Source organism: Streptosporangium sp. NPDC000396 (assembly GCF_042898655.1).
Taxonomy (GTDB): domain Bacteria; phylum Actinomycetota; class Actinomycetes; order Streptosporangiales; family Streptosporangiaceae; genus Streptosporangium.
The window spans coordinates 112038-224647 of record NZ_JBIAZA010000008.1 but is presented as its reverse complement, the minus strand read 5'-3'; the positions used below and the strand labels follow the sequence as shown (position 1 = coordinate 224647).

Below are 112610 nucleotides of genomic sequence, written 5' to 3'. Positions count from 1 at the left end.
GCAGCTCGGCGACGATGCCCTCGGAGACGCCTCCGGTGCGGCGGGTCTCGTCGGCGATCAGCACCCTGCCGGTCAGCTCCGCCGCGCGCAGCAGGTCTTCGACCGGGAGCGGCGACAGCCAGCGCAGGTCGAGGACCCGGCAGCCGTAGCCCTCCGAGGTGAGCTTGACCGCGGCGCGCAGGCTCATTCGCACACCGTTGCCGAAGGTCACGATGGTCAGGTCGCGGCCGTCGCCGTAGCTGCGCGCGCGGCCGATCGGGACGTGCGTCTCCGCCCAGCGGGCCGGCGGCGCGTACGGCGAGAGCCAGCCGTTGTCGCCGTCGTCGAACAGGTCGCGGGTGTTGTACAGGGCGATCGGCTCCAGGAAGACGCAGACGCTGCCGTCGGTGCGGGCGGCGGCCAGGCAGGTGCGCAGCATCGAGGCCGCGTCGTCGGGCCGGGCGGGGGAGGCCACGACCAGCCCGGGGATGTCGCGCAGCGCGGCGATGGAGTTGTCGTTGTGGAAGTGGCCGCCGAAGCCCTTCTGGTAGGCGTATGACGCGACGCGGACCACCATCGGGTTGCGGAAGGCCCCGCGGGAGAAGAACGACAGCGTCGCGGCCTCGCCCCGGATCTGGTCCAGCGCGTTGTGCAGGTAGGCCAGGTACTGGATCTCGGGCACCGGCAGCAGCCCGGAGACGCCCGCGCCGAGCGCCAGGCCGAGCACGGTCTGCTCGTCGAGGAGCGTGTCGAACACCTGGCCCGCGCCGAAACGCTTCTGCAGGCCCCGGGTGACGCCGTACACGCCGCCCTTGCGGGCCACGTCCTCGCCGAAGACCAGCATGCCGGGATGGGCGGCCAAGGCGTCGGTCAGGGTCCGGTTGATCGCCTGGGAGAGTGTCAGCGGACCCTCGTTTTCGGGCAGCCTGCCGCCGAAGGCCTTCTCCCTGGACGGCGCGGCGACCGTGCTGGCCGTCGCGACGGTCTCGGGGGTGCGGGGGGCCAGCGGCTCCATGATGTCGGCGGCCGAGGTCAGCCGGGGCCGCCGTGAGCTCTCCATGGCCATCTTGAGCAGGTATTCCCGCGTCGTCTCGTAGCGCAGCAGCAGCTCGTCGGGGGTGGCGAGGCCCGCCTCGACGAGAAGCCGGGCGGTGGTGACGAGCGGGTCGCGCTCCAGATCGGCGTTGATCTCCCGTTTGGTCCGGTAGGACAGCTCCACGTCGGAGCCGGCGTGACCCATCAGCCGGACGGTGCCGACATGCAGGAGGGCGGGGGAGCGGTGCGTGCGGACGTGCTCGGCGGCGGCCGTCGCCGCGTCGTGGACGTCGGCCAGGTCGCAGGCGTCGGCCTTGAAGTATTTCAGCAGCGGGTGGTGGGCGGCCTCCACCCAGCCGCCGGGGGTCCGCACGCTGATGCCCAGGCCGTTGTCCTCGCAGACGAACAGCACCGGCAGCCCCAGCCCCTGATAGCGGCCGTAGGCGGCGGTGTTGAGCCCGGACAGGGCGCTGGCGTGGTTGGCGGAGGCGTCGCCGAAACTGCAGACCGCGATCGCGTCGGCCGGCCACGGGCCCGCCACGCCGAGCTGGCGGGCGCGCTCGATGGCGAACGCCACGCCGACCGCACGCGGCAGGTGGCTGGCGATCGTGGAGGTTTGCGGGATCACCGCCAGGTCGGGATGGCCGAAGACCTTGTGGCGGCCGCCCGCGATCGGCTCCTCGGCCGCGGCGGCCAGGCCGAGCAGGACGTCGCGCAGCCCCTCTTCGGGCAGGCGCCCCGCCATCGCCGACCGGGTGAGGTAGAAGGCGCCCGAGCGGTAATGGAGGAGGGCGGGATCGGTGGTGCGCAGCGCCGCGGCGATCGCGGCGTTGCCCTCGTGCCCGGCCGAGCCGATGGTGTAGAAGCCCTCTCCCTGCTCGCGCAGCCAGCGCGCGGCGATGTCGAGGAGCCTGCTGCCGAGCTGGAACTCGAACAGTTCGCGGCAGCGGGTCCCCGTCAGGCTCGTGCCCTCACGGACCGGCAGGCCTGGATCACGGGGGGCCCCGGGGGAGAGGGCGGCCACCGCCTCGGCGAAATGAGTCTCAACAGTGTCGCGCGCCACAGTCTGATTATGTCCCCAACGGCCGCTCTCGTCCCGGACCTTGGCGTGTTTGGCCCTCAGTGGCCTCTCGGAAACCCCTCGGAGGCGCGGTCCGAGCCTCGGAGGGCGGATGGACCGGTCCTATTCGACAGTTCTTCATAACAGCTTGTCAGATCTATCAACCAATTACCTGATTCATACGTCTACTTGAAAGAAGTGACGTGGCACCCTCATGCCGCGTTCAAGCAACGGGGAAGGATGGAAGACCCCAAATGTTGAACCGCACCCGAGCTGTTGTCGTCGCGGTGGCCATGGGAGCCGGAGCCCTCACTCTGGTTCCTTCTGCGACGGCTGCGACGGGGACCTCAGCGGATCCTGTCGTCTCCAATGTGGAGATCAGCCCCAACCCGGTCGTGGTGACCGGGTCACCGGTCACGGCGAAGTTCAGCTTCACCACGACCGCCGCGGGCAAGGCCGAGTTCCAGATCAAGGCGCCGGGCGTCAGCGCATGGACTCCGCTCACCGTGGAGCCCAGCCCGCACGGCACCGAAACCCAGTGGACCGCCTCCAAGTCGTTCGACAGCAAGAGCGCTGCCGGGCAGTGGAGCTTCCTCGCGATCGCCCACGGCGGCGACGGCAAGGAGGACTCGACTCGCGGTAAGTTCACCGTCGACGTCAGGAAGGCCCTCGACACCAAGATCGTCGACTTCGACGCCTCGCCCGACGACGTCACCAAGGGCGACAGCATCGAAGTGTCCGGCCGACTGCTGCGCGACAGCGGGGGCTGGAAGGGGTACGGCGGGCAGCCTGTAACGATCACCTTCCGGGAGAAGGGCACTGACGCCTACCGGCACGTCGTCAAGGTCGGCACCGGCTACGACGGCGGGTTCAGGGCCAGGGTCAAGGCCGACGCCACCGGCTGGTGGCGTGCGGAGTTCTCCGGCAACGGCGGCGCCGCCGGATCGGTGAGCGACACCGACCGCGTCGACGTGACGGCCCCCGAGCCGGAGCCCGAGCCGGAGCGCGCCGACAGCCGCATCATCCGGTTCAACGCCTCGCCGGAGCCGGGCCGCTACGGCCGCTACCTGAGCTTCACCGGCAAGCTCCAGATCGACGACGCCTCAGGCTGGGAGGGTTACCGCGCCAGCGTCGGCCTGTACTTCAAGGCCAGGGGCTCGCACAAGTGGAGCTACGTGAAGACCACCCGGTCCAACGGCAGCGGCAGCATCTACACCAAGGCCAGGGCCTACAGGTCCGGTTACTGGAAGTTCGTCTTCAGGGGTGACGACGACTTCTACGGCGACTCCAGCAGCAGTGACTACGTCAGGGTGACCAAGCGCTGACGGTGGGATCGAGGTCCGCGTCCCGAACGCGGACCTGACAGACGGCGGCCCGGGTGCTCGAGCACCCGGGCCGTCCCCGTGTCTCCTGTGCGGGGCGCCCGGACCGAAGGGCGCCCGGACCGTCGCAAGTCATCCTTCTTCCGGACGGCTTGCGGACGGTGGCTTTGCCGGTAGCAGGCATGGCCGGTGCGAGCATCGACTGGGAACCAAAGCCGATCTTGGCAACCGGGGGAGAGATGCTTCGCAAACTGGTGCTGGCCGCGGTCTGCGCGGCCGGACTGCCGATCGCCGTGCCGCCCGCCTGGGCGGGCGACTCGTGCCCGACGACGTCACCGTGCGCGGTGACCACGTGCGGGCCGGGCCGGATCTGTGTGCCGTCGCCCAAGCAGTGCGTCACCACACCGTGCCCGCAGTACGACTGCGTGTCGGTGATACCGCTGCCCATGATGCCCGCTACGGCCCCGCGGCCGAGGATACCGCTGCCCATGATGCCCGCTCCGGCCCCGCGGCCGATGATCGTCAATGTTCCGCCGGGCACTCTGCCCGCGTCGGATCCCGTCCGATGATCGTGAGCGGCCCGGCGGGCGGGCCCGTCCGGCAGCCGGCGTGACTTCTTCCGGTACGGCTCGCGCGAGCCGTACCGGAACCGCCCCGAGTCGTGTGGTGGCCGGGGCGGCTCGACGATCAGTGTTAGCAGTTCCTAACTTTGGACCATGGCGAGCGCCGCACGGGCCATGTCCCGCATCAACTCGGCCATCGCCTCGGCCGGCAGTTCGCCCGCACTGTGCGGGGTGGAGTTGAGCAGCCCGAAGACGGCGTGGGTCGCGGCCCGCAGGCGGGGCGGGGGACACCCCGGGTAGAGCTCGCTCAGCACGGTGACCCACTCCTCCACGTAGAGCCGCTGGAGCCGGCGGATCTGGCGGCGGGCGGGCTCGGGGACGTTGCCGAGCTCGCGGTCGTGCACGGTGATCAGGGCGGGGTGGCTGAGCGCGAAGTCGATCTGGCCGTTGAGCAGGGCGTCCAGGGCGTGTTCCGCGTCGGGGGCCGCGGTCACGCGGCTTGCCGCCGAGGTGTGCAGGCGCTCGCTGATGTCCAGCAGCATCTCCGCCAGCAGCGCCTCCTTGCCGCTGAAGTGCCGGTAGAGAGCGGGGCCCGAAGTGCCGACCGCGCCGCCGATGTCCTCGATGGAGACGCCGTGGAAGCCGCGCGCCGCGAACAGTTCCGCGGCGGCGTCCAGGATCTCCGTGCGCCGTGACCCGCGATTGCGGGTAGGGGTCTGGGCAGTCGTCACATCTCGCATGGTAGACGGTGACGTTAATGATGACTAACATCTCTGGTGGAGTTAGTAATCGTTAACCACGGCGACGGAGCCGGACGAGGGGGCTCGCATGAGTGGCTGGCCGGTGCTGCGAAGCGCCTGCGATCCGGGCGGTGAGGGCTTCAAGGCCAACGCGGAGGTCAACGAGCGGCTCGCCGCCGACCTGCGGGAACGGCTCGCGGCCGCCGCGCTGGGAGGTCCGGAGAAGTCACGGGCCCGGCACGTGTCGCGAGGCAAGCTGCTGCCCCGCGACCGGGTGGACACCCTGCTCGACCCCGGATCCCGGTTCCTGGAGCTCTCTCAGCTGGCCGCCACCGGGCTCTACGGCGACCAGGCCCCCGCGGCCGGGATCATCACCGGCGTGGGCCGTGTCTCCGGCCGTGAGTGCGTGGTCGTCGCGAACGACGCCACGGTCAAGGGCGGCACCTACTACCCGATCACGGTCAAGAAGCACCTGCGGGCCCAGGAGGTCGCCCTCCACAACAACCTCCCGTGTGTCTATCTCGTCGACTCCGGCGGTGCGTTCCTGCCCAAGCAGGACGAGGTCTTCCCGGACCGCGAGCACTTCGGCCGGATCTTCTACAACCAGGCCACCATGTCGGCACGGGGCATCCCGCAGATCGCCGCGGTCCTCGGCTCGTGCACGGCGGGCGGCGCCTACGTCCCGGCGATGAGCGACGAGGCGGTGATCGTCCGAAACCAGGGCACGATCTTCCTGGGCGGCCCGCCGCTGGTGAAGGCCGCGACGGGAGAGGAGGTCACCGCAGAGGAACTGGGCGGCGGCGACCTGCACGCCCGGGTCAGCGGCGTCACCGACCACCTCGCCGAGGACGACGCCCACGCGCTGAGAATCGTCCGCGACATCGTGGCCACCCTGGCGCCGCGCACCCCCTCCCCGTGGGACCGCGTTCCGTCCGAGGAGCCGGTGCACGACCCCCGCGACCTCTACGGCATCGTCCCCGCCGACACCCGCGTGCCCTACGACGTGCGGGAGGTCATCGCCCGCGTCGTGGACGGCAGCCGGCTGCTGGAGTTCAAGGCCGAGTACGGTGCCACCCTCGTCACCGGCTTCGCTCACATCCACGGCCACCCCGTCGGGATCATCGCCAACAACGGCATCCTGTTCGGCGAGTCCGCGCTCAAGGGCGCGCACTTCATCGAGCTGTGCGACCGCCGCAACATCCCCCTGGTGTTCCTGCAGAACATCAGCGGGTTCATGGTCGGCAAGGCATACGAGGCCGGGGGCATCGCCAAGCACGGCGCCAAGATGGTCACGGCCGTCGCCTGCGCCCGGGTGCCCAAGTTCACCGTGGTCGTCGGCGGCTCCTTCGGCGCCGGCAACTACGCGATGGCCGGCCGGGCCTACTCGCCACGGTTCCTGTGGATGTGGCCGAACGCGCGCATCTCGGTGATGGGCGGGGAGCAGGCCGCCAACGTGCTCTCCACGGTCGGCAACGCCGACCCCGACGCCATCCGCCGGCAGTACGAGGACCAGGGCAACCCCTACTACTCCACCGCCCGCCTCTGGGACGACGGCGTCATCGACCCCCTCGACACCCGCACCGTCCTGGGCCTGGCCCTGTCCGCCGCGGCCAACGCCCCCCTCGACCCCATCGGCTACGGCGTCTTCCGGATGTGACCGCACCCATGACTCACCCACCAGCTCCCCGCCCGGCACCGGGTTCACCCGGGATGTTCGACACCGTTCTGATCGCCAACCGGGGCGAGATCGCCCTGCGGATCATCCGCACCCTCAAGCGGCTGGGCATCCGCTCGGTCGCGGTCTACAGCGACGCCGACGCCGGGGCGCGGCATGTCCGCGAGGCCGACGTCGCGATACGGCTCGGCGGCGGCTATCTCGACATCGACCGGATCCTGGCCGCCGCCGCGGCGGCCGGGGCCCAGGCCGTGCACCCCGGATACGGCTTCCTGGCCGAGAACACGGCGTTCGCCCGGCGCTGCGCCGAGGCAGGGCTGGTGTTCGTCGGCCCGCCGCCGGAGGCCATCGAGGCGATGGGCGACAAGATCCGGGCCAAGGCCACCGTCTCGGCGGCGGGGGTTCCCGTCGTCCCGGGCGGCGCCGAACCCGGTGACGACCTGATCGAGGCCGCCGGGCGGGTCGGCTTCCCGGCGCTGATCAAGCCCTCGGCGGGCGGCGGCGGCAAGGGCATGGTGCTGGTGCGCTCCGCCGCGGAGCTGCCGGAGGCGCTGGAGTCCGCCCGCCGTACGGCGGCCGCCGCGTTCGGCGACGCGACCCTCCTGATCGAGCGGTTCGTGGAGAACCCCCGGCACATCGAGATCCAGGTGATGGCCGACACGCACGGCAACGTCGTCCACCTGGGCGAGCGCGAGTGCAGCCTGCAGCGCCGCCATCAGAAGATCATCGAGGAGGCGCCCTCCCCGCTGCTCGACGCCGAGACCCGGGCGAGCATGGGCGCCGCCGCGGTCGAGGCCGCCAGGTCCGTCGGCTACGTCGGCGCCGGGACGGTCGAGTTCATCGTCCAGGGCGCGACCGGCGACTACTACTTCATGGAGATGAACACCCGGCTCCAGGTCGAGCACCCGGTCACCGAACTGGTCACCGGCCTGGACCTGGTGGAGCTCCAGCTCAGGGTCGCGGCCGGTGAGCCGCTGCCGCTCACCCAGGACGAGATAAGGCTGAGCGGCCACGCCGTCGAGGCCCGGGTCTACGCCGAGGACCCCTCCCGCGGCTTCCTGCCGACCGGTGGCCGGGTCCTCGCACTGCGCGAGCCCGCCGACGTCCGGGTGGACTCCAGCCTGATGGCCGGCGGCACGGTCGGCAGCGACTACGACCCGATGCTGTCCAAGGTCATCGCCTGGGGGCCGGACCGGGCGAGCGCGCTGCGGCGGCTGGACGGGGCGCTCGCCGCGACGACCGTGCTGGGCGTGCCGACCAACATCGCCTTCCTGCGGGCACTGATCACCCACCCTGAGGTGGTCGCGGGAGACCTCGACACCGGCCTGGTCGAACGTCACCTCGACGAGCTGATCTCCCATCAGGGCGTTCCCTCCGACGTCCTGGCCGCGGCCGCCCTGCTCCTGCACCACGACCGTGTGCCCACCACGCCGGCCGACCCGTGGGACGTGCCCGACGGCTGGCGGCTGGGCGAGACCGCGTGGACCACCTGGCGGCTGGAGGGCCGCGACGGGGTGGCCGAGGTCCGGGTGCGCGGGCTTCCCGGGGCGGGAGCCGAGGTCCGCCTGCCCGAAGACCGGCCGTCCGGGAGCGGCGGCGAGCTGTCTGGAAACGGCGGCGAGTCGTCCGGAAACGGCGCACCGGCGGTCATCCGGGCCCGGCTGGCCCGCGACGGCGGAGATCTGCTGATCACCCTGGACGGGGTGAGCAGGCGCTACGCCGTCGCCCGGGACGGCGACACGATCTGGCTCGGCCGCGACGGGAGCGCCTGGGCGCTCACCCGGCACCACCTGGGCGACCCCGGCGATCGGGCGGGCGCGGGCGGCACCGGAGACGGGGTGGTCCGAAGCCCGATGCCCGGCACGGTCCTCGTGATCAAGGTGACCGCGGGTGAGCAGGTGGACGAGGGACAGCCGCTGCTCATCGTCGAGGCGATGAAGATGGAGCACACGGTGACCGCGCCGGTCGCCGGAGTGGTCGCCGAGCTACCGGTGCGGACCGGCCAGGCGGTCGACATGGACGCCGTGCTGGCGGTCGTCCGGCGGGACGGGGAGTCGTGATGCGGGAGCCGTACAGGATCTCGGCGGCGGGGCTGCCGGAGCGGGTCACGATCTACGAGGTCGGGCCGCGAGACGGGCTGCAGAACGAGCCGGCGGTGGTTCCGGTCGAGGTCAAGGCGGAGTTCGTCGCCCGGCTGGCCGCCGCCGGGCACCGGGTGATCGAGGCGACCAGTTTCGTGCACCCCAAGTGGGTGCCCCAGCTCGCCGACGCCTCCGAGCTGCTGACCCGCATGGAGCGGGCCCCCGGCGTGCGTTATCCGGTGCTCGTGCCGAACGAGCGCGGCCTCGACCGGGCGCTCGAACACGGCGTCCAGGAGATCGCGATCTTCGGCAGCGCCACGGAGACGTTCGCCGGGAAGAACCTGAACCGGACGCTGGAGTCGCAGTTCGAGATGTTCGCGCCGGTGGTCGCGCGGGCGCTGGACCACGGTCTGAGGGTCAGGGCGTACGTGTCGATGTGCTTCGGCGACCCGTGGGAAGGACCGACACCGATCGACCAGGTGGTCACCGTCGGCCGCAGGCTGCTCGACCTGGGCTGCTACGAGCTCTCGCTCGGCGACACCATCGGCGTCGGCACCCCTGGCCACGTGACCGCCCTGATCGAGGCCTTCGGCGGACCCTCGCGCCTGGCCGTGCACTTCCATGACACCTACGGGCAGGCGCTGGCCAACACCCTCGCCGCCCTCCGGGCGGGCGTGACCGTGGTGGACGCCTCCACCGGCGGCATCGGCGGCTGCCCGTACGCCGAGAGCGCCACCGGCAACCTCGCCACCGAAGACCTGGTCTGGATGCTGCACGGCCTCGGCGTGGAGACCGGACTGGACCTTGAGTCGCTGGTGGAGACCAGCACCTGGCTGGCCGCGGAGCTCGGCCGTCCCAGCCCTTCACGGGTCGTGCAGGCCATGGGAGCGAACCCGGCGCGCCGTACGACCGATCAACACGCCTAGGAGTGACAATGCCCAAGCTCAGCGACGAATACGAAGACCTGCGTAAAACCGTCGAGGCGTTCGCCCGCGACGTGGTCGCTCCGGTGATCGGGGATCTCTACGAACGTGAGGAGTTCCCCTACGACATCGTGCGGCAGATGGGCGCCATGGGGCTGTTCGGGCTGCCGATCCCGGAGGAGCACGGCGGCATGGGCGGCGACTACTTCGCGCTCTGCCTGGCCCTGGAGGAGCTGGCCAGGGTCGACTCCAGCGTGTCCATCACCCTGGAGGCCGCGGTGTCGCTGGGCGCGATGCCGATCTACCGGTTCGGTACGGCGGAGCAGCGCGCCGAGTGGCTGCCCCGCTTGACGTCGGGCGAGATGCTGGGCGCGTTCGGCCTGACCGAGCCGGGCGGCGGCTCCGACGTGCCGGGCGGCATGCGGACCACGGCCGTGCTGGACGGGAACGAGTGGGTGATCAACGGCTCGAAGGCGTTCATCACCAACTCCGGCACCGACATCACCGGTGTCGTGGGCGTGGCCGCGATCACCGGCTATCGTGGAGGCGACGGTGAGGCCTCTCCCCACGGCCGTGGGGGTAAACCGGAGATCTCCACGATCCTGGTCCCTTCCGGGACGCCGGGCTTCACCGTCTCGAAGAAATACTCCAAGGTCGGCTGGAACTGCTCCGACACCCGCGAGCTCTCCTTCGTCGACTGCCGGGTCCCGGCGGAGAATCTGCTGGGCGAGCGGGGCCGGGGCTACGCGCAGTTCCTGCAGACCCTCGACGAGGGCCGCATCGCGATCGCCGCGCTCTCGGTCGGCCTGGCCCAGGGGTGCGTGGACGAGTGCCTGCGCTACGTCCGTGAACGCCGGGCGTTCGGCCACCCGATCGGCCACTACCAGGCCATCCAGTTCAAGATCGCCGACATGGAGGTCCGCACCCACACCGCCCGCCTGGCCTACTACCACGCGGCCGAGAAGATGCTGGCCGGCGAGCCGTTCAAGAAGGAGGCGGCCATCGCCAAGCTCGTCTCCAGCAACGCGGCCATGGACAACGCCCGCGACGCCACCCAGATCTTCGGCGGCTACGGGTTCATGAACGAATACCCCGTCGGCCGCTTCTACCGCGACGCCAAGATCCTGGAGGTCGGCGAGGGCACCAGCGAGGTCCAGCGCATGCTCATCGCGCGGGAGCTGGGGCTGGCGGAACTCTGAACCGCGGGTGACACGGCGTGAGAGCAGGGCTGATCCGGGGACCCGCCATCGGCGGGGACGACCTCGGAACCGGCCCTGCTCCGCCGGACGTGGAGCTTCGGTGTCTCGTGGCCGGGGTCACCGTTTCGGCGTGAGGCCGACGTCGAACCGCACGCCGACCTCGTCGCTGAGTTTGAGCGCGCCGAACAACGCCGAGTAGGGCCGGATCCCCCAGCGGGTCTGCACGACGGCCGCCGAGCCGCGCGCGCGGTCGTCGGCCAGCGTGCCCTGCAGCGTGACGGGCTGCGTGACGCCGAGGATGGTGAGGTCGCCCTCGACGAGGAACGACTCCGCGGTCCCGCTGACTCGTGTCGACCGGAACGTGATCGTCGGGTGACGCGCGGCCTGAAGGATCTTCTCTCGGATGATCTTCTTGATCTCTCCGCGGTCGGAGTCCGTGAGCGGTTTGATGCCGCCGGTTCCCTCCCGCACTTCGAGTGACGCGACGTCGGCCTCGACGGTCACCGAGGAACCGGCCGGGTCGGCGGCGTCGAGTGTCACGTCGCCGCGCCAGCGGGTGACCTCGATGGTGAGATCATGACCGGCCTTCGCGCCCAGCCCGGTGCGGGTCGTGTTGACGAGGAGCGCGCCGGACTCGGGGCCCAGCGTGTAGTCGCCAGTGGTGATGCTCACCTTGCCAGGCTAACTCGCACCCGAAGGGACCGCGGTGGCACGCACCAGCGGCGTGACGAGTCCCGGGAGTGGCCGCGGTCCTTTTCGCCGCCCGTCGTGCCTCACGGGTGGAGCTCGTGCAGGGCGGTGCGCAGGGCGCCGAGCCAGTGGGCGGTGGTCTGCCTGGCCAGGTCGCTGTCGGGGGCGAAGGCCTCGAACAGGTGCCAGGCGCCGGGGACGTCCTTGACCTCGACGGGGACGTCGGCCTCCATCAGCCGGCGGGCGTAGTCGAGTCCTTCGTCCCGTACGGGATCGAGGCCACAGGTCAGGACGTAGGCGGGCGGAAGCCCCGACAGGTCGGTGGCACGGGCCGGTGCGGCGTAGGGGGAGACGTCGTCGCCGCGGCCGGGCCCCAGGTAGGTGTCCCAGACACGTCTGACGGACGGGCCGTTGACGATTCGCGGGTCGGTGATCCGCCCGATCGAGGCGGTTCGCGCCCGGTCGTCGGTGACCGGGATCAGCAGGCACTGGTAGGCGATCTTCGGCCCACGCCGGTCGCGGGTCATCAGGCACAGGGCGGCGCTCAGGCAGCCGCCTGCGGACGCGCCGGTGACAGCGATACGTTCGGGGTCGATGCCGAGATCGGCGGCGTTGCCGGCCATCCAGCGGAGGGTGGCGTAGCAGTCCTCGATCCCGGCGGGGAAAGGGTGTTCGGGGGCCAGTCGGTAGTGCACGTTGATCACGACCACGCCGGCCTCGGCGCACACGTCGCGCGCCATCGGGCTGGGGCCGTCCAGCTCGCCGTAGGCGAAGCCGCCTCCGTGGATGTAGAGCACGCCGGGCAGGACGCCCTCGGCTCCCGCCGGCCGGAGGACATGCACATCGATCTCGTTGCCGCCGGGGCCGGGGACGGTCATGTGCTCGACGGTGAGGCGGGCGTCCGGTTTCATCCGGGGTGCCATCAGTGCCCTGAAGCCGGCGCGGAGAGCCTCGACATCGCCGGTAGGGCGTTCGGTCATGGTGGCGAGGACGTCGATCAGCTCGGGGTGGACGGACATCGCGGTCATCGAACCTCTCCTTAATAGTCTCATTGATACGGTATCGATGAGACGAAAGCTATGGTCTCACTGAGACGGTGTCAATGGGATGGAGGGGCGATGAACGGAGTGAGCCTGTCGGCGTATGTCGTGCTGGGACTGATCGCCCGGCACGGCCCGATGACCCCGTACGAGCTGAAGGGGCGTGTGGAGGAGAGCGTCGGGTTCTTCTGGCCGATCCCCCACGCGCAGCTTTACCGGGATCCGCCCAGGCTCGCGGAGATGGGGCTGCTCAGGGAGGAGGCGGAGGAGCACGGCCGGCGCCGGCGGGTGTTCCACCTCACCGACGCGGGCCGCCGGGCACTGGAGCGCTGGCTCGCCGACCCGGATGTCGCGCCGCCCGAGACACGTGACCCCTCGCAGCTCAAGCTCTTCTTCGCCGATCTCGGTGACCCCTCCGACGTCGTCGCGCTGGCCACCGAACAGGCGAGGCAGCACCGCCGATGGCTTGACCTCTATCGGTCCCTGCACGCCGAGCTCGACCCGTCCGACCGCACCCGGCTGGTGTCCCGATCCCGGCTCCTGAAGCTCGGAATCCTGCACGAACAGACCTACGTCGACTTCTGGGAGTCCCTGGCGGCGGACCCGGACCGCCTCGACCTCGCCGCCCCCTCCGGCCCGGACGAGACTGATCTCGGCCGAAGGCCCTCCGGGAGCGCCTGACCTCGGACGAATGGGCTCGGCTGAAGGCCCTCCGGGAGCGCCTGACCTCGGACGACGCCGTCGAAGACACCGGAGCCGGGGGTGGGCCGGCCCTCGCCCCGGGTATGAACGCGACGCCCTGGGTCTCAGGGACGGAGGCGGCCGGCGGCTCCCGGCCGGTGAGCCGATCTCCGATGGAGAGGGGCGGCGTTGGGCACGAGCCCGGGCAGGACGCGTGGGGAGGCGGGGGCGCGAGGCGCCCGCCTGCTGAGGCGGATGTCCGGGTGGTTGCTGGCGGAGCCGTCCGCGAAGGCACGCGCGGCCACGCGCGAGGAGCATCCGTGGTGGCGTGTCATGTGCCTCACCGGTGTGGACTACTTTTCGAGCCTGGGTTACCAGCCGGGGATCGCCTTCCTCGCCGTGGGCGTCCTGTCCCCGATCGCCACGCTGGTCCTGGTCGCGATGACGCTGCTGGGCGCGCTGCCGATCTATCGCCGCGTCGCGGAGGAGAGCCCGCACGGGCAGGGGTCCATCGCCATGCTCCAGCACCATCTGCCCGGGTGGCGGGGCAAGCTCCTGGTGCTGGTCCTGCTCGGTTTCCTGGCGACCGACTTCATCATCACCATCACGCTGTCGGCCGCGGACGCCACCGCCCACGTCATTGAGAACCCCTTCGTCCCGCACGCCCTGCAAGGTCACCGCGTCGGCCTCACCCTGGGGCTCATCGCGCTGCTCGGCGGGGTCTTCCTCGCCGGGTTCAGCGAGGCCATCGGCATCGCGGTGGTTCTGGTGGGCGCCTATCTGACGCTCAACCTGGTCGTGGTGGCGGTGTCCCTGGAACGCGTCCTCGCCCGGCCCGAGCTCGTGGCCGACTGGAAGGCCGTGCTGTCCGCACAGTACTCCAGCCCGCTGGTCATGATCGGTGTGGCGCTCCTGGTCTTCCCGAGGCTGGCACTGGGGCTGTCGGGCTTCGAGACCGGTGTCGCCGTGATGCCCCTGGTGCGGGGCTGCCACGATGACGATCCCCGGCGTCCCGCGGGCCGGATCCGGGGGACCCGGCACCTGCTCACCGCCGCCGCGTCGATCATGAGCTTCTTCCTCGTCTCCTCCAGTCTCGTCACGGTGATGCTCATCCCCGCCCGTGAGTTCGAGCCGGGCGGCAAGGCCAACGGCCGGGCCCTCGCCTACCTCGCCCACGAATATCTCGGGCGGAACCTCGGCACCCTCTACGACGTCAGCACGATCGCGATCCTGTGGTTCGCCGGTGCGTCGGCCATGGCCGGCCTGCTGTCGATCGTGCCGCGTTACCTGCCCCGGTACGGCATGGCGCCACAGTGGGCCGCGGCGACACGTCCTCTCGTGCTGGTCTTCACCGCCGTCGCGTTCGTCATCACGATCATCTTCAAGGCCGGTGTCGACGCCCAGGGTGGCGCGTACGCCACGGGCGTGCTCGTCGTGATCCTCTCCGCCGCCATCGCCGTCACCCTGTCGGCCCGTTCCCGGGGCGACCGCGGAGGGGTGATCGCGTTCGGCGCGATCACGCTGGTATTCGTCTACACCACGATTGCCAACGTCTTCGAACGTCCCGAAGGGATCAAGATCGCGTCTTTCTTCATCGCGGCGATCGTCGCCACGTCCTTCGTCTCACGGGCCAGCCGCTCGTTCGAACTCCGGGTGGAGGATGTCGTCCTCGATCCGGAGGCCCGGTCGCTCGTTGAGGAGATGATCGCGTCGGGCCAGCTTCTTCTGATCGCCGGCAACCCCGATGACGAAGCCCGGACGAGCTGCCATGAGAGGGAACGGCGGGCGCGTGAGCTGCATCACCTGCCGGGGGACGTTCCGACGCTCTTTTGGAGGTGACGGTGACCGACGCCTCGGAGTTCGGCAGCAAACTCGCGGTCGGGGGCGAGGAGCGGGACGGCTGCCGTTTCCTGGTCGCACGCAGCCCGGCGGTCGCCAACGCGATCGCCGGTATCCTGCTCCATCTGCGAGACCGGACCGGCCTCATACCGCAGATCTACTTCCACTGGGCCGAGGGCAACCCGGTGGTGGCCCTGCTCCGCTATCTCGTTCTCGGCGGGGGTGACATCCCTCCGCTGACCCGCGAGATCCTCAGGAGAGCCGAGCCTCGCCCGGATCGCCGGCCGCAGGTCCACGTCGGCTGAGCACGGCCGGGCGTCGCGGTGGATCAGCCGCTCGCGGCGCGACTCCCGGCTCCCGGACGCCGCGTGGCGGCCCTCGTCTCGATCGTGTGACCGGGAGCCGCCGTCATCGCCGCCGTGGCCTTCGCCATGATCCTCGCCATGGTCCGGAGCTCGTCGGGGGTGAGCTGGTCGATCAGGAAGGCGCGGACGACGGCCACATGCCCCGGCGCGGTCCGCTCCAGGCAGCGTGTGCCCTCGTCGGTGAGGACGGCCAGGACACCCCGGTCGTCCGAGGGGCAGGTGGTCCGCCGGACGAGGCCGGCCTTTTCGAGCTGGCCGACCTGGTAGGTGAGGCCGCTTTTGGACACGACCACCTTGTGTGCGAGTTCGGTCATCCGCATCCGCCGGTCGGGGGCGGACGAGAGCTTGACGAGGATCTCGTACTGGGCGTGGGTCAGCCCGGAGTCGGCTTTCAGCTGCTCTTCGACGCGCCGCTCCAGCAGGTGTGTCGCTTTGACATACGTCACCCAGGCGTCCAGTTCGTCGTCACTGAGCCATCGCGTGTCCGTCACCCGCCCATTCTATGTTTGTTTGAATTTGAACTACCTCCTATCATGTCATTCAAATTCGAACAACTAGAGGAGTTGCCATGCTTGACCGCGTACGCCCCGTCGCCCTGCTGCTGGGACGGATCGGCATCGGTGCGATCTTCCTTGTCCACGGCTGGCAGAAGTTCACGACGATGGGGATCGGCGGGACGACGGCGCTCTTCGAGTCGGCAGGGGTCCCGGCGGCTACCTGATTCGTCAGCAGTGTTCCGGTTTTCAGGCCGGGGTGAAGCGGACTCTCCCGCGTAGCGGGGAACAGCCATTTCGCCGTCAGGGCGGAAGGGCGCCTGGTAGGTTGCTTGTGTCAGGTACCGCCGGGCGGGCGGGAACGGAGCCGGAAGGTTCGCAAGCCTGTGGAGACCCGGTAAGACCATCTCGGTGGCGCAGGTCGGTGAAGCAGGAAGCCGCAGAGGTGCTGCATTCGTGTGGCGCGGGCTGAATCTTCGGCATTCATGCCGAAGAGCGCGTCAAGAGTTCGTTCTCGCCCTCGACGGCCTGTGGTGGCGGCGCGTGACGGCCTAGGCGTGCCCCGGAGGGGCGGTCCGGGCCGTCACCGCGTGGGTTCCGTGCGGGCCGGTCCGGAGGCCGGGCGAAGCCGGTGGCCGTGGAGCCGGGGCGGCACGGATCACGATCGGCGGGCCGCCTCCTGAAGGCCGGCCGCCTTCGCGTCGGAGCTCGACCGCACCACCAGCTCGACGGGCACCAGTTGCACGTCTCCCCGGGCTAGGGTCCCGGTCCTGACCTGGTCGAGCAGGACCTCCACGCACGCCCTGCCCACCTGGGCGAAGTTCTGCCGGACGGTCGTCAGCGCCGGCCACATGTACGCGGCCTCCGGCGTGTCGTCGAAACCGACCACGGCCACGTCGCCGGGAACCGCCCGTCCGGACTCGTGCATCGCCCGCAGCACCCCCATGGCCATCTGGTCGTTGGCGGCGAAGACCGCGGTCGCCTCCGGGTCGCGGGCGAGATGCCTGCCGAGCCGGTAGCCGGACTCGGCCGTCCAGTCGCCGAACAAAACCTGGGGCACGGGCCTGCCTGCTCGCTCCAGGGTCTCCAGCCAGGCGGCGTGGCGGCGCCGGGCGGAGTAGGCGTCCGGCGGTCCGGCCACGTGCCAGACCGTGGCGTGGCCGCGTTCGAGCAGGTGCTCGGTGGCGAGGCGGGCGCCGGTGACCTGGTCGGAATCCACGACCGGATATTCCTGACCGCCGTGCCCGTCGGCCATCACGACGGGCACGCCCTGGGGCAGCCGGAGCGAGGGCGAGTCGAGCACCTGTGCCTCGATGATGATCACACCGTCGACCGCCTGGGTGTTGAGCCGGGTGAAGGCCTCGCGGACCTCCCGGTTGGTCGGCCCGGTGACGCCCATCAGGTTGATGGAGAACCCGGCCTCCAGGGCCGCGGTCGCGATGCCGTCCAGGGTGCGCACGTTCCCGTGGCTGTTCAGCGTGAAACAGATCACCCCGATCGTGCCGAACCGGCCGGTGGCCAGGGCCCGTGCGGCGCCGTTGGGCTGGTAGCCCAGTGCGCGCATGGCCGAGAGCACGCGGTCCCTGGTCGTCTCCTCGACGTTGGAGCGGTTGTTCACCACCCGAGAGACGGTCTGGGCGGACACCCCGGCCAGCCGGGCCACATCGGCCATCGACGGGGCCTTCCTGCCGCGGCCGCGGCCCTGTGGCGGAACCTCGCCGGCTGTGGTCACTGGCGTTCCTCTCTCCCGGGGTCATGGTGCCATGGCAGGGGCGCGAACGACGATGGATGATGGCAGCGCTAACACGATAGCGCCCGAATGTACCGGTGCGACATATCCCCGGATGGCGGGAAATTCCCTGTTCATTTTGGACGTACCTTGACGTTTCTTGGTGAATGGTGTGATGCTCGGCATTCGAGACCGTGTTAGCGCAAACATGCATCCTGATCCGGAGGGCCGATGTTCCATGGCAGGCACGCCGATCACCGCTGACGCCGGACGGGCCGCCTCCGCCCTCTGACGACGCCGTCTCCGTTTCCCCGACGACGCGTCCGCGGACCGGGGTCGCCCGGCACGCGGACGCATCCCACCGCATCCCGAAGGATGGATATGCCTCACCGCTGGATCCGCTGGCCCCGGCCGACAGGCCTCGCCTACGGCGCCGACTACAACCCCGAACAGTGGCCGGAGGAGGTCTGGCACGAAGACGTCCGGCTCATGCGGGAGGCGGGCGTCAATCTGGTCAGCGTCGGGATCTTCTCCTGGGCCCGGTTGCAGCCGACCCCGGACACCTGGAACTTCGGCTGGCTCGACCGGGTCCTCGACCTGCTCCACGAAGGCGGCGTCGCGGTCGATCTGGCCACCGCCACCGCCTCGCCGCCGCCCTGGCTGACCCATGCCCATCCGGAGGTGCTGCCGATCGACCGGGAGGGACGGCGACTCCACCACGGTGGCCGTCAGGCCTGGTGCCCCAGTTCCCCGGTCTACCGCGAGCGGTCGCTGCGGCTCGTGGAGGAGATGGCCCTGCGGTACGGCGGGCACCCCGCACTGGTCCTCTGGCACGTCTCCAACGAACTCGGCTGCCACAACGCCCGCTGTTACTGCGACGTCTCCGCCGCCGCCTTCCGGGTGTGGCTTCGCGAGCGCTACGGCACCCTCGACGGGCTCAACGCGGCCTGGGGAACGGATTTCTGGAGCCAGGTCTACAGCGACTGGGAGGAGATCCTGCCTCCGCGCCTGGCGGCGAGCTACGTCAACCCGACCCAGCAGCTCGACTTCGCCCGCTTCTCCTCCGATGAACTGCGCGCCCAGCTGTGCGCGGAACGTGATGTCCTTCGCGGGATCACGCCCGGCGTCCCGGTGACCACGAACTTCATGATCATGGGGGAGACCAGGAACATGAACTACGCCACCTGGGCGCAGGAGGTGGACCTCGTCTCCAACGACCACTACCCCGACGTGGCCCGGGCCCGGCCCGAGATCGAGCTCTCCTTCTCCGCCGACCTGACCAGGGGCGTCGCGGGCGGCGATCCCTGGCTCCTGATGGAGCACGCGACCAGCGCGGTGAACTGGCAGCCGGTGAACGCCGCCAAGCAGCCTGGAGCCCTGCGCCTGGGCAGCCTCGCCCACGTCGCGCACGGGGCGGACGGGGTCTGTTTCTTCCAGTGGCGGGCCTCACGTGCGGGCGCGGAGAAGTACCACTCGGCGATGCTGCCGCACGCGGGCACCCGGTCCAAGGTCTGGCGGGACGTCTCCGGCCTCGGCGAGGACCTGAAGGCCCTCGCCGAGATCGAGGGCTCGCGCGTGGTCTCGGACGTGGCGATCCTGTTCGACTGGGAGTCGTGGTGGGCCGGTGAGCTCGACTCGCACCCCACCGACCGGCTGCGTTACCGGGAGATCGCCCTCGGCTGGTACGAGGCCATGTGGCGGGCAGGTGTCTCCGTCGACGTCGTGCCGCCCTCGGCCGACCTCGGAGGCTACCGGCTCGTGCTCGCCCCGACGCTCTACCTGACCGCCGACGCGACCGTCCGGCGTCTCACGGAGTACGTCGAGGCCGGCGGGCACCTGCTGACGACCTATTTCTCGGGCATCGTCGACGAGAACGACCACATCCGTCTCGGCGGTTACCCGGGCGCGTTCCGCGACCTGCTCGGAATCCGGGTCGAGGAGTTCTTCCCCCTGCTGCCCGGAACGTCCGCCGAGGTCCGCCCGGACGCGCCGGGACCGATGTGGGCGGCCTCCGCCTGGACCGAGCAACTGGAGCTCACCACGGCGAGCACGGTCGCCGCCTACGTGGACGGCCCCCTGCCGGGAGTGCCCGCGGTCACCCTCAACCGGTACGGCCGGGGCCTCGCCTGGTACGTCGCCACCCAGCTGGAGCCGGCGGGCATCGCGGCGCTGCTGGAGCGGGTCCGCGAGCAGGCCGGTGTCATGCCGGTGGCGCAGGCCACTCCGGGTTTGGAGCTGGTGCGCAGGACGGGCCCCGAGGCCGGCTACCTGTTCGCGATCAACCACGAGGACGAGTCGGCATGGCTGCGAGCCGGAGGCACCGACCTGCTCACCGGAGCCGAGCACGACCCCGCGGGCTGGATCGAGGTGCCGCCGCGCGATCTGGTCGTGCTGCGCACCTCCGGCACGCCGGAACCCGCCACCGGCATCCGTTAGCGCGGTGACCGGTTCACCGGGCCGGGGACTCGCGGCCGGGCTCGCGTGTTTCACGCGGGCCCGGCGTTCCTGAGGCGACCGGCCGAGGCGGTCACAACCGGTTGCGCGGGCCGGGACCGGCCCGGCAGGCTGCCGCGCACCTCAGCTGGGGAGCTGGGCCTCCAGGCGGTAACCGTCCACGGTGACGTACACCTGGTCGCCGGGCCTGGCGTTCAGGCGCATCAGTACTGGCTGGAGGGAGTCGAAGACCGGGTGGTCCCGCCAGACCAGCACCACGGCGTTGTCGCCGGGACCGGTCACCGACAGCAGCGTGCCGGGGCGCATGCCGAGCCGGGTGGCGTATCCCTCCGGCACCGCCACCGGGCCGCCGCGCAGGTGCTCGCTGGTCACCTCGATCCGCTGCCAGCGGCTCGGATCGGTGGCGGGGTTGGTCGGCGGGGGGAACGGGGCGCGCTGACTGGTGATCAGGTGCGGCCGGCTGTTGCCGGACAGCGCCGACAGCGTGGCCAGGGCGGCGCGGGGGTCGATGGTGCTGGCGTTCACCTGCGGGATCGGTTGTCCGCCGCGGTGGTGATGACCGTTGGCCCCCGGCGTACGGCGGGGCAGCTGCCTGTTCGTCTCGGGGGCGGACTCGTCGACCGCGGGCGCGCCCGCGGTGGTGTCGCTGGCGGCGAGCGCGTCCAGCCAGGCTTGGGCGGAGTGCGTGCGGATGCCGAGGTGGTGCTCCATGAGCGCGACCACGTCGGCGTCGGCCGGTTTGCTCGCCAGGAGTTGCCGGGTGCGGTCCCGCAGGCCGCCCAGGTCGCCCACGACGAGCCAGCCGTCCTGGAGGCGCCGGTCGGGCATGAGCGTGACCAGCACCCGCCAGAGCGGGGTGCGGAGCGTGGGGACTTCGACGGGGTGCGCGGGGTCGGCGCCGATGAGCTGCTGCTGGGTCGCGGCGGCGCCCAGCCATTCGGTGAGCCCGAACATGTGACCGGTGAGCGGGGCGGACTCGGAGGAGCGCAGCCAGAGCAGGATGCGTTCCTCGGCGGTGCGCTGGGCCATCGAGAGCGCGTCGCGGTCGGCGTTGAGCTTGTGCGCGAGCGCGCGCAGGCTGATCGGGTCGACGGCGAACAACCGTTCTACGGCGACCGCGCGCTCAAGGGGATTCCAGTCGCGGAACATGTTGTCCACCAGGCCCACCAGCGGGTAGTCGCTGAGGCGGACCTGGGGCTCGGGGGCCGGGGCCTGCTGCGGAACCGGAGGCGCCTGCTGTTCCGGCCGCTGCGCCTGCCGGGGCGGAGCCTCCGCGGGCAGCGGCGCGGCAGGCGCCGGCTGCTCGGCGATTCCCGGGATCTGGCCGAGAACTTCGCGGAACATGGCGGTCACCACGACCTCGGGGGAGGCGGGAACCATGGGGCCGCTGAGATCCGCTGCGGTCAGGCGGCGTAGCCTGGACCAGCCGCCCAGCCCGGCGATGGCCGAGCGGGCGGGTTCGGACCAGCCGGGCAGGGTGGGGTCGACCGTGTGCACATGCAGGGCGGGCAGCACGTCGCTCAGCGGCAGGTGGTCCCAGCGGGACACCGAGAGCCGGGCCAGCCGGTCGCAGACCCAGTCGAGTCCGGCGGCGCCGAGGGCCTTGGGCAGGGTGACCGAGGACCACCAGCCGGCGGGCAGGCGGGGGTCGGCCAGGGCTTCGGCGACCTGCTGGGGCCGGCTCCAGCGCAGGGCCGGAACCAGATCACTCAGGCAGATCGATGACTCGGCATCCATCGATGGACCGCAACCTCCCCAAGGTGACGCATGTGGCTAATGGTGCAGCCTACGCCGCAAGCTATCAATTGGTGTTAAGAGGGTAAAGCCGGTTCGTACCCAAATCGGACGAGAGTATCCGGGGACGGCCGCCGACGGCTGTCACGGCCTCGGCTCCGGCCCGGCGTCCCGCGTCCAGCGCGGCCTCGTCGCCCACCCCGCTCAGCAGGGCGGTCAACAGGCCGGCGGCGAACGCGTCTCCCGCTCCGGTCGAGTCAACCACTTCCGCGGCGAGCCCGGGAACCCGAGCGGTCAACTTTCCCTCCCTGGCCATCAACGCGCCCCGGGAGCCGAGCTTCACGGCCGCCGCGCCGTACCGCAGGCTCAGCTTCTCGGCGGCCCGCTCGGTGGAGGTCTCGTCGGTGAGCAGCAGCGCCTCGTCCAGGTTGGGGATGATCAGCTGGGCGGCCAGCGTCTCCTGGATGAAGCGCTCGGGACCGAAGGAACGGAGGAATCCGGTCGAGGCCGGATCGACGCTGATCGTGACGCCGTGCTGGACGGCCTGGGCCAGAGCCAGCCGGGCCAGCCGCAGTCCCGGCTCGGCGAACAGCGTGTATCCGGACAGGTGCAGGTGGGCCACCCCGTCGAGCAGGCTCTCGTCCCAGTCGTCGGGGCCGATGTGCCCGCTCGCGCCCCGGTTGGTGAGCATGGAACGCTCGCCGGACGTGTCGACCATGGCGATCACCACGGCGGTCGGCCGGTCGGGGTCCACCCGCAGGTGCGGGCGGACCCCGCCGCGCCGCAGCTCGGCGGCGTGCCACTCGCCGGTGTCGAAGCCGACGCGGGTCAGAATCCGGACGTCGGCGCCCAGCCGGGCGGCCCAGGAAGCCGTGTTGGCTCCCGAGCCGCCCGGACGCAGCACGATGTCGGCGGCGGTGTCCGTTCCGGTGGCCAGTCCCGTCAGGGCCGGCCCTCCATGAAGCGCGACGACGTCGGTGACCACGTCGCCGATGATTAGCAGGCCCGTTCGGGTCACGACTTCCTCAGTTTCCCCGGCTCCACGATGCCGCGATCTGCCCGGCGAGGCGGGCGTTTCCTCGTACGGCGGCCAGGTTCGCCTCCAGGGAGGCGCCGTCGGTGCCCTTCACCAGATAGTCCAGGAGGAAGGGGGTGATGGCCTGGCCGGTGATGTTCTGCTGCTCGGCCGACTCCAGGGCCCCGGCGAGGACCCGGTCGTGCAGGGCGGGGTCGAGCTGCTCGTCCAGCGGCACGGGGTTGGCCACGATCAGGGCGGTCTCCGGGCCGCCGAGCGCGTCCTGGGCCCGCATGACGCCCGCGGCCTCGGCCGGGGTCTCGATTCGCCAGTCGACGGGCTCACCGGAGCTGTGCAGGTAGAAACCGGGGAACTCGTCGGTGCGGAACCCGGCGACGGTGACGCCCCGGGTCTCCAGCCGCTGCAGGGTGGCCGGGACGTCCAGAATCGATTTCACACCCGCGCAGACGACGGTGATGCGAGTACGGCTCAGCATGTCGAGGTCGGCCGACTCGTCCTGGCTCTCGGTCCACCCGCGGTGCACGCCGCCGAGGCCGCCGGTGGCGAAGATCCGGATGCCCGCCCGGGCGGCCAGGAACGAGGTCGCCGAGACCGTGGTCGCCCCGCTGGCCTTCAGCGCCGCGGCGGCCGGCAGGTCACGGAAGCCCAGCTTGCGCAGGCCCGGCTCGGTGGCGATCCGCTTGAGCTCGCTCTCGTCCAGCCCGATGTGCGCCACACCGTCCAGCACCGCGATCGTCGCGGGTACGGCCCCCGCCTGGCGGACGATCTCCTCCAGTTCCCTCGCGACCTCGAGGTTGCGAGGCTGGGGCAGCCCGTGCGAGATGATCGTGGATTCGAGTGCCACGACCGGGGCGCCCTGCGCCAGTGCTTCGGCCACCTCGTCGGACGGGCGGAGCACGTTGTCGATGGGCTGCTGGGTGGTACGCATGAGCGGGTTCTGTCTCCTCGTCCGGGCCGGATGATTGCCCTTTTGGAACGATGTAAACGGGGTTGCTTGTTCCAAAAGGAGCACGTTACGGCGGTTGTGGGGAGACGTCCACTTAAAGATCAGCCAAAGGTGACCACGCCGAGTAGTGATATTACGGCGATCATGGCCGTGGCGACTCCGCCGAGAAGCAGCGCCCGGCCGCCGCGCGCGAGCTCCCTGAGGTTGACGCCTGTCCCCAGCCCGAAGAGTGCGGCCGCGAGTAACACTGCTGTCACCTCGGGGAGCGCTCGGGTAACCCCGGCGGGCACCACGCCCAGGCTCCGCACGATCACCATCGCGAGGAACCCCACCACGAACAGGGGCACCACCGGCGGCCGCCCCGCCTTCGCCGCCGGGCGGTCCGGCGCGCCCCGCGCGGGCAGGCCCGCCCGGTCTCCTTCCGCCGTCTCGAGCGGGGAACGGCTCCGGTCCTCGGCGGGCACGGTCTCCCGGCCCGGGAGCGTGCGGGCCGCGGCACGGCGCAGGGCCACGGAGGTCAGCCCCACGATCGGGGCGAGCAGGACGACCCTGGCCAGCTTGACCACCACCGCGCTCGCCAGCACCCCCGCCCCGGCCGCCGCGCCGATGGCCGCCACCTGGGCGACCTCGTGGACCGACGCGCCGGCCCACATGCCGAGCTGGTGCGGTGTCAGGCCGAGGAGCCCGGCGAGCAGCGGCAGCGTGACGATCGCGGCACTGCCGTACAGGACCACCACGCTGATCGCGCTCGCCAGGTCGTCGTCGTCGCTGTCGGCCACCTCGTGCATGGCGGCCACGGCCGCGGCCCCGCAGATGGACACCCCCGTGGCGATGAGCAGCGACCTGCGCGGGTTCACTCCGATCCGCGCTCCGATCCAGCGCGTGGCGAGGAACGTGCCACCGGTGGCGGCGGCGATCACCATGAGCGCCCGCCAGCCCAGTGCCAGCACCTCGGGCAGGGCGATCTGGAGCCCGAGCAGCACGATCGCCAGGCGGAGCACGCGGCGGGCCGCGAACCTGAGGCCCGGGCGGAACGACGGGCGAACGCCCCCAAGGTTGGTGAGCACGATCCCGCAGGCCACCGCGATGACGGCCGCGCTCACCCCCGGCAGGGCCTGGCTCAGCGACGTCGACAGAAGCACCGCGACGGCCGCCACGCCGAGGCCCGGCAGGAGGGCGCCGATCCCCGCCGTCCACTTCTGGACCGGGAGGGCCCGCCGCGCCGGGGTCTCCGGCCGGTCGGGGTGCGCGCGCCCGCTCATGCCCGGGTCATTCCTGTCGGTGGGGTGTCCGGAGGATGGGAGGAGGGCCATGAATCGAGTGTCGGCACGGCCGGGCCCGGCCAGTAGTGGCGATCTTCCTGGAAGGTCATAGCCTAGGGCTATGAGTCAGTTGCCCGATCTCGAGTCGTTACGGTTGCTCGTCGATGTGGACCGCCTGGGCAGCCTCGGCCAGGCTGCCAGGGCGGCGGGCATCGCCCAGCCGTCGGCGAGCAAGCGGATCGCGCTGCTGGAGCGACGTCTGGGGCTGCTCCTGCTGGAGCGCACCCCGCGCGGCTCCGTCCTCACCCCTCAGGGCGTGATGATCTCGGCCTGGGCGATGCAGGTGCTGGCGGCGGCCGAGGAGCTGATGCGCGGCGCCGACGCGGTACGGCACGGCAGGGAGGCCCATCTGCACATCGCGGCCAGCATGACCGTGGCCGAATACCTGCTGCCGCGCTGGCTGGGGGAGCTGCAGAACCGCGAGCCCCAGGTCCAGGTCGGGCTGGACGTGCAGAACTCGGCTGAGGTGGCCAGGCTGGTCAGCGGCGGGATCGAGCTCGGCTTCGTGGAGGGGCCCTCGGTTCCCCCGGGACTGACCTCCCGGGTGGTGGCCACCGACCGGCTCGTCGTGGTGGTCGCGCCGGGCCACCCGTGGGCGCGCCGCCGTACCATGTTGCTGGCCGCCGAGCTGGCCGCCACCCCGTTGGTCGTCCGCGAGCGGGGCTCCGGCACCCGCGAGACCCTGGACCGCGCGCTGGCCGGTCACGCCGCGGCGGCTCCCCGGCTGGAGCTCGGCTCCAACGCCGCCGTCAAGGGCGCCACCCGCGAAGGCGCCGCCCCCGCCGTGCTCAGCGGCTACGCCGTGGAGGCGGAACTGGCCACCGGCCGGCTGGTCGAGGTGCCCACCCGGGGCATCGACCTTCAGCGTCGCCTCCGCGCGGTCTGGCGCCGGGGCCGCACCCCCACCGGCCCCGCGGCCACCCTGTTGAAGATCACCCTTTCCGCCGCGAGGGAATGACTGCGGAGTAATTGACCCTGTAGACCGATTTGTCGTCTTCGCTGTATGGTGCATGACGTGGTGTTGATTGAGATTTCAAGCGTGCTCCGTCCCGAGCCGCATTGGCAGACCGGTCTCTGACCTGCGGGAACCCCCGAATTTCCACGGGGGAGCCTTCGACCTGTCACGCCCTCACCTCACCTTGGGATGTCTCGTGCTTCGTTCCCGCTATGACGTTGTGATCGCCGGAGGCGGCCACAACGGCCTGGTCGCCGCCGCCTACCTCGCCCGCGCGGGCCGCAGGGTCCTCGTTCTCGAACGCCTCGGCCACGTGGGCGGCCTCGCCGTGTCGACGCAGGCGTTCTCCGGAGTCGACGCACGGCTGTCGCGCTACTCCTACCTGGTCAGCCTGCTGCCCGCCAAGGTCGTGGCCGACCTCGGGCTCAAGTTCGAGCTGCGCCGCCGCCGCTACGCCTCCTACACGCCCGCGGGGGACACCGGCCTGCTGGTGGACAACGGCAACGCCGACCACACCGCCGTCTCCTTCGCCCGGGTCACGGGAGGCTCGGCCGACCTGGAGGCATGGCGGCGCTTCTACACGATGACCGCCGACGTGGCCCAGCGGATCGCACCGACCCTGCTGGAACCCCTCATGGATCGCGCGGCGATGCGCGACCTCGTCGGCGACCAGGCGTGGCGGGAGCTGTTCGAGCGCCCGATCGGCGAAGTCGTGGACGAGCGCTTCGCCCACGACACCGTGCGGGGAGTGGTGCTCACCGACGCCCTGATCGGCACCTTCACCGACCCCTCCGACCAGAGCCTGCTGGCCAACCGGTGCCTGCTCTACCACGTGATCGGCGACGGGACCGGTGACTGGAACGTCCCGGTCGGCGGCATGGGCGCGATCTCCGACGGCCTTGCCGACGCCGCGCGCGCGGCCGGGGCCGAGATCCTGACCGGGGCGGAGGTCCTCGCCATCGACCCCTCCGGGGAGGTCACCTTCCGCGACGAGGACGGGGAACACGAGGTCCGGGGCGAGCGGGTCCTGGCCAACGTGCCGCCCGCCGTACTCGCCCGCCTGCTGGGATCCGGAGAGCCCGCACCCGAGGGCGCCCAGCTGAAGGTCAACATGGTGCTGTCCAGGCTGCCCCGGCTCAGGGACGCCGCGGTGGATCCCAAGGCCGCCTTCAGCGGCACCTTCCACATCAACGAGGGCCGGGACCAGCTCGCCCGCGCCTACGCCGAGGCGTCGGCCGGGCGGATTCCGGAACTGCCCCCGGCCGAGGTCTACTGCCATTCCCTGACCGACCCGTCCATCCTCGGTCCCGAGCTGCGTGCCGCCGGAGCCCAGACGATGACCCTGTTCGGGCTGCACATGCCGGCCCGGCTGTTCCGTGAGGACCCGGACGGAGCACGCGAGGCCGCGCTGAAGGCCACGCTGGCCTCGGTCAACCAGGTGCTCGCCGAGCCGATCGAGGACTGCCTGCTGCGCGCCCCCGACGGGAGTCCCTGCCTGGAGGCCAAGACCCCCGTCGACCTGGAGAACGAGGCGGGCCTGCCCGGCGGCCACATCTTCCACCGGGACCTTTCCTGGCCGTTCGGCGAACCGGGGACGTGGGGCGTGGAGACCCCCTTCGAGCGCATCCTGATCTGCGGCGCGGGCGCCCGGCGCGGCGGCGGCGTCAGCGGCATCCCCGGCCACAACGCGGCCATGGCGCTGCTGAGCTGACGAGCCGTCGTTCATCGAGTTCTCATGATGAGCGCCTAGCGTTGGGGCATGGGCGACGGTGAGACGGCGCGGGTGCTGGTCGTGGACGACGAGCCCGCGCTCAGGGAGGCGCTGCAGAGCAGCCTGGAGTTCGAGGGATACCGGGTCGGCCTGGCGCCGGACGGGCAGGCCGCGCTGGAGGCCCTGGGGCGGGAGCCGTACGACCTGGTGCTGCTGGATGTGATGATGCCCCGGCTGGACGGGCTGACCGCCTGCCGGAGGCTTCGGGCGGCCGGCAACCACGTGCCCGTGCTCATGCTCACCGCCCGGGACGCCGTGGGCGACCGGGTGTCGGGGCTGGACGCGGGGGCCGACGACTACCTGGTCAAACCGTTCGAGCTGGACGAGCTGCTGGCCCGGGTCAGGGCACTGCTGCGGCGCGGCGCCCTGTCCGCGCCCGCCGCCCGGGACGACGGCGTGCTCGCCTGCGGCGACCTGCGGATGGACACCGCCAGCCGCGAGGTCATCCGGGACGGCGAGCGGCTGGAGCTGACCCGGACCGAATACCTGCTGCTGGAGCTGTTCATGGTCCACCCTCGCCAGGTGCTCACCCGGGAGCAGATCCTCAACGAGGTGTGGGGGTTCGACTTCGAGCCGTCCTCCAACTCCCTCGACGTCTACATCATGTATCTGCGCCGCAAGACCGAGGCCGCCGGGCGTCCCCGCCTGATCCACACCGTCCGAGGCGTCGGCTACGTGCTGCGGACCTCGTCGTGAGCGGCCGCCGCTCCCTGCGCTCGCGGCTCACCATCCTGATCACGGTGGCCGTGGCGATGGCCGTCGCCGTCGCCGCGGCGGCCTGCTGGTTCATCGCCCGCGCCGAGCTGCTCAGCCAGGTCGACAAGTCCCTGATGCTGCCGCCTCCGCCGGGGGACGTGATCCAGCTGCTCTGTGTGAAGAAGCCGGACACCGGAAGGCTCTTCAAGCCGATTCAGGCGATCACCGCGGACGGCAGGCTCTGCACGATCGGGTGGCCCGCCGTCAAGGTGACCGAGGAGGACCGGCGGATCGCGGCCGGGCCGCTCGGCGCGGGACGGATCCGCGACGGCGTCACGGATGACGGAGTCCCGGTGCGGGTGCGGACCCGCAACGTGGAGGCGGGCGTCGCCGTCATGGAGTCCCGGCCCTTGGACGAGCTGGAGTCCACGTTGCGGGCGCTCGCCCTGCTGCTCGCGGGGGTGGCCGCGCTCGGCGTGGTGGGCGCCGCGACGGCCGGGACGATCATCTCCCGTACGGCGCTGCGCCCGGTGGAGCGCCTGACCGGCGCCGTGGAACACGTGGCCAGGACCGAGGACCTCGACACCCGGATCCCCGTCGAGGGCACCGACGAGATCGCCAGGCTCGGCGCCTCGTTCAACGCGATGACCGCCGCGCTCGCCGGATCCCGCGAACGCCAGCGGCGGCTGATCGCCGACGCCGGGCACGAGCTGCGCACCCCGCTGACCAGCCTGCGCACCAACGTCGACCTGCTGCTGCGCAGCGAGAACACCGGCCGCCCGCTCGACCCGGAACCCAAGCGCAGGCTGCTGGCCGGCCTCAAGGCCCAGTTCGAGGAGATGTCCACGCTGGTCGGGGACCTGCTCCAGCTCTCGCGCTCGGAGGACGAGCACGAGCCGCACGTCGAGGTCGCCTTTCACGAGGTGGTCGAGACGGCCGTGCGCCGGGCCGGGCTCCGCGCCTCCGGCACCCCGATAGAGGCCGACCTGGACCCCTGGTACGTCCACGGTGACCAGGCCGCCCTGGAACGAGCCGTGGTGAACCTGCTCGACAACGCGGTGAAGTTCTCCCGGAGCCCGGTGAGCGTACGGCTGCGCGACGGCGATCTGACCGTCCGGGACCGGGGTCCGGGCATCCCGCAGGAGGAGCTGCCGTACGTGTTCGACCGGTTCTGGCGGTCCTCCTCGGCCCGGAGCATGCCCGGCTCCGGGCTGGGACTGGCCATCGTGGCGCAGGCCGTACGGGAGGCCGGGGGAGAGGTCACCCTGGAGAACGCCGCCGGTGGCGGAGCCCTGGCCCGGGTGCGGCTGCCCGGCTCCCCCGCCCGGGACTGACGGAGCCGGCGGAGCGGATAGAGCTGACGAGATCGACATTCCGGGCCTTCGGTTTTCTCATGCGGTGTTAACGATCGCCTCAGGTTCACTCAAGATCATTTGATGAGCCTGGGGGCATGAGAGATCCGAGTCGTTACCCCCGGAGGGCGGCGTGAGTCAGATGACGGCACCGGCACGCACCCGGCTGGTCGAGATCACGGTTCCCGTCCACAACGAGCAGCGGGTGCTCGCCGAGAGCATCCACCGCCTGCACGCCTACCTCACGGGCACCTTCCCCTACGGTTTCCGCATCACGATCGCCGACAACGCCAGCACCGACGCCACCTGGCGGATCGCCACCGACCTGAGCCGGGCCCTGCCCCACGTGCGAGCCGTCCACCTGGACGCCAAAGGCCGGGGCAGGGCGCTGCGCCAGGTATGGTCCACCAGCGACGCCGATGTCGTCAGCTACATGGACGTGGACCTGTCCACCGACCTGGACGCCTTCCTGCCGCTGGTGGCCCCGCTGCTGTCCGGGCACAGCGACCTGGCGATCGGCACACGGCTGTCCAAGGGCGCCAACGTGGTCCGGGGGCCCAAACGGGAGCTCATCTCGCGCGTCTACAACCTGCTGCTCCGCTCGGCGATGGGAGCCGGTTTCTCCGACGCCCAGTGCGGGTTCAAGGCGGCCCGCACCGAGATCGTCCAGGCGCTGCTCCCGGCGGTCGAGGACGAGGAGTGGTTCTTCGACACCGAGCTGCTGCTCCTCGCCGAGCGTCACGACCTGCGCATCCACGAGGTGCCGGTCGACTGGGTGGACGACCCGGACAGCCGGGTGGACATCGTCAGAACCGCCATGGACGACCTTCGCGGAATGGCCAGAGTCGCCCGGAAGACCCTGTCGGGCGCGGCCCGGATCCCGGTGCCGCCACGTGTCCAAAGGGCCCGGCTGCCCACCGGCATGGCCCGCCAGCTGCCCAGCTTCGCCATCATCGGCGTGATCAGTACCCTGGCCCACCTGGCCCTGTTCGTCACGCTGCGGCTGATGACACCGGCCGTGGTCGCCAACGCCCTGGCCCTGCTCATCACCGCCATCGCCAACACCGCCGCCAACCGCCGCTTCACCTTCGGCGTCACCGGCCGCGCGGGCGCCCTCCGCCACCAGCTTGAGGGCGGGCTGGCCTTCCTCATCGGCCTCCTGCTCAGCACCGGCGGCCTGGCCCTCCTCGACCGTCTCGTCCCTGGCGCCTCCACCGTGACGGAACTCGCCGCGGTGATCGCCGCCAACGCCCTGGCCACCCTGGTTCGCTTCCTGCTGCTGCGCTCCTGGGTCTTCAACCCCCGCCGTACGAAGGGAACCGTCCGATGACCGGCCACGCCACCCCGGGCCCGGGGCGGGCCGCCGTACGGCGAGCGTTCCTCGGCGACCCCGGAGACCCCCGCTGGGCGCGGCCCGCGCTGTGGGGGGTGCTGGCCCTGGCCGCCGTCCTCTACACGTGGGCACTGGGCCGCAACGGCTATGCCAACACCTACTACTCCGCCGCTGTCCTGTCCGGCACCCAGAGCTGGAAGGCGTTCTTCTTCGGCGCGCTGGACGCCGGGTCCTTCATCACCGTGGACAAGCCGCCTTTGGCGCTGTGGGTGATGGTGCTGACCGCGAGGGTTTTCGGGTTCGGGACGTGGAGCATGCTCCTGCCCCAGGCCGTCATGGGTGTCGCCGCCGTCGGCGTGGTCCACTCGGCCGTACGGCGCGCGCTACCCGGCACGGCGGGCCACGCCGCCGCCCTGCCGGCGGCCCTGGTGATGACGCTGACCCCGATCACGGTGGCGATCAACCGGGACAACAATCCCGACACCCTTCTCGTCCTGCTCCTGGTGCTGGCCGCCTGGTTCTGCCAGGAGGCGATCCGCACCGGCCGGATGCGCACCCTCGTCGTCTCAGCCGTCCTCGTCGGCCTGGCGTTCAACACCAAGATGCTCCAGGCCTACCTGGTGCTGCCGGCCCTCGCCCCGGTGTACCTGGCCATGGCCCCCGGCACGGTGGCGCGGCGTCTCGGCCACCTGCTCGCGGCGGGCCTCGCGCTGGTGGTCTCCAGCGCCTGGTGGATGGTGATCGTGGACCTGTGGCCCGCCTCCAGTCGCCCCTACGTCGGCGGCAGCACCGACAACTCCGTCTGGGACCTGGTCATCGGCTACAACGGCCTCGGCCGGATCTTCGGCGGAGGGTTCGGCGGTGGGGGGATGCCGGGCGGCGTGGGGGAGTTCCCTGGCGGCGGAATGCCGGGCGGCGCGTTCGGCGGTGGGGGGCTGCCGGGCGGAGGGATGCCGGGCGGGGGGTTCGGCGGAGAGTCCGGGGCCGGGCGCCTGTTCAACGACATCATGGCCGGGCAGATCTCCTGGCTCCTGCCCTTCGCCGTGATCGCCCTGATCACCGGTCTGGTCCTGGCCGGTCGCCGTTCCCCGCGCGTCACCCGGACGGCCCTGCTGCTGTGGGGCGGCTGGCTCGCGGTCCACTACGTGGTGTTCAGCTTCTCCGGCGGCATCTTCCATCCGTACTACTCCACGGCCATGGCCCCGGCCGTCGCCGCCCTGACCGGCCTCGGCGGGGTGCTGCTGTGGCAGGCCTACCGGCGGTCCCGGGCCTGGGCATGGGGACTGCCCGCGGGCATCGCGGTCACGGGGGCGTGGGCCTTCGTGGTGCTTCGCCGTACGCAGGACTTCGTGCCCTGGCTGGCGTGGGCGGTGGCCGCGATGACGGCGGTCGCGGTGCTCGGGCTGGTCCTGGCCCGGTTCGGCAGGCGGGTCAGGCGGCGGATCGCGGTGGTCGCCCTGCTCGCCGGGATCGTCGGCGCTCTCGCCGGTCCCGCCGCCTACGCCCTGACCCCGCTCGGCTCGCCCGTCAGCGGCCCCAACCCCACCGCGGGGCCCGCCGGGAGCGGGGGTTTCGGCGGCATGCGTTGGCCTGGCGGCATGCCCGGAGGTTTCCCCGATGGCGGGATCCCGCAGGACCCGCCGGTGGGAATGCCGGGCGGCGGCGGGCAAGGGCGGCAGACGCTCCCCGCGTGGATGATGCGGGGCGGCCCCGGTGGAGCCGTGGACCAGAAGATGATCGAGTATCTGAAGCGGAACCGGGGCGGCGCGACCTGGCTCGTGGCGGTGAGCAACGCGCTTGCCGCTTCACCGATCATCCTCTCCACCGGTCTGCCCGTCATCGCCATGGGCGGCTTCGGCGGCGGCGACCCCGCCATGACCGTGGACCGGCTGAAGGAGCTCGTCTCCTCGGGACGGCTCCGGCATCTGATGATCGACGGTGGCCGAGGCGGTCCCGAGCACGGAAGCGCCGAGGCGAGCACGTGGGTGCGGGCCAACTGCGCCGTCGTCGCCCCCGCGGAGTACGGCGGCGCCGAGGGAGGCCCGGCTCTCTACCGCTGCGACTGAATCACCGCCTCGGCCGCGACGGCTCCACCCAGGCGGGTACCGCCGGGCGGAGCCCGATCGGGGGGAGGTTCCGGCCGGTCCTGCCGCCCGGAACCTCCCCGCGATCGGGCCGGTTTCGGGCGGCCGGTCCTGCCGCCCAGACTGCCGACAGGGCGAAAGGGGCCGCCGTGGAACGGGGCTCCTCCACCCGGGAGGATCGTTGCATTTTCGCCGGGCGAGGCAGGCGGAACGGGAACAAACCATTAACTGAATGGCTAGTCAGTAATATTGGGGATCACCAGGCCGTATTGCTGTAGTCTTGCGCCGTGCATAGCGAAGAAGGGACGCGGAGCAGCCGGGCCGACCAGGCCGACCAGCGCCGTGCGGAGCTGCTCGAAGCCGCCCGGCGGGTCGTGCTCGAACGGGGACTGGCCAGCACCCGCGTCGCCGACATCGCCAAGGCGACCAACGTGAGCGGCGGGTTGATCCACTATCACTTCGCCACCAAAGACGATCTCATCACCGAGATGCTCCGCAGCACCAGCGACGCGGAGGTCCAGCGGCTGAAGGAGATCGCCGCGGGGCCGGGAACCGCCGTCGAGCGGCTGGACCGCGTCCTGCGCTTCTACATCCCGGCCTCCCGCTCCGACCAGAGCTGGATCCTCTGGCTCGACGCATGGGCCGTCGGGGTGCGCGAAGAGCACGTACGGACCATCCTGCTGGAGCTGGAAGGCGCCTGGATCGACATCCTCGGCCAGGTGATCGCCGACGGTGTGGCCGCGGGCGAGTTCGTCTGCGACGACCCCCAGGGCTCGGCCGAGCGGATCGACGGCATGCTCGACGGCCTGGTCGTCCGCTACACCCTGCACGCCGGAAACATGTCCCGCGGCCGGCTGCTGCACCACGCCCGGGTCGCCGCCGCCCGCGAGGTCGGCCTCGATCCGGAGGTCTTCTCCTCCTGAGCCTCCCGGCGCCGTCCGCCTCCCTCGGTTCCGGGAGACGGGCGCGGGGCGGCGGCGGTGGCCGCGGCAGTCAAGCCTTCCTCCGGCCGGCGCGCAGCAGCATGACCGCGGGGACCCATAGGAGAATGAACCCTGACAGCTGGAAGGCGACGGCCCCGATGGTGCACCAGCCGCCGATCAGCCATGCCACGAACGCCGGAGGAATCACGGCGCGGTGACCGATCCAGGCGATCAGGAGGCCCAAGACGAGCAGCGGCAAGGAGAACGAGCCGATCGTCAGCCAGAAGGCGCCCAGGGCCGGCAACGGATCAGCCAGACCGTTGGCCGGGAACCACAGCCCACCCGAGAACCATGTGGAGAGGTGCCGGATATTGAAGGCGAGGGTCACGACGAGGTGCAGCATGCTGAGGAAGACCGTGATCCGGCCCGCGAGGATGACCGTGCGGTGCCGGGATGTGACCGAGACATCCATGTGTACTCCTTGGAAGCTAGTGTTTCGGCATGGGTGCGGCCGGCGCCGTGCCGTACGGTGATCGGCTACGAGCTTGCGGCCGTCGCACCCGGTCGCTCAGGGTGACCGTTGCTCAGGAGCCTCGATGACGGCGATGACGCACTGGTCGGCTCCGACGCACTTCTGCTCTTCGAGAGCGATTCTCACGGAGGCCCTTTCTCCTCATCGGGGGATGGATTCGGGGATGGAGCTATTCGATTCATGGCTGGTCACCAGCCATTCGGTGTGCCCGCCCGGGTAGGCCGGTCGGCTGACCCCCCTTCTCGCCGGTACCGCCCCAGCTCGGGTGTGGGTCGAAGGGGCTGAGGCGCTGCGGAGGGGGCGGGCTTTGACACGGCTCGGGGGCGCGGCGTCCTTCCGGGCAGGCCGGCGCCCAGGCCGCCCGCGACTGCGACAGATACGATACAGCACTATTCTGTATTTTAAATAGCGAGCCCCTGAGTATTTAAATACAGTTATGTACTGTATTTTGATCCGCTCGGGCCCCGCGCCACGAGCTCACACGAAGCGAGGGGTGAGGCCGCCGCCGCCAGGTTCCAGGCAGGCCGGGGCAACGGCCGGCATCGGAGCGTCGCTCAGGAGAGCAGGTCGCCCACTGCGGCGATGCCCTCCTTGATGGCGCGCTCGCCAACGTTGCCGAAACCCAGGACCAACTGGACAGGCGCGGCGACCTGGGCCGAGCGGCACGCGCTCATCCCGTACAACCCGACTGCCCTGTCCAGGGCGGCAGCGATCACCGCCTGTTCGTCGTCTCGCTCCTGCAGATGGACGACCGCGTGGAATCCGGCCGCGAGACCGGTCACCTTCACGCCTGGGCAGTGCTCTTCGAGCGCCGCCAGCAGCGCCGTTCGCCGTGCGGCGTACGTGGTCCGCATCCGGCGCAGGTGCCGGTCGTACCGGCCCGACTCGATCAGTCTGGCGAGGGCGTGCTGGTCGAGTATCGGGGAGCCTCGGTCGCTCACGTGCTTGTGCGCCGCGATCCGTTCGGACAACGCGGGCGGGCAGAGCAACCAGCCGAGGCGCAGTGCGGGCACCAGCGACTTGCTCACTGTGCCGATGGCGATGACGTGGTCCGCCGCGAGCCCCTGCAACGAGCCCACGGGCTCGCGATCGTAGCGGAACTCCGCGTCGTAGTCGTCCTCGATGACGACCGCGTCCCGGCGCTCCGCCCAGTCGATCAGCGCCAGCCGCCGCTCGGGGGCCAGTGCCACCCCCGTCGGCCACTGATGTGCGGGAGTGACGATGACCGCGCGGGCGCCGGTCGCGGTGAGGGCGTCGACGTCGACGCCGTGCTCGTCGACCGGCACGGGGATCGCCGACAGGCCCGCCGCGGCCACGGCCGAGGTGATCGTGGGAGGCGATCCCGGATCCTCGTAGGCCACCGCGCGTACGCCGCTCTCCGCCAGCGTGCGCAAGGCCAGGCCGAGCCCCTGCATGTAGCCCGAGCAGATGACGATGCGTTCGGGGTCTGCGGCGGCGGCGCGTACCCGCCGGAGATATGCGGCCAGGACTTCGCGCAGTTTCGCGCTGCCACGCGCGTCCCCGTAGTCGAGTGCGGCGGCCGGCATGGCGCGTCCTGCCTCGCGTAGCGCCCAGAGCCAGTCGTGCAGCGGGAATCCGCGCAGGTCGGGAACGCCCCACTGGAAGTCTGCGATCAGGTGCCGTGGCGGCGCCGGTGATGTCGCGGGGGATGCGGGGGCGCAGGCGCCGGCCGCGACCCGGGTGGCGGAGCCAACGCGTGCTACCAGATATCCCTCTGCCTGGAGCTGGGCGTAGCACTCCTGCACCAGCCCGCGTGAGAGTCCGAGTTCGCGGGCGAACTGGCGCGAGGACGGAAGCCGCTCGCCAACCCGCAGCCGTCCGGACCGGATCGCCTCCCGCACCTGACGTTCCAGCTGGCACCCGAGCGGCTCGCTGCTCGTCCTGTCGATGGACAGCAACAGATCTGGCGACAGACCGGACCACTCCAACGGCATGGAATTGGAGCTTATCGGCGATCCGCTCGGTATTTAGCCTTTCGCTCCATGACCTTGTGCGATGAATCTGCGGATCGGCATCCCGTCGCCGACGCGCGGCCTCGGTTGGTGACCAGAGCGTTGATGCTGCGGTTCGTGACCGTGGTCGGCGCTTCGGGGAGCTTCTTCCTGCTGTTGTCGGTCGTGCCCCTGTATGCCACGGCCTCCGGCGGGAGCGGCGCCGCCGGGCTGGCCACGGGGGCACTGATGCTGGCCACGGTGGCCGGTGAGCTGACCGCTGTGCGCCTCGTCAACCGCTACGGTCACCGCCTGCCCCTGGCGGCGGGACTCGTCCTGCTCGGCGTGCCCGCGCTGCCGCTGGCCGTCTCCGCGAGCATGACGTGGATCGTGGCAGCCTGCCTGCTACGCGGCCTGGGCTTCGCGTTCACGATCGTCGCGGGCGGCGCGCTGACGGCCGCGTTGATACCGCCGGAGCGTCGGGGCGAGGGGCTGGGCCTGATCGGTGTCGTGTCCGGGGTGCCCTCTTTGGTGGGCCTGCCACTCGGGGTGTGGCTTGCGGCGCACGTGGGATACGGTCCCGTCTTCGTCGTCGGGGCGGTCGTCGCGCTGGCCGCGCTCGTGGTGATACCCGGCCTTCCCGCCGGGGCAGGGGCCGATCGGGCGTCGGAACCGCCGATCGGCGTGCTCACCGGATTTCGTACGGGTGCCCTGGCCCGGCCCACCGTCGTCTTCGCGGCCACCGCTCTCGGAGCCGGGATCATCGTCACGTTCCTTCCGCTCGCCGTCCCTGCGTCGCTGAGCGGCGTGGTCGCCGTCGCCCTGTTCGTCCACCCAGCGGCGTCGACCGCTGCCCGCTGGATCGCGGGCCGCTACGGCGATCGGCATGGAGCCACCGGCCTCGTCCTGCCCGCTCTGCTCGCCTCGGCCGCCGGAATGGTCCTCATGGTGCCCGTTCACAGCGCCGTCGCGGTCGTCATCGGTGTGGCCTTGTTCGGCGCGGGTTTCGGGGTCGCGCAGAACGCCACGCTGACGCTGATGTACGCGCGGGTCGCTCCCTCCGGCTACGGGACGGTCACCGCCCTGTGGAACTTCGCCTACGACGCCGGCATGGGGGCGGGCGCGGTCGTGTTCGGCCTGCTCGCCGAATGGACCGGGTACCCCCTTGCCTTCGCCCTCACCGCGGCCTTGATGCTCGCCGCCGTCGTCCCCGCGCTAGGCGACCGCTGAACCTGCGGACACGCTGACCCTGCTACGTGAAGCGCTCAGCAGCTGTCGATGGACGTCGGGTAACATGCCACGGCCGGGGCTGGGGTTCGCTCATGGCGATTACGAGCACAGTGCGGCAGGCCGTCATCCTGGCCGATGGCCAGGCCACTCGGTTTTCCACCGTAGGACATGGTCGAGCGGTACATCACCGCCGAGGCGATGACCCCGATCTGATCCGGACTCGGAACGGAACCTAGGCCGGTAGCGCCGCGAGCAGGAACGCCAGGCGGGCGGCGGCGTCCTCGATGTTGTCGGTGCTGCCGAGCCGGTAGCCCCACGAGGTGATGAAGCCGCCGTCCTGCGAGCAGGTCACGGTCTCCATCAGGGTGCTGCTGAAGCGATTGCGGACGCACACGTAAGCGGGGTCCCCGAATGACATCTTCTGCACGGCCAGGTCGGCATGCCGCCGCGTCGCAGTGGCGAACTTCTCCAGGCAAGACAGTGTGTCCAACATCGTGCGTCACCTCCGTCTTGACAGAGAATTGCACGATCTTGGGATGTTAATCAAGCAATTGCAGGGATTAATCAGAGGATTGTCTTGCGAAGTCCTCCAGCACCCGGACGATCACCGCTCTGGCGTCCTCCCGGAAGGCCGCCACCTCACAGAACTCGTCGAAGGTCCGCTCGTAGAAGGCGATGTCCTCCGGGTCGCGCAGGATCAGGTCCCGGGTTCTCGTCGGCACCGCGGCCTGATCGCGGTCGTAGATCCAGAAACCGTTGAGCAGGGCCGAGGGAAGGGACGCCTCGAAGGGAACCACGCCGAACTCCACGTTCGGGAGCGCGGTCACGGCGAGCAGCCGGTCGAGCTGGCCGCGCATCACGTCCAGCGGGGCCAGGCGATAGCGCAGCACGGCTTCGGGCAGGATGAACCTGAACTTCTTCCTCTGGTCGTAGAGGATCTCCTGACGCTGCATGCGCACCCGGATGGCGGCGTCGACCTCGTCGGGCGCGTTGTAGAGGCGCTTGATCCGGGTGAAGATGTTCCGGGCGTACTCGGTGGTCTGCAGCAGCCCGATGACCACGCCCGGCTCGAACACCCGGAACAGCGTGGTCCGCGCCTCCAGGTCGCGAATGTCCTCCTGGAGCGCGGCCAGCCCGCTGCGGTGCCGCTGGCGCCAGGAGTCCTGGCGCTCCAGCAGTGCCTGGACCTGTTCGACCAGCTCCTCGATGGTCTCGGGGGCGGCGTTCACGGCGCGGCCCCAGAGGGCGATGTCGTCCTCGGTGGCGGTCTGGCGGGCGTTCTCGATCCGGGAGACCTTGGAGGGCTGCCACTTCAGCCGCTCGGCCAGCTCCTTGCCGGACAGGTGGGCCGCCTCGCGCAACTGGCGCAGCTGCATGCCCAGCTCGGCCCGGCCCTGCTGGAACCCGCTCACCCGATCTCCTTCGCCGGCCGTGGGACGCGATGACGTCGCGCCTGCCGGCTCATCTGCTCCGCGCCCCTACGAGGCCTTCCGCATGGTGCGCACGAGGCTAGACCCGGTGAGCGGGTCATGCCATAGGAGTCTTCCCAATCGTGATCAATATTTACAGGAGCACCCGGCGGGCGATTTCCGAGAGCAGCTCCCGGGGGACCTCGATCGCGGTCTCGCCGTCCAGGACGTGGCGAAGGTCGGACAGGGCTTCGGGGTCGGTCACGTGAAGACCCTGGACGACGATGGTGCCGCGGTCGGTTTCGTAGAGAGAGGGGCAGGCGCCCGCCTCCGAGGTGGAGCCAAGAAACCGCAAACGCATGACTGATTCCTTCCCCGAGCCAGCCTCATGATGCAATTGCGTGCAATCTTAGAGTTCGCAAGGTTGCGAGAAGGTTTCATTTGCTAAATTACGCATATTTCGCCCATCTGGGTGGAGCGCGACCCGGCTCCGGGTCGGCGGGAAGAGGGCGGGCGGTCCTCACATGAACGTCCGCGCGCGGGCGAACAGGTTCAGCGTGGCCGCGTGGAGCAGGTCCCCGATGTCCTTGGGAGCCTTGCCCGCGCACGCGCGGGCGTGGGTGCCCTCCAGGATGATGCCGAGCTTGAAGCAGGCCATCACCGCGTACCAGTCGACGGCCGACATGTCCCGGTCGGACAGGGCCGCGTAGCAGTCGACGATCTCCTTGGCGGCGGGCAGCCCGGCGACATGATGGCCGGCGATCACGCCTTCGCCGTCCGAGGCCGGCCAGGTGGCCAGCAGCCACCCCAGGTCCAGCAGCGGGTCCCCGATCGTGCACATCTCCCAGTCGACGATCGCGGCGACCCTGGGCCCGTCGTAGGCGAACATCAAGTTGGCCAGGTGGTAGTCCCCGTGCATGATCCCCGGAGTGAAGTCCCGGGGCCGGTTCCGCTCCAGCCAGCCGGCCGTCTCGGACAGGCCGGGGATCTCCGGTCCCGGATAGCCGTCGAGCGCCGCGTAGGTCTCCAACTCGCCCATCCACCGGGGCACCTGCCGTTCGAGGAACCCCTCGGGCCGCCCGAAGCCGTCGAGCGGGAGGTGATCCACCCGTCCGAGCTCGGCCAGCGCCGAGGCTGCCTCAAGCCCCATCCGATGGCGGATCGCGGGGTCGCCGGCGTGCGGCTCGGGCAGCCCGACGGTGGCGTTGAACCCCTGAACCGGCTCCATCAGATAGAAGACCGCGCCCCCCATGACTGTCTCGTCCGCGCAGGCCGCGATGAGACGGGGAGCCGCGACCGGGGTGTCCTTGAGCGCCGCGAGCACCCGTGCCTCCCGCCGGAGCACCTCGTTGCTCCTGGCCCGGAGATGGAGGGGCGGCCTGCGCAGCACGTAGGACGCCCCGCCCCGGTCGAAGCGCACCATGATGTTCTGCGTTCCGCCGGTCATCGGCTCGACGCGCTCGAATGCCCCGCCCGGCAGCCCCTGGCCGTCCATCCACGCGGCCAGCGCGTCGAGGTCGATCACGCTGACGTCGATGTGCGTGGAGGTCATTCACCCACCTTAACCGAATGAAGTTCTAGTTAGGGCGAATTTACGGCGCCGAGCCATGACGGGTCAATAGACCTGTCGTGCGGCGCTCAGAGGAGAGACCCGGGAATGTCCGCGAGCGCGGCACGGAGCTCCTCGCCCAGTGCCTTGGCCTGGGCGTCAAGGCGCGGGCTGGCCGCGACGCCCCTGCCGAGGAGACCGTGGACGACGAAGTTGAGCGCGAGCAGGTTGGGCAGTTCGAAGCGCTCGACCGTGAGCTTCGCCGTGAACGGGAGAAGCTCTGCCAGCCGTTCGGCCGTCAGATAGCCCGCCAGCCATTCGAACTGCTCGGCCGTGCGGACCCAGACGCCCAGGTTGGCGTTCCCGCCCTTGTCCCCGGAGCGGGCGCCCATGATCGTTCCCAGTGGGGTTCGCACGGCCGGCCGGTCGCCGTCATCGAGCACCGGCCCGCTCCGCCGCGCATCTGTCCGTGCGGGCGCCTCGGGTGAAACAGGTGACGTGGTGGACACAGGGGAAACAGGATGCCCATGACCGCCGGGCTCCCCGCCGCCGGGACCCGAGCCGTCGGGCTCCGGGATTTCGAGCTCCCGGCCGTCGAGCCAGACGCGTGCCCGTACGGCTTCCGCCAGGACGAGAGCGGGCCAGTAGACGCCGTAGGGGGAGGCGTCGCCGGGAGGGGTGAGGCCGTAGAAGCCGGGGTAACTGGCCAGACCCGTCTCGACCACGGCGGAGGAGAAAGCCCGCCCGGCCTTCCGGCGGTCGGCGTCCATCACCGTGACGCGAAGCAGGGCGGTGCTGGCGAGCGGGGCGGTGCTGGTGAGTGGGGTGGTGCCGGTGAGTGGGGCGGTGCCGGCGGGCTGGACGGTTTCGCCGGATGAGGTGGTCCGGGTGGGCGGGGCGGTGCCGCCGAGCGGGGTGAGCTCGACGTGGACCTGGTCGAAGGACTCCTTGGGAACGCGCGACCAGATCGCCTCCTGCGCGAGCCGGGCCTTGGCCTCGATCTCCAGGCCGGTCAGGACCATGGTCATGGTGTTGCGGTAGCCGCCCAGGTAGTTGACGGCGACCTTGAGCGTGTCCGGTGGAGCCTCCCCGCGCACTTCCGAGATCCGGACCCGGTCGGGTCCCTGCTGCTCCAGCTTGATCGTGTCGAAGCGCGCCACCACGTCGGGCCCCAGGTAGCGCGGCGACCCGATCTCGTACAGGAGCTGCGCCGTGACCGTCCCGACCGAGACCAGCCCCCCGGTCCCGGGATGCTTGGTGATCACACTGGATCCGTCGGCCGCCAGCTCCACCAGCGGGAACCCGCAGCGCTCCAGGCCGGGCACCTCGCCGAAGAACGCGTAGTTCCCGCCGGTCGCCTGGCAGCCGCACTCGATGACGTGCCCGGCGACCACCGATCCGGCCAGCGCGTCGTAGTCGCCGGGCTTCCAGCCGTAGCGCCAGATCCCCGGACCGGTGACCAGCGCGGCGTCCGTGACCCGGCCGGTCACCACCACATCCGCCCCGGCCGCCAGGGCGGCGGCGATGGGCCGTCCCCCCAGATACGCGTTGGCGGTCAGCGGCGCCGAGGGCAGCTCCTCCCCGGTGTCCATGTTCGGCACACCGCGCAGGTCGTGCGAGGACAGGTCGTCCCCGGTGACGTGCGCCACCTTCACCGTCAACCCGAGCCGGCCGGCCAGTTCGGCCACCGCGCCGGCGCACCCGGCCGGGTCCAGCCCGCCCGCGTTGGACACGATCTTGATGCCCCGCTCCAGGCACGTCCCGAGGACCTGCTCCACCTGTGTCAGGAAGGTCGGGACGTAGCCGGGACGGCCCTTCAGCCGGTTTCCGGCCAGGATCAGCATGGTCAGCTCGGCGAGCCAGTCGCCGGTGAGCACGTCGATCGGGCCACCCTCGACCATCTCCCGGGCGGCCGACAGCCGGTCGCCGTAGAAACCGGAACAGTTGGCGATGCGCAGCATCAGGTCTCCTCGATGTACTGCCCGTGGACGTCGGCGGCGGTACGCGGCGGGGCGCCGCCGGGGCGGCCGCGGCAGGTGGAAGGGTCCGCGAACACGTCCTACCGGGGAATCCAGGACGCGGGCCGCTTCTCCATGAAGGAGGCGATGCCCTCCTGACCCTCGGCGGAGGTGAAGCGCTGGGCGGACAGTTCGGCCATCTGACGCATGCCCTCCTCCACCGAAAGCGTGGGCACGGTCCGCACGAGCTGCTTGGTGATCGCCAGCGCCTCGGGGCCTCCGCGTAGAAGCATGTCGGTGTAACGGGCGACCGTCCTGTCCAGCTCCTCCTCCGGCACGGCCCGGGTGAGCAGCCCGATCTCCTGCGCGCGGGCGGCGTCGAAGGTCTCTCCGGTGAGCAGGTATTCGGCCGCTGCCCGGGGGTCGAGCCGCCGCAGCACGGTCACCGAGATCATCGCGGGAACCACGCCGAGCCGTACCTCGGTGAACGCGAACGACGCCGAGTCCGGGGCGATCGCGAAGTCGCACGCCGCCACCAGGCCCAGTCCTCCGGCGCGCGCGGTGCCGTTCAGGCGGCAGATGACCGGCTTGGGGCTCTCCCAGATCAGGCTCATGATCTCCGGGAACGACGCGGTCACCGGCGCTTCGTGCGCGTTGCCCGGGTCGATCCGTTGCTCTTTCAGGTCCGCCCCGGCGCAGAACACCGGCCCGGTCCCGGTGAGCACGATCACCCGCACGCTCTCGTCGGCGAGCGCCCAGTTGAGCCGGTCCTCCAGGTCGCCCAGCAGCCTCACGGACAGCGCGTTCCGGTTGCGCGGGGAGTCCAGAGTGATCGTCGCGACCCCTCCGGACACCTCCCTGCGCACCAGGCGCTCCACTGGCCAACCCCCATCGGTGTTCATGCCTGCTCCTCAATCACGGCCAGCACGGCTCCCGCCTCGACCTGCCGGCCTGGTGCCACGTTCAGCGCGGACACCGTGCCCGCCGCGGGCGCGGTGATCTGATGTTCCATTTTCATGGCCTCCAGCACCACGACGACCTGGCCCGCGGTGACGGGCTCGCCGGGTTTCACATCGACGCGGAGCACGGTACCCGGCATGGGCGCGAGCAAGGACCCCGGGGCCACGTGCTCGACCGGCTCGGGGAGCCGGGCCAGGGGCGTGAGCCGTACGCCGCCGAGAGGGGAGTCCACGTGCGTCACACCGTCGTAGCGGGCCACGGCGAAGCGGTGCCGCACGCCGGAGGTCTCCAGGACGACCAGGTCGGGGGCGGCGCTGACCAGTCTCGTGCCGGGGAAACCCTCGGCCCGCAGGCCGTCCCGGGTGATCCGGTAGGCGACCTCCGCCTCCTCGAAGGCCACGCGCTGTGGCTGCGACGCCACGTTGCGCCACCCGCTGGGCAGCCCGGCCTGCACGGTCGCCGAAGCCCGGTTCGCCGCCGCCTGGGCGAGGGCAGCGGCGAGAGCGGACAGGGGTACGGCGGGCGGTTCGGCGGCCAGGTCGTGCCCGTGCTCGGTGAGGAACCCGGTGTGGGTGTCTCCCGCGAGGAACGCCTCGTGGCGCAGGATCCTGACCAGGAGATCCCGGTTGGTCACCAGCCCGTGGATCCTCGCGTTCGCCAGGGCGGTGGCGAGTCTTCTCGCGGCGTCGGCGCGGCCGGCTCCGTAGGAGATGACCTTGGCGAGCATCGGGTCGTAGTGGACGCCGATCTCGGAACCGTCCTCGACGCCGGAGTCCAGCCGGAGACCGTGGGACAGAGGGGAGAAGCGGGAGTCCACACCGGGCAGGTCGAAGCGGTGCAGGGTGCCGCTCTGCGGAAGCCAGTCGCGGCCGGGGTCCTCGGCGTAGAGCCGTACTTCGATGGCGTGACCCGACGGGCGCGGCGGGGTGCCGGGGAGCCGGGCGCCCTCGGCGATCCGCAGCTGGAACTCGACGAGGTCGATGCCGTAGACGCACTCGGTGACCGGATGCTCGACCTGGAGCCGGGTGTTCATCTCCAGGAACGCGATCGTGTCGTCCTTGACGAGGAACTCGACGGTCCCCGCCCCGACGTATCCGATCGCCTCCGCCGCCTTGACGGCCGCCTCGCACAACCGCGCCCGCATCTCGGGCGAGACGGCCGGGGAGGGAGCCTCCTCGACCACCTTCTGGTGCCGCCGCTGGATCGAGCACTCCCGCTCGCCCAGCGCCCACACCGTCCCGTGCCGGTCGGCCAGGATCTGGACCTCGATGTGCCGGGCGTTCTCCAGCAGGGGTTCGACGAAGACCGTCCCGTCCCCGAACGCCGACGCGGCCTCCCGCCGTGCCGACTCGACCGCCTCCGGCAGGTCGCCGACCAGCCGCACGATCCGCATCCCGCGCCCGCCGCCACCGGCCGACGCCTTCACCAGCAGGGGGACCGGCCGCCCGGACGCCGGCCCGTCCATCCGGGCGGACAGGGTGTCCAGGTCTCGTTCGAGGTCGTCTGCGGAGTAGCCGGGCCCGGCGGTGAAGCTCGGCAGCACCGGGACGAGGGCCTCCGCCATCAGGGCCTTCGCCTCGATCTTCGAGCCCATGGCGGCGATGGCCTCGGGGGACGGGCCGATCCAGGTGAGCCCGGCGTCGATCACGGCCCGCGCGAACGCCGCGTTCTCCGACAGGAAGCCGTAGCCGGGATGGACCGCGTCCGCCCCGGTCCGGAGAGCCGCGTCGACGATCCTTCCGGCGGACAGGTAGGTGTCGGCGGGCTTGACACCGGTGAGCCGTACGGCGTGGTCGGCCTCCGCCACGTGCGGCGCGTCGGCATCCGCGTCGGAGAAGACCGCGACGGTCTCGATGCCGAGGTCGCGGCAGGTGCGGAAGACGCGGCGGGCGATCTCGCCCCGGTTGGCGACGAGAAGGCGGCGGATCATGAGCGGGCCCGGTGCGACGAGTGCGAGCGTGAGCGGGCCCGGTACGGCGGGCGGGGGACGGGCCGCCCGCGGAGCGGGCGAGGAGCGGGTGAGTCAGTCATGGACACGGTCACATCCGGAAGACGCCGAAGCCCGCGGGCTCCGGGGCGGGGGCGTTGTTGACGGCTGACAGGCACAGGCCCAGGACGGTCCGGGTGTCGCGGGGGTCGATGACCCCGTCGTCGTAGAGACGCCCGGACAGGAAGAACGGCAGCGACTCGGCCTCGATCTGCGCCTCGACCATCGCGCGCATCGCCGCGTCGCCCTCCTCGTCGTAGACCTGGCCCCGGGCCTGGGCGGCGGCCCGGCCGACGATGGACAGCACCCCGGCGAGCTGCGCGGGACCCATGACGGCGGACTTCGCGCTCGGCCAGGCGAACAGGAACCGGGGGTCGTAGGCGCGGCCGCACATGCCGTAGTTACCCGCGCCGTAGGAGGCGCCCATGACGATCGTGATGTGCGGAACGGCCGAGTTGGACACCGCGTTGATCATCATGGCGCCGTGCTTGATGATGCCGCCCTGCTCGTAGTCCTTGCCGACCATGTAGCCGGTCGTGTTCTGCAGGAAGACCAGCGGCGTGCGCGCCTGGTTGGCGAGCTGGATGAACTGGGCCGCCTTCTGCGCCTCCTCGCTGAACAGCACGCCCCTGGCGTTGGCCAGGATCCCGATCGGGTAGCCGTGCAGCCGCGCCCACCCTGTCACCAGGCTCGCGCCGTAGAGGGGCTTGAACTCGTCGAAGTCGCTGCCGTCCACGATCCGCGTGATCACCTCCCGCGGGTCGAAGGGGATCTTCAGGTCCTCCGGCACGATTCCCAGCAGCTCGTCCTCGTCGTACAGCGGATCTCGTACGGCCCGCGCCGGGGCCCCGAGCTTGTGCCAGTTCAGCCCCTTGACGATCTGCCGCCCGATGCGCAGCGCGTCGTGTTCGTCGACGGCGAGATAGTCGGCCAGGCCGCTGACGCGGGCGTGCATCTCGGCGCCGCCGAGAGACTCGTCGTCGGACTCCTCCCCGGTGGCCATCTTGACCAGCGGCGGCCCGCCGAGAAAGACCTTCGCGCGCTCCTTCACCATGACCACGTGATCGCTCATTCCGGGGACATACGCCCCGCCGGCCGTGGAGTTGCCGAACACGAGGGCGATGGTCGGGATTCCCGCGGCCGACAGCCGGGTCAGATCACGAAATATCCGGCCCCCGGGGATGAAGATCTCCTTCTGCGTCGGCAGGTCGGCCCCGCCGGACTCCACCAGGTTGACCAGCGGCAGCCGGTTCTGGAAGGCGATGTCGGCGGCCCGGAGCGTCTTGCGCAGGGTCCAGGGGTTGGACGAGCCGCCCCGCACCGTCGGGTCGTTGGCGACGACCACGCACTCGACGCCTTCGATCACCCCGATCCCGGTGACCACGCTCGCCCCGACGGGGAAGTCGCTGCCCCAGCCCGCCAGCGGCGAGAGCTCCAGGAAGGCCGAGTCGGGGTCGATCAGCAGCTCGATCCGTTCCCGGGCCAGGAGCTTGCCCCGCCGGCGGTGCCGTTCGACGTATTTCTCGCCGCCGCCCGCCACCGCCTTGGCCTGCTCGGCGTCGAGCTCGGACAGCTTGGCCAGCATCGCCTCGCGCCGCGCCAGATAGTCGTCTCCGGAGGTGTCCAGCCGGCTCATGAAACGTCTCCCTTTGTTGACGCTGGCGTCAGGCCGATGGCTCGGGCCCAGAACGTGGTGAGCAGGGTGACGGCGTCGTGCTCGTCGGCCTGCTCGCCGAGGTCGAGCCAGACGCGGGCGAAGTGCTCCACCATCCCGCCCAGCATCACGGCGGTCAGCCGGGGGTCCAGCGCCGGGTCGGCCAGGCCCTGCTCCTGCAGGCGGCGCAGCCCCTCCGCGCCTCGCCGCACGAAGACCTCGCGCAGCTCCAGCAGGAGCCCGCGGAAGCTGTCGTCGGTGGTCGCGGCCTGCTCCAGCATCCGCACCAGCCGGGAGTTCGACGCCCAGGCGCGCAGGTAGAGCCGGTTCGCCGCCTCGATCCGGGCGTAGGGCTCGTCGGGGACGGCGGGCCCGACCACGCTGGCGGTGAACATCTCGCCCACCACCGTGCCGGCCACCTCGCGGAACAGGTCCTCCCGGGAGCCGAAGTAGGTGTAGAAGGTGCCGTGCGAGACCCCGGCCCGGGCACAGACGTCGTCGACGCGCACGGCGTCGAAACCATGCTCCTCGAACGCCTCCCGCCCGGCCTGGACGAGCGCGGCTCGCGTCCGCCTGCCGCGGCTGGTCAGCGTCTCAGACTTGACGATCACGTCAATTAAGTTAGCGGATCGGCAGGGCGACTGCCAGAGGCGGAAACGACTCAGGGAGCCTCCTCGTCACGGAAACCGTGAGAGGAGACTCCCTGAAGTCCGGTAAGGAGAGATCAGCCGCAGTGGCTCATGCCGCTGTACCAGTACAGCCCGCCGTGCAGGCCTCCCCAGACGATGCACTTCTTGGCGGCGGGGAGCCGCACCGGGCCCGCGTAGTTCTTGAAAACACCCGGATTGCTCGCCGACGCGCCGCCCTGCACCTGGAGCGTCGCGTTCATCTTGATCCCTGCGGGGATCTCGTACTTGGAGATGGTGACGACGCAGTTCTTGCCCGCGGCGGAGCTGTAGAGCAGGTAGACGGTCGCGGCGTTGCCGAGGGCGTGGGAGTCGATCACCTGGTAACCCGCGCCGCAGACGCCGGTCGCGGTGTAGGGGTTCAGTTTCGTCGGTTTGGGACTGGGCTTCGCCGTCGCCGTCGCCGTCGGCTTGGTCGTCGGCTTGGCTGTTGGCTTGGTCGTCGGCTTCGCGGGGGGAGTGGAGACGGACGACGGTTCGACCGTTACCGGCGTCTCCGGCCCCACCTCGTCATCGGGGTCAGAGGTCGGGTCTCCCGAATCCCCGCCCGCCTTCTTGGTCGGCCGGTGGGTCGGCTCGGCGGTCGGCCGGTGGACCGGACCGGTGGTCGTCCCGGGGATCGGATCGCGCGTGACGCGAATGTGGATCTTGGTGGTGGGTGAGGGGCTCTTCTCCGGCTCGGGAGATTCCCACTCCGAGGGCGGGACGTCGGGGGTGAGCGTCGGATCCGGCTCCTCGGCCTTCTGGACGGGGGAGGGCTCCGTCGTCGTGGTCTGCATCGCGGAGGCCTTCCCGTCCCCGTTGAGGATCACCACGGCCCCCGCGGCCGCGCCGAGCGCGACCACGGCCGCCACCCCCGCGAGCAGGAGGCCGACCGGCCGCCGCGCCTTCGGCTTGGACCGTGAGGCACCAGGCTGTGGGGCGCCGGACCGTGAGGCGCCAGGCTGCGAGGGGCCGGGCTGGGGCGGTGCGGCCTGTGAGGGGCCCGGCTGTGCCGGGTTGGGCCCTGGCGCGGCGGCGGACGCGGGGACCTCGCGCCGGGCCGGAGAAGGGATCGTCGAGCCCATCAGATGGCCGACGAGTTCCTCGGCGGTGGGTCGCTGCGACGGATCCTTGGACAGGGACGCGGCCACCAGTTCGCGCAGCTGCCCCTCCAGCCCGCGCAGGTCCGGCTCCACCGTCAGGATCCGGTTCATCACCACGGCGATGGAGTCCTGGCCGAACGCGGGTGTCCCGGTCGCGGCGAAGACCATCGTGACGCCCCAGGCGAACACGTCGGCCGCGGGCGTCACCTCGCCCCCGTTGAGCTGCTCGGGGGAGAGGTAGGACGGCGTCCCCATCGCCGTCCCCGTCGCGGTCGTCCCGGGGGAGTCCAGTGCCCTGGCGATGCCGAAGTCGATCACCACCGGGCCCTCGGGACCCATCAGCACGTTGGCGGGCTTGAAGTCCCGGTGCAGGATTCCCGCGCGGTGGATCGCCGACAGGGCGGTGGCCGTGCTGATGGCGAGACGGTCAAGCGCGGCACCGCGCCGCGGGCCCTCCTTGTCGACCAGTTGGCGCAGGGACGGGCCCGGCACGTACTCGCTGACGATGTACGGCTGGCTACCCACAAGGTCGGCGTGGAGCACCGGCGCGGTGCAGAACCGGGCCACCCGTTGGGCGACCGCCACCTCCCGCAGGAACCGCGCCCGGGCCTCGGCGTCCGCCGCCAGTCCATGATGGAGGAGTTTGACGGCGACCTGCTCGCCCGCCAGTCCCTGCCCGAGGTAGACGACCCCTTGGCCGCCCTCCCCGAGCCGGCCGGTCAGCTCGAACGGGCCCAGCCGCTGAGGATCCTCCCCCGTGAGTGGTTGCACCACGATGACCCTCCGACAAAAGCCTTCAATTGGGTTGCGTGGTGCAGAACGCTACCAGTGTGGGAGAAGATACGGACGATCTGCCGAAAACCGACTCTATTTGAGAGGCGGATATCAGCAGCTCGGGGCTCAGACGGCCTTGCCGGGATTGAGGATGCCGAGCGGGTCGAAGAGCTGCTTGATCCCGAGGTGGACCTCCGCGGAGACCGGCCCGGCCTCCATCGAGAGCCACCGGCGTTTCAGCAGGCCGACCCCGTGCTCGCCGGTGAGCGTGCCCCCCATCTCCAGGGCCTCCCGGAAGACCTCGTCGGCCGCCGCCCACACGTTCGGCGGCGGTTCGGCCAGGTCCTGGTCGAAGATGAAGACGGGGTGCAGGTTGCCGTCGCCCGCGTGGGCGGCCGTGGTGATCGTCACCTCGTGCCGGACCGCGATGGCCTCGATCTTCTCGATCATGTACGGCAGCGCGGACCGCGGCACGCACACGTCCTCCACCAGGCACTTCCCGAGCCTTTCCACGGCCTGGAAGCCCATCCGCCGGATCCCGATCAGCTCCTCGGCCTCCTGCTGGGATGACGACACCGCCACGAAGGAGGCGCCGTTCGCGGTGCACAGCTCCGACATGCGTTCGGAGACCGCCGGGCCGTCCGCCCCGTCCGCCTGCGCGATCAGCATCGCCTGGGTGGACGCCTCCAGCCCGATGTTCTTCCAGTCGTCGAGGGCCTTGAGCGTGGCCCGGTCGAGCATCTCCAGCAACGACGGCTGGCATCCGGCCGCGATGATCGCCGCGACCGCGGCGGCGGCGTCCCTGAGGGAGGTGAACTCGGCCGCGATCGTCGCCGGGTAGACCGAGGGCGCCCGGCGCAGCCGTACGGTGGCCGCCGTGATCACGCCGAGCGTCCCTTCCGACCCGACGAACAACCCGGTCAGGTCGTAGCCCGTGACGCCCTTCATCGTGCGCCTGCCGGTGTTCAGGATCCGTCCGTCCGCCAGGACGACCTCAAGACCCAGCGCCGAGTCACGGGTCACGCCGTACTTCACGCACCGCAGCCCGCCCGCGTTGGTGGCCAGGTTGCCGCCGATCGTGGAGATCTCGTAGGAGGAGGGGTCGGGCGCGTACATCAGCCCGTGCTCGCGGGCCGCACGGTCCAGGTCCGCGGTGATGACACCGGGTTCCACGACGGCGATCTCGTCGGCGGGGGAGAGCTCCCTGATCGCCTTCATCTTGTGCAGTGCCAGGACGACGCAGCCGTCGACAGCCGTCGCCCCGCCCGCCAGTCCCGTCCCGGCCCCGCGGGGCACCACCGGCACCCGGTGCCCGGTCGCCCACCGGAGAACGGCGACCACGTCGTCCCGGGTCTCGGCCAGCACGACGGCCAGCGGCTTACCCGGCTCCAGGAAGGTCCGGTCCCGTGCGTAGGAATCGGTCACATCGGGGTCCGTCAGGACCTTCCCCGGTGCGAGTGCGGCGGCAAGCTCAGCGATAGCGGTCACAAAGGAACTGTAAGGCTTTTGATTGCACCGCCATTGCATGTCCCATATGTCTGGGTTATTGCTGAAAATCGACATATCAAGTTAACTGGACAAGATTGTAATTGCCTGCGAGTAGTGTCCGCCTCGTGGAAGACGGGCAAGTGGTTGATGGGGGATGGGCAGGAGGGGCCTCGCCGTATCCCGGCTGTTGCCCGACGGGAGGGAGCCAGCTGTGACGACTGTCCAGCAGCGACCCGCGCTTGCGCCTAGCGCCAAGGGATCGAAGCTCGTGTCGTGGCTGTCCACGACCGACCACAAGATCATCGGATATCTCTATCTGATCACGTCGTTCGCCTTCTTCCTGATCGGCGGCGTCATGGCGCTGATCATCCGGGCGGAGCTCCTCTCTCCCGGGCTCCAGGTCGTCAGCCGGGAGCAGTTCAACCAGCTGTTCACCATGCACGGCACGATCATGCTGCTGCTGTTCGCCACGCCGCTGTTCGCCGGCTTCGCCAACGTGGTCATGCCGCTGCAGATCGGCGCGCCGGACGTGGCGTTCCCGCGTCTGAACATGGTCAGCTACTGGCTCTTCCTGTTCGGCGGGATCATCACGCTCATCGGGTTCACCACCAACGGAGGCGCGGCCGACTTCGGCTGGTTCGCCTACACCCCGCTGTCCCGTGGGAACTTCTCCCCGCAGCCCGGAGGCGACCTGTGGATCACCGGCCTGGCCATGGCCGGTCTGGGCACGATCCTCGGCTCGGTCAACTTCATGACCACGATCGTCTGCATGCGCGCGCCCGGCATGACGATGTTCCGCATGCCGATCTTCACCTGGAACGTGCTGCTGACCGGTGTGCTCGTGCTCATCGCGTTCCCCGTGCTGGCCGCCGCCCTGCTGGCCCTGCTGGCCGACCGCAAGCTCGGCGCGCACGCCTTCGACCCGGCCACCGGCGGGGCGATGCTCTGGCAGCACCTGTTCTGGTTCTTCGGCCATCCCGAGGTGTACATCATCGCGCTGCCGTTCTTCGGCATCGTGACCGAGATCCTGCCGGTCTTCAGCCGCAAGCCGCTGTTCGGCTACATCGGGCTGGTCAGCGCCACCATCGCCATCGCCGGCCTGTCGGTCACCGTGTGGGCCCACCACATGTTCCCGACCGGCCAGGTGCTGCTGCCGTTCTTCTCGTTCATGACCTTCCTGATCGCGGTCCCGACCGGGGTGAAGTTCTTCAACTGGGTCGGCACCATGTGGCGGGGGCATCTGTCCCTGGCGTCGCCGATGCTGTTCTCGATCGGCTTCCTGGTCACCTTCCTGCTCGGCGGTCTGACCGGTGTCATCCTGGCCTCACCGCCGCTGGACTTCCAGGTGACCGACTCCTACTTCGTGGTGGCCCACTTCCACTACGTCGTCTTCGGCACCGTGGTCTTCGCGATGTTCGCCGGCTTCTACTTCTGGTGGCCGAAGATGACCGGCAAGATGCTGAACGACACCCTCGGCAAGATCCATTTCTGGTTGCTGTTCATCGGCTTCCACACCACCTTCCTGGTGCAGCACTGGCTCGGCGCGCAGGGCTTCCCGCGCCGCTACGCCGACTACAGTCCGATCGACGGCTTCACCGACCTGAACGTCGTCTCCTCGATCGGTGCCTTCCTGCTCGGCGTCTCCACGCTGCCGTTCCTGTACAACATCTGGTGGACCGCCCGTCACGCGCCGAGGGTGACCGCGGACGACCCGTGGGGCTTCGGCAACTCCCTGGAGTGGGCGACCTCCTGCCCGCCGCCGCGGCACAACTTCACCTCGCTGCCGCGGATCCGGTCCGAGCGCCCGGCCTTCGACCTGCACCACCCCAGGGTGGAAGCCCAGCCGCGCCAGCTCGACCCGACCGCCCCCCACGAGGAGATCTGACTGAGCCCTCCGTACGGCCTCCCACGGCGCCCGGCATTCGCCGGGCGCCGTCGCATATCGCCCCGTGCTGACCTGGTGCGGAACGATGTTCATGACGATCACAGCAAAAATCATCACTATCTTCTGACAAATGGTGATGAGTTACGGTTTCACAACATCATTTGGCGGCTTTACTTCCGCTTTACCTTCTCGTCTAACGTCCCGCTCGGCGCGTGCATTCGGCGCGCCGGGGACGTCCGCGCCCGGCGAACCCGGGCAGGGAGGGTAAGCGTTGATCAGCAGAGGGTCCAGCAGACGCGGAGGGGCCCGCAGGATGACCAGCGAGTCCGGGAAGATCGACCAGAAGTTCTCCGTCGGCAACCCCGCCGCCGCACGAGTGTTGGCGGCCCGCGAGGCCGAGGCGATCAGGACCGGTCTCAACCCGGCGGACTTCCTGTTCAAGAAGGCGAAGACCGTCAGGACGGCCAAGCTGCTCACGCTGCTGGTGGAGTTCAACGACAAGGCCGACGACGACTTCTCCGGCTTCAGGCGTCCCGCGAGCGTGGACAGCGAGGACCCCGCCGAGTGCGTCACCGAGCCGCCGGGCACGCTGCTCAACGGCCCGCTGCGCAACAAGATTCCCGACCCGGCGTCACTGCCGCACAAGGACAACAACAGCTTCTGGGTGCCGGACTTCAGCCTTTCTAGCGATTCTCCCGGTCGTTCACGCCCGGGAGAATCGCTTCCTTATCTGGTCGGTGAACACCTTGCGCCGATACCGAGAGCGTGAAGACCCCATGGGCGGGCAGCAGACCACGCTGCGACCCCGCCGGATATTGGGATTCGGTTTCCCTCACGGCGACATGGGCCTCATGGCAGCATGGTCGACTGTGAGGCTGGTGGTGCAGGTGAAGCTCCTGCCGACGCCCGAACAGGCGGCGGCACTGGAGGCCACCCTGCGCGCCGCCAACCAGGCTGCCGACCTCGTGTCACGGATCGCCTACCAGCAGCGGTGTTTCCGCAACTTCGACCTGCGCAAACATACCTACGAGCAGATCAAGGCCGCCTTCGGACTGGCCGCGCAGGCCGCCCAGCACGTGATCAAAAAGGTCGCCGACGCCTACCGCACCCTGCACACCAACCTGGCCGCCGGACGCCTCGGCAAGCCGGGATCGGCGCGGCGAGTCAAAGCGGAAAGCAAACCCATCTCCTTCCGCCCCCGCGCGGCCCAGCCGTACGACGACCGGTGCCTGTCCTGGCAGCACGGGCACCGGACGGTGTCGATCTGGACGACCGCCGGGCGGCTGCGCGGCCTCGCGTTCACCGGCTCGGCCCAGCAGCTGGCCCTGCTGGCCAAGCACCGCAAGGGTGAGTCTGACCTGATCTGGCGGGACGGCTGCTGGTACCTGTATGCCACGGTCGAGGTGGCGGATGTCCCGGTCGCCGTCCCGGACGGCTTCCTCGGCGTTGACCTGGGGATCGCCAACATCGCCACCACCAGTGACGCAGTCCGCTACAGCGGTAGGGGCCTGAAGGCGGTCCGTCACCGCAATCGTGAGCTGCGCCGCCGCTTGCAGGCCAAGGCCACCAAATCCGCCAGGCGGCTGCTGAAACGGCGCCGCCGCAAGGAGGCCCGGTTCGCCGCGAATGTCAACCATGTGATCGCCAAGCAGATCGTGACCGAGGCAGAACGCACCGGCCGCGGGATCGCCCTGGAGGACCTGGGCGGGATCCGTGACCGGGTACGGCTTCGCAAGCCCCAGCGGGTCACCCTGCACAGCTGGAGCTTCCACCAGTTGGGAGCCTTCCTCGCCTACAAGGCGGCCCGGGCCGGGGTCGCGGTAATCCATGTGGATCCGGCGTACTCCTCGCAGGAGTGCTCCAGGTGTCATCATGTGGACTCCGGCAACCGGCCCGACCAGGAAACGTTTACCTGCACGTCGTGTGGCTTCGCTGAGCACGCCGACGTCAACGCGGCCCGCAACATCGCCTTGCGCGGTGAGGCGGGCTGGGCAGTGAGTCACGCTGCCTGACGCGGACCGGACCGTTGACGCCATCGACGGCGAGGAGCTGCAAGCTCGGTCCCTTCAGGGCCGAGAAGCTGACCGAGTACTGCACCAAGCTCAAGGCGCAGGCGGGCGTTCCGGAGTTCACCGACGCCAAGACCTGGTACCCCGGCATGGAGGTCCGGGACGGGAAGCTCGGCTACCGCGACTTCGACGCCTCGGTGGTCGTCCCGTCGAAGGGTGACCAGCCCTACAGCACCCGGGTCGTCAACGTCGACGGCACCCCGGCCACCGAGCTGTACGGCACCGACATGGGCGGCGGCCACGTCCTCGGCACGGGCAACCCCGGCGACGAGGGCAAGGCCCTGGGCGTGAAGTTCCGGTTGCTCACCCCGCTTCCGGGTAACCTCGGCGCGATCGTCCAGGTGACCCCGCCCAAGCAGTAATCCCGGCCGGCCGGTCACCGGGCCCCGCCGTCACCGACGGCGGGGCCCTACGATTTATCCGGGGCCATCCGATCGAAGAGGGGCAGCGTGGGAGAGCTTCGCAGCAAGGCCGAGCACACCGAGGCCGTCAGGACCGGGCACCGGATCTGCGTGGTGGTCAACACGCGTTCGCGCCGTGGCCGCCGCCTCTACCCGGAGGTGGTCCGCACGCTCCGGGCCGAGGGCTTCGAACCGATCCGCCTGGTCCCCCTGGACGACCCCAAGCGCCTGCGCGCCACGCTGGAGGCGGTCCTGGAGGCCAAGCCCGACCTGCTGGTGGTGGGTGGCGGCGACGGCACGCTCAGCGCCGCCGTCAAGCACGTCGCCCACCGCGACGTCGCCCTCGGCGTGCTGCCCCTGGGGACCACCAACAACTTCGCCCGGAGCCTCGGCCTGCCGCTCGACCTGCAGGGCGCGATCCGGGTGTTCCGCACCGGCAAGGTCGCCGACATCGACTTGGGCGTCGCGGGCGACCGGGAGTTCGCCAACCTGGCCAGCTTCGGCGTCTCCGTCGAGGTGGCCGGAAAGGTGAAGCCCTGGCTCAAGCGCATCCTCGGCCGCCCGGCCTACCCGCTCACCGCCCTGACGATCCTCCCTCGCCACCAGCCGTTCCGCGCCGTCATCACGGTGGACGGCCAGCGTCACGAGCTGCTCACCCACCAGCTCAACATCGCCAACGGGCGGTTCCACGGCGGCTGGCAGGTGGCCAAGGACATCAGCATCGACAACGGCCGGCTGGTCGCCTACCAGCTCGGTTCCGGCAAGCGCCTGAGGCTGGTGGTGGAGACCCTGATCCGGGCCGCCACCGGCCGCTGGAGCAGCCTGGCGGGCGGTCCCTTCGTGGTCGGGCGGGAGATGCACCTGGAGACGGACCCCCCGATGGCCGCCGACGTCGACGGAGAGGTCCGCCTGATGACCCCCATCACCATCAGGACCGTCCCCAACGGTTTGCGCGTGATGGTCCCGGACCACTTCGTCGACTCCTGAGGCTCCCGGGCGGCTCCTGATTGGATCTGGTTCCCCGGGGTAGGCGTCCCTCCAGAAGGGTTGGAGGACGTATGGCATCTCTGGTCGACCGAATCCGGCACTACCTGGACAGCCCCCAGGGGCGCAGGAACGTCGAAAAGATGAAGGCGATGGGGCGCGACCTGCGGAACCAGCCAAAGGTGCGCCGGCTCATGAACCGTTTCCACGTCGGCGGGTCCCGGCACTAGGGGACTCGCACGCCGTGCCCGCCGGGGACGCCCGGCGGGCACGGCGCCCGGCCACCGGAGCCGCCACCGCAGGTCCCACAGCGAAACAAGAGGCCGACCATGCAGGCACGAATGGACCACGTCGTGATCTGGGTAGACGACCAGCTCCGGTCGGTGGACTTCTACACCGCGGTCGTCGGCCTCGCCGGGGAACGGGTCGAGGAGTTCCGCGCGGGCAGGGCGCCGTTCCCCAGCGTGAGGGTCTCGGCGGACTCGATCATCGACCTGGTCGCGCGCTCGTCGGCGGCGTCCGTGAACGCCCAGCCGGGTGCCGAGGGCACGGCCGGGCACCCGGTCAACCACATCTGCCTGGCGATGGGCCGTGACGACTACGACGCCCTGCGGCGACGCCTGGAGGACAACGGCAACGAGATACCGATCACGATGGAGAAGTCGTTCGGGGCCCGCGGCATCGCGCCGCAGACGTTCTACTTCACGGATCCGGACGGCAACGTGATCGAGGCGCGTTACTACGACTGAGGACGGCGGACGCCCCGGTCCTCGGCAGCCTCACCGCCTTTCACACCGGCGGGCCCGCGGTTCGCCTTCGCTTCGCCTACGTCTACCGCCCGGACATGCGCCGCCATCTGCCGCGGAGCCTGTCGAGCAGCAGGGGCTCCCGTTCCGGGGAGAGCCCCTGGCGTGCGCGCCGCAGGTCGCTGAGAGCCTCGGCGGCGTCCGGGCGCTTGCCGGGCGTGTGGTCACGCATGCGCCGCAGCACGTCCATGACCTCCGCGGGAACGTCGCCCGTGACGGTCTCGGCGTCCGGGCCCGCGGGCGGCAGTTCGCCGGTCAGCAGCTGGAAGGCGATCATCCCGGCCGCGTACACGTCGGACGCGGCGGTCATCCGCTCGGGCGCGGCCTGGCACTCGGGCGCCACGTAATGGATGTCGAGGACGTTGGGGAGCTCGCCGGCCACGGTGTGCGCGCGAGGTCCGGGCTTGGCGTAGTCGAATCCGGTCAGCATCGCCCGGCCGCCCTCCGTCACGAGCACGCAGGCGGGGCTGAGCGCCCGGTGGATGACGTTGTTGGCATGGACATGGGCGAGACCCAGCAGCATGTCCTCCACCATGTCCAGCCTGGAGCCGACGGGCAGCGCCCGCCGGGAGCCGGTGAGGTGCAGGTGCAGCGCCTGCCCGTGCACGTCGTCCAGGACCAGCACGAACCGGCTTTCGTCGTCGATGGCGAAGAAGTCGCGGGAACGCACGACGCACGGGTGCGGGGGGATCCTGGTGAGGGACCGGTAGGCGTTGGTGATCAGCCGCCGCTCGGCCGCGCGCGGCTCCTCCTCGGCCAGCGGATCGGCACGGTACACCCGCAGCAGGACCGTTTCGCTCCCCGGGACGGTCGCGTTGATCGCGCGATACTCGGTGACCCGGTTGTCCCCGCCGAGCTGTTCCTCCACCTCCCAGTTGCCGAACCGCGGCGGCGTGGTGGACCGCCGCACGCTGCCGTTCAGGGCCTCGATGATCGCGGTGCGGTACGGCCCGGCGTCCGGAGTGTAACCGCGCCTTACCCGGGAGACGTCGCTCAGCATGCCCACCAGGCCGGACAGGCCGGTGACGTGCCGCGAGTCACGGCCGGCCGGGTCGACCAGCTCCGCGTCGGGTCCGGTCAGCACGACCACGCTGTCGACGTAGACCCGCTCCAGTTCACGGCGCTTCTGGGTGAGCAGGCCCTTGAGCGCGCGACCGTTGCCGCGGAGCTTGGCGACCGGAGAGCCGAACGCCTCCCGCCGGGCCGGAAACCAGCGCGTCCCGGCGACCTCGATCCGGCCGCGCGTGCCCTTGACGTCGATGACGCAGAGCGAGTGGCCGGTCAGGACGATCACATCGACCTCGAAGGTGTCGTCATCGCGCGGCACCTCGATGTTGTGCAGCAGCAGCCAGTCGTCGGGGGCGTTGTCTCTCAGATGCGCGATGACCCGGCGCTCGGCGTCGTTGACCGGACGTCCGCCGCCGACGATCTGTGCCATCTCTAGCGCGCCGCCCTTCTCGCCATGTCCTGCCTTAGGACAAGGGTCTTATTTTCGCGCGTATTCCCTGCTTTTTCGCCATTCGATCAGGCCAAGGATACCTACGATCATGATGTGTCCCGGTCGCGGGAGAACGACCGTCCCGGCACCTCGCGGCGCCGGTGGGGGTCGCCTGCGAGCCGAGCCGAGCCGGTCCGGTCCGGCCGCGGAGCGACGGCGGGATAGGCTCGGCCGATGTGGAACCCATGGAGATCACCGCGGGCACGCTCCATCTCCGGCCGTGGCGCCTGAGCGACGCCGATGTGGTGGCGCGGGCGCTGCGCGACCCGGAGATCCGGCGGTGGGCGCCGCCCGGCGCCCCCGCGGAGCCCGACGAGAAGGAGTGGATCGCCGACCGGGTCGAGGGATGGGCCGACGGCTCGTCGCCCTCGTTCGCGATCGCGGACGCGACCACCGGCGAGGTGCTGGGCAACATCAGGGTCAGGACCGTCGCCGACGGGGTCGGCGAGGTGGGGTACTGGGTCCTGCCCGAGGCCCGGGGCCGGGGCGTGGCCGGCCACGCGCTGGGTGCGGTCGGGCGATGGGCGCTCGCCTGCATGGAACTGTCGAGGCTGGACCTGCGGCACGCCGCGGAGAACGCCGCTTCCTGCAGGGTCGCGCAGAAGGGCGGGTTCGCGCTGACCAGGCTTCTCCGTGAGCCGTCGTGGGACGAGGAGAACGAGACCGTCGAGGTCCATCTCCACACACTCTCGCACGCATGATCTAGTCTGTCCGCCGTCACCTTTACGGGCAAAACGGGCGGGACAAACGTGGATCTCCTGATGACCGGAATCATCATCATCACCGTTCTGGTGGTGATGTTCGGATTCGCGCTGGTCGCGCGGCGGCTGCTCGACCTGCGGTTCGGTGTCGTGCGCACGCTACTGGCCGGAATGCTGGTGTTCATGATCGGCGGGCCGCTCACGAAGAGCCTGGTGAGCCCGAACGATGCCAGCGTCACGTCCGTGTGGTCTCTCATCCTCGCCGTGATCTGCACGCTGCTCGGTGGGCTGGTGTTCCTGGTGATCGCCGAGACGCTGGTGCCGCCGGGATCGCTGCCGGGGCCGCTGGAGCTGGTCAGAGGGCTGCGCGGCCGCATCGCCCGCTCACGGCGCTACCTTCAGATCACCCGGATCCTCGTACGGCACGGCCTCGGCCCCTACCTGCGCGGCCGGGACCCCGATCTCGGCGCGCCCTCCAGCCGGGCCCGGCTGGCCAGGTCGCTGCGCGAGGCCCTCGACGACGGCGGGGTCACCTTCGTCAAACTCGGCCAGATCCTGTCCACCCGTGAGGACCTTCTTCCGGCGGAGTTCGTGGAGGAGCTGCGGCTGCTGCAGGACAGGGTGACCTCGGCGCCGTGGGCCGAGATCGAGCCGGTGCTGGTGGCCGAGCTCGGCGGGCCGGTGGAGGAGACGTTCGCGGAGTTCGAACGGGAACCGCTCGCCGCGGCCTCGATCGCGCAGGTCTACCGCGCCCGGCTGAAGACGGGCGAGAAGGTGGTGGTCAAGGTCCAGCGCCCCGGGATCGCCACCGTGGTCGAGCAGGACCTCGACATCGTCGCCCGCCTCGCCCGGACGCTGGAGCGGCGTACCCGATGGGGCCGCGCGTTCGGTGTGGTGGACCTGTCCACGGGGTTCGCCGAGGCGTTGCGGGAGGAACTCGACTTCCGGGTCGAGACCTCCAACATGGCCGCCGTGGCCGCCGCCTCCGCGGGCGAGCCGGTCCACGTGCCGGTGCCGTACCCGCTGCTGTCGGGGCGGCGGGTGCTCGTCATGGAACGGCTGGAGGGCACCCCGTTCCGCTCCGCCGTACTCGACGGGCTGGACCGGCAGGAACTCGCCGGGACCCTCTTCGACACGTTGCTCCGCCAGATCATGCTGCACGGGGTGTTCCACGCCGATCCCCATCCGGGCAACATCATGCTGCTCGCCGACGGGCGGCTGGCGCTGCTCGACTACGGCTCGGTGGGACGGCTCGACGGCCTGCTGCGCGAGGCCCTGCAGCGCCTGCTCGGCGCGCTGGACCGGGGGGACCCGCTCGGGGTGAGCGACGCGCTGCTGGAGGTCGTGTCGCGGCCCGACGAGATCGACGAGCGGGAGCTGGAGCGCGAGCTCGGCCGTTTCATGGCCCGCCACCTGGTCACCGGCGTCGCGCCGGACATGCAGATGTTCGGTCGGCTGTTCCAGATCGTCTCCGCGCACGGCCTGTCCGTTCCACCCGAGGTGGCCGCGGTGTTCCGGGCGCTGGCGACGATCGAGGGCACACTCGCCCGGCTGGCTCCGGGGTTCGACATCGTCGCCGAGGCGCGCGCCTTCTCGGTCCGCTACATCAGCGAGCAGGGCGGTCCCGACCGGATCCGGGAGGCGGTCACGCAGGAGGCGCTCAGCCTGCTGCCCATGCTGCGCCGCCTGCCCCGCCGGGTGGAGCGGATCGCCAGTGCCGCCGAACACGGCCGGTTCAGCGTGAACGTGCGCCTGTTCTCCGACGAGCGCGACCGGCGGCACGTCACCGGGTTGCTCCACCAGGTGCTGCTCACCGTGCTGGCGGCCACCACGGGCCTCATGTCCGTGCTGCTGCTCGGCACGGAGAACAGCCCGGAGGTTCCCGGCGGCATGGGCCTGTACCAGCTCATCGGCTACAACCTGCTGGTGATCAGCGCGATCCTGGCCCTGCGAGTGCTGGTGGTCATCTTCCGGCCGAACAGGTGAACCACCCACACCGGCCTGAGATTCGCCGAGGCAGAAGAGGGTAGGCGCCTTTCTCATAGGGAGCTTTCTCGTGGGGGAGGCATGCCATGACCGGCAACCCCAAGGACGCCATGTCCACGGCCGAGCTCATCCGGCAGATGGCGGAGGAGGTCTCGCGTCTCGTCAGGGACGAGCTTCGCCTGGCCAAGCTGGAACTCGCCGAGAAGGGCAGGCACGCCGGAATCGGCGCGGGACTGTTCGGCGGGGCGGGCGTCATGGCCCTGTTCGGCGGAGGCTCGCTGGTGGCCGCCGCGATCCTGCTTCTCGCCCGGGTGATGCCCGCCTGGGGCGCCGCGGCGGTCGTCGGCGTGGTGCTGCTGATCGTGGCCGCCGTTCTCGGCCTCCTGGGCAAGCGCCAGGTGGTCGAGGTGGCCCCGCCGGCTCCCGAGCGGGTCGTGGAGAGCATCAGGCGCGACCTCGATGTGGTGAAGGAGAGGGCACACCGATGACTGAGACCGATCCGGGAACACCCGCCCGCCCCGAGGCCGGGACCACCGGGTCCCGCCGGAAGGGGGTCGACGAGCCCATCACGCCGGACGAGAGCGGCTCGCTGAACATCCCCCCGAACGCACCCCTCGGCGCGTCCGCCGAAGAGGCCGAGATTCCGGCGTCCGGCCACAGCGGGAGGTCTCCCATGGACCTCGGAGGTCCGCCGTCCGGCCGGGACGAGACGTCCCGGCCGGCGGAGGAGACCGCCGCCGGCGAGGAGGCCGCCGGCAGGACCGCCGCCGCCCAGAGCGTCACCGGCGAGACGGAGGCCGATGAGACGGAGGCCGGCGAGACGAGCGAGGAGTCCGTGCGGCGGGACATCGAGAATGATCGCCGTGAGCTCGGAGACACCGTCGAGGCCCTGGTCCACAAGACCGACGTGAAGGGCCGCGTCCAGGAGGCCGCCGCGCACATGGGCGAGGACCTCCGCCGGATGGGGGTCACCACCGCCACCGGGGTCGTGGGGCGGGTCAGGGAGGCCCCCGTCGAGCTCAAGGACATGGCGGGAAGGGTCACGCACGAGGCGGGAAAGCGCCCCGCCACGGTCATCGCGGCGATGACCGCGCTCGCCGTCGTCGTGTTCCGCGTCCTGAGGCGCGACAGGTCCGGGGGACCGAGGTGCGGCAGGTCCGGGATCCTGAACCGTGGCAGGTCCGGGATCCTCGGGCACGGCAGGCACGGGGTTTTCGGGCGTGGCAGGTCCGGAGTCCTCGGGCGCGGTGGGCTCGTAATCCTCGGGCGCGGCAGGAAGAAGAGGTGAGGCGGAAAACGGTGTCATACCGTGATCAACCCACCTCCGGGCTTCGGCCGGGCCGGTTGCCGGACGCTCTGACCTCGCGGCCGAGGCGGAGTGCGGCAGATCCTTACGGGGATCTCCTCCCGAGTGTCGGTGCCGGTGAACGAGCCAAGATCAGGGTCGTCGAGGTAATCTGACCGCCTCTCGGGCGGGCGGCGGACCCCCTCCTTTCCGCCCGCCCGAGGCCTGCCGTACGGCCGGGCGGGGGCATTTGAGGAGCGAGAGGCTAGCCGGTCACGCTTTGCTGCTTCATCGCCCTGTACGCCTCGGCTGGAACGAACTCCCTGACCGCGTCCATCACGCGCTGAACTCGCGCGCGCAACGCGTCGATCAGCACCTGCTCCACCGAGCTGCCGGTGAATCCGGTGCGGTCGTGCTCCACCCCGCCCCGCCAGATCCTTACGATCTTGCGGGTGTGCGTGATGTCGGCCGTGGGGTCACCGTCGACCAGGAGGAGATCGGCGCGCTTGCCGACCTCGACGGTGCCGCGGTCGGTCAACCCGTACGCGGCGGCCGGCCCGGACGTCGCGGCGCGAAGCGCCTGCTCGGCCGGCAGCCCCGCCTCCACCAGCAGTTCCAGCTCGTGGTGCAGGCTCGCCCCGTGCACGGTGCCGGGACTCGGCACGTCGGTCCCGGCGAGCAGCACCACGCCGGCCTCGATCAGCTTGGCCGTGTTCGCCAGCGCGAGGTCGTAGTCCGGCCCGCCCTCGCCCAGCCAGCCGTTCGGCGCGGGCAGGAGGTGCCGTCGCCAGAACTCCCCGAGGAACGGGCCGAGGTCCGGATCGGCGAGCAGCAGCCCGCCGCTCTGCCGACGGAGGGCGGCTTCGATGGTGACGAGCGTGGGGGTGACGGTCACCCCCCGCTCAACCACCCGCTCCACGAACTCGTCGTCGAACACGCCGTCGGCCGGAACATGCTGCAGCCCGTGGGCGCCCGCGTCCACCGCGTCGGAGGCCGCCTCGGCCGAGTTGGCGTGCACCACGACGGTGAGGCCGTGCGCGCGTCCCGCCTTGACCAGCGCGTCCAAGGTCTGCCTGCTCAGCTGGGGGACCGGGATGGGCGTTTTGACACCGCGGTCGTAGAAGATCTTGAGGTAGTCCGAGCTGTCGGCGATCCGCGCCAGCACGAACTCCTCGGCCTGCTCGGGGCCGGTGGCGTAGGGAAAGTCGCCGTACATCATCGAAGGGTGGCCGCCCGGTGCGGTCGCGCCGATCCCGGCCGAGCGCAGGTCCGCCATGTCGGAACGGACACCGGCCTGTTGCCTGAGCCGGCGCGCCAGCTCCGGCTTGCTGAACATGTCCAGCTCGGTGGTGACGCCGAAGGCCAGTGCCTGGTGCAGCGCTCCTGACAGCAGGTGGGTATGGGCGTCGATGAGCCCGGGGAGCAGCATGCCCCCATGGCCGTCGACCAGCACGTCACCAGGCTCGGCGATGGCGCGGTCGCCAAGCTGGGTGATCAGAGGGCCGGTGAACCGGGCGGCGGTCGCGGTCGTGACCCGGGTGCCGTCGAAGACGCGGATGTTGATCAGAGTCGTTGCCGTGGACATGATCGGATGCTAAAACCTGACCAAACGTCAGGTTCAACCCTGCCGTCGCGCAGGCAGACGAGACCCCACGAGGCTGAGGAGGGGCGATGGCCGAGACCGGCACGACATGGAAGATCGGGCAGCTGGCCGGCCTGACCGGCCTGACCGTGCGGACGCTGCACCACTACGACCGGATCGGGTTGTTACGGCCGTCGGCGCGGACGCCGTCCGGGCACCGGATCTACAACGAGCACGACGTGCGCAGGCTCTACGCGGTGATCACCCTGCGCAGTGTCAGGATGCCGCTGGAGTCGATCGCCCTGCTGCTTCATGGGGAGCCCGACATCGTCGGGCTGCTCCACGACCACGTGGCGCACATCGACCGGCAGATGGCCGCCATGCGCGCCCTGCGCTCCCGGCTGTCGCTCCTGGTCTGGTCCGCCGAGGAGAAAGGGGTTCCGGGAGCCCCCGACCTGCTCGACCTGATCGAGCAGGTCAACACCACGGAACAGGCGTTCAGCGGCTACTTCTCCGACGAACAGCTCGCCTCCCTCGCCAGGCGGCGAGACATCATCGGTGACCGGCCCATGAACGACGCGATGGCGGAATGGCCGAAACTCATAGCGGAGGTCCAGGCCAGAATGGACGCGAACACCGATCCGTCCGACCCTCGGGTCCAGGAACTGGCGCGGCGCTGGACGCGGCTGGTCGAGATGTTCGACGGCGGAGATCCCGGACTGCGTGACTCGCTTTACCGCATGCGAGACGACCACGACCAGGAGATCCGCCAGGGAGGCGGCCCCGGCACGGAGATGATCGACTACATCAAGCGGGCCTGTGCGGCGGCATCGGGCACCTGATCCACAAGACCGCCTCGGACCGGGCCGCAAGGGGCGATGGTTCTAGACCCCGGTGGCCATGTCGAAGAAACGCAGCTCCAGCCGTACGGCACGGCGGAAGAAGTCGAGAACGCGCAGCTGCCCGTCCTCGGTGAGCTCCGGGCCGAGACGGTCGAGCTCGCCGCGCAGGAACCTCACCCAGGCCCGGAACACCGGTCCCTCGTGCAGGTCGATCCACTCGCGGTGGACGAAGTTCTCCGGCAGCGGCTCCTCGGCGAGGCTCGCCCAGCCCAGGTAGCTCCACTCCGCGACGCACAGCACCGCGAGGATGAGCGGATAGTCCAGGCTGGTCCTGGCCTCGTCCATCAGGGCGCGGAAGTCGGCCGTCACCGGCTCCAGCGGCGGGCGGGTCATGTCGGCCCGGGTGGCGCCGAGGGCGGCCAGCGCGCGGTGGAAGTAGGTTTTCTCCTCGGTCGTGGCGGTCTCGCCCAGGAACCGGCCGAACGGCACCCGTGACTCGAAGCTGTCCGCGCTGGCCACCGCCGCGCCGAGCAACGCGGTGAAGGAGTCGACGAACTGGAAGTCCTGGATCAGGTAGCGGCGCATGTCGCCGTCGGACACCTCGCCCCGGGTTATCGACGCGGCGAACGGATGGGTCACCACCGCGGTCCACTCGGGCTCGCAGCTCGACCGCAGCCACTCGCTGAAAGCGGGGTCGACGGCGGTCGCGCGCCACTCGTCGTAGGCAACCTGGCTCACCGGGCTTCTCCTCGGGATCTAGGGGATGTCGATCCAGTATGTCGCCGAGGTCTCGCCACGGTTTCCGCGGACACGGGCGGGCATACGTTCACTCGATGTGACCGCCTGTCAGGCGTTCCCGGCCGGCCCGGGTACCGGCCGGGAACGACCAAGCAAGCCATTGACCATCAAAACATCAGACCATTAGCGTCAAGATCTCGTCGTTCAGGGGGAGACCGTGACCGTGCACGAACCCGGCCTCGGCCGGTACTACGAGGACTTCGCCGTCGGCGACGTCTACCAGCACCCGCTCGGCCGCACGATCAGCGAGGCCGACAACACGTGGTTCACCCTGCTGACGATGAACACCAACCAGAACCACTTCAACGCCCACTTCGCCGAGCGTGCCCCGGTCGGGAAGGTCATCGTCAACTCGGGCCTGACCGTGGCCATCGTCCTGGGCATCTCGGTGATCGACGTCAGCCAGACCGCGTTGATGAATCTCGGCTGGGACGAGATCAAGCTGACCCATCCGGTGTTCCTGGGCGACACCCTCTACGCCGAGTCGATCGTGCTGGACAAGCGGGAGTCGAAGTCGCGGCCCTACGCCGGGATCGTCACCTGCCGCACGCGCGGCCTCAACCAGGACGGCGACGAGGTCATGTCCTGGCGCCGCTCGGTGATGGTCTACCGGCGCGACGCCCCGCACGACAAGGGATATTTCCCGCAGGCCAAGACCGGCCCGCTGACGATGTGAGGATCTCGCCATGGACTTCGAGCTGAGCGACGAACAGCAGCTGTTCCGCCGGACCCTGAGGGAGTTCGTCGACAAGGAGATCGTGCCCGTCGCCTCGGAGTGGGAGCGGGCGGGCCGATACCCCACCGAGATCGTCGAGCGGTTCAAGGAGATGGGGCTGTTCGGGATGACGGTCCCCGAGGAGTACGGCGGGCTGGCGCTGGACCGGGTGTCGTTCGCGCTGGTCTTCGAGGAGATCGCGCGCGGATGGATGGGGGTGGCCGGGGTGCTCGGCTCGCACTCGCTGGCCACCTGGATGATCGCCGCCCATGGAACCGAGGAGCAGAAGGAGGCCTACCTCCCGGACCTGGCCACCGGCGCCCGCCGTACCGGCATCGCGCTGACCGAGCCCGCCGCCGGCACCGACCTGCAGGGCATCCAGGCCCGGGCGGTCCGCGACGGCGACCACTACGTGATCAACGGCACCAAGACGTGGATCACCAACGCCCGGCACGCCGATCCGATGCCCGTCCTGGTCAAGACCTCCGTCACCGAGCCCGCGCACCGCGGCATGTCCCTGATCCTGATCGAAGCCGGGACACCCGGCTACACCGTCAGCCGGGACCTGCCCAAACTCGGCTACAAGGGCACCGAGACCTGCGAGATCGTCCTGCAGGACGTTCGCGTTCCGGCGTCGCGGCTGCTCGGCGGGGTCGAAGGGCGGGGAATGCAGCAGGCGCTGTCGGCCCTGGAACTCGGCCGGATCAACATCGCCGCCCGCGCGGTCGGCGTCTCTCAGTGCGCCTACGACGCCGCGCTGAACTACTCGCGCGAACGCCACGCCTTCGGCCGGCCCATCGCCGACTTCCAGGCGATCCAGCTCAAGCTCGCCGACATGGCCACCGATATCCAGGCGGCCAGGCTGCTCACCTACTGGGCGGCGACCCGCTCGCAGGCCGGTGCGGTGAACTCCGAGGCCGCGATGGCCAAGTACTTCGCGTCGGAGGTCGCCCTGCGGACCACCACGGAAGCGATGCGGATCCACGGCGGCTACGGCTACTCCCAGGAGTTCGTCCTCGAACGCCTCTACCGCGACGCGCCCCTGATGGCGATCGGTGAAGGCACGAACGACATCCAGCGGCTGGTCATCGCCAGAGCCCTGATCGCCGGCACGGCCAAGGTCGGCTGGTGACCACCGACACGGCCGGGATGGCCGGGATGGCCGGGATCGGCCGGTTGGAGGCGGTGCCGTCGAGGCGGGCCGGCCGGCACCGCTAAAGTCGGCTGATGATCCGATCCGCGCTGTACGTCCCGGGTGATCAGCCCGGCAAGCTCGCCAAAGCACTCGACCGGGGCGCGGACGCCCTGATCGTCGATCTGGAGGACGCGGTCCTGCCCGCGCACAAGGACGCGGCCCGAACGGCTGTGGCCGAGTGGTTACGGGGGGTGGAACCTGGCGGTCCGGAGATCTACGTCCGGGTGAATCCGGGCGAACCAGGCCATGAGGACCTGCGGGCCGTGGCCGTACCCGGGGTGCGCGGGGTCTGCGTGGCCAAGACCGAGTCGGCCGCCGAACTGGAGGCCGTGGACGGCGTGCTCGCCGAGGCGGAGGCCGCCGAGGGACTGCCCGCCGGCGCGATCGCCGTCTGCCCGCTGCTGGAGAGCGCCGGGGCGGTCCTGGCGGCCCCGGAGATCGCCCGAGCGCCCCGCGTTCTCCGCCTGCAGATCGGCGAGGCCGATCTGCGCGCCGAACTGGGTGTCGAACCCGGCCCGGACGAGCGTGAACTCCTCTGGGCCCGCTCCCAGGTCGTCCTCGCCTCCGCCGCCGCCCGGCTCGCCCCGCCCCTCGCCCCGATCAGTACCGACTTCCGCGACCTCGACGCCCTGCGCGCCTCCACCGTCGCCCTGAAGCGTCTGGGCTTCCGCGGCCGGACCTGCGTCCACCCGGCCCAGGTGCCCGTGGTCAACGAGGTCTTCACACCCGCCGAGGAGGAGATCGCCCAGGCCCGTGACCTGATCGCCCGCTTCGAGGGCGCCGAGACCGGAGTCGTCACCGACGCCCGCGGCCGCATGGTCGACGAGGCGATCATCCGCGCCGCCCGGCGCCTTCTATCCTGATCCGATGACGGATGGAAGGTGCCCGTTCTGCGCCATCGCGGCAGGGGAGCAGCCAGGCCACGTGGTGTCCTCCGACGAGGTGGCCACGGCTTTCCTGGACATGCGGCCGGTCTTCAAGGGACACGTCCTCGTGGCGCCCACGACGCACGTCGAGACGCTGCCGGACCTCCCGCCGCCGGCGGTCGGCCCGTTCTTCGAGCGGGTCCAGGCGCTTGCCGCCGCCGTCGAGCGGGGCCTGGAGGCGGACGGCACGTTCGTGGCGATGAACAACCGGATCAGCCAGAGCGTCCCGCACCTCCACGTTCACGTCGTCCCCCGCCACCGCAAAGACGGCTTGCGTGGCTTCTTCTGGCCCCGCACCAAATACGCCGACTCCGCCGAGGCCGAGTCCTACGCCGCGCGCATCCGTACGGCCCTCGAACCGGGTTGAGCCCATGAGGCGGCGACCAGAAGCCTCTCGCGGTCATGATGATTGCCTGGAGGTGGTGGGACGTGGGGGAGATACCTGTGGTGACGCCGGGGACCGGGCCACTCGCATGCCGCAATCACCTGGTGGCGTCTGTCCTTGTGACGGGCTCCTGCGGGTAGTTCTTCAGCGCGATCTCGTCGTGCAGTCGCAGGCCTCTGGCGCCGAGGCCGGTCAGGGCACGGGTGATCGGGGTGGGGGCGTGGTTGATCAGCCGTGTTCCCTGGATCAGGCCCCACAGGCCCAGGTGGGTGCTGGGGATGAGTCGTTTGGCGGCGCCGACGGCGAAGGTACGGCTGCGCCGTACGTAGTCGCCGATCTCCCGCTCGTAGGCCGGGAACGCCCGCGTGTGGTCGCCGTGGGCCTCGGCCAGCTCGCCGGCCAGGACGTAGGCGCCCACCACGGCCAGGCTGGTGCTGCCGCCGACCGCGGGGCCCGGGCAGTAGCCGGCGTCGCCGACCAGGCTCACCCGACCCCGGGACCAGGTGTCCATGCGCAGCTGGGTGATCGAGTCGAAGTAGAACGTCGACGCGCGGTCCAGTTCCTCGCCCAGGAGGCGGGGCACCTCCCAGCCCAGCCCGGCGAAGTGCCGGCGCAGCAGTTCCTTCTGCCGGTCGACGTCCCGGTGGTGGTAGTCGAGCTCGGCGGCGGGGCGGAACATGAAGACCGCGCGGGCGTCGTCCATGTGCGCCCCGCCGTACACGCCCACCATCTTGTCCACGCCCGTGATCCCGTCCATGCGGTCGCGCAGGCCCAGGTAGTTGGGTATCGACATGACCGCCAGGTAGGCCCCGATCCAGGTGGAGAAGCGTGACTCCGGGCCGAAGGTCAGGCGCCGGACGTTGGAGTGCAGCCCGTCGGCCCCGATCACCAGGTCGAACCTGCGGGCGGGCCGCTCCTCGAAGGCGACGTCGATGCCGTCGGCGGTCTCTTCCATGGCGGTGATGGAGTCGCCGAAGAGGTATTCCACGTCGGGCAGGGTGGCCTCGTAGAGGATCTCGCCCAGGTCGTCCCGCATGATCTCGACGTGCCGGTCGGACACGGCGCTTATCAGCTTGCCGACCTCCAGCTTGTGCAGGCGGTCGTTGTTCTCGGAGCGGAACGTGATCCACTCGGTGCCGGTCCTCTTGGCCTGGACCGGCTTGATCAGGCCCATCTTGTCGATGATGTCCATGGCCGGGCGGAACAGGTCGACCGCGTGCCCGCCCGCCTTGCGCAGCGCCGGGGCCCGCTCGACCACGGTGACGGCGAAGCCGTGCCTGTTGAGCCAGTAGGCCAGGACGGGACCGGCGACGCTGGCGCCGGAGATGAGGATCCGCATGGATCTCTCCTTACTTAACGGAAGGTAAATTATTTACCTAACGATAGGTAAGCACGGTTCGCCGCCGGGTGCAAGGACTTACTTAACGATAGGTAAGCGGTATCCTTGCCTCATGGCGAGAGCTTCGGACACCAAGACGCGCATCCAGGCGGTGGCACGTGAGCTCTTCCTGGAGCAGGGCATGCAGAACACCAGCCTGAAGCAGATCGCCGATCGGCTCGGCATCACCAAACCGGCCCTCTACTACCACTTCGAGTCGAGAGACGACCTGGTCAGGAGCATCATTCAGCCGCTCATGGACGACCTGGAGGCGTTCGTGGCCGGGCGTGAGCCCGGGGACGGGCGGCAGCTGCTCGAAGACTACTTCGACCTCATCTGGCGGCACCGCGAGGTGATCGTGGTGGTCCTGCACGCGCCCGCCGCGCTGGTCGAGCTCAACCTGATGGACCGGATGTGGGAGTGGCGCAAGCGGCTGACCGCGCTCCTGCTCGGCCCCAGCCCCTCGCTCACCGCGCAGATCCGCGCGACCGTGGCGCTCGGCGGCATGTCGGACTGTGCGGTGGAGCACGCCACCCTCCCGTTCGAGGAGGTCAAGGCCGCCGCCGTGGAAGCCGCCCTGGGCGCCCTGACTCCCTAGTGCTGCGCTCCTCAAAAGCAGTGGTCAAACCGGCGACGTAGCCGTCGCCGTCCATGACCGCCAGGTCGCCGGTGTGCATACACCGGGCGGCGTCGATGGCCTCGGCAGTCTTGCCGGATTCGTTCCAGTAGCCGAGCATCACCGAGTAGCCACGGGCGCACAGCTCGCCCGGCTCGCCCCGCGGCACGGTCAGCCCGGTCTCCGGGTGCACGATCTTGACCTCGACGTGCCGACCTGGGTCGGGTTCGGCCGCGGCAATGCCGAGATCGCCAGGCGCCTGGGGCTGCTGCCGGAGGCCGTCAAGAGCTACCTGCGCGGGGCGATGCGCAAGCTCGGCACGCACAGCCGGCACGAGACGGTGGTGGCCGCCCGACGGCTGGGGCTGATGCCATAGGCCCGGTCACACCCGAAGCGGGGTCGGCGATCATCGCCGGACCGAGACGGAGGGCGGGAGGCCGTGGCGGCTGGTCCTGTCACGTCGCGCTGGGAGTGGGGCTCGGCGTCTCCTTGGGGTGCACCACGATGGGCACGCTGGACCTGACGATGCCCGAGCCCTTGATGGCCTGACCGTCGTGCAGCTTCCAGGTCTCGAGCTGGTAGGTGCCCGGCGCGACGTCGGTCCACTTGTGGTACTGCCAGGCGTTGCAGGCGAACTGCACGGCCTCGCGGCTGGGCCGTACGGCCACCCAGTAAACGGTCGTCCCCTGGGGACAGCTCTTGTACGACCAGAACTCGACATCCCCCGCGGTCGTCTGCGTCCACCACGGAGAGAAGATCCGGAACGCCATCCGGTCGATCCGAACCGGGAACCCGTACCCCTTGACCACCTGCGGCGCCCCGGACGCCGGCACGGCCAGCAGCGCCGCCGTCGGACCCGTCCCACCTTCCGACGGCGTGAACAGCGAGTAGGCGAGCAGCAGGGCGGCGATCATGACAGCGGCGGGAGCCAGGTAACGGGGCCGCTTCCACCAGGGGGCGACCGTCGGCGGCGGCGCCACGGCGGGCGCGTCCGGCTGAGTCCCGGCGGGCTGCCTGCCGAGTTCCCGCCAGCGTTCGAGCCACGGCTCCGGATCGTGCTCGCAGGCCCGCACGTAGGAGTCCACGAACTCCCGTGAGGGCAACTCCTTCGGCGTGAGCCGCCGTGAGAGCGTGCTGGGGTGGTAGCGCATCCGGCGCCCCAGCTCCTCCAGAGTCAGCGTGCCGCGTAACCGCCGCAGGTCGTCGACGAACTCCGCGACCGGACCCTCTTCCCGATCGATGGGGTGATCCTTGCGTCCACCTCGCGCCATGGGTTGCTCCTCTGTCGCTGTGCAGTTGTTGCGGTTGTTGCTGCTTTGTTTCCGCAGCTTGCAGGGGGTGTCGAAGGCTTATCGCCTAGGGCAGCATCGGTCCGGGACGATCACCATCCATGATCGCCATCATCTCATCCGCTCCCCCTCAGGAAGGACCCTCATGTCCACGATGTCTGCTCTTGCACGCCTGGCCGCGACGGCGGCTCTGACCACGGGGCTCGCCCTGGCCGGGTCTGCCGTCCACACCCCCGCCGCCCAGGCCACGACCCAGGGCCTGCCCTGCGGCGGCGAGCGCATCGACCGCACCCAGATCACGGCCAGGAGTGGGAGCGCGGCGATGAAGGGCGCGTTCTTGCACGTCTATCGCAACGGCAGTCGCGTGTGCGCCTTCACCAACACCAGCCTCGCGGCCGAAAGCTACGCCAAGTTCATGTCGGTCTCGATCTGGGTCTGCGGGCGCACCGTCGCCGAGTGCCGTGACTACCAGGACCACCTCGACGGCGGCGGCTACCACCACCGGCCGAACGCCGAGAACTACGTGAAGCGGGGCTTCTACCGGACCGACGGGGCCACCCTCATCGCCGGCAGCCAGTGCATCCGGGCCTGGGGGCGCGTGGTGTTCACCGACTCGAGCGGCAGGCAGTTCGCCGGGGAGGCGAACAGCGCGATCTCCTGCCCGGGCTGAGCCCGGCCTCCACCCCCCGTCGCGCGGCCACGTAAGGACAAGGACAGTGACTGAGAAGTACGGCGAGTACGTGGTGGCCGGCACGCTCGGCTCGGGCGGCCAGGCCGTCGTCCACCTTGGCCTGGGGTCGGACGGCGGGCGGGTGGCCATCAAGGTGCTGCTCGACTCGATGACCGGGGACCCCGACGCGCTGCGGCGCTTCGAACGCGAAGCCGCCGCCGCGCGCCGGGTGGCGCCGTTCTGCACGGCCAGGGTGCTGCGCACCGGCGTGGACGGCGGCCGGCCCTACCTCGTCAGTGAGTACGTCCCCGGCCCCTCCCTGCACTCGCTCGTCAGGACCGACGGCCCGCGCACCGGCGGCGGCCTCGACCGCCTGGCCGTCGCCACCCTGGCGGCCCTCGTGGCCATCCACCGCGCCGGCGTCGTCCATCGCGACTTCAAGCCGTCCAACGTCATCATGGGCCCCGAAGGCCCCGTCGTGATCGACTTCGGGATCGCCAGCGCCACCGGCCATCTGCTCACCCACAACGCCATGGGCACCCCGGCATACATGTCGCCCGAGCAGTTCGAGCAACGCGAGCCGACCCCGGCCACCGACCTGTTCAGCTGGGCGCTCACCATGATCTTCGCGAGCACGGGACGGCAGGCGTTCCCCGGCGCCACCGTGCCGGCGCTCATGCACGCCGTCCTGACCGCCGAACCCGACCTGACCGGTGTCCCCTCCCGACTGCTTCCGCTTCTTCGCGACTGCCTCGCCAAGGACCCCGCAGCCCGTCCCACGGCCGCCGCCCTGCTGTCCCGGTTCCTCCACGACAACCCCGGCCTGTCGACCGCCGATGTCCGCCTCGACCTCCGTGAGTCGCCTTCGCGCGGTCTTGTCCTGGACGGCCCCGGAGGGCCACGCGGGACTGCCGCTCCGCCGGACTCGGCCGTCCGGGCCTCCACCACCCGCCCACCCGGCACCGCCCGTCCGTGGTGGAAGAAGCCTCTGGCGGTGATGCCCGTCGCCGTCGTGATCTCCGTGCTGTTCCTCGTGTACCCGCCGGCCCCCTCCCCGGGGAACGCGGGCGGGAACGGGCCCGCGGCTCCGGGGAGCACCCCTTCTCCCCATGGGACGGGTCCGGCGGCGGCGCTGCTGGCCGTGCCGGCGTCCGGGGCGCCGCAGGTGGTCAAGGGGTACGGGTTCCCGGTTCGGATCGACCGGATGGCGTTCCGGATCTTCTCTCCGTGGTGGACGCAGACGACCGCGGGGGATGTCGAGTTCTGGTCGTACAAGAGCTGTCCCCAGGGGACGACCGTTTACTGGGTGGCCGTACGGCCCAGCCGCGAGGCCGTGCAGTTCGCCTGCAACGCCTGGCAGTACCACAAGTGGACCGACGTCGCGCCGGGCACCTACCAGTTCGAGATCTGGAAGCTGCACGACGGTCGGATCATCAAGGGCTCGGGCGTCGTCAGGTCCAGCGTGCCCATCGTGGTGCACCCCAAGACCACCTCGCCGACCGGCTCGTGACGGGCCGGGAGCCGATACGGCCGACCGGCCACCACTGCCCGCGCGGATTCCCGTCACCAGCCCCGATCTCGCCACCAACGAAAGACATCAGCGATCTTCGAACGAAGGAGTCAGATACATGTCCACCAAACTGAGCGCGATGGTCGGCCTGCTCTGCGCCGCACTTCTGCTCACCGCCTGTGGGAGCGGGCTGGGCGCGCTGGAGGGCGCATGGGAGGAGGTGGACGCCGACGACTCTCCGGTGGCGGTTGAGATCACCGGGGACGGCGCGATCACCACCAGCGCAGACGGTAACGCCTGCACGGGCACCGTCAAACCCGCCGACGACGTCTACAAGTTCATCGTGGACTGCGGCTTCGGCAAGAGCAGCGGGACCCTCACCCTGTCCGACGACGGGGAAACACTCACCGTCGGACAGGGTGAGCACGATCCGCTCACACTCTCCCGCGCCGACTAGGTGTGCTGACCCGTGAGGTTGGGGACGCGGATGATGGGTGGACTCCGTCGTTGCGCCCGCCGTTGAAGACGGACATCGCGGTATTGATCTACGTTGTGAATGTGTCGGGCTGGTCAGCGACCTCATCCGCCGATCCGAACGGCTTGCCTTCTCGGAGGGACGATCATGAACCTGGCCGGATAGGGTCCGAGCGTGGAACTCGTCGTCGCGGTGCTCCTGGTCGCCGCCCTGGTCGGTGTCCCGGCCCTGGTGTTGTGGCGGGTGCTGCGCGGCAGGCGGGAGCTGGGCAGTAGCCCGGCCGAGCGGGCGACGTTCGAGACCCTGCACACCGCGTCGCTCGCGGCGCCGCCGTTGCGTGCCGGGCTGACCGAGGCCGGCACACAGAAGGCCTCCCGGCACCTGCGCGAGCTGCTCGGCTCCCCGGCGCTGGCGATCACCGACGGGGAGCGGCTGCTGGTCTACGACGGTGAGGGCGACCATCATGCCCGTGACGCGTTCGCGCACGCCGCCAAGACTCTCGCCGGCGGCCGTACCCGGGTTCTCGGCCCGGAGGTCGTCTCGTGCGAGACCCCTGAGTGTCCGATCAGGTTCGCGGTCGTGGTGCCGCTCACCACCGACGGCCGGGTGGTCGGCTCGCTGGCCGCCTACGGCGGTCACGCCTCGGCCGGGCTGGTCCGGGCGACCCACGAGGTGGCGAGCTGGGTGGACTCCCAGCTGGAGCTGGCCGAGCTGGACCGCTCCCGGACGCGGCTGATGGAGGCCGAGGTGCGGGCGCTGCGCGCGCAGATCTCCCCGCACTTCATCTACAACTCGCTGACGACCATCGCGAGCTTCGTCCGCTCCGACCCCGACCGGTCCCGCGAGCTGCTGCTGGATTTCGCCGACTTCACCCGCTACTCCTTCCGGCGGCACGGCGAGTTCACCACGCTGGCCGAGGAACTGCGTTCCATCGACCGCTACCTCACTCTGGAGCGCGCCCGCTTCGGAGACCAGCTCCAGGTCACGTTGCGGATCGCCCCGGAGGTGCTCGCGGTGGCCGTGCCGTTCCTGTGCCTGCAGCCCCTGGTGGAGAACGCGGTCCGGCACGGTCTGGAGAGCAAGCCCGGCATCGGCCGTATCTCGATCATCGCCGAGGACGCGGGCGCCGAGTGCCGGATCAGCGTGGAGGACGACGGCGTCGGCATGGACCCGGAGCGCCTGCGCCGCATCCTGGCCGGTGACGCCGATGAGCGGTCCGGGACGGGGGGAGTGGGCCTGGCCAACGTGGACGAGCGGCTGCGCCAGGTCTACGGAGACGAGTACGGGCTGGTCGCCGAGACCGGGAAGGGCGCGGGCACCAGGGTCAGCGTCCGCCTGCCGAAGTATCACCCCGGCGTCTCCGCCCACTGAGCTGCGGGGTTCCGGATCGCCTGCCGGGCCCGCGCGGGCTCCGGTGCGCCCGGCGGCCGGCCGAGGCGTCGCGGGGTCTGTTCCTCCGGCCGGTGAGAACCCGGGGAGGTATTGCAGAGGATTCTATGCATAATTTACTCTGCACTCATGCCGCCAAGATCCTCGCGGCAGGTGGACGCCCCGCTGCTGAAGGCGCTGGCGCATCCCCTGCGCATCGCCATGCTCAGTCAGCTGTCCCTGTACGGCCCGGCGACCTCGGCCCAGCTCGGCCGCAGGCTCGGCGAGTCGACGGGGGTGACGAGCTACCACCTCAGGGAGCTCGCCAAGCACGGGCTGATCGAGGACGATCCCGAGCATTCCGGCGGCGGCCGGGAGCGGTGGTGGCGGTTCGTCCCCCAGCTCCTCACCATGCGGGGCTTCTCCTTTCTGCGCGACGCCGAGACCAGGGGTGCCGCCGAGGTGGTTCTGCGCGAACTGGAGCAGGGCCGGGCGGAGCGGTTCCACCGCTGGCTGGCCGAGGCGGAGTCCTTCGGGCAGCGGTGGATGGACGCGTCACAAGACTCGATGACGCACTTCCGGCTCAATGCTGAGCAGCTCGCGGCCATGGTCGGGGAGCTGCGGGCGGTCCTCGACAGATATCTGGACCTCGCCCCCGGCGAGGGCGCGGAAGCGGTCGAGGTGCAGATCAACGCGTTTCCCCTGCGCGCTCCCGAAGAACCGGCCCCTCACCTGGAGGAAGCATGACCGCCACTCCCGCCGATCCGGTGGAGACCACCGACCCCGTGCCGGTGGAGACCACCGGCTCCGTGCTGGGAGAGACCGCCGACCTGATGCCGGTGGAGACCGCCGACCCGCTTCCGGGGGAGGGTGCACACTCCGCTTCCGGGTCCGCGCCGGTTTCCGCCCGGACGGCCTCGCCGGGGGAGGGCGCGGCCGGTTCCCCCGGCCCGGCGGCCTCCGGAGGGCTGGGGCGGCGGTTCTGGTCGTTGTTCGCCTCCAGCACCGTGTCCAACCTGGGTGACGGCATCGGGCGGGTCGCGCTGCCGCTGCTGGCGGTGACCCTGACCCGGGATCCGGTGCTCGTCGCCGCGTTGTCGTCGCTCACCTTCCTGCCCTGGGTGTTGTTCGCGATCGTCAGCGGCGCGCTGGTGGACCGGCTGGACCGCCGCAAGGCGATGGTCGTGGCGGAGTTCACCAGGGCCGTGGTGGTCGGCCTGCTGGCGGCGGCGGTGCTGACCGGCCAGGCCGCCATGTGGATGCTCTTCGTGGCCGCGTTCGCGCTCGGCGCCATCGAGACGATCTACGACAACGCGGTCCACTCCCTGCTGCCCGCCGTGGTCCGGCGAGACCAGCTGGAGAAGGCCAACGGCCGGGTCGAGGCGGCGGCCGTCGTCACCGACGGCTTTCTCGGCGCCCCGGTGGGCAGCGCGCTGTTCGTGGTCGCGGCGGCGATCCCGTTCATGGCGAACTCGGTGGGCTTCCTGCTCGCGGGAGTGCTTCTGTTTCTCCTCCCGGGCCGCTACCGCGCCGAAGCGGTCTCCGACCGGCCCGCGAACCTGCGCCGGGAGATCGGCGAAGGGGTGCGCTGGCTCTGGAACCACAAGGCGTTGCGAGGCATCACGCTGATCGGCACGCTCTCGGCGGGGATGAACCAGGCCGCGATGGCCGTGCTGGTGTTGTTCGTCGTGGACGTGCTGCGGCTGCCCGCCGCGGCCTTCGGCTGGTTCGCTCTCGCCTCCGGGGCCGGAGGGGTGGCAGGCGGCCTGGTCGCGCCCGTGCTGGTGCGCCGGTGGCCGCGTGCCGCCGTGATGGCCGTCGCGATGACCGTTTCCGGGGCGGGCTTCACGCTCGCCGGGCTCTTCCCTTCCACGGCGATGCTCGCGATCGTCTCCACGCTCGTCGGCGGATCGCTTCTCGTGTGGAACGTCCTGATCATGTCGGTCCGTCAGACGCTGATCCCCGCCCATCTGTTCGGCCGTGTCCTGGGAGTGATCCGTACTCTGCTGTGGGGGTTGATCCCGGTGGGAGCGCTGGGGGGCGGTCTGCTGGCCGGGGCGTTCGGGCTGCGCACCGTCTTCGTGATCAGCGGTTGCGTGATGCTGGCGCTCATGGTGCCGCTCTGCCTGGTGCTGTGGCGCTACCGGGCGCTGCTCAACACACTTGGCGGGTCCAGAACTGTTGACACGTGATGTCTGATTCATCACCCTCTAGGGATTCCCTCGTGAATGACCTGGAGGAGTGACCGTGACCGGCCTGCGTGTCCTGGCGGTGGATGACGAGCTGCCCGCGCTGGAGGACCTGGCCTACCTGTTGCGGGACGACCCTCGCATCGGTGAGGTCTCCCTGGCCAGGGACGGGGCCGCCGCGCTGCGGGCCCTGGACCGGGCGATCGCCGAGGGGCGGCCGATCGACGCGGTCTTCCTCGACATTCGTATGCGCGGCCTGGACGGGGTGGTGCTCGGCAGGCTGCTGTCGCAGTTCGCCAACCCGCCGAGGGTGGTGTTCGTGACCGCCTACGAGGAACACGCGGTGGACGCCTTCGAGATCAAGGCCGAAGACTACCTGCTCAAACCGGTCCGGCCGGAGCGGCTGGCCGAGGCCATCCGGCGGGTGTGCGTCGCGGCCGAGCTGCCGGACGGCGACGGTGCCGGCCGTACCGATCCCGGAACCATCCCGGTCGAGCTGGGCGGCGTCACCCGGTTCGTGTCCAGCACCGAGGTCCGCTACGTGGAGGCGCAGGGCGACTACGCGCGCCTGCACACGGCGGGCGGCAGCCACCTGGTTCGCATCCCGCTGGCCACGCTGGAGGAACGCTGGTCGTCGGCGGGGTTCGTCCGGGTGCATCGCAGTCATCTGGTCGCCGTCAGGCACATCGACGAGCTGCACATCGACTCGGGCCGCTGCGTGGTCCGCATCGGGGAGACGGAGATCCCCGTCAGCCGCCGTCACACCCGCGAGTTACGCGACCTGCTGGTCCGCCGGGCACGCAAGGGACGGCCGGAATGAGCCAGGAACCCCGCAGCGGCGAGGAGGCGGAACCGCGACGGCGGATGGCCGACCGGTTCACCCGGGCGGTGGAACGGCCGCGCAAGGAGGCGGACCGGCTCATCCGGGTGGTGGAGCGGCCGTGGAAGGAGATGGATCGGCCGCGCCGGGAGGTGGTGACCAGTCCTCGTACCAGGGCCGCCCGCCATCCCCGCTACCCGGTGACCCGGGAGATCGATGAGCAGACCCGGCTGGGCGAGGTCTACATGCGCTCGCTGGTCCGCACCCAGTTCCGGCTGGCCGTGTTCGTCTGCACGGTGCTGGGCTGCGTGGCGGGCGGTCTGCCGCTGCTGTTCCTGCTCGTGCCGGAGCTGAGGGCGGTCCGGCTGCTCGGGATCCCCCTCCCGTGGGTGGTGCTGGCCGGTCTGATCTACCCCGCGTTCGTGGTCGGCGCCTGGCTCTACGTACGGCAGGCCGAACGCAATGAGCGTCACTTCGCCGAGCTGGTGGACCGGGCGCCGTGAGCACCGCCTATGGCGTGACCTCGGTCGTCCTGGTGGTGCTGGCGGCGGTGCTGATCGGGACGTTCGGCGTCCGGCTGTCGCGCACCACCTCCGATTTCTACGTCGCCTCCCGCACGGTCTCCCCGCTGTGGAACGCCTCCGCCATCGGCGGGGAGTATCTGTCGGCGGCGAGCTTCCTGGGCATCGCCGGGCTGATCCTCACCTACGGGGCCGACATGCTGTGGCTGCCGGTCGGCTGGACCGGCGGCTACCTGGTGCTGCTCGTCCTGGTCTCGGCGCCGCTGCGCCGCTCGGGCGCCTACACGCTGCCCGACTTCGCCGAGGCGCGGCTGGAGTCGATGGCCGTGCGCCGGATGGCCGGCGTGCTGGTCGTGATGATCGGCTGGCTGTATCTGATGCCGCAGTTCCAGAGCGCCGGTCTGGTGCTGCGGGCCATCACCGGCGCGCCCGACTGGGCCGGGGGGTTGCTGGTGGCGGCCGTGGTCGTGGTCAACGTGATATCCGGCGGCATGCGGTCGATCACGTTCGTGCAGGCCTTCCAGTACTGGCTCAAGCTCACCGCGCTGGCGGTGCCGCTGGTGTTCCTGCTGCTGGCCTGGCGGGCGGACGGCGCACCCGGGCTGAGCGCGCAGGACGCGGCCACCTGGGCCCTGCCGCTGTCCAGCGGCAAGGAGTACGGCCTCTACTCGACCTACTCGCTGATCCTGGCGACGTTCCTGGGCACCATGGGGTTGCCGCACGTGCTGGTCCGCTTCTACACCAACCCCGACGGCCGGGCCGCGCGCCGTACGACGCTGGTCGTCCTGTCGCTGCTGGGTGCCTTCTATCTGCTGCCGGCCGTCTACGGCGCGCTGGGCCGGATCTACGTGCCGGAGCTGAGGGGCAGCGACGCGGTCGTGCTGACGCTGCCCGGGAGGCTGATCGGGGGAGTGGCGGGGGACCTGCTGACCGCGCTGGTGACGGCCGGGGCGTTCGCGGCGTTCCTGTCCACCTCCTCGGGCCTGACGGTCTCGGTCGCGGGTGTCATCGGGCAGGACATCCTCAAGGGCGGGGTGCGCTCGTTCCGGGCCGCGACCCTCGTGGCCGTGGTCGTGCCGCTGGGCCTGGCCACGTCGGCCCGCTCGCTGCCGGTCGCCGACGTCGTGGGGCTGGCCTTCGCGGTGGCGGCGTCCTCCTTCTGCCCGCTGCTGGTTCTGGGCATCTGGTGGTGGCGCCTGACCTCCACCGGCGCGATGGCCGGGCTGCTCGTCGGTGGTGGCCTGGCCTGCGGCGCGGTCCTGCTGACGATCGCCGGAGGGCCCTACACGGGCCTGCCGGGGGCGCTGCTGGCCCAGCCCGCCGCCTGGACGGTGCCGATCGCCTTCGCCGTCATGGTCGTGGTCTCGCTGCTCACCCCGGGCCGCATCCCGGCCGGTGTGGCCCGCATCATGGTCCGCCTGCACACTCCCGAGACCCTCGACCTCGATCGCGGGGACTGGCGGCCCCGGTCCTCTTGACTTGAACCATGACATGTGTCGAAATGATCAGTAATGCGTTGATATTCCGATTATCTTGGTGAGGGAGTGAACGCGATGGGCAACAGCAATTCCAACGGCCAGTCGCTGCTGAAGCCGGACGGCTTACAGCTGGAGGACAGCTTCTCGTTCACGCTCGCCGAGACGGTTTTGCTCGACCAGTTCTTCACCGTGCGGTTCGCACCGGACGTGCTCTGACAGTGGTGGCGCGCGCGCAGCGGGAGCGTGGCGCCGACCTCGCCGATGCGCTGTCCGTCATCGAGTCGGTGCTCGCCGACCACGGTCTCTCGGCAGACTTCGTCTCCACAGGCTCACCGGAGTTCCCCGTGCACCGCTGCACCGTCCGGGACCCGGATGGGCGCGTGGTCGCCGCGTCCCTCGGCAAGGGAGCCGGCGCGCAGAGCACGGTGAGCGCGCTGTTCGAGGCGTGGCAGCACTTCCAGCACGAGGAGGGCCAGGCCGCGCTCGCCCGGGACCACCGGCGCGTGCGGGTGCTTCCCGTCGCGACCGTGGTGGCTCAGCCGGAACTGCGCGAGGAGGAGATGATCCATCGGCTCGCCCGCGACTACCCGGACGCCGGCCTCGCCTGCCTGCGGGCCGAACCCCTCACCCGTGGGCGGTCCGCGCTCTGGTACCCGGCGTTCGCCCGGTCGCCGTCCTGCCGCAGCCACCCGATCCCCGGCGACGACCTGCGCTACACGCCGTATCTCCGTTACGCCTACGACAGCGGCACGGCCGCCGGGGTCACCGAGCCGGAGGCCCTCCTGCACGGCCTGCTGGAGGTCGTCGAGCGGGACGCGCTGTCGCACGCCCTCCTGGACTGGTACCTCGACGGCGAGCCGAGGCTCTCCGCGCTCGACCCCGGCCTTCTCCCGCCCGACCTGCGCCGCCTCCACGACGAGGCGGAGGCTCGTCTCGGCGCGCCCCCGCTCGTCATCGACATCACCTCCGACCTGGGCATCCCCGCCTACTGCGCGCTCGCCTCGCGCGCCGGGCCCTACCCGGGGGTGATCGGCTCCGGCGCCTCCCTCGACGCCGAGTACGCGGTGGAGCGCGCGCTCACCGAGGTGGTCCAGTCCTCGTTCAACATGTCACTCGGCGTGGACCTGACCCTGGCGCGCAGACTGGAGAGCCTGCGGCGGTGGCCGCTGCTCGAACGCTGCGCCCGGCTCGACCCGGCCCCGCTGATCGACCGCATCGCGTTCGACGCCAGGCTCCCCGGTGGGGAACCGGGAAGCGTCGACGAGCAGATCGCCGTGATCCTGGGGACGCTGGAGCGGGCAGGATTCGCCGCCTACTTCTTCCGCTGGAACCCCGCACAGGACAGGTGCCCGGTGCTGACCGTGATCGTCCCCGGCCTCGAAACGTTCGCCATGGTCCACAGCGCCGTTCCGGTGTTTCCCACGGGCCGGGCCGTACGGCGGCTTGCCAGCCAGCGGTAATGCGGGAAGTCCTGCGCGGACGTCAGTTCCGGCTCATCTACTTCGGGATGGTCGTCAGCCTCCTGGGCGACGCGTCGCTGCTGCTCATCCCGGCGATCCTGGCCAAGAGGCTCACCGGCTCGGACGGCGCCGCCGGGCTGACCCTGTTCTTCTTCACCCTGCCGCTGTGCTTCTCACCGCTGTTCGGCTACGTGATCGACCGCGTCGACCGCCGGAAGTTCCTGATCGCCACGTGCGTGCTGTCCGGGGCGGCGCTCACCCCGCTGGTCGCGGTGACCGGCCGGGAGACCTTCTGGTTCGTCTACCCGGTGTCGGCGGCGATGGGCTGCTCCTACGCGGCGATCTTCGGGGCGCTCAACGGGCTGCTGAAGAGCGTCCTGCCGGAGGGGCTCCTCGCCGAGGCCAACGGCGCCCTCCAGACGGCCCGGCAGGGACTGCGCCTGGTCGGGCCGCTGCTGGGCGTGGCCGTCTACACGAACTGCGGCATCGGCGCGGCCGTCCTGCTCGACGCGATCACGTTTCTGGTCGCCGCGGCGGCCTTCGCGGCCCTTCCCGAACCGCCCGCCGTCCCGGCCGTGCCCCGCGGCCGCTGGCGTGAGGAGTTCTCGGCCGGGGCCCGGCACATGGTCGCGGATCCGTTCCTGCGCCGCGCGACGGTGACCTTCTGCCTGATGTTCACACTGGCGGGGGCGACCGAGTCACTGATCTTCGCGGTCATCGAGCACGGCCTTCGCCGGACCCCGGAGTTCACCGCGTTCACCTCCACCGCGATGGGCGTGGGCGCGATCATCGGGGGAGTGTACGGTTCCACGGTGATCGCGCGCCGCAGCGAGCTGTTCGCGATCGGCGCGGGCATCGCCCTGTACGGCGCGGCGGTCATCCTGTGGATGATCCCCGCGGTGGCGGTCATGCTGGGCGCGATGACGATCGCGGGTGCCGGTCTGACCCTCGCGGGCGTGGCCAGGACGACCCTCGTGCAGCGCCGCAGCCCCGGCCACCTCGTCGGCCGGGTCTCCACCGCCTTCGAGGCCGCCTCCGGCGCGACCCAACTGCTGTCCCTGGTCGCGGGCGCGGCGCTGGTGTCGCTCGTCGACTATCGCGTTCTGCTGGCCGTGGTCGGGCTGACCGTCTGCGGTGCCGGGGCACACGCGCTCCGGGGACGGGTCCCGGTGGAGGCCGACTGACTTCGCCATGCCTGTCCTGAAGCGCCTGTCCCGAAGCGTCTCGCGAAGCATCGGCGTCCGGGAGAGAAGGGCGAGGGAGGCGGTCTTCGGCCGGTGAACCCTCGACGGGAACCGCTCGCCGCACGAGACGGACCTTTCACCGCAAGCCCTCACCAGCTGAACGCGACGCGGAGCAAGCTGAGCGAAGAGTCCGCCTCCGGGCCTCCTCGCGGGGTACCGTCCCCTCCTACGTTATTCGTGATCCAGATCACATTCGTGGGAGGTCTTCGCATGACCACCAAAGAGCACGACTCGTCGGTCTATGAACAGGCGCAGGGCAGCGAGCAGTTCCAAGAGCTGAAGCGAAGGTTCCGCGCCTGGACGTTCCCGATGACGGCGGCTTTCCTGACGTGGTACCTGCTTTACGTGATCCTGTCCGGCTGGGCGCGTGATCTCATGAGCGTCAAGGTGCTGGGCAACATCAACGTGGCGCTGATCCTCGGCTTGCTCCAGTTCGTGTCCACGTTCTGGATCGCCTGGGCCTACTCCCGGCACGCGGAGAAGAAACTCGACCCGATCGCCGACGAGATCCGCCACGAAGCCGAGAGCAGGAACGCATGAGCCACCAGACGCTTTCGACGATCCTGTTCCTGATCTTCGTCGCGGGAACGCTGGGCATCACCTTCTGGGCCAGCCGCAACACCAAGGACGCCACCGACTTCTACGCCGGCGGCCGCTCCTTCAGCGGTGTGCAGAACGGCCTGGCCATCGGCGGCGACTACATGTCGGCCGCGAGCTTCTTGGGCATCGCCGGGATCATCGCGCTGTCGGGTTATGACGGCTTCCTGTACTCGATCGGTTTCCTGGTCGCCTGGCTGGTGGCGCTCCTGCTGGTCGCCGAGCTGATGCGCAACTCCGGCAAGTTCACCATGGCCGACGTGCTGGCCTTCCGGATGAGCCCGCGCCCGGTCCGCACCGCGGCGGGCGTCTCCACCATCACCGTGTCGATCTTCTATCTGCTGGCCCAGATGGTCGGCGCGGGCGCGCTGGTCGGCCTGCTGCTCGGCGTCACCTCGCCGACGGGCAAGGCGCTGACGATCGTCGGCGTCGGCCTGCTGATGATCGTTTATGTGGTGGTCGGCGGCATGAAGGGCACCACCTGGGTCCAGATCGTCAAGGCCGTGCTGCTGATGAGCGGCGCGGCACTGGTCACCCTGCTGGTGCTCGGCAAGTACGGCTTCAACCTCTCGGGGCTGCTCGGCGACGCCGCCGCGCAGAGCGGCAAGGGCGGCCAGTTCCTCATCCCGGGCGGGAAGTACGGCACCGAAGCGCAGGGAATCGCCGGGAAGATCGACCTGATCAGCCTGGGCCTGGCGCTCGTGCTCGGCACTGCGGGCCTGCCGCACATCCTCATCCGCTTCTACACCGTTCCCACCGCGAAGGAGGCCCGCAAGTCGGTTCTCTGGGGCATCGGCATCATCGGCACCTTCTACCTGCTCACCCTCGTGCTCGGCTTCGGCGCGGCGGCGCTGGTCGGCGGCAAGGCGATCGTGGTGCAGGACAAGGCGGGCAACACCGCGGCGCCGATGCTCGCCGAGGCGATCGGCAGGAACATCTTCGGAGAGGTGGGCGGCACGATCCTGCTGGCCGTCATCGCGGCGGTCGCCTTCGCCACGATCCTGGCGGTCGTCGCGGGGCTGACGCTGGCCTCCTCGTCGAGCTTCGCCCACGACCTGTACGCCCACGTGTTCAAGCGGGGCAACGTGACCGATGGGGAGGAGGTCCTGGTCGCCAGGATCTCCGCCTTCGTCATCGGCGCGGTCGCCATCGGGCTCGGCATCCTCGCGCAGGGGCAGAACGTGGCCTTCCTGGTCGCGCTGGCCTTCGCGGTGGCCGCCTCCGGCAACCTGCCGGCGATCCTCTACAGCCTGTTCTGGAGGAGGTTCAACACCGCGGGCGCGGTCTCGGCCATCTACGGCGGGCTCGTCTCCGCCCTCGTCCTGGTGATCTTCTCGCCGGTCGTGTCGGGCAGTGCCACCTCGCTGTTCCCGGACGCGCACTTCGCCTGGTTCCCGCTGAGCAACCCGGGCATCGTCTCGATCCCGCTCGGTTTCCTGGCCGGCTACATCGGGACCCGGCTCAGCAAGGAGCACAACGAGGCGAAGTACGCCGAGATCGAGGTTCGCTCGCTCACCGGCCTTGGCGCGGAGCAGGCCGTCCAGCACTGACCCCGTTCAAGGGGCCCGGCGTTCAACAGGACCGGTGTTCAGGGGAGCCCGGGGTTCGAAGGGGCCCGGCCGCGGTGCGGCCGGGCCCCTTCACCGTGCGGGAAGCCACGCGCGAGAGGCGGGGGTGAGGAGCCACGGCCGGGACGCTAGCGGGACGCCTCGTCCAGTGTCTTCAGCTCGTCCTCGGACAGGTTCAGGCCGGTGATCGCCAGCAGTGTCCGGAGCTGCTCGACGTTGCGGGCGCTGGCGATCGGCGCGGCCACCGTGGGCTGGGCGGCCAGCCAGGCGAGCGCGACGGTGGCCGGGGCGACCTGGTGGTCGGCGGCCACCTTCTCCAGGGCCTCCAGCACCCGCGGGCCGCGCTCGGTCTCCAGGTACGCCGAGGCCCGGCCCGCGCGGGGGCTGTCCACCTCGACCCCGGGCTGGTATTTGCCGGTCAGGAAGCCGCGGGCCAGCCCGTAGTACGGCGTGCTGGTCAGCCCTCCGGCGGCCACCACCTCGCGCAGCGCCCCCTCGTAGCCGCGCTCCATCAGGTTGTACGGCTGCTGTAGCGCCTCGTAGCGGGCCAGGCCGTTCCGGTCGGAGACCGCCAGTGCCTCGGCCAGCCGCTCGGGGTCGTAGTTCGAGGCGCCGATGCCGCGCACCTTGCCCTCGCGGATCAGGGAGTCGAAGGTGCCCAGAGTCTCCTCCAGCGGCGTCCCGTCGTCGTCGACGTGCGCCCAGTACAGGTCGATGCGGTCGGTCCGCAGCCGCTGCAGCGAGTCTTCGACGGCCGCGCGGATGTTCGCCGCCGACAGCCCGGGACGGCTGTTCAGCATGCCGACCTTGGTGGCCACCACGATCTGGTCGCGGTTGCCGCGGGAGGCCATCCACTCGCCGATGATCGTCTCCGACTCCCCGCCGGTGTTCCCCGGAGCCCACTGGGAGTACACGTCGGCGGTGTCGATGAAGTTGCCGCCCGCCTCGGCGTAGGCGTCCAGGACGGCGAAAGACGTGTCGCGGTCCGCGGTCCAGCCGAATACGTTACCGCCCAGGCAGAGCGGGAAAAGGTTCAGCTCAAAAATGCTCACGGTTATCACCCTAATTTCCCGCGTGATCAATTTCCCGCGTGTCGTGCGTTCCGGAGGCATCGGTATTGATCGCGGGGGGAGTTATTATGTGTAACGTCAATAAGGATTGACGGAGGCTTCATGGCGCCCGGCTCACGGTTACGCGGACTCCTCATCGGTACGGTGATCGCGGGCGGGCTGGTCGTGCTGGTCGCGGCCGCCACGATCGCCCTCGTCGCCAACCGGCACCATCCGGTGGCCGAACCGCCCGGATCATCCCCCAGCCCGGGGCGGCTGGTGAAGACCCCCGGCGGGGTCGAGGTGGTCGAGGAGCGGCGGCTCGGCGAACGCCGGATGGAGCTGACGCTCCGCTCCACGGCCATCGACGGCCTCACCAAGGTCCGGCTGCTGTTGCCCAAGGGATGGTCCGCCGATTCCGGCAGGAGGTGGCCCACGCTCTGGCTGCTCCACGGTGGCCTGGACGACTACCAGGGGTGGTCGAAGTCGGACATCGAGGAGCTGACCGAGAACGTCCAGGTCATCGTCGTGATGCCCGACGGCGGCAGGTGTGGCAGCTACTCCGACTGGTACAACGGCGGCGACGGTGGCCCGCCCCGATGGGCGAGTTACCACCTGAAGGAACTGCTGCCCCTGCTGGAGCGCCGGTACGCCGCCGGTACGGAGCGGGCCGTCGCCGGATACTCGATGGGCGGCCAGGGCGCGATGCTCTACGCCGCCACCGGGAACTTCCGGGCCGCGGCCTCTTTCAGCGGCGCGGTGCACATCCTCATGCCCGGAGTCGACCTGGCGGTCATCCTCGGCACCACCGCGGGCTGCCCCGGCACCGACTGGAAGCGCATCTGGGGTGACCCGCGCGGCGACCGCGAGGTCTGGCGGGCGCACAACCCCTACGACCTGGCCGGAGAGCTCCGCGGGGTCCGCCTCTACGTGGCCGCCGGTGACGGCCGGAGGAAACAGGGCGAGATCTTCGGCGACATCACCGAGGAGCTCGCTTACAAGGCGGCCAGGGCTTTCGCCGGTCGGCTCAAGGAGCTCGGCGTCCCCGCCCGGACCCACTTCTACAGCGGCCGCCACACCATGACCTACTGGAACGCCGAGCTCCGCCGCGCGCTGCCGATGCTGCTCGACTCCATCGGGGCGAAATAGGCGCGAAACAGGCACGCGCCGTGACTTTCCCCGTACGGCGGGCATACGGCGCTGTCTCTCCGGCGGCATGGAAATCCGGCCTGGCCCGAGGCTATGGTCAGGCTGTGGCCAGCCTCAGGAAGCGTTCCGGTGAGTCAAGACGCGCGCGCGACATCTCGGATCCCGGCACGCGCACGCGCATCCTCGACGCCGCGGAAGAGCTGTTCGCCGGGGGCGGCTACGAGGCGACGCCCACGGCGGAGATCGCCCGGCTGGCCGGCGTGCCCAAGGGGCTCGTCTTCCACTACTTCCCCAAGAAGATCGACGTTCTGGTCGCACTGATCGACGAGCGCACGCTCGTGGAAGAGGTCCCCGACGTGGAGGCGGTCCCAGGCGACGCCGCGGGGACCCTGTCGCGGCTGGCCCGGTGCCTGCCGCTCAGGGCCTCCCCGGCGATGCGCCGCATCCTGTTCCGTGAGGCCGACACGCACGGTTCGGTCCGCGACCGGCTCGGCCGCCTGAACGGCGAGATCATCCGGCGGGCCCGGTTCGCGCTGGAGCTGGCGCTGCCCACGGCACGCGGCGACGCCGCCCGGCTGGAGGTGGCCGCGGTCACCTTCGCCGCGGTGCTGCTCTACCAGGAGAACCTCTGCCAGCTCACCGGCCACCACATCGACCCCGACGCGGTCGCCAAGCTGATCGCCCACGCCCTGGGGTGAGAGCGGCGGGCCTTCAGGCGGGGACCATCTCCCTGGACGGGCGGGGGACGGCCAGCTCCATCAGCTCGTCCATCGCCTCCTGCAGGTGGCCCATCAGCCGCCACACGTCCGCCACCTGCTCGGGGCAGGAGAGGATGCCGAAGTTCAGCGAGCCGTCGTAGGAGAAGCAGGTGATGTTGAGCCCGCCGCTCACGTCGGTCAGCACCGACATCGGGTAGTAGCCGAGCACCCGTGCCCCGCACAAGTACAGCGGCACCTGCGGCCCCGGCACGTTCGAGATGATCAGGTTGATCGGCGGCGGCATCTTCGAGGCCAGCCGGAACACGGCGGGGGTCGCGAGCGAGGTGACGGTCGCGGGCAGCATCGACGACAGCTCGCTCATCCAGGTGGCGGGAGAGCCCGCGAAGCGCCGCTTGGCCGTGCGCATCGTCTCTCCCATGGTCCGCAGCCGTTCGAGGGGGCAGGCCAGGTCGGTCGGCATCGGGGCGACCATGGCGGAGATCTGGTTGCCGACCACGTCCTGGGCGCTCGCCGTACGGACCGCGACCGGGACGGCGGCGATCAGCGGCTGGTCCGGCAACGCGTCACGCTCACGCAGCCAGGAGCGCAGCGCCGAGGCGCACAGCGTCATGACCACGTCGTTGACGCTGAGCCCGAAGGACTTGGCGACCCGCTTGACGTCCGCGAGGGGGATCGAACCGTAGGAGAACCGCCGCTCGGCGCTGATCGGGCCGTTGAGCGGCGTGCGCGGGGCGGACAGCGAAGGCGGCGCCGGAAGCTCCCGCGGGCTCCCGGAGATCATCCGGGTCGCGGCGGCCACCATCCGGGCTCCCGGCAGTGCCTCGGCCACCGGGATCACGTCGAGGTCGGTCACCACCCTGCCCAGCGAGCGCAGCGCCCTGGCGGGGTGGGTCACCGACCGGGTCACGGCCGTGGCGATCATCGCGGCCGGTCCCGGGGCGGTGGTCGCCCGCGAGGAGGCGGGGGGCTCGACCGTGCGAGGCTCGGGTGTGAGGTCCAGCAGGGCGGCCAGGACCTCCGCGCCCGACACCCCGTCGATGGCGCAGTGGTGGACCTTGGCGTAGAGGGCGGCCCGGCCGCCGGTCAGGCCCTGGATGAGATGCATCTCCCAGAGCGGGCGGGTCCGGTCCAGGTGCCGCTCGTGGATCCGGGTGATCTCCTCGGCGAGCTGGGCCTCGTCGCCGGGCAGGGGGAGGGTCACCTCGTAGACATGGTCGGCGACGTCGAGGTCGGGAACCTCCGTCCAGTAGGGGTGGTCGAGGCCGAACGGCACGCCGGCGAGGCGCAGGTTCAGTGCCGGGGCGAGATGCAACCGCTCGCGGAGCAGCCCGATCAGGGCCTCCCGCGTGACGGCACCCGTGGGAGCGCAGGCCGAGGCGAGGATCGCCACCCCGGCGAGGTGGGCGGCGGTGGTCGCCGATTCGGCGTTGAGGAACTGCGCGTCGAGTGCGGTCAGCTGGCGCATTGATCAATTCCTCCTGAAGGAAATCAGACAGCGGGTATGGCCAATCATCGTTCTGGTTCGTTTCCACCTCATTTCTGTGGGGCGGCCTTGCGAGTCTTTCAGATGAAATCCAGCGCTCTGGCCGCGCTTTTTGGTATGGCATCGTTCCTGATCGCCTGGTACGTGCGCCGTACAGGGAAAATATTCGACACCGTTTCCAAGAGGTAAGAATCGTGTATGCGTATGCGTACGCGAATGCCGGTTGGTCGATATGGTCTACGGGTTCGCCGCGGTTTCGGTTAACCCTTCACGACTTTTACGGGGTGGCGGACGGCGGCGTCGAAGAGGTAGCCGAACTCGTTGTGCGTGGTCCGCGGCGGCTGGACCGCGCCGGTCTCGTCGGTGGCCCGGGCCAGCAGGGTGTGCGGGCCGACCTCCTGAGGGCTCCAGGTGATGTGCCAGCGGGTCCAGGCCGGGACGACGTGGGGGCCGAGCAGCTGGGTGTGGTGCCAGGTGGCGCCCTCGTCGAAGCTGACCTCCACCCCGGCGACGCGCCCGTTGCCCGACCATGAGCGCCCGTGCAGCACGTGTGGGCGCCCGACCGCCAGCGTGGCCTCCCAGGGCAGCTCGAAGGCGCTCCTGATCCCCTGGACGGACAGCGGGGCGCTGCCTCCCGGCGGGTAGGCCTCGCCGAACATCCGGTAGAACTCGGTGTTCCACGGTGAGGCCAGCGGGGAGGTGGAGACCTCGATGTCGCCGACCCATTTGATCGAGGCCAGGCCGATCCAGGAGGGGACGACCAGTCGCATCGGGTAGCCGTGGTCGGGCGGGAGCGGCGCGTCGTTCATCTCATAGGCGAGGATCACGTCCTTGAGCGCCTTGGACACCGGAATGGGGCGGCGCACCCGGCCGTAGTCGACCCCGTCGGCGACGTAGTCGGCGTCGAGTCCGCGCGGCATGACGTCGACGGCGTCCGGGGTGAGGCCCGCCAGCTCCAGCACCGCGGCCAGCGGCGCCCCGCGCCAGCGGGCCACCCCGATGCCGCCGAGCCGCCACGGGGTGCCGGTGATCTCCTGGTCCTGCTGGGTGGCGAAGAAGCTCCGGCCGTTGCCGGCGCACTCGATCGCGACGTCTCGTGTCACCGACGGCAGCGCGAGCAGCTCCTCGTAACCGAAGCTCCGGGGGTTGCGCAGCCCCGAACCGTGCAGCCGGAGGTGCCAGGTCGCCGCGTCGATGATCGGGGTCGAGGTGTGGTTGCGTACGAAGAACCGTTCGTTGGGCACGTGGTAACCGACGTCGCGCATCGCCTCCCAGCGCATCTCGGCGTTGGTCTCGTGCGGGATGAACAGCTCCGGCGGCAGTGGCTTGACGATCCCTGGGCAGCCCTCCCCGGCGGCCGTCTCCCCGGTGAGCGTCTCCCCGTCGACGGCGGCCAGCCGGAGCCGGTCGCGGTTGCCCCGATCGCGCCGACCGGCACGGGCGCGCTGGCGGACGCCCTCGCTGCTGTGGTCCTCGTACGGCACGGGCACCTCCCCTTCCACTACATATATTTCCTACCAAAAAACCATGTAATTTACGAAGGGGGTAATGGTTTTGTGGCGGTCAGTGACCCAGGAAGGTTAGCAGCCGCTCCAGCGGCCAGGCGTTGATCACGTCGTCGGCGGTGAGCCAGGCGCGCTGGGCGATGCCGATGCCGAAGCGCTGGTTGGCCAGGTGGGGCACGGCGTGGGCGTCGCTGTCGATGGAGAACTTCACGCCGTGGTGGCGCGCCAGCCGTACCAGGTCGGAGGGGAGGTCGGAGCGGTCGGGGAAGGAGTCGATCTCCAGCGCGGTGCCGGTGCGCGCCGCGGCGCGGAACACCGCGTCCCAGTCGGCGTCCACCGGAGGGCGCTTGCCGATCTGGCGGGTGGTGGGATGGCCGATGACGTGCACGTGCGGATTCTCGCAGGCGGAGATGAACCTCCGGGTCATCTCCTCGCGCGACTGGGTGAAGTGCGAGTGCACGCTCGCCACGCACACGTCGAAGCCCGCCAGCACCTCGGCCGGCCAGTCGACCGAGCCGTCGGGGGCGATGTTGAGCTCGGTGCCGTGCAGCAGCCGCATGTCTGGATATCTCTCCTGGAGCCGCCGGATCCGCTCGCGCTGTTCCAGGGCCTTGTCCAGGGTCATCCGGTGCATCGCCAGGTCGGGGGCGTGGTCGGTCACCGCGTAGTAGGAGTGGCCGCGGGCGTGAGCCGCCGCGACCATGTCTTCCAGCGAGGCGATGCCGTCGGTCAGATCGGTGTGGGTGTGCAGGTCGCCCCGGAGGTCGTCCAGGGTGATCAGCACGGGCAGCTCGCCCTTGAGCGCGGCGGTGATCTCCCCGCCGTCCTCGCGCAGCGTCGGCGGGATCCACGGCATGCCGAGCGCCTGGTAGATGTCCTCCTCGCGCTCGGCCGCGATCACCCGATCGCCCTCGAACAGCCCGTATTCGGAGAGCTTCCAGCCCTTCTTCACCGTGATCTCGCGCAGGTGCACGTTGTGCTCTTTGGAACCGGTGAAATATTGCATCGCGGCGCCCCACGACTCGGCCGGGACCACGCGCAGGTCCACCTGGATGCCCTGGGTGGTGCGGACCGAGGTCTTCTTCTCGCCCGAGGCGATGACCTCCGCGACATATGGCTGGCCCTTGAAGTCGTCCATCAGGGACTCGGGGCCGACCGCGAGGATGTCGATGTCGCCGATGGTGTCCTTCATCCGGCGCAGCGATCCGGCATAGGCGATCCGCTCGGCGGGCAGGGAGGCGATGATCCGCTCTGCCAGGTCCATGGCCACGCCGATGTGCACCCTGGTGCTGGCCTGCTCAAGCTGCTCGATGCCTTTGAGCAGGTTCTCCTCGGTCTTGGCGCCGAAGCCCTTCAGGCCCTTGAGCCGCCCCTGCCCGATGGCCTCGGCGAGCGCCTCGGGGGAGTCGATGCCGAGCTCCTGGAAGAGGAAGACGGCCTTCTTCGGCCCGAGCGAGGGGACCCGGGTCAGCCTCCGCACCCCCTCGGGAACCTTCGCGCGCAGGTCGTCGAGCTGCCGGAAGCTGCCCCTCGCGAGGTGCTCCTCGACCTTCTTGGCGATCGCCTCGCCCACTCCCGGGACGCTCCGCACGGCGGTGGTCGCGATGTCTTCGGGGAACCCCGCGATCGCCTTGGCCGCCTTCTGGTAACTCCGCACCCTGAACGCGTCGCCACCCGTCATCGCGAACAGCTCGGCGTATTCCTCAAGGGCGGCCGCCACAGCGTCATTAGCTCGTGCCATAGGCCCAGCCTAGAAGATCGCACCGACGTTTTCCCGGGTCGCCCCGGCCGGCCGGACCGAGGTCCGTATGTCCTCAGACGCCCGGCGGGGCGGAAGGGACACCGGCCGGTTTCCTCGTGTAACGGTGCTTGGCGCCGGGCGGGAAATACTCGGGGTCGCCCGCCTCGCGCAGGCGGATGACCGGTGGCCGCCTCTCCGGGGGAACGTAGTTGGCGAACTCACTGTTGAGGCGGAGCAGCTGGGCCAGGATCGAGTCACCGACGATCCGGGCCGTCTCCTCGGAGTGGCGCAGGCCAGGCGCCAGCTCGACCGTCACGGTCAGCTGCCGGTCCCGCCGGGCGTCCTCCACCACCTCGAGCACGAACTTGCCGGTCACCATGGCGCTGACCTCCGGCTGTTCCAGGCCGACCGCGATGTTCTCCGGATAGACGTTGGCGCCGTAGTAGGAGACGGTGAAGTGGCTGCGGCCGAAGACATAGGCGAAGGGCAGGCGGGGGTCCTCGACGGTGGGGTGGAAGCCGTGCCGCCGGAGGAAGGCGATCATGCGGTCGTGGGGGACGAGGCCTCCTTCGTCGGCGATGTGGTAGCGGATGAGCGGGATGCCGTTGTCGCCGGTGAACAGCAGGGTGCCGTTCTGCTCCTCGAAGAAGCGCACCCGCGGGTCATACTGGACGAGGCTCGGCAGACGTGACTCGCCGAACAGCTGCCTGGCCTTCTCGGGATGCGCGGCGAGGAAGCGGCGGATCTCGACGGACAACGGGGTCTCGTTGCCGAGCACTCCGGCGTCGGCGGTGCCGTAGAGAGAGGCGGTGTCGCGTGCCGGGTCGGTCATCCCCGCGCGCTCGGCGACCAGGGTGCGCCACTCCTCGCTGAACACCTCTCCGGCGGTGACCAGCTTGATCGAGTAGTCGGCCCACGGTAGGCCCTGGGCGAGGCCGGTGTCGATGACGTCCTTGAGGAACGGCGGGTAGCCGAGCAGCACGACCTGGTCGAAGTGCGGTGCCAGCTCCGGGATCACCCGGAGGATCTCGCGTTTGTCGCTCCCGGGGGCGACGGCGGTGATCGGATAGCCCTTCGCGGCGAGATGGCGGCAGCAGCCGAGGGTGAACAGGCCGCCGACCCAGGTGCCGAGCGCGAAGCAGACGACGGCGAGGGTCCGGCGCTCCGCCGCCTGGAACGCGTCCCGGAAGACCTGCTCGAACCGTTCGGCGATCACCTGCTCGTCGGCCGCCGACCGTGGCCAGAACGACGGCGTGCCGGTCGAGCCCGACGACACCGCGATCATGTCACCGATCACGCCGTCCCGGCACAGCTCGGGGAGGGGATAACGGCGGGTGTAGTTGTCCTTGGTGGTCAGCGGTAGCCGTACGAAATCCTGAAATGTCTTGACCTGTGTGGCATCCACCCCCTGATCCCTGAGAAAAGCGCCGTAGGCGGGCACCGACGCCGCAACCCGATGAAACAGCTCGACCGCGCGGTCACGAGGATCCATCAGCCGACTTTACGACTTCCGCTTGGCGAATCCCGGTGTTCGCGGCGAGAATCCCGTGCCGCCCGCCTGGAGGCAGGCCGCCGCATCAACCCGCGCGAACGGGGAACGGGTCGGATAGAGGGCACCTCCCGGTCTTCGGGGTTTCGAGCACGGCGGGATCACGCCGGCGATGCGCATCGCGGCTGCCATGGCCTCCGGCCACGGGCGGGAGGCCGAGGCCGGATCTTCTGCTGGAACGGATACGCGATGGAAGAGACGGACGAGGTCCGGGAGATGGCGCTTCCCCTGGAGGAGGTGGCCGACCTCGGCCCGCTGACGGATCGCATCGGCGACGCCCGGTGCGTGCTGCTGGGTGAGGCGAGTCATGGAACCCACGAGTTCTACACCTGGCGGGCGGCGTTGACCCGCCGGTTGATCGAGGAGCGCGGTTTCTCCTTCGTGGCGGTGGAGGGGGACTGGCCGGACTGCTGGCGGGTCAACCGCTCGGTCACGCTGGCGGACGACTCGCCGCAGGACCCGTGGCAGGCACTGGACTCCTACCGCCGCTGGCCGACCTGGATGTGGGCCAACGTCGAGACCGCGCATTTCTGCCGGTGGCTGCGGGGGCACAACGCGGGCCTGCCGTACGGCAGGCGGGTGGGTTTCTACGGCCTGGACGTCTACAGCCTGTGGGAGTCTCTGCGGTCCATCCTCCTCTACCTGCACGAGTATCACCCGGACTATGTGGAGACCGCGCTTGATGCCTACCGCTGCTTCGAGCCCTGCCACGAGGACCCGCAGGCGTACGCCCGGAGCGTCCGGCTGGTGCCGGAGGGGTGCGAGCGGGAGGTGGTCATGCTGCTGGCCCGGGTACGGCAGGCGGTCCCCGCCGACTCCGCGGACCCGGCCGAGAGCCTGAACGTCTGGCAGAACGCCGAGGTGGCGGCGGCCGCGGACCGCTACTACCGATCCATGGTCAGCGGCGGGGCGGAGTCGTGGAACGTCCGCGACACCCACATGGCCGACACCCTGGATCGGCTGCTGCATTTCCACGGTGCGGACGCGAGGGCGGTCGTATGGGCCCACAACACCCACATCGGCGACGCGAGGGCCACCACCATGGCGCGGGGCGGGATGGTGAGTCTCGGGCAGCTCGCCAGGGAGCGGCACGGCCCGGACGGCGTCGTGCTGGTCGGCTTCGCCACCGCCCGCGGCGAGGTGGTCGCGAGCCCGCGCTGGGGGGCGACCTCGGAGGTCATGCCGGTCCCCTCCCCGCCGCCGGACACCGTCGAGGGGCTGCTGTCCGGCCCCGGCGGAGATCTGGACCGCTCCCTGTTCGTCTTCGCGGACCGGCCGGGCGCCCGCTGGCTGGCGACCTGGCGAGGGCACCGTGCCATCGGCGTGGTGTACGACCCGACGCGGGAGCGGCGCAACTACGTGCCGAGCAAGATGGGCGATCGCTACGACGCCCTTTGCTGGCTCGCCAGGACCTCCCCGCTCCAGCCACTGCACCTGGAACGGGAGGGCCGCGGAGAACTGGAGACCGTGCCCACCGGGGTGTGAGCCCGGCAGGCCTCGCGACCCCTCAGATTCCGGAGGCGGAGATCACCTCGGAGACCAGGCCGGGGGAGGTGACCAGGCGGGCGTATTCGGGCCGGCGCAGCTCGCCGCCCATGAACGGATAGGGGTTGCGGTGGATCGCGGGGCTGGGCGCGTCCACCAGCGCGGCGAAGTGGATCTCCTTGGCCCTCGTGGCCTCGGCGACGCGGTTCACGTTGCGAGGCGTGATGCCTCCGCCGGGCATGACGATCAGCTGATCCCCCGCCCGCTCGACCAGTGAGGCGATCAGCGGCGCGCCTTCGAGCGCGGTGGTGTCCTGGCCGGAGGTGAGCACCCGGTCGACGCCCAGCGAGGTGAGCGTGTCCAGGGCGGCGAACGGGTCCGCGGTCATGTCGAAGGCCCGGTGGAAGGTGACCGAGAGCCCTTCGGCCGTGTCGATGAGCCGCTTGGTCACCTCGACGTCCACCTGGCCCGACGGTGTCAGGGCCCCGACCACCACCCCCTGCGCCCCCGCGTCACGGACGGCCGCCACGTCGCGTTCCATGGCGGCGATCTCGTAGTCGTCGTAGATGAAGTCACCGCCCCGAGGGCGGACGATCACATGGACGCGGATCGAGGAGACCGCCGCGAGGGTCGTCTCGACGGTGCCGAGGGTGGGGGTGAGGCCGCCGTCGAAAAGCGCCGCGCACAGCTCGACGCGATGCGCCCCCGCCTGCTCGGCCGCCAGCGCGCCTGCCGTACTGTCAATGCAGATTTCATATTTAAGACTCATTTTTCCCCCAAAGCATGGATTTGGCCGACCGGGATGCCCCCGTCCGGCACCGGAACAGTCACGGACCCGGCCGTCCCCGTGACGGGCGCGCTCTCGGCGACCGGGGCGAGTTCAGGCACGGGCGAGCCTTCTTCGCGGCCGGCCGGACTGGGGAGTGCGGGCTTCGAGGACGCGGGCGAGTTTGGACAGCGACGCGTTGACCGCCAGGTAGATCAGCGCGACGACGACATAGGTCTGGATGAGCAGGCCGTTGTAGGTCGCCAGGATCTTGCCGCTGTAGAGGAGCTCGGCGTAGCTGACGACGAAGCCGAGCGAGGTGTCCTTCAGCAGGCCGACCGACTGGCTGACGATCGAGGGCAGCACGCGCCGGGCCGCCTGCGGCAGCACGATCAGGCGCATGGTCTGGCCGTAGGTGAGCCCGACCGCGAGGCCCGCCTCGCTCTGGCCGCGCTCGACGGACAGGATCCCGGCGCGGAAGATCTCCGCGAACGCCGCCGCGTTCGAGACCGCCAGCGGCACCACGAGCTTCCAGAACAGCGGCAGATCCAGCCCGTAGCGGGGCAGCGCGAACAGCACGATGTAGACCAGCAGCAGCGCCGGGACGGTCCGGACGACCTCCACGTACGCGGCGGCGGGCATCCGCACCCACCGGCGCCGCGACAGCCGTCCCAGGGCCAGCGCCAGCCCGGCCGCCATCGCGAGCGCGGCCGACACGACCGCCGCCAGGGCGGTGGACCACAGCCCGTTGAGCAGGTAGCGCCACATCGGCCAGGTCGCGTACGGCTGCCAGCGGACGGCGTCGAGCTGGCCGTTGGCGGCGAACTGGCGTACGGCCAGCGCCAGCAGACCCAGCACCGCGGCCGCCCCCACCACGGTCGCGATCCGGATCCTGCGGCGGGCACGCGGGCCGGGCTCGTCGAAGAGCAGGTTGCTCAACGGACCACCACCAGCCGTCGTTCGAGCCGCCCGGTGACGAAACCGGCGCAGGCGGCGATCAGCGCGTAGGCCAGGCCCGCCCCGACGAAGATCGGGATGGGCTGGGCCTCCGTGAGGTTCACCCGGTTGGCGGCGGCGGTCAGATCGACCACGCCCACCGCGGCCGCGAGCGAGGTGTTCATCGTCAGCGCGATGAAGACGTTGCCCATCGGCTGGATCACCGTGCGCAGCGCCTGCGGCAGGACCACGTGGCGCAGGGACTGGCCGAAGGTCAGCCCGAGCGCGCGGGCCGCCTCGCCCTGCCCGGCGGAGACCGCGTTGACGCCGGAGCGCAGCGCCTCGGCGATGTAGGCGGCCTCGTAGAGCGCGATGACCACGATGGCGGTCACCAGCAGGTCGGCCTTGATTCCGATCTCCGGCAGGCCGAAGACGGCGAGCACCAGCAGCACGAGGAGAGGCAGGTTCTGGAGGGTCTCCACGTAGACCGTGCCGATCCCGCGCAGGACGCCGACCGGGCTGACCCGCATGGCGGTGATCACGAGCCCCACGACCGCGGCGCCGGCGAACGACGCCGCGGTCAGCTGGAGGGTCACGATCAGCCCCTGCCAGAACTCCGGCAGATGATCGAGGATCGCGGACATCAGGAACCCGGCACCGATCCGATCTGCGGCGGGGTGGGAGCCTCACCCTGCACGACCGTGCCGAGGGAGTTCTTCCAGATCTGCTGCCAGAGGCCGTCGGCCTGGGTCTTCTTCAGCCAGTCGTTGACGAACTTCTTGAACTGGTCGTCGCCGTGCTTGAGGCCGATGCCGTACGGATCGGTCGTGAACGGCTGGCCGACGATCTGGACCGACGGGTCCTTCTGGGCGTTGGCGACAAGGAGGGTCTCGTCCTGGACGTAGGCGACGCCGCGGTCCTGCTTGAGCGCCTGCATGCACTCGGGGTCACTGCCGAAGGTCACGATCTGCGCCTGCGGGGCGACCTTCTTGATCGCCGGGATGGCCGGGGTGTTCGCCCCGGCGATGACGGTCTTGCCGTTCAGGTCCTCCGGCTTGGCGATCCCCGAGGTGCCCTTCTTGACCGCGATGGTCAGGCCCGAGGAGTAGTACGGCCCGGCGAAGGCGACCTGCTTGGCCCGCTCGGGGGTGATCGTGTAGGTCTGGAAGACGACGTCCACGGTGCCGTTGCTCAGCAGCGCCTCACGGGTCTCCGACGCCGAGTTGACGATCTTCACCTTGGGCTCGCCGATGATGTACTTGGCGAGCGCCTTGCCCATGTCCGCGTCGAACCCCTCGACCTGGCCGGTGACCGGGTTCTGCTGCGACAGCAGCGGCGCGTCGAGCGACCCGCCGACGATCAGCTCGCCTCGCTGCTTGATCTTTTCCATCGTGGAGCCGGGCAGGATGTCGGCGGCGGCGGCCACCGGCGCCTTGGCCAGCAGATCACCGCCCTTGGCCTCGCCCGGCACCGCCGGGCTGCCGGTCCCGCCCGGCACGGCCGAACTGCCGGAATCCGTGCCCGCACAGGCCGACAGGCCGATCATCGACACGGCGGCGACAGCGGCCACCCGCTTCATGGACACCATCGGGCCCACCATCCTTTGCGATCAGTGAGTGAGTACCTTGGCCAGGAAGTCCCTGGCCCGGTCCGTCTCGGGAGCGTGGAAGAAGACGTCCGGCGCGGCCGTCTCGACGATCTGGCCGCCGTCCATGAACACCACGCGGTCGGCGGCTCTGCGGGCGAAGCCCATCTCGTGGGTGACGACGAGCATGGTCATGCCGTCGGCGGCGAGCTGGGCCATCACGTCCAGGACCTCGCCGACCATCTCGGGGTCGAGGGCCGAGGTGGGCTCGTCGAAGAGCATCACCTTGGGGCGCATGGCGAGCGCGCGGGCGATGGCGGCCCGCTGCTGCTGCCCGCCCGAAAGCTGCGCGGGCAGCTTGTCGGCCTGCTCGGCGATGCCGACGCGTGCCAGCAGCTTCCGCCCGGTCCTCTCCGCCTCGGTACGGCTGACGCCGCGCACCTTCATCGGCGCGAGCATGACGTTCTCCAGCACGCTCATGTGCTGGAAGAGGTTGAACGACTGGAAGACCATGCCGACGTCGGCCCGGAGCCGGGCCAGCTCCCGGCCCTCCACGGGGGCGGGGACACCGTCGATGAGGACGTCGCCCGAACCCGCGGTCTCCAGCCGGTTGAGACAGCGGCACAGCGTGGACTTCCCGGACCCGGAAGGGCCGATCACCACGACGACCTCGCCCTGCTCCACATCAAGATCGATATCGCGCAGCACGTGGTGGTCGCCGAACCATTTGTTCAGCCCTTGGACCTTAATCATTGCCATCTTCCTTCGAAATCGAAGATAAAACGGAACGTAAGGGATGATTCTGGGCTAAGTCAACAGATTGCCGTAGCAAGTGCAGGCGTGGTATTCCTCTCTCCATGTCAGGCAAAGAGAGGCTGCCCATACGGGGGGCTCAAGGTGATCTCTTACGCCTCGTCGCCACCAGCCATGCCGAGTCGCGCGCCGAACTGGCCCGCCTCTCCGGCCTGGCCGCGTCGAGTGTCTCCCTGCGCGTCGAGGAGTTGATCGACGCCGGGCTGCTCGTCGAGGAAGGGCCGGGCACCTCGCGCGGCGGCCGGCGGCCACGGCGGCTGCGGGTCAGCCCCACCGCGGGGCTGCTCGCCGTGGCCGACCTCGGGACGCACCACGCCCGTCTCGGCCTGCTCGACCTCAGCGGCACCCCGCTGGTCGTCGAGGAGCGCCCCTGCGACATCACGCTGGGCCCCGAGGCGACCCTGGACTGGATGGCCGACTCGTTCGAGGAGCTCCTGGCGGCCCACGGCCCGCCCGGCGTCCCCCTGCGCGGGGTCGGCACCGGCATTCCCGGCCCCGTGGACCCCGCCAGCGGTCGCGTGGTGTCCCCCTCGCGCCTGCCCGGCTGGAACAACTTCCCCATCGCCGAGTATCTCGGCGCGCGCTACGACCTGCCGGTGCTCGTCGAGAACGACGCCAACCTCATGGCCGTCGGCGAGGCCCGCTCCTGGCCCGGCCTCGACAACCTCATGGTGCTGAAGGTCGGCAGCGGCATAGGGTGCGGTGTGATCGTCGACGGCCGCCTGCACCGGGGCCGTGGCGCGGCCGGCGACATCAGCCACGTCCGGGTCCGGACCGACTCCTCCGTCATGTGCTCCTGCGGCCACCCCGACTGCCTGGAGGCCTACGCGAGCGGAGCCGCGCTGATGAGCGCCCTGGCCGAACAGGGCATCGTCGTATGGCGGCCCGCCGACCTCGTCGCCCTCGTCGAGGACGGCGTGCCCGAGGCCACCGCCCTGATCAGGAACGCCGGCCGCCTCATCGGCGAGGTGCTCACCGTCCTGGTGAACTTCCTCAACCCCGACGCCATCGTGGTCGGCGGCAGCCTGTCCACGGCCGAGCTGCTGATCTCGTCGATCCGCGCCGCCGTCTACGAACGCTGCCTGCCCCTGGCCACCCGAGATCTGGAGATCGCCGCCACGCGTTCGGGTCCGGACGCGGCGTTGCTGGGCGCCGGGTCCCTGCTCCTGGACGCCGTGCTGAGCTGAGCGAGCCGGGCGCCCGGCCGGTCCCCGCCCGCAGGGGGCCCCGCCCGGGCACCCGCTTCGCCGACCCTCATGACGCCTCTCGGCCGTCCCCGTGACGTCTTTCGGCCGCCCGGCGAGGAGCAGCGCGAGCGGGTGTGATGGGATTTGTCTTGTGGTCGCGATCCGCTGTCTTCGTGATCCGATCGGGTGACATGTCGCGGCTGTCTTGACCTGCCAGAGATGGGAGGTAGACATGACCGGCATCGTCTCGCCGGGGTTCTCCGGCCGCCGTCGCGGCGGCACCCCGGACCTGCCGCCCGGGCAGTATCTCACCGAGGACTTTCCCGTGCTCTCGGCTGGGCCCACGCCCCAGATCCCCATGGACGACTGGCACCTCACCGTCACCACCGAGACCGGCCATCCGCACCGATGGGACTGGGCGGAGCTCAACTGCCTTCCCGTCGAACAGATCACGGTCGACCTGCACTGCGTCACCAAGTGGTCCAAGCTCGGCACCGCCTGGGAAGGCGTCTCGCTGGACACCCTGCTCGCCGAGGTGGAGACCTCGGCGGATTACGCCCTGGTGCACTCCTACGGCGGTTACACCACGAACCTGCCCGTGGAAGACCTGCTCGACGGGCAGGCGTGGATCGCCATCCGTTACGAGGGTGAGGACCTCGCCCCCGAGCACGGCGGGCCCGCCCGGCTGCTCGTGCCGCACCTGTATCTGTGGAAGAGCGCCAAGTGGGTGAGCGGCATCCGGCTCCTCAACGAGGACCGGCCCGGATTCTGGGAGAGCGTCGGCTACCACAACTACGGGGACCCATGGCGAGAGCAACGGTACTGGGGCGACTGACCTGGAAGGTCGCCACGGTGGCGGACGTCCGCGACGAGACCCCGACCGCCCGCACGATCGCCCTGGACGTGCCCGGCTGGCCCGGTCACCTGGCGGGCCAGCACGTCGACGTGCGGCTCACCGCGCCCGACGGCTACTCCACCCAGCGGTCGTACTCCATCGCCTCGGCGCCGGACGGAGACCGTCTGGAGCTGACCGTCGAACGGCTGCCCGACGGAGAGGTCTCCCCGTACCTCACGCAGGTGCTCGCCGTGGGAGACCCGCTGGAGATGCGCGGTCCGATCGGCGGCTGGTTCGTGTGGCGGCCCGAGGCACCGGAACCGGTGCAGCTGATCGCGGGAGGCTCCGGCATCGTCCCGCTCATGGCGATGATCCGCACCCGGGCGGCGGTTCCCGGCCCGGCACCGTTCCGGCTCCTGTACTCGGTGCGTGATCCCGAGGCGACGCTGTACCGCGACGAACTGCGCGACTCGTCGAGGAACGGATCGGGCCTGAACGTCACCTACACCTACACCCGCCGGGTGCCGGAGGGCTGGAAACGCCCCGCCGGACGCGTCGACGCCGGTCTGCTCGCCACGGCCGCCTGGGCGCCGGAGACGGGGCCGACCTGCTTCGTGTGCGGGCCGACCGGCTTCGTCGAGGCCGCCGCCGGGCTGCTCGTCGCCGCCGGCCACGACCCGGCCCGCATCCGCACCGAACGTTTCGGCCCCAGTGGAGGATGACGATGACCGAGAACCACCTCGACGGGAACGCCGCCGGAGGAGCTTTGCGGGAGGTGTTCGCCGTTGATCTGACCGCAGCCACGGGTCTGTGCTCGACCTGCTCGCGGACCTTCGTCGTGGCCGAGGCGCGCCTCTACACCCGCGCCCCCGGCCTGGTGGGCCGCTGCCCCGGCTGCGAGGCCGTCCTGTTCCGGCTGGTGCGGGGGCCGGGGCGGGTGTGGCTGGATCTGCGCGGGATGACATGCGTGCAGTTCGAGCTGCCCGGCGATTCGTGACGGCTCCACCGGAACCGCCCGGGGCGTGCCCCCGTACGCCCCGGGCGAGGCGAGCTCAGCAGCGCTCGCTGGTCCTGGCGGTCGGCTCACCGCGATAGGGGAAGGGGCCGTTGCCCTTCCACCCCAGGGCCACCGTGCACACCCGCAGCGTGTCGGCACCGGACGACCACAGCTCGGTGAACCGGCCGTTGTCGCAGCGTACGTCCCTCATCGTCCTGCCGCCCGAGGAGTTCTTCGTGGCGATCGAGACACACGCGTTCCACGAGCCGTGGCTCCTTCGGTAGGACGCCCAGACGAAGAGGTAGGCCCAGTTCTTGCCGCACCCCTTGAACTGCTTCACCGAAGCGAACTCCTGGCCGCCCACGTCGACGTAGCCGGTGGATCCGATCTGCGTCACGCGGGAGCAGGCGGGGTTGGTCTCGGCCTGCGCCGACCCGCTGAAGCCGGCCAGCATCGGCAGGAGGAGCGCACTGATCGTGGCGACCTCGGCGAGTCTTCTACCCATTCGCGGACCTTCCGGTTGAGGGCGGCGCGGTTCGCCACCACCGGCAAGCATCCTGGCCGTCAGCCCTGCACTGTCCCTGTACGGCTCGGCGCGCAACCCCTGAACGATCGCCCGGCTCCCGGACAGGGATCATAAAGCCACAGGTCAGACGGCCCAGAGGGGAATCAGGGATCGTCGCCCACTAACGGACCACCTTCACGTCGAAGAAGATTCCATGCAGGTGGGGCATATAGGGGTTCCCCTGCGCGTCGACCATCTTCCAGTAGACCTTGCACGCTCCGGGCTTCGCGGGTGCCTCCACGGGAACGCTCAACAGCACCGACTGGCCCGGGCCGGTGTCGGGGATCGGCACCCTCCGAGGCGACAGGCACACGTCGCGGCCGTCCCCGGGCCCCTGGCGGCTCAGATAGCGGTCCTGCCACGGGACGGTGCCGGTGTTCGTGAGCTTCCAGGTCTTGACGAACTTCTCGCCCGTCTTGACCTGGCTGCCGTCGGGGAAGGTGACGTCCGCGTCCAGCCGCGAGCTGTCTCCGGGGATGGGGCGCTGGGAGACGGTGGGGGAGGAGACGGCGGGGGAGGGGCTGCCGGCCGGATGCCAGGACAGCCAGTACGCCACGAGACCGGTCAGGCAGGCGAGCGCGGCCATGGCGGCGACGTTGAGGAGACGGCGGCCGAGCGGGGTGCGAGGAGCGGGAAGAGCAAGCGGCGCACGACGGTCAGGCCGGGCGCCCTGCTCACCCTCCGGCCCGCCCTTCACGGTGTGCCGAGTCTCCGCCCCGGCCGTGCCCGGTCCGTCCTTCGCCGCTTCTGGTTCCGCCTCGGCTGTGTTCCGCTCGTCCTTCACGGTGTGCCGAGTCTCCACCCAGGCCGTGTCCTGCGGGCTTCCCACCGTGTGCGGTTCCGCGTCGGCGTCCTGTCCGGCCTTCGCCGTGTCCCGCGCGACCGTGTCCCGCGCGACCGTGTCCCGCGCGACCGTGTCCCGCGCGACCGTGTCCCGCGCGACCGTGTCCCGCGCTGCGTTCCCCGCGTCCTGCTCGGCTTCCGCGAGGTCGTCCCCGGCGACGTCCCGCCGGACGCCGGTCGGCCGGTCCGGAATCGTCCCCTCGGAGAGGTCGGAGAGAAGGACGTCCTGAGAACCGGCGGCCGTCGGCTCGGAGCCCGAGGCGGGCACCGGCGCGGAGCCGAGGTCCGCGGTCGCGAGAGGCTGAGGCCGGGACGGCGTCACGGACACCAAAGACTCGGAGAGGTCGGAGAGGTCCGGGACGAAGGCCGCGCGCTCGGCGGCGTCGACGCCGTGTTCGGCCAGGATCTCCTGGTGCAGGCGGCGCAGCTCGGGCTGCGGGTCGGTGCCGAGTTCCTCGGCGAGGGTCCTGCGGAGCCGTTCGTACACCGTCAGGGCCTCGGCGGACCTGCCGGTCACGTGCAAGATCTTCATCAACCGATAGTGGAGGGGCTCCCGCAGGGGGTTGTGCGCCGCGAGGTCGGCCAGATCGGCGACCATGGTGGCCGGAAGCCTCTTCTGGGTGAGGCACAGGTCCGCGTACGCCTCCATCGCCGACAGCCGCAGCTCCTGCGAGTGCGCCACCTGCCGCAGGACGCAGGGAGTCTGCGGCACGTCGGCGAACGGTTCCCCCCGCCACAGTGCCAGCCCCTGCTCCAGCGCGGCCATGGCCGCCGCCGGTGTCTCGGCGGCATCGGCCAGGGAGAGGGCCTCCTGCAGGCGCGCGATATCCGTGCCCGCGCTGTCGAGGTTCAGCTCGTATCCCCCGGGACGGGTGAGCAGAACCGCCCCGGTCTCGGCGGGATCCGCGATGGAGCGGAGCAGCGTCCGCAGCCGGGAGGCCCGGACCTGGACGGCGTTGGCCGGATCGGCGGGTGAACGGCCTTGCCAGAGGACGTCGGCGAGGTGTTCGGCGGAGACCGGCTGGCCGGGATGGGCGAGCAGCTCACCGAGGAAGGCACGGTCCATGGCGGCGGTGGGGGCGGTGGACTGCCCGTTGTGCGTAACCGCCAGAGGGCCAAGTACCAGAAAATCCACGAAGCGGAGTATCCCATAACGCCCCGTTTGGCTTGGGTTGTCTCCAGCAGTGGATCAAGGCCCCCGTACGGCAGGCCGTACCGGCCGCGATCAGTAGGCGACGGCCCGCGGGCGGTACGGCTCGGCGAGGAAGGCGAGTTCCCCGTCCGTCAGGGCCAGGTCCACCGCGGCGACGGCGTCGTCCACGTGCTTGTCCTTGGTCGCGCCGACGACGGGGGCGGTGACGCCCGGCTGGTGGAGCAGCCAGGACAAAGCCACCTGGGCCGGGGGGACCTGGCGTTCCCCGGCGACCTGGGCGACACGGTCGAGGATCTGCCGGTTGTTGTCCGCGTCGGTGTAGAGGGCGCCGATGCGCGCGTCGGTTTCGGCGCGGGTGGTGGCCTCGTCGGATCCGGCGCGGGCGAGCAGTCCTCGGGCCAGCGGGCTCCACGGGATCAGGCCCACGCCCTGGTCGGCGCAGAGCGGGTTCATCTCCCGCTCCTCCTCGCGGTAGAGCAGGTTGTGATGATTCTGCATGGACACGAACTTTGTCCAGCCGTTGATCTCGGCTGTGTGCTGGGCCTTGGCGAACTGCCAGGCATACATGCTGGAGGCCCCGATGTAACGCGCCTTTCCGGCACGCACCACGTCGTGCAGGGCCTCCATGGTCTCCTCGATCGGGGTCTCGGAGTCCCAGCGGTGGATCTGGTACAGGTCGACGTAGTCGGTGCCCAGGCGGCGCAGCGAGTCGTCGATCGCGGAGTGGATGTGCTTGCGCGACAGGCCGCGGTCGTTGACGGCGTCACCCATCGGGAAGAAGACCTTGGTGGCCAGCACGTAGTCGTCCCGGCTGGGGAAGATCTTGCGGAGCAGGCGGCCGGTGACCTCTTCGCTGCTGCCGGCGGAGTAGACGTCGGCGGTGTCGAAGAACGTCACTCCCGCATCGGCGGCTCGACGCACGATCGGCTCCGAGGCGGCCTCGTCGAGGACCCACCCGCTCCACTTGGCGGGGTCTCCGTAGCTCATCATGCCGAGGCACACCCTCGACACCTTCATGCCCGTGGACCCCAAACGCACATATTCCATTGTGAAACCTCCCGATCTTCATGACCCGCATCCACCCTAATCGGGAGACCATCTGTGAATCGGCACGGTCAGGGTGCCGCCGTCCTGCGGTTTTTCCTCGACCGGCGACGACCTCCGTGCGGTCGTGAGGAGCGGGCGGCTATGCGCGCGGAGTGGCGGCGGCGGCGATCTGATAGACCGCTCGTTCTTGGTCGGCGAAGTGGGTGCCGGCCATGTAGGGCCGGGCGGGGTTCCAGATCTGATCGAGGCCGAAGCCGCCGGAACTGCTGGAAACGAAGTGAGAGACGACGCCGATGAGGGTGCCTGTGCCGGTGGCCGGGTCGAAGGTGTCGAACCAGGGTCCGCCGCTGGAGCCCTGGGCCTGGGCCGTGGGCATGATGTCGTCGAAGTTGCCGCCGGTGTCGGGGGTGGTGGTGCCGCGGGAGACGATCAGGGCCCGGCCGTCGTAGGCGCGCACCTGGCCGGCGGGGACGCCGTTGGCTCCGGGCTTGCCGAACAGCGGCAGGTTGTTGCCGTCGTACTGCGGGGCGTACCACTGCGCCGACCCGGCGGACGAGGTCCGGTTGAAGGTGGGGTAGCCGAACGCGGTCATGAACTGGCCGCGTGGGTGGTCGAACGCGATTGCCTGCCCGCCGGTGATGTCCTGGATCGGAGCGGTGGCATCGGGGTTGTCGACCAGAAACGCGGCCATGTCGTTGCCGCTGAAGTTGTTCTTGTTCCGCGACCAGGTGTTCGTGAGCCATACCCGGGTGACGCCCCACACGCCGTAGGGGGCGATGTCCGGGCCGGGCAGCGGCGTGTTCCGGACGTAGTCGTTGATGGCTTGTGGATCGGTGAGGTTGGCGGGGATGCGGGTCAGATGTGTGCCGTCGAAGCCGGGAACGAACACGGCGTTGACCGCGATGTGATTCGGCCCGTTCAAGTTGCTGGCCAGTTGCTCTCGAAAGCAGTGCCCGGCGGTGACCGCGACGCTGCGGTTGGCGCTCTGCACCACGGTGGCGGTGCAGGCTGCCAGGTGGTCGAACTGGCCGGTGGCGGCGTCGTTGACCCGCAGCAGCAGTTTCCCGGCGGTTCCGGTGATCAAGCCCTGTCCCTTCCAGGGCGCGGCCAGGTCGTTCCATCCGTCGGCGGGGGGAACGGCGTCCGAGCCTCGCCCGATGGCGTTGCCGGTGTCGTCGTTGAGGGCGGCCGCCGCGATCCTGCCTGTGGTCCAGTGGTTGATCTCGGCCCGCAGGGCGCTTTGATAGCCCGCTCCGGCCGGCACCATCCGGGCCATTTCGTACGGGGTGGTGTCGGCGTGCGCGGCCGGTGCGAGACCGCCGGCCGCGGTCGCGGTCACGGCCAGGAGCACCGTGGCGGCGAAGGTGCCGACCCGCGTGGGTATCGATGTCATACGACGGCTCCCATCTTTGACCGACCAGTCGGTCATATCAGATCGGCCATACACTGATCGGGAACGGATTCACCGTCAAGGATGTGTGGCCGAGATCACAGCACGGCTGTATCGGGAAGGATGTTGCTCATGGCGCGGCCCGCAGGCCCAGGACGTGAAGCGCTGCTGCGTGCGGGACTCCACGTCGCCCAGGAGCGCGGATTGACCGGGATGTCGGTCAACGCCGTGGTCGAGGCGGCCGGAATGTCCAAGGGGAACTTCTACCAGCACTTCACCGACCGCAGAGACTTCCTGCGTGCGTTGCACCGCCTCTATCACGACGAAGCCGAACGGCGGCTGGCCGCCGCGGTGGGCCACCTGCCCCCCGGGCGGCGACGGCTGATCCAGGGCATCACCTTCCACCTCGACATGTGCCTGGAAACCCGTGCCACCCGGGCCATGCTGGTGCAGGCCCGCACCGACGCCGATCTGTTCGACGAAATGCGCGCCCGCAACGACCGCACCGCCGCCCTGGTCGTCGACGACCTTGCCGCCATCGGCTGGGACCCGCCCGAACCGGTCGCCCGGATGATGGTCACCATGGTCGGCGACGTCAGCCTCGAAGAACTCTTCGACGGCCACCGCCGCGACGATCTGCGCGACGCCTTCTTCCGGCTCCTGCTGCGAGAACCCACCCGCTCAACTCTGACCACCCGATGACAGGCGGGATCGAGATACGCCGTCGACCGGGCTTCGGCACGAATCCCGTGGTGACGTGAGTCGCTGCGCGGTCCACGAGAGCGGGATTCTCCGCTGGAGCGGATGAAGCCGGCCCGGCCGTACATCTGCCGTTTCAGCGGGTGGGAAGTCACGTGGAAGCCGGCTCCGGGTGATCGGGTCTCCTCCGACGCCTGGCAGGTCCTCCGCCCGGCCCGCCGACATTCGCCGACCGCCGCACCGGCGAACACGTGCGCCCGCTGTTCGCCTTCCGCGACCGTCGAGTCTCCACCTCTTCCATCGACGACACCGTCATCCTGACGCTCTGCCGCAAGGCCGACGTCCCGGCCGCCGATATCCGTGGGAACATCACCGGCCACCGAGCCCGGTCCACGATCGCCGGCCGCGGCTCACCACTGGTCGGGGTTCACGGCGCCCAGCCAGCGCCAGTCCCACGCCTTGCCGTACCTCTCCTGGTATCCCGCCGTGATGAACTTCTCACGGAGCGCGGCGCGGGCCGCCTGGTCCCCGATACGATGCTTCTCCTCGCTGGTCATCTGTGGCTGCCCGGACTGGAGACGGGCGTACCACTCCGCGTCGATCGCGCGGTCGTAGGCCGACCGGTAGTCGTCGATCACGGTGACGTCCCCGCGCTCGCTCTCGGCCAGCTGCTGGGCGAACTCGTGCGCCTTGACATCGCCTTCGACCTCTTCGTCGAGCGACGCCTCGATGAATTCCTGCCGTCCCATCCGGAGGGGATCAGGGGTGTTCTGGTTGCGGGCGTGGTTGACCTCGTGCACGAAGGTCTCGGCCAGTTCCTGCGGCGACCGCTCATCGGTCAGCCCGATTCTCAGGACATCCGTCGTGTCGTCAAAGTCCCCGGCCGTCCGGTAGCCGTTGGCCATGTCACTGATCTCACCCTTGTGAAAGAGAACGGTGACGCCGTGCTCCCGCGCCCAGGCCAGCGCCTCGCGCCCCGCGGGAGTCTTGACGAGCACTTCCTCGGCCTTCCTGCGCGCCTCCTCGTCGGGCGACTTGAGGCCGTACGAAATGAGGTAGCGGATCGCGTGTCCGGCGGGGTAGGCCGGGGGCAGCAGGAACAGCAGTGGGTCGGTCAGGATCCCCTTGGCCCTGACCAGGGTGCCGAGCACCACCTCGCCGATGTGCTTGCGCGCCTGCAGCAGCAGGGTCCGCAGCGCCACCCGCACCCCCACCAGCCGCGATGCCCAGAGGAAGTAGCCCAGGGGACCGGCAGCCAGAGCGCGGGCCAGCGACACGGCGAGCACCACGAGGTAGTAGAGAACGAGCATCTTCCAGACGGCCCGCAGCACCACGACGGCCATGGTGCCCACGGCGGTCAGGTCCGCGGCCGCCGCGCCCGCCGCCAGCCGGTGGCCCGGCCCTTCCTTGCCACGCCACGTGGCCTGGAAGGCGTCCACGTCGGCGCCCTGGTTGGTGGTCATGAGGTGCTCGGCGGCGGGTTCGATCTGCTTGGCGGCTTTGCGCAGGTCGTCGCCGAGATCGCTCCAGGCCCCGGCTGTCGCCAGCCGCTCGGCGGCGTCGTCGTCAGGCAGCGGGGCGGCATCCTTGACCAGGGCGTACATCGACGCCAGCATGCCAGACAGCTCCACCTGCTCACGCGCCCCGTCGGATGGAGGCGATGCTGGCCGCCTCGCCGGCGCGGTGGTTGGCGGAGGCCGTAGTGATCTTGTCGGCGATCCCGTTCAGGTGGCCGATCAGCGCCGTGTACGCCTGCGGCGCGTGCTGCAGGATGCCGTCGTACTCGTCGTCGAACTCGGCGCCCGGCGCGCCACGGTCACCGTCGGACCGGCCTGGGGTCGCGGCGAGGGTGCGCCGGACGAGATCCTCAAGTCTGTCTGCGGCCTTCTGGATGGTGATGGCGGTGGATCGCAGACTGTCGTGGTCGACCTGCAGGCCCCGCTCCCGGCTCTCTGGTGGCATGGGTCAGAGAATACGAACACCCGTCTGCCGGCTCGATGAACGCGGTGTGATCATCAGGACAACGACAGAAGACGATCATGTGTGTGCCGTGAGGCGGTGGGTGGACCATGCGTGTGCCGTCGGGCGGTGCCGATGCCGGAAGCCGAGGTCACGAGTCGGCGATCTCGACTCTCTGCCGGAAGGCGGTGGCGTCGGTCAGGTGGCGGATGATCCAGTCCGCGATGTTCGCCCTGGTGGCGCTGCCCGCCTTGGGAAGGTGGCCTCCCACCGACACCTGGTAGCCCTGGGTGCGCGGGCCCTCCTTGAGCATGGGCACCCGCACGATCGTCCAGTCGAGGCCGGAGCCGGCGACCTCTGCCTCCATCCGGGCCAGGTCGTGGTGGATGTGGTGATAGATCCGGCCCACCACGAACTCGGACACCAGCCGCTGCGCGAGTGGCAGATGCCCGGTTGACAGTCCGGCGGAGGACATGACGACCAGGCGTCGCACCGACGCCGCCTCCGCCGCGCGGATCACGTTTCGCGCGCCTTCGGAGAACAGGGCCGTCCTGCCGCGCCCCTTCACACCGAGCGTGACGACCACGGCATCGTGTCCTCGCAGAGGTTCCCGCAGGTCATCGGGATCC

At 70.3% G+C, this 112610-nt stretch carries 104 protein-coding genes and 1 pseudogene (2 of these 105 cut by a window edge); 59 read left to right on the top strand and 46 right to left on the bottom strand.

From position 1 onward, the window contains the following. Positions 1–2077 carry the 5' portion of a thiamine pyrophosphate-dependent enzyme gene (locus tag ACFY2X_RS15495; protein WP_389938277.1) on the bottom strand. The gene continues 134 nt to the left of window position 1, outside the view, so 2077 of the gene's 2211 nt are visible here — the first part of the coding sequence; its start codon is at positions 2075–2077; the stop codon falls past the left edge of the window. 251 nt (positions 2078–2328) lie between these two features. On the opposite strand from ACFY2X_RS15495, the gene ACFY2X_RS15490 reads away from it, so the two are divergent. Further along, a complete protein-coding gene (locus ACFY2X_RS15490) occupies positions 2329–3399 on the top strand; it encodes a hypothetical protein (protein WP_389938274.1) in 1071 nt (356 codons plus the stop codon). A 236-nt stretch (positions 3400–3635) separates the two neighbouring features. Then, a complete protein-coding gene (locus ACFY2X_RS15485) occupies positions 3636–3965 on the top strand; it encodes a hypothetical protein (RefSeq protein WP_389938271.1) in 330 nt (109 codons plus the stop codon). A gap of 134 nt (positions 3966–4099) precedes the next feature. On the opposite strand, the gene ACFY2X_RS15480 is transcribed toward ACFY2X_RS15485, so the two are convergent. Further along, positions 4100–4699 (bottom strand): TetR/AcrR family transcriptional regulator, encoded by a 600-nt coding sequence (locus ACFY2X_RS15480; protein WP_389938269.1) that lies wholly within the window; start codon positions 4697–4699, stop codon positions 4100–4102. 88 nt (positions 4700–4787) lie between these two features. On the opposite strand from ACFY2X_RS15480, the gene ACFY2X_RS15475 reads away from it, so the two are divergent. From ACFY2X_RS15475 to ACFY2X_RS15460, 4 genes are read left to right on the top strand one after another with little or no spacing between them, the layout of a single operon-like run. Then, the gene (locus ACFY2X_RS15475; RefSeq protein ID WP_389938266.1) at positions 4788–6356 is read left to right on the top strand and encodes a carboxyl transferase domain-containing protein; all 1569 of its coding nucleotides are present in this window, start codon (positions 4788–4790) and stop codon (positions 6354–6356) included. A 53-nt stretch (positions 6357–6409) separates the two neighbouring features. Beyond that, a complete protein-coding gene (locus tag ACFY2X_RS15470) occupies positions 6410–8434 on the top strand; it encodes an acetyl/propionyl/methylcrotonyl-CoA carboxylase subunit alpha (protein ID WP_389938263.1) in 2025 nt (674 codons plus the stop codon). Next, positions 8434–9381 (top strand): hydroxymethylglutaryl-CoA lyase, encoded by a 948-nt coding sequence (locus tag ACFY2X_RS15465; protein WP_389938260.1) that lies wholly within the window; start codon positions 8434–8436, stop codon positions 9379–9381. Before ACFY2X_RS15470 ends, ACFY2X_RS15465 begins: the two co-directional genes overlap by 1 nt. Positions 9382–9389: 8 nt before the next feature. After that, positions 9390–10577, top strand: coding sequence for an acyl-CoA dehydrogenase family protein (locus tag ACFY2X_RS15460; RefSeq protein WP_389938258.1), 1188 nt, complete (start codon positions 9390–9392; stop codon positions 10575–10577). A 117-nt stretch (positions 10578–10694) separates the two neighbouring features. Here ACFY2X_RS15460 and ACFY2X_RS15455 read toward each other — a convergent pair whose 3' ends face one another. Next, a complete protein-coding gene (locus ACFY2X_RS15455; RefSeq protein ID WP_389938255.1) occupies positions 10695–11249 on the bottom strand; it encodes a YceI family protein in 555 nt (184 codons plus the stop codon). A gap of 101 nt (positions 11250–11350) precedes the next feature. Then, positions 11351–12295 carry an alpha/beta hydrolase gene (locus tag ACFY2X_RS15450; protein WP_389938252.1) on the bottom strand — a complete coding sequence of 315 codons (945 nt, stop codon included), beginning with the start codon at positions 12293–12295 and terminating at the stop codon, positions 11351–11353. Positions 12296–12385: 90 nt separating this feature from the next. On the opposite strand from ACFY2X_RS15450, the gene ACFY2X_RS15445 reads away from it, so the two are divergent. From ACFY2X_RS15445 to ACFY2X_RS15435, 3 genes are all read left to right on the top strand, one after another. After that, positions 12386–12988 (top strand): PadR family transcriptional regulator, encoded by a 603-nt coding sequence (locus tag ACFY2X_RS15445; RefSeq protein ID WP_389938250.1) that lies wholly within the window; start codon positions 12386–12388, stop codon positions 12986–12988. A 255-nt stretch (positions 12989–13243) separates the two neighbouring features. Beyond that, on the top strand, positions 13244–14827 hold the full coding sequence (locus ACFY2X_RS15440) for an amino acid transporter (RefSeq protein WP_389938247.1): 1584 nt from the start codon (positions 13244–13246) through the stop codon (positions 14825–14827). A gap of 2 nt (positions 14828–14829) precedes the next feature. Beyond that, on the top strand, positions 14830–15132 hold the full coding sequence (locus tag ACFY2X_RS15435) for a hypothetical protein (RefSeq protein ID WP_389938244.1): 303 nt from the start codon (positions 14830–14832) through the stop codon (positions 15130–15132). A gap of 23 nt (positions 15133–15155) precedes the next feature. Here the strand turns inward: ACFY2X_RS15435 and ACFY2X_RS15430 are convergent, their stop codons facing one another. Beyond that, on the bottom strand, positions 15156–15683 hold the full coding sequence (locus tag ACFY2X_RS15430; protein WP_389938242.1) for a MarR family winged helix-turn-helix transcriptional regulator: 528 nt from the start codon (positions 15681–15683) through the stop codon (positions 15156–15158). 77 nt (positions 15684–15760) lie between these two features. On the opposite strand from ACFY2X_RS15430, the gene ACFY2X_RS15425 reads away from it, so the two are divergent. After that, positions 15761–15913: a DoxX family protein gene (locus ACFY2X_RS15425; RefSeq protein ID WP_389938237.1), complete on the top strand. Its 153-nt coding sequence runs from the start codon at positions 15761–15763 to the stop codon at positions 15911–15913. Positions 15914–16344: 431 nt separating this feature from the next. Here the strand turns inward: ACFY2X_RS15425 and ACFY2X_RS15420 are convergent, their stop codons facing one another. After that, positions 16345–17418, bottom strand: coding sequence for a LacI family DNA-binding transcriptional regulator (locus ACFY2X_RS15420; protein WP_389938234.1), 1074 nt, complete (start codon positions 17416–17418; stop codon positions 16345–16347). A gap of 378 nt (positions 17419–17796) precedes the next feature. Between ACFY2X_RS15420 and ACFY2X_RS15415 the strand changes: the two genes are divergently transcribed. Continuing rightward, the gene (locus ACFY2X_RS15415; protein WP_389938231.1) at positions 17797–19851 is read left to right on the top strand and encodes a beta-galactosidase; all 2055 of its coding nucleotides are present in this window, start codon (positions 17797–17799) and stop codon (positions 19849–19851) included. A gap of 141 nt (positions 19852–19992) precedes the next feature. On the opposite strand, the gene ACFY2X_RS15410 is transcribed toward ACFY2X_RS15415, so the two are convergent. The 4 genes from ACFY2X_RS15410 to ACFY2X_RS15395 form a co-directional block, all read right to left on the bottom strand. Then, on the bottom strand, positions 19993–21606 hold the full coding sequence (locus tag ACFY2X_RS15410; RefSeq protein ID WP_389938228.1) for a hypothetical protein: 1614 nt from the start codon (positions 21604–21606) through the stop codon (positions 19993–19995). 64 nt (positions 21607–21670) lie between these two features. After that, a complete protein-coding gene (locus ACFY2X_RS15405; protein ID WP_389938224.1) occupies positions 21671–22621 on the bottom strand; it encodes a carbohydrate kinase family protein in 951 nt (316 codons plus the stop codon). Between the two features lie 7 nt (positions 22622–22628). Next, positions 22629–23567 carry a pseudouridine-5'-phosphate glycosidase gene (locus ACFY2X_RS15400; protein WP_389938221.1) on the bottom strand — a complete coding sequence of 313 codons (939 nt, stop codon included), beginning with the start codon at positions 23565–23567 and terminating at the stop codon, positions 22629–22631. A 119-nt stretch (positions 23568–23686) separates the two neighbouring features. Further along, entirely contained in the window at positions 23687–24847 is a 1161-nt protein-coding gene (locus ACFY2X_RS15395; RefSeq protein ID WP_389938218.1) for a YeiH family protein, read from the bottom strand. Positions 24848–24968: 121 nt separating this feature from the next. On the opposite strand from ACFY2X_RS15395, the gene ACFY2X_RS15390 reads away from it, so the two are divergent. The 7 genes from ACFY2X_RS15390 (at position 24969) to ACFY2X_RS15360 (ending at position 34021) form a co-directional block, all read left to right on the top strand. Beyond that, positions 24969–25865: a LysR family transcriptional regulator gene (locus ACFY2X_RS15390; protein WP_389938215.1), complete on the top strand. Its 897-nt coding sequence runs from the start codon at positions 24969–24971 to the stop codon at positions 25863–25865. A 193-nt stretch (positions 25866–26058) separates the two neighbouring features. Continuing rightward, positions 26059–27573 carry a phytoene desaturase family protein gene (locus ACFY2X_RS15385; protein WP_389938212.1) on the top strand — a complete coding sequence of 505 codons (1515 nt, stop codon included), beginning with the start codon at positions 26059–26061 and terminating at the stop codon, positions 27571–27573. A gap of 48 nt (positions 27574–27621) precedes the next feature. After that, a complete protein-coding gene (locus ACFY2X_RS15380) occupies positions 27622–28329 on the top strand; it encodes a response regulator transcription factor (protein WP_389938209.1) in 708 nt (235 codons plus the stop codon). After that, on the top strand, positions 28326–29663 hold the full coding sequence (locus ACFY2X_RS15375; RefSeq protein ID WP_389938206.1) for an ATP-binding protein: 1338 nt from the start codon (positions 28326–28328) through the stop codon (positions 29661–29663). Before ACFY2X_RS15380 ends, ACFY2X_RS15375 begins: the two co-directional genes overlap by 4 nt. Before the next feature lie 160 nt (positions 29664–29823). Further along, entirely contained in the window at positions 29824–31011 is a 1188-nt protein-coding gene (locus tag ACFY2X_RS15370) for a glycosyltransferase (RefSeq protein WP_389938544.1), read from the top strand. Then, positions 31008–33080: an ArnT family glycosyltransferase gene (locus ACFY2X_RS15365; RefSeq protein WP_389938203.1), complete on the top strand. Its 2073-nt coding sequence runs from the start codon at positions 31008–31010 to the stop codon at positions 33078–33080. Before ACFY2X_RS15370 ends, ACFY2X_RS15365 begins: the two co-directional genes overlap by 4 nt. Positions 33081–33385: 305 nt before the next feature. Continuing rightward, positions 33386–34021 carry a TetR/AcrR family transcriptional regulator gene (locus tag ACFY2X_RS15360; RefSeq protein ID WP_389938199.1) on the top strand — a complete coding sequence of 212 codons (636 nt, stop codon included), beginning with the start codon at positions 33386–33388 and terminating at the stop codon, positions 34019–34021. 70 nt (positions 34022–34091) lie between these two features. Here the strand turns inward: ACFY2X_RS15360 and ACFY2X_RS15355 are convergent, their stop codons facing one another. Together ACFY2X_RS15355 and ACFY2X_RS15350 are read right to left on the bottom strand one after the other, a co-directional pair. Then, positions 34092–34493: a DUF6463 family protein gene (locus ACFY2X_RS15355; protein ID WP_389938196.1), complete on the bottom strand. Its 402-nt coding sequence runs from the start codon at positions 34491–34493 to the stop codon at positions 34092–34094. Positions 34494–35107: 614 nt separating this feature from the next. Beyond that, positions 35108–36508, bottom strand: coding sequence for a PLP-dependent aminotransferase family protein (locus ACFY2X_RS15350; protein ID WP_389938193.1), 1401 nt, complete (start codon positions 36506–36508; stop codon positions 35108–35110). A gap of 108 nt (positions 36509–36616) precedes the next feature. Between ACFY2X_RS15350 and ACFY2X_RS15345 the strand changes: the two genes are divergently transcribed. Further along, positions 36617–37735: an MFS transporter gene (locus tag ACFY2X_RS15345; protein ID WP_389938191.1), complete on the top strand. Its 1119-nt coding sequence runs from the start codon at positions 36617–36619 to the stop codon at positions 37733–37735. A 232-nt stretch (positions 37736–37967) separates the two neighbouring features. On the opposite strand, the gene ACFY2X_RS15340 is transcribed toward ACFY2X_RS15345, so the two are convergent. The 11 genes from ACFY2X_RS15340 to ACFY2X_RS15290 all read right to left on the bottom strand — a co-directional run bounded on the left by ACFY2X_RS15340 (position 37968) and on the right by ACFY2X_RS15290 (position 51285). After that, positions 37968–38228: a hypothetical protein gene (locus ACFY2X_RS15340; protein WP_389938188.1), complete on the bottom strand. Its 261-nt coding sequence runs from the start codon at positions 38226–38228 to the stop codon at positions 37968–37970. Positions 38229–38295: 67 nt separating this feature from the next. Continuing rightward, positions 38296–39147 carry a helix-turn-helix domain-containing protein gene (locus ACFY2X_RS15335; protein WP_389938185.1) on the bottom strand — a complete coding sequence of 284 codons (852 nt, stop codon included), beginning with the start codon at positions 39145–39147 and terminating at the stop codon, positions 38296–38298. A 151-nt stretch (positions 39148–39298) separates the two neighbouring features. Next, a complete protein-coding gene (locus tag ACFY2X_RS15330) occupies positions 39299–39505 on the bottom strand; it encodes a hypothetical protein (RefSeq protein ID WP_389938182.1) in 207 nt (68 codons plus the stop codon). Between the two features lie 159 nt (positions 39506–39664). Next, positions 39665–40696: a phosphotransferase family protein gene (locus tag ACFY2X_RS15325; RefSeq protein WP_389938180.1), complete on the bottom strand. Its 1032-nt coding sequence runs from the start codon at positions 40694–40696 to the stop codon at positions 39665–39667. Positions 40697–40782: 86 nt separating this feature from the next. Then, on the bottom strand, positions 40783–42654 hold the full coding sequence (locus tag ACFY2X_RS15320; RefSeq protein ID WP_389938177.1) for an acyclic terpene utilization AtuA family protein: 1872 nt from the start codon (positions 42652–42654) through the stop codon (positions 40783–40785). 98 nt (positions 42655–42752) lie between these two features. Further along, positions 42753–43553, bottom strand: coding sequence for an enoyl-CoA hydratase-related protein (locus tag ACFY2X_RS15315; protein ID WP_389938174.1), 801 nt, complete (start codon positions 43551–43553; stop codon positions 42753–42755). Continuing rightward, positions 43550–45541, bottom strand: a complete 1992-nt coding sequence (locus tag ACFY2X_RS15310; protein WP_389938173.1) for an acetyl/propionyl/methylcrotonyl-CoA carboxylase subunit alpha — start codon at positions 45539–45541, stop codon at positions 43550–43552. The genes ACFY2X_RS15315 and ACFY2X_RS15310 overlap by 4 nt, the downstream gene beginning before the upstream one ends. A 109-nt stretch (positions 45542–45650) precedes the next feature. Continuing rightward, a complete protein-coding gene (locus ACFY2X_RS15305) occupies positions 45651–47234 on the bottom strand; it encodes an acyl-CoA carboxylase subunit beta (RefSeq protein WP_389938170.1) in 1584 nt (527 codons plus the stop codon). Beyond that, a complete protein-coding gene (locus tag ACFY2X_RS15300; RefSeq protein ID WP_389938168.1) occupies positions 47231–47863 on the bottom strand; it encodes a TetR/AcrR family transcriptional regulator in 633 nt (210 codons plus the stop codon). Before ACFY2X_RS15300 ends, ACFY2X_RS15305 begins: the two co-directional genes overlap by 4 nt. Before the next feature lie 113 nt (positions 47864–47976). Then, entirely contained in the window at positions 47977–49797 is a 1821-nt protein-coding gene (locus tag ACFY2X_RS15295; RefSeq protein WP_389938166.1) for a serine/threonine protein kinase, read from the bottom strand. A 126-nt stretch (positions 49798–49923) separates the two neighbouring features. Then, the gene (locus ACFY2X_RS15290; protein WP_389938163.1) at positions 49924–51285 is read right to left on the bottom strand and encodes an FAD-binding oxidoreductase; all 1362 of its coding nucleotides are present in this window, start codon (positions 51283–51285) and stop codon (positions 49924–49926) included. A gap of 211 nt (positions 51286–51496) precedes the next feature. Between ACFY2X_RS15290 and ctaD the strand changes: the two genes are divergently transcribed. The 7 genes from ctaD (at position 51497) to ACFY2X_RS15255 (ending at position 57373) form a co-directional block, all read left to right on the top strand. Continuing rightward, positions 51497–53170: a cytochrome c oxidase subunit I gene (ctaD, locus tag ACFY2X_RS15285; RefSeq protein WP_389938160.1), complete on the top strand. Its 1674-nt coding sequence runs from the start codon at positions 51497–51499 to the stop codon at positions 53168–53170. 313 nt (positions 53171–53483) lie between these two features. Then, positions 53484–53939, top strand: a complete 456-nt coding sequence (locus ACFY2X_RS15280; protein ID WP_389938157.1) for a hypothetical protein — start codon at positions 53484–53486, stop codon at positions 53937–53939. Positions 53940–54039: 100 nt separating this feature from the next. Then, positions 54040–55182, top strand: a complete 1143-nt coding sequence (locus ACFY2X_RS15275) for an RNA-guided endonuclease InsQ/TnpB family protein (protein ID WP_389938154.1) — start codon at positions 54040–54042, stop codon at positions 55180–55182. Between the two features lie 14 nt (positions 55183–55196). Then, positions 55197–55601 carry a hypothetical protein gene (locus tag ACFY2X_RS15270; protein ID WP_389938151.1) on the top strand — a complete coding sequence of 135 codons (405 nt, stop codon included), beginning with the start codon at positions 55197–55199 and terminating at the stop codon, positions 55599–55601. A gap of 87 nt (positions 55602–55688) precedes the next feature. Continuing rightward, positions 55689–56627, top strand: a complete 939-nt coding sequence (locus ACFY2X_RS15265; RefSeq protein WP_389938148.1) for a diacylglycerol/lipid kinase family protein — start codon at positions 55689–55691, stop codon at positions 56625–56627. Positions 56628–56698: 71 nt separating this feature from the next. Beyond that, complete coding sequence (locus ACFY2X_RS15260) at positions 56699–56854, top strand: hypothetical protein (protein ID WP_389938146.1); 156 nt, start codon at positions 56699–56701, stop codon at positions 56852–56854. A 99-nt stretch (positions 56855–56953) separates the two neighbouring features. Then, a complete protein-coding gene (locus tag ACFY2X_RS15255; RefSeq protein ID WP_389938143.1) occupies positions 56954–57373 on the top strand; it encodes a VOC family protein in 420 nt (139 codons plus the stop codon). An 82-nt stretch (positions 57374–57455) separates the two neighbouring features. Here ACFY2X_RS15255 and ACFY2X_RS15250 read toward each other — a convergent pair whose 3' ends face one another. Beyond that, the gene (locus tag ACFY2X_RS15250) at positions 57456–58868 is read right to left on the bottom strand and encodes an NERD domain-containing protein (RefSeq protein ID WP_389938140.1); all 1413 of its coding nucleotides are present in this window, start codon (positions 58866–58868) and stop codon (positions 57456–57458) included. 245 nt (positions 58869–59113) lie between these two features. Here ACFY2X_RS15250 and ACFY2X_RS15245 point away from each other — a divergent pair, with 245 nt between their 5' ends. The 4 genes from ACFY2X_RS15245 (at position 59114) to ACFY2X_RS15230 (ending at position 62903) form a co-directional block, all read left to right on the top strand. Then, positions 59114–59629 (top strand): GNAT family N-acetyltransferase, encoded by a 516-nt coding sequence (locus tag ACFY2X_RS15245; RefSeq protein ID WP_389938137.1) that lies wholly within the window; start codon positions 59114–59116, stop codon positions 59627–59629. 60 nt (positions 59630–59689) lie between these two features. Continuing rightward, entirely contained in the window at positions 59690–61615 is a 1926-nt protein-coding gene (locus ACFY2X_RS15240; protein ID WP_389938134.1) for an ABC1 kinase family protein, read from the top strand. An 86-nt stretch (positions 61616–61701) separates the two neighbouring features. Next, positions 61702–62103, top strand: a complete 402-nt coding sequence (locus ACFY2X_RS15235) for a phage holin family protein (protein ID WP_389938132.1) — start codon at positions 61702–61704, stop codon at positions 62101–62103. Then, the gene (locus ACFY2X_RS15230; RefSeq protein WP_389938129.1) at positions 62100–62903 is read left to right on the top strand and encodes a DUF3618 domain-containing protein; all 804 of its coding nucleotides are present in this window, start codon (positions 62100–62102) and stop codon (positions 62901–62903) included. The genes ACFY2X_RS15235 and ACFY2X_RS15230 overlap by 4 nt, the downstream gene beginning before the upstream one ends. Positions 62904–63165: 262 nt before the next feature. On the opposite strand, the gene ACFY2X_RS15225 is transcribed toward ACFY2X_RS15230, so the two are convergent. After that, complete coding sequence (locus ACFY2X_RS15225; protein WP_389938126.1) at positions 63166–64485, bottom strand: amidohydrolase family protein; 1320 nt, start codon at positions 64483–64485, stop codon at positions 63166–63168. Between the two features lie 86 nt (positions 64486–64571). Between ACFY2X_RS15225 and ACFY2X_RS15220 the strand changes: the two genes are divergently transcribed. After that, on the top strand, positions 64572–65324 hold the full coding sequence (locus tag ACFY2X_RS15220) for a MerR family transcriptional regulator (protein ID WP_389938123.1): 753 nt from the start codon (positions 64572–64574) through the stop codon (positions 65322–65324). A gap of 42 nt (positions 65325–65366) precedes the next feature. On the opposite strand, the gene ACFY2X_RS15215 is transcribed toward ACFY2X_RS15220, so the two are convergent. Then, positions 65367–66062 carry a TenA family protein gene (locus ACFY2X_RS15215; RefSeq protein ID WP_389938121.1) on the bottom strand — a complete coding sequence of 232 codons (696 nt, stop codon included), beginning with the start codon at positions 66060–66062 and terminating at the stop codon, positions 65367–65369. 217 nt (positions 66063–66279) lie between these two features. Here ACFY2X_RS15215 and ACFY2X_RS15210 point away from each other — a divergent pair, with 217 nt between their 5' ends. The 4 genes from ACFY2X_RS15210 to ACFY2X_RS15195 all read left to right on the top strand — a co-directional run bounded on the left by ACFY2X_RS15210 (position 66280) and on the right by ACFY2X_RS15195 (position 69325). Further along, positions 66280–66798: a MaoC family dehydratase gene (locus ACFY2X_RS15210; protein ID WP_389938118.1), complete on the top strand. Its 519-nt coding sequence runs from the start codon at positions 66280–66282 to the stop codon at positions 66796–66798. Positions 66799–66808: 10 nt separating this feature from the next. Continuing rightward, the gene (locus ACFY2X_RS15205; RefSeq protein WP_389938115.1) at positions 66809–67969 is read left to right on the top strand and encodes an acyl-CoA dehydrogenase family protein; all 1161 of its coding nucleotides are present in this window, start codon (positions 66809–66811) and stop codon (positions 67967–67969) included. A gap of 95 nt (positions 67970–68064) precedes the next feature. Beyond that, complete coding sequence (locus tag ACFY2X_RS15200) at positions 68065–68895, top strand: HpcH/HpaI aldolase/citrate lyase family protein (protein WP_389938112.1); 831 nt, start codon at positions 68065–68067, stop codon at positions 68893–68895. A gap of 4 nt (positions 68896–68899) precedes the next feature. Then, complete coding sequence (locus ACFY2X_RS15195; RefSeq protein ID WP_389938110.1) at positions 68900–69325, top strand: HIT family protein; 426 nt, start codon at positions 68900–68902, stop codon at positions 69323–69325. A 115-nt stretch (positions 69326–69440) separates the two neighbouring features. On the opposite strand, the gene ACFY2X_RS15190 is transcribed toward ACFY2X_RS15195, so the two are convergent. After that, the gene (locus ACFY2X_RS15190; RefSeq protein ID WP_389938107.1) at positions 69441–70682 is read right to left on the bottom strand and encodes an FAD-dependent monooxygenase; all 1242 of its coding nucleotides are present in this window, start codon (positions 70680–70682) and stop codon (positions 69441–69443) included. A 112-nt stretch (positions 70683–70794) separates the two neighbouring features. Between ACFY2X_RS15190 and ACFY2X_RS15185 the strand changes: the two genes are divergently transcribed. Continuing rightward, positions 70795–71319, top strand: coding sequence for a TetR/AcrR family transcriptional regulator (locus ACFY2X_RS15185; RefSeq protein ID WP_389938104.1), 525 nt, complete (start codon positions 70795–70797; stop codon positions 71317–71319). 31 nt (positions 71320–71350) lie between these two features. Here ACFY2X_RS15185 and ACFY2X_RS15180 read toward each other — a convergent pair. Continuing rightward, positions 71351–71548, bottom strand: a pseudogene (locus tag ACFY2X_RS15180) (AMP-binding protein); the annotation flags it as partial. On the opposite strand from ACFY2X_RS15180, the gene ACFY2X_RS15175 reads away from it, so the two are divergent. Then, on the top strand, positions 71525–71713 hold the full coding sequence (locus ACFY2X_RS15175) for a response regulator transcription factor (protein ID WP_389938101.1): 189 nt from the start codon (positions 71525–71527) through the stop codon (positions 71711–71713). The pseudogene ACFY2X_RS15180 and the gene ACFY2X_RS15175 sit on opposite strands and share 24 nt — an antisense overlap. 79 nt (positions 71714–71792) lie before the next feature. Here ACFY2X_RS15175 and ACFY2X_RS15170 read toward each other — a convergent pair whose 3' ends face one another. Next, complete coding sequence (locus tag ACFY2X_RS15170) at positions 71793–72608, bottom strand: helix-turn-helix domain-containing protein (RefSeq protein WP_389938098.1); 816 nt, start codon at positions 72606–72608, stop codon at positions 71793–71795. Positions 72609–72780: 172 nt separating this feature from the next. Between ACFY2X_RS15170 and ACFY2X_RS15165 the strand changes: the two genes are divergently transcribed. The 14 genes from ACFY2X_RS15165 (at position 72781) to ACFY2X_RS15100 (ending at position 86508) form a co-directional block, all read left to right on the top strand. Beyond that, entirely contained in the window at positions 72781–73296 is a 516-nt protein-coding gene (locus ACFY2X_RS15165; protein ID WP_389938096.1) for a hypothetical protein, read from the top strand. A 46-nt stretch (positions 73297–73342) separates the two neighbouring features. Further along, positions 73343–74806, top strand: coding sequence for a serine/threonine protein kinase (locus tag ACFY2X_RS15160; protein ID WP_389938093.1), 1464 nt, complete (start codon positions 73343–73345; stop codon positions 74804–74806). Between the two features lie 118 nt (positions 74807–74924). After that, positions 74925–75263: a hypothetical protein gene (locus ACFY2X_RS15155; RefSeq protein WP_389938091.1), complete on the top strand. Its 339-nt coding sequence runs from the start codon at positions 74925–74927 to the stop codon at positions 75261–75263. A 192-nt stretch (positions 75264–75455) separates the two neighbouring features. After that, positions 75456–76652 (top strand): sensor histidine kinase, encoded by a 1197-nt coding sequence (locus ACFY2X_RS15150; protein WP_389938088.1) that lies wholly within the window; start codon positions 75456–75458, stop codon positions 76650–76652. A gap of 147 nt (positions 76653–76799) precedes the next feature. After that, positions 76800–77396, top strand: a complete 597-nt coding sequence (locus ACFY2X_RS15145; protein WP_389938085.1) for an ArsR/SmtB family transcription factor — start codon at positions 76800–76802, stop codon at positions 77394–77396. Beyond that, positions 77393–78841, top strand: a complete 1449-nt coding sequence (locus ACFY2X_RS15140) for an MFS transporter (protein ID WP_389938082.1) — start codon at positions 77393–77395, stop codon at positions 78839–78841. Before ACFY2X_RS15145 ends, ACFY2X_RS15140 begins: the two co-directional genes overlap by 4 nt. A 55-nt stretch (positions 78842–78896) precedes the next feature. Further along, positions 78897–79658 (top strand): LytR/AlgR family response regulator transcription factor, encoded by a 762-nt coding sequence (locus ACFY2X_RS15135; RefSeq protein WP_389938079.1) that lies wholly within the window; start codon positions 78897–78899, stop codon positions 79656–79658. Continuing rightward, a complete protein-coding gene (locus tag ACFY2X_RS15130; protein ID WP_389938076.1) occupies positions 79655–80161 on the top strand; it encodes a hypothetical protein in 507 nt (168 codons plus the stop codon). The genes ACFY2X_RS15135 and ACFY2X_RS15130 overlap by 4 nt, the downstream gene beginning before the upstream one ends. Beyond that, entirely contained in the window at positions 80158–81657 is a 1500-nt protein-coding gene (locus tag ACFY2X_RS15125) for a cation acetate symporter (protein ID WP_389938073.1), read from the top strand. The genes ACFY2X_RS15130 and ACFY2X_RS15125 overlap by 4 nt, the downstream gene beginning before the upstream one ends. A gap of 75 nt (positions 81658–81732) precedes the next feature. Continuing rightward, entirely contained in the window at positions 81733–81873 is a 141-nt protein-coding gene (locus tag ACFY2X_RS15120) for a hypothetical protein (RefSeq protein WP_389938070.1), read from the top strand. Between the two features lie 5 nt (positions 81874–81878). Then, positions 81879–83117: a YcaO-like family protein gene (locus ACFY2X_RS15115; protein WP_389938067.1), complete on the top strand. Its 1239-nt coding sequence runs from the start codon at positions 81879–81881 to the stop codon at positions 83115–83117. After that, positions 83117–84301, top strand: a complete 1185-nt coding sequence (locus tag ACFY2X_RS15110) for an MFS transporter (protein ID WP_389938065.1) — start codon at positions 83117–83119, stop codon at positions 84299–84301. The genes ACFY2X_RS15115 and ACFY2X_RS15110 overlap by 1 nt, the downstream gene beginning before the upstream one ends. A 270-nt stretch (positions 84302–84571) precedes the next feature. Further along, positions 84572–84901, top strand: coding sequence for a DUF485 domain-containing protein (locus ACFY2X_RS15105; protein ID WP_389938063.1), 330 nt, complete (start codon positions 84572–84574; stop codon positions 84899–84901). After that, positions 84898–86508 carry a cation acetate symporter gene (locus ACFY2X_RS15100; protein ID WP_389938060.1) on the top strand — a complete coding sequence of 537 codons (1611 nt, stop codon included), beginning with the start codon at positions 84898–84900 and terminating at the stop codon, positions 86506–86508. The genes ACFY2X_RS15105 and ACFY2X_RS15100 overlap by 4 nt, the downstream gene beginning before the upstream one ends. A 146-nt stretch (positions 86509–86654) precedes the next feature. On the opposite strand, the gene ACFY2X_RS15095 is transcribed toward ACFY2X_RS15100, so the two are convergent. Next, entirely contained in the window at positions 86655–87578 is a 924-nt protein-coding gene (locus ACFY2X_RS15095) for an aldo/keto reductase (RefSeq protein WP_389938059.1), read from the bottom strand. A 120-nt stretch (positions 87579–87698) separates the two neighbouring features. Between ACFY2X_RS15095 and ACFY2X_RS15090 the strand changes: the two genes are divergently transcribed. Both ACFY2X_RS15090 and ACFY2X_RS15085 read left to right on the top strand, forming a co-directional pair. Beyond that, complete coding sequence (locus ACFY2X_RS15090) at positions 87699–88724, top strand: alpha/beta hydrolase (protein ID WP_389938056.1); 1026 nt, start codon at positions 87699–87701, stop codon at positions 88722–88724. A 104-nt stretch (positions 88725–88828) separates the two neighbouring features. Continuing rightward, positions 88829–89422, top strand: a complete 594-nt coding sequence (locus tag ACFY2X_RS15085; RefSeq protein WP_389938053.1) for a TetR/AcrR family transcriptional regulator — start codon at positions 88829–88831, stop codon at positions 89420–89422. Positions 89423–89435: 13 nt separating this feature from the next. Here the strand turns inward: ACFY2X_RS15085 and ACFY2X_RS15080 are convergent, their stop codons facing one another. The 4 genes from ACFY2X_RS15080 to ACFY2X_RS15065 all read right to left on the bottom strand — a co-directional run bounded on the left by ACFY2X_RS15080 (position 89436) and on the right by ACFY2X_RS15065 (position 95664). Then, positions 89436–90908, bottom strand: coding sequence for a wax ester/triacylglycerol synthase family O-acyltransferase (locus ACFY2X_RS15080; RefSeq protein WP_389938050.1), 1473 nt, complete (start codon positions 90906–90908; stop codon positions 89436–89438). Positions 90909–91186: 278 nt separating this feature from the next. Further along, on the bottom strand, positions 91187–92410 hold the full coding sequence (locus tag ACFY2X_RS15075; protein WP_389938049.1) for a sulfite oxidase: 1224 nt from the start codon (positions 92408–92410) through the stop codon (positions 91187–91189). A 79-nt stretch (positions 92411–92489) separates the two neighbouring features. Continuing rightward, the gene (polX, locus tag ACFY2X_RS15070) at positions 92490–94172 is read right to left on the bottom strand and encodes a DNA polymerase/3'-5' exonuclease PolX (protein WP_389938046.1); all 1683 of its coding nucleotides are present in this window, start codon (positions 94170–94172) and stop codon (positions 92490–92492) included. Positions 94173–94245: 73 nt separating this feature from the next. Beyond that, positions 94246–95664 carry a phenylacetate--CoA ligase family protein gene (locus ACFY2X_RS15065; RefSeq protein WP_389938044.1) on the bottom strand — a complete coding sequence of 473 codons (1419 nt, stop codon included), beginning with the start codon at positions 95662–95664 and terminating at the stop codon, positions 94246–94248. A 246-nt stretch (positions 95665–95910) separates the two neighbouring features. Between ACFY2X_RS15065 and ACFY2X_RS15060 the strand changes: the two genes are divergently transcribed. Continuing rightward, positions 95911–97206, top strand: a complete 1296-nt coding sequence (locus ACFY2X_RS15060; protein WP_389938041.1) for an erythromycin esterase family protein — start codon at positions 95911–95913, stop codon at positions 97204–97206. A gap of 22 nt (positions 97207–97228) precedes the next feature. Here ACFY2X_RS15060 and ACFY2X_RS15055 read toward each other — a convergent pair whose 3' ends face one another. From ACFY2X_RS15055 to ACFY2X_RS15035, 5 genes are all read right to left on the bottom strand, one after another. Continuing rightward, on the bottom strand, positions 97229–97975 hold the full coding sequence (locus ACFY2X_RS15055) for a copper homeostasis protein CutC (RefSeq protein ID WP_389938038.1): 747 nt from the start codon (positions 97973–97975) through the stop codon (positions 97229–97231). Between the two features lie 111 nt (positions 97976–98086). Beyond that, the gene (locus ACFY2X_RS15050; protein ID WP_389938035.1) at positions 98087–98911 is read right to left on the bottom strand and encodes an amino acid ABC transporter permease; all 825 of its coding nucleotides are present in this window, start codon (positions 98909–98911) and stop codon (positions 98087–98089) included. Continuing rightward, complete coding sequence (locus ACFY2X_RS15045; RefSeq protein ID WP_389938032.1) at positions 98908–99552, bottom strand: amino acid ABC transporter permease; 645 nt, start codon at positions 99550–99552, stop codon at positions 98908–98910. The genes ACFY2X_RS15050 and ACFY2X_RS15045 overlap by 4 nt, the downstream gene beginning before the upstream one ends. Then, positions 99552–100496, bottom strand: coding sequence for a glutamate ABC transporter substrate-binding protein (locus ACFY2X_RS15040; protein ID WP_389938029.1), 945 nt, complete (start codon positions 100494–100496; stop codon positions 99552–99554). The genes ACFY2X_RS15045 and ACFY2X_RS15040 overlap by 1 nt, the downstream gene beginning before the upstream one ends. Positions 100497–100517: 21 nt before the next feature. Then, positions 100518–101246, bottom strand: coding sequence for an amino acid ABC transporter ATP-binding protein (locus ACFY2X_RS15035; protein WP_389938026.1), 729 nt, complete (start codon positions 101244–101246; stop codon positions 100518–100520). Between the two features lie 104 nt (positions 101247–101350). Between ACFY2X_RS15035 and ACFY2X_RS15030 the strand changes: the two genes are divergently transcribed. The 4 genes from ACFY2X_RS15030 (at position 101351) to ACFY2X_RS15015 (ending at position 104325) form a co-directional block, all read left to right on the top strand. Next, complete coding sequence (locus tag ACFY2X_RS15030; protein WP_389938023.1) at positions 101351–102493, top strand: ROK family protein; 1143 nt, start codon at positions 101351–101353, stop codon at positions 102491–102493. Positions 102494–102725: 232 nt separating this feature from the next. Further along, complete coding sequence (locus ACFY2X_RS15025) at positions 102726–103328, top strand: sulfite oxidase-like oxidoreductase (RefSeq protein ID WP_389938020.1); 603 nt, start codon at positions 102726–102728, stop codon at positions 103326–103328. Further along, positions 103298–104050 carry a ferredoxin reductase gene (locus ACFY2X_RS15020; RefSeq protein WP_389938017.1) on the top strand — a complete coding sequence of 251 codons (753 nt, stop codon included), beginning with the start codon at positions 103298–103300 and terminating at the stop codon, positions 104048–104050. Before ACFY2X_RS15025 ends, ACFY2X_RS15020 begins: the two co-directional genes overlap by 31 nt. Positions 104051–104052: 2 nt before the next feature. Then, positions 104053–104325, top strand: a complete 273-nt coding sequence (locus tag ACFY2X_RS15015) for a DUF6510 family protein (protein WP_389938014.1) — start codon at positions 104053–104055, stop codon at positions 104323–104325. 55 nt (positions 104326–104380) lie between these two features. On the opposite strand, the gene ACFY2X_RS15010 is transcribed toward ACFY2X_RS15015, so the two are convergent. The 4 genes from ACFY2X_RS15010 to ACFY2X_RS14995 form a co-directional block, all read right to left on the bottom strand. Continuing rightward, the gene (locus ACFY2X_RS15010) at positions 104381–104830 is read right to left on the bottom strand and encodes a hypothetical protein (RefSeq protein WP_389938012.1); all 450 of its coding nucleotides are present in this window, start codon (positions 104828–104830) and stop codon (positions 104381–104383) included. Between the two features lie 181 nt (positions 104831–105011). Then, positions 105012–106868: a BTAD domain-containing putative transcriptional regulator gene (locus tag ACFY2X_RS15005; protein WP_389938009.1), complete on the bottom strand. Its 1857-nt coding sequence runs from the start codon at positions 106866–106868 to the stop codon at positions 105012–105014. Between the two features lie 90 nt (positions 106869–106958). Next, the gene (locus ACFY2X_RS15000) at positions 106959–107933 is read right to left on the bottom strand and encodes an aldo/keto reductase (RefSeq protein WP_389938006.1); all 975 of its coding nucleotides are present in this window, start codon (positions 107931–107933) and stop codon (positions 106959–106961) included. 139 nt (positions 107934–108072) lie between these two features. After that, entirely contained in the window at positions 108073–109326 is a 1254-nt protein-coding gene (locus ACFY2X_RS14995; RefSeq protein ID WP_389938004.1) for a trypsin-like serine peptidase, read from the bottom strand. Between the two features lie 129 nt (positions 109327–109455). On the opposite strand from ACFY2X_RS14995, the gene ACFY2X_RS14990 reads away from it, so the two are divergent. Further along, positions 109456–110025 carry a TetR/AcrR family transcriptional regulator gene (locus ACFY2X_RS14990; protein ID WP_389938001.1) on the top strand — a complete coding sequence of 190 codons (570 nt, stop codon included), beginning with the start codon at positions 109456–109458 and terminating at the stop codon, positions 110023–110025. Between the two features lie 407 nt (positions 110026–110432). Here the strand turns inward: ACFY2X_RS14990 and ACFY2X_RS14985 are convergent, their stop codons facing one another. From ACFY2X_RS14985 to ACFY2X_RS14975, 3 genes are all read right to left on the bottom strand, one after another. Continuing rightward, positions 110433–111638, bottom strand: coding sequence for a hypothetical protein (locus ACFY2X_RS14985; RefSeq protein ID WP_389937998.1), 1206 nt, complete (start codon positions 111636–111638; stop codon positions 110433–110435). Positions 111639–111657: 19 nt separating this feature from the next. Further along, on the bottom strand, positions 111658–111984 hold the full coding sequence (locus ACFY2X_RS14980; RefSeq protein ID WP_389937995.1) for a type VII secretion target: 327 nt from the start codon (positions 111982–111984) through the stop codon (positions 111658–111660). A gap of 148 nt (positions 111985–112132) precedes the next feature. Further along, positions 112133–112610, bottom strand: partial view of an NAD(P)-dependent oxidoreductase gene (locus ACFY2X_RS14975; protein ID WP_389937992.1) — the 3' portion only. It continues 155 nt past the right edge of the window; 478 of the gene's 633 nt are visible here — the last part of the coding sequence; the start codon falls outside the window, past its right edge; the stop codon is at positions 112133–112135.

Excerpts from the sequence above, each read along its gene's own strand:
- ACFY2X_RS15100 (WP_389938060.1), top strand. The coding sequence starts at position 84,898 with ATGAGCCACCAGACGCTTTCGACGATCCTGTTCCTGATCTTCGTCGCG.
- ACFY2X_RS15380 (WP_389938209.1), top strand. The coding sequence starts at position 27,622 with ATGGGCGACGGTGAGACGGCGCGGGTGCTGGTCGTGGACGACGAGCCC.
- ACFY2X_RS15060 (WP_389938041.1), top strand. The coding sequence starts at position 95,911 with ATGGAAGAGACGGACGAGGTCCGGGAGATGGCGCTTCCCCTGGAGGAG.
- ACFY2X_RS15110 (WP_389938065.1), top strand. The coding sequence starts at position 83,117 with ATGCGGGAAGTCCTGCGCGGACGTCAGTTCCGGCTCATCTACTTCGGG.
- ACFY2X_RS15220 (WP_389938123.1), top strand. The coding sequence starts at position 64,572 with ATGGCCGAGACCGGCACGACATGGAAGATCGGGCAGCTGGCCGGCCTG.
- ACFY2X_RS15370 (WP_389938544.1), top strand. The coding sequence starts at position 29,824 with ATGACGGCACCGGCACGCACCCGGCTGGTCGAGATCACGGTTCCCGTC.
- ACFY2X_RS15195 (WP_389938110.1), top strand. The coding sequence starts at position 68,900 with ATGACGGATGGAAGGTGCCCGTTCTGCGCCATCGCGGCAGGGGAGCAG.
- ACFY2X_RS15315 (WP_389938174.1), bottom strand. The coding sequence starts at position 43,553 with ATGAACACCGATGGGGGTTGGCCAGTGGAGCGCCTGGTGCGCAGGGAG.
- ACFY2X_RS15230 (WP_389938129.1), top strand. The coding sequence starts at position 62,100 with ATGACTGAGACCGATCCGGGAACACCCGCCCGCCCCGAGGCCGGGACC.
- ACFY2X_RS15055 (WP_389938038.1), bottom strand. The coding sequence starts at position 97,975 with ATGAGTCTTAAATATGAAATCTGCATTGACAGTACGGCAGGCGCGCTG.
- ACFY2X_RS14980 (WP_389937995.1), bottom strand. The coding sequence starts at position 111,984 with ATGCCACCAGAGAGCCGGGAGCGGGGCCTGCAGGTCGACCACGACAGT.
- ACFY2X_RS15105 (WP_389938063.1), top strand. The coding sequence starts at position 84,572 with ATGACCACCAAAGAGCACGACTCGTCGGTCTATGAACAGGCGCAGGGC.
- ACFY2X_RS15040 (WP_389938029.1), bottom strand. The coding sequence starts at position 100,496 with ATGGTGTCCATGAAGCGGGTGGCCGCTGTCGCCGCCGTGTCGATGATC.
- ACFY2X_RS15260 (WP_389938146.1), top strand. The coding sequence starts at position 56,699 with ATGGCATCTCTGGTCGACCGAATCCGGCACTACCTGGACAGCCCCCAG.
- ACFY2X_RS15185 (WP_389938104.1), top strand. The coding sequence starts at position 70,795 with ATGGCGAGAGCTTCGGACACCAAGACGCGCATCCAGGCGGTGGCACGT.
- ACFY2X_RS15010 (WP_389938012.1), bottom strand. The coding sequence starts at position 104,830 with ATGGGTAGAAGACTCGCCGAGGTCGCCACGATCAGTGCGCTCCTCCTG.
- ACFY2X_RS15250 (WP_389938140.1), bottom strand. The coding sequence starts at position 58,868 with ATGGCACAGATCGTCGGCGGCGGACGTCCGGTCAACGACGCCGAGCGC.
- ACFY2X_RS15065 (WP_389938044.1), bottom strand. The coding sequence starts at position 95,664 with ATGGATCCTCGTGACCGCGCGGTCGAGCTGTTTCATCGGGTTGCGGCG.
- ACFY2X_RS15320 (WP_389938177.1), bottom strand. The coding sequence starts at position 42,654 with ATGCTGCGCATCGCCAACTGTTCCGGTTTCTACGGCGACCGGCTGTCG.
- polX (WP_389938046.1), bottom strand. The coding sequence starts at position 94,172 with ATGGCACGAGCTAATGACGCTGTGGCGGCCGCCCTTGAGGAATACGCC.
- ACFY2X_RS15090 (WP_389938056.1), top strand. The coding sequence starts at position 87,699 with ATGGCGCCCGGCTCACGGTTACGCGGACTCCTCATCGGTACGGTGATC.
- ACFY2X_RS15145 (WP_389938085.1), top strand. The coding sequence starts at position 76,800 with ATGCCGCCAAGATCCTCGCGGCAGGTGGACGCCCCGCTGCTGAAGGCG.
- ACFY2X_RS15450 (WP_389938252.1), bottom strand. The coding sequence starts at position 12,295 with ATGACCGCGATGTCCGTCCACCCCGAGCTGATCGACGTCCTCGCCACC.
- ACFY2X_RS15130 (WP_389938076.1), top strand. The coding sequence starts at position 79,655 with ATGAGCCAGGAACCCCGCAGCGGCGAGGAGGCGGAACCGCGACGGCGG.
- ACFY2X_RS15470 (WP_389938263.1), top strand. The coding sequence starts at position 6,410 with ATGTTCGACACCGTTCTGATCGCCAACCGGGGCGAGATCGCCCTGCGG.
- ACFY2X_RS15170 (WP_389938098.1), bottom strand. The coding sequence starts at position 72,608 with ATGGCGCGAGGTGGACGCAAGGATCACCCCATCGATCGGGAAGAGGGT.
- ACFY2X_RS15255 (WP_389938143.1), top strand. The coding sequence starts at position 56,954 with ATGCAGGCACGAATGGACCACGTCGTGATCTGGGTAGACGACCAGCTC.
- ACFY2X_RS15165 (WP_389938096.1), top strand. The coding sequence starts at position 72,781 with ATGTCTGCTCTTGCACGCCTGGCCGCGACGGCGGCTCTGACCACGGGG.
- ACFY2X_RS15445 (WP_389938250.1), top strand. The coding sequence starts at position 12,386 with ATGAACGGAGTGAGCCTGTCGGCGTATGTCGTGCTGGGACTGATCGCC.
- ACFY2X_RS15030 (WP_389938023.1), top strand. The coding sequence starts at position 101,351 with ATGTCAGGCAAAGAGAGGCTGCCCATACGGGGGGCTCAAGGTGATCTC.
- ACFY2X_RS15340 (WP_389938188.1), bottom strand. The coding sequence starts at position 38,228 with ATGTTGGACACACTGTCTTGCCTGGAGAAGTTCGCCACTGCGACGCGG.
- ACFY2X_RS15325 (WP_389938180.1), bottom strand. The coding sequence starts at position 40,696 with ATGACCTCCACGCACATCGACGTCAGCGTGATCGACCTCGACGCGCTG.
- ACFY2X_RS15235 (WP_389938132.1), top strand. The coding sequence starts at position 61,702 with ATGACCGGCAACCCCAAGGACGCCATGTCCACGGCCGAGCTCATCCGG.
- ACFY2X_RS15245 (WP_389938137.1), top strand. The coding sequence starts at position 59,114 with ATGGAGATCACCGCGGGCACGCTCCATCTCCGGCCGTGGCGCCTGAGC.
- ACFY2X_RS15305 (WP_389938170.1), bottom strand. The coding sequence starts at position 47,234 with ATGAGCCGGCTGGACACCTCCGGAGACGACTATCTGGCGCGGCGCGAG.
- ACFY2X_RS15475 (WP_389938266.1), top strand. The coding sequence starts at position 4,788 with ATGAGTGGCTGGCCGGTGCTGCGAAGCGCCTGCGATCCGGGCGGTGAG.
- ACFY2X_RS15465 (WP_389938260.1), top strand. The coding sequence starts at position 8,434 with ATGCGGGAGCCGTACAGGATCTCGGCGGCGGGGCTGCCGGAGCGGGTC.
- ACFY2X_RS15460 (WP_389938258.1), top strand. The coding sequence starts at position 9,390 with ATGCCCAAGCTCAGCGACGAATACGAAGACCTGCGTAAAACCGTCGAG.
- ACFY2X_RS15045 (WP_389938032.1), bottom strand. The coding sequence starts at position 99,552 with ATGTCCGCGATCCTCGATCATCTGCCGGAGTTCTGGCAGGGGCTGATC.
- ACFY2X_RS15155 (WP_389938091.1), top strand. The coding sequence starts at position 74,925 with ATGTCCACCAAACTGAGCGCGATGGTCGGCCTGCTCTGCGCCGCACTT.
- ACFY2X_RS15280 (WP_389938157.1), top strand. The coding sequence starts at position 53,484 with ATGACCAGCGAGTCCGGGAAGATCGACCAGAAGTTCTCCGTCGGCAAC.
- ACFY2X_RS15355 (WP_389938196.1), bottom strand. The coding sequence starts at position 34,493 with ATGGATGTCTCGGTCACATCCCGGCACCGCACGGTCATCCTCGCGGGC.
- ACFY2X_RS15140 (WP_389938082.1), top strand. The coding sequence starts at position 77,393 with ATGACCGCCACTCCCGCCGATCCGGTGGAGACCACCGACCCCGTGCCG.
- ACFY2X_RS15330 (WP_389938182.1), bottom strand. The coding sequence starts at position 39,505 with ATGCGTTTGCGGTTTCTTGGCTCCACCTCGGAGGCGGGCGCCTGCCCC.
- ACFY2X_RS15490 (WP_389938274.1), top strand. The coding sequence starts at position 2,329 with ATGTTGAACCGCACCCGAGCTGTTGTCGTCGCGGTGGCCATGGGAGCC.
- ACFY2X_RS15310 (WP_389938173.1), bottom strand. The coding sequence starts at position 45,541 with ATGATCCGCCGCCTTCTCGTCGCCAACCGGGGCGAGATCGCCCGCCGC.
- ACFY2X_RS14985 (WP_389937998.1), bottom strand. The coding sequence starts at position 111,638 with ATGCTGGCGTCGATGTACGCCCTGGTCAAGGATGCCGCCCCGCTGCCT.
- ACFY2X_RS15365 (WP_389938203.1), top strand. The coding sequence starts at position 31,008 with ATGACCGGCCACGCCACCCCGGGCCCGGGGCGGGCCGCCGTACGGCGA.
- ACFY2X_RS15015 (WP_389938014.1), top strand. The coding sequence starts at position 104,053 with ATGACCGAGAACCACCTCGACGGGAACGCCGCCGGAGGAGCTTTGCGG.
- ACFY2X_RS15225 (WP_389938126.1), bottom strand. The coding sequence starts at position 64,485 with ATGTCCACGGCAACGACTCTGATCAACATCCGCGTCTTCGACGGCACC.
- ACFY2X_RS15000 (WP_389938006.1), bottom strand. The coding sequence starts at position 107,933 with ATGGAATATGTGCGTTTGGGGTCCACGGGCATGAAGGTGTCGAGGGTG.
- ACFY2X_RS15410 (WP_389938228.1), bottom strand. The coding sequence starts at position 21,606 with ATGGATGCCGAGTCATCGATCTGCCTGAGTGATCTGGTTCCGGCCCTG.
- ACFY2X_RS15200 (WP_389938112.1), top strand. The coding sequence starts at position 68,065 with ATGATCCGATCCGCGCTGTACGTCCCGGGTGATCAGCCCGGCAAGCTC.
- ACFY2X_RS14995 (WP_389938004.1), bottom strand. The coding sequence starts at position 109,326 with ATGACATCGATACCCACGCGGGTCGGCACCTTCGCCGCCACGGTGCTC.
- ACFY2X_RS15025 (WP_389938020.1), top strand. The coding sequence starts at position 102,726 with ATGACCGGCATCGTCTCGCCGGGGTTCTCCGGCCGCCGTCGCGGCGGC.
- ACFY2X_RS15035 (WP_389938026.1), bottom strand. The coding sequence starts at position 101,246 with ATGATTAAGGTCCAAGGGCTGAACAAATGGTTCGGCGACCACCACGTG.
- ACFY2X_RS15020 (WP_389938017.1), top strand. The coding sequence starts at position 103,298 with ATGGCGAGAGCAACGGTACTGGGGCGACTGACCTGGAAGGTCGCCACG.
- ACFY2X_RS15425 (WP_389938237.1), top strand. The coding sequence starts at position 15,761 with ATGCTTGACCGCGTACGCCCCGTCGCCCTGCTGCTGGGACGGATCGGC.
- ACFY2X_RS15120 (WP_389938070.1), top strand. The coding sequence starts at position 81,733 with ATGGGCAACAGCAATTCCAACGGCCAGTCGCTGCTGAAGCCGGACGGC.
- ACFY2X_RS15240 (WP_389938134.1), top strand. The coding sequence starts at position 59,690 with ATGACCGGAATCATCATCATCACCGTTCTGGTGGTGATGTTCGGATTC.
- ACFY2X_RS15190 (WP_389938107.1), bottom strand. The coding sequence starts at position 70,682 with ATGCGGATCCTCATCTCCGGCGCCAGCGTCGCCGGTCCCGTCCTGGCC.
- ACFY2X_RS14990 (WP_389938001.1), top strand. The coding sequence starts at position 109,456 with ATGGCGCGGCCCGCAGGCCCAGGACGTGAAGCGCTGCTGCGTGCGGGA.
- ACFY2X_RS15480 (WP_389938269.1), bottom strand. The coding sequence starts at position 4,699 with ATGCGAGATGTGACGACTGCCCAGACCCCTACCCGCAATCGCGGGTCA.
- ACFY2X_RS15415 (WP_389938231.1), top strand. The coding sequence starts at position 17,797 with ATGCCTCACCGCTGGATCCGCTGGCCCCGGCCGACAGGCCTCGCCTAC.
- ACFY2X_RS15395 (WP_389938218.1), bottom strand. The coding sequence starts at position 24,847 with ATGAGCGGGCGCGCGCACCCCGACCGGCCGGAGACCCCGGCGCGGCGG.
- ACFY2X_RS15485 (WP_389938271.1), top strand. The coding sequence starts at position 3,636 with ATGCTTCGCAAACTGGTGCTGGCCGCGGTCTGCGCGGCCGGACTGCCG.
- ACFY2X_RS15350 (WP_389938193.1), bottom strand. The coding sequence starts at position 36,508 with ATGCCGTTGGAGTGGTCCGGTCTGTCGCCAGATCTGTTGCTGTCCATC.
- ACFY2X_RS15205 (WP_389938115.1), top strand. The coding sequence starts at position 66,809 with ATGGACTTCGAGCTGAGCGACGAACAGCAGCTGTTCCGCCGGACCCTG.
- ACFY2X_RS15390 (WP_389938215.1), top strand. The coding sequence starts at position 24,969 with ATGAGTCAGTTGCCCGATCTCGAGTCGTTACGGTTGCTCGTCGATGTG.
- ACFY2X_RS15400 (WP_389938221.1), bottom strand. The coding sequence starts at position 23,567 with ATGCGTACCACCCAGCAGCCCATCGACAACGTGCTCCGCCCGTCCGAC.
- ACFY2X_RS15440 (WP_389938247.1), top strand. The coding sequence starts at position 13,244 with ATGTCCGGGTGGTTGCTGGCGGAGCCGTCCGCGAAGGCACGCGCGGCC.
- ACFY2X_RS15080 (WP_389938050.1), bottom strand. The coding sequence starts at position 90,908 with ATGCGCCAGCTGACCGCACTCGACGCGCAGTTCCTCAACGCCGAATCG.